Origin of the sequence: Plantibacter sp. 2H11-2 (assembly GCF_050031945.1) — a bacterium.
Classification (GTDB): Bacteria; Actinomycetota; Actinomycetes; order Actinomycetales; family Microbacteriaceae; genus Plantibacter; species Plantibacter auratus.
The window spans coordinates 1-96851 of record NZ_JBNBBL010000011.1; the positions used below are offsets into that span (position 1 = coordinate 1).

The following is a 96851-nucleotide window of genomic DNA, read 5'->3' on the forward strand; positions in this document are numbered from 1 at the left end:
AGATGTGTATAAGAGACAGGGCTGACGCCCGCGGCACGAAGGTGGTGGATCACTGTTCTGCTACTCCTTGACGGGGATGGACTGCGCCTTCAGGGCGTCGATCGTCGCGGACTGGCCCTTGGTGAGGGCGTCGAGCAGGGTTCCGTCACCGGAGACCGCAGCCTTGAAGCCGTCGGACACGTCGTTGTACGTCTGCGTCATCGTCGGACCCCAGGCGAAGTCCTCAGACACCTCGGAGGAAGCCTCCGCGAAGACATCGTAGATCGGCTGGCCGCCGTAGAAGTCGACGCCCTCCTTGAGGACGGGCAGGTTCAGGCCCTCCTTCGTCGCCGGGTAGATGTTGGCGCTCTTGTTGAGCATGGTGAGCGCCTCGTCGGAGGTGTTCAGCCACAGCGCGAACTTCGACGCCTCATAGGGGTGCTTGGAACCGGTGAAGACGGCGGTCGAGGAACCGCCCCAGTTGCCAGCCGCGGAGTCGCCGGCCTCCCACTGCGGAGCCTTCGCGACGGCCCACTTGCCGGCGGTGTCGGGAGCACCCGACGCGATGGAGTTCGCGCCCCAGACGGCGGAGTTCCAGGTCCAGGCGGCGCTGGAGTTGTAGGCGTTGTCCCACTCGGTCGTCCAGGTGGGGACGGTCGAGACGAGGTCCTCGTCGATCAGGTCCTGCCAGTAGTCGGCGACCTTCTTGGAGGCGGGGTCGGTCAGGTCGACGGTCCAGTCGGAGCCGTCGTTGTTGAACCAGCTGCCGCCGGCCTGCCAGACGAAGCCGGCGAACTGGTTGATGTCGCCCTGCGAGAAGTTCGTGATGTACGCACCGGTGGCGCGGACCTTCTTGGCGGCCTCCTTGTACTCGGCCCACGTCGTCGGGATGGCGATCCCGTTCTGCTCGAACAGGTCGGCGCGGTAGAACATGGCCATCGGGCCGGAGTCCTGCGGGACGGCGTAGACCGAGTCGGACTCACCGAGCGAGACCTGACCCCAGGTCCAGTCGACGAAGTCGTCCTTGGCGGCCATGACGTCGTCGCACGCACCGAGGTCCATGAGGCCGTTCTGCACGCGGAAGTTCGGCAGGGCGTCGTACTCGATCTGGCCGAGGTCGGGGGCGTTGCCGGCCTTCAGCTGGTTGAAGAAGTTCTGGTAGGTACCGCTGTTGCCGTTCGGGCCGGTCTGGACCTTGACCTGGATGTCGGGGTTCTCCTTGTTCCAGACGTCGACGACCTCTTCGATGCCGGGGATCCAGGAGGTGAAGCTGAGGTCGACCTTGCCCTCGGCCGGGGCGCAGGAGGCAGCAGCACTGCCGCCCTCCGACCCGGTGGAGGAGCAGCCGCTCAGGACGACGGCCGACAGCACCGCTGCGGCGACCGCTGTTCTCTTGAGGTTCATAGCGAATCCGTTCTTCTGTGAATGGTGCGGGATGGGTGTTGGTGCGGGATGGAGAGGAGTGTCTGCTCGTCGGTCCGACTACTTCACGGCGCCGGCACCGAGGCCGGAGCGCCAGAACCGCTGGAGCAGGAGGAAGGTGATGACGAGCGGGATGATCGACAGGAATGCGCCGACGAGGACGTAGAGGCGCAGTTCGGGGATCTGGTTGACCTGCGAGTTCCAGGAGTAGAGCCCGAGTGTGACCGGGAACAGGGCTTCGTCGCGCAGCATGATGAGCGGCAGGAAGAAGTTGTTCCAGATGGCGACGAACTGGAAGAGGAACACGGTGACGAGCGCCGGGAACATGAGTCGCACGGAGATGGTGAAGAAGGTCCGGATCTCACCGGCGCCGTCGAGACGCGAGGCCTCGAGGAGTTCCTCGGGCACGCTCGACGCCGCGAAGATCCGCGTCAGGTAGACACCGAAGGGGCTCACCAGCGAGGGCAAAAAGACCGCCCAGAACGTGTTCGTGAGGCCCACCTGGCTGAAGATGAGGAACAGCGGGAGCGCGAGCGCGGTCGCGGGGACGAGCACACCGCCGAGGACGACGTTGAAGATCAGGTCGCGTCCCGGGAACCGGTACTTCGCGAGGGCGTAGCCGCACATGGCCGCGAAGAGCGTGCCGAGCAGTGCGCCGAGGCCGGCGTACAGGACCGAGTTCAGCATCCACTTGAGGTAGACGCCGTCGCGGTAGGCGACGAGCTGGCCGATGTTCTCGAACAGGTTGAAGTCCGCGAACCAGAGCGGAGTCGAGTTGCCGAACTGCGCTGACGACTTCGTCGAGGCGATGAACAGCCACCAGATGGGGATGAGGAAGTAGAGCGTGAAGACGAGCATCACGATGAGCGCGCCGGCGCGCGACAGGCGGCTCTCCTGCGGGCCGCGGCCGGTGGACAGGATGGCGGTCATTTGCCTTCCTTTCGCTGCGTGAACTTCAGGAACCCGAAGGAGAGGACGAAGGTCGCCAACGCGAGCACGACCGAGAAGGCGGCTGCGAGGTTCACGTTCGGGATGGACGAGGTGGTGTAGACGGTGAGGTTCGGGGTGAAGGTGCTGCTGACGGCCGAGCTGAAGGTGCGGAACACCTGCGGCTCGGCGAGGAGCTGCAGCGTGCCGATGATCGAGAAGATCGCCGTGAGTACGATCGCCGGCATCACGAGCGGGATCTTGATCGACCAGGCGATGCGCGCCTGACCGGCGCCGTCGAGCCGGGCGGCCTCGTAGATCTCGGTGGGGATGGAGAGCAACGAGGAGTAGATGATGAGCATGTTGTAGCCGACGAACACCCAGGTGACGACGTTCGCGATGGCCCAGAGCACGAGGTCGGCCGAGAGGAAGTCCACGCTCTGCGTGACCGCGGTGAACGGCGACAGGTTCGGCGAGTAGAGGAAGCCCCACATGATGGCGGCGATCACGCCGGGCACCGCGTACGGGACGAAGAACGCGAGACGGAAGAACCGCTTGCCCCGCAGGAGCGGTGAGTCGAGCAGCAGCGCGAAGAGGAGCGCGAGCCCGAGCATCACCGGCACCTGGACGACGCCGAACAGGAGCACCCGTCCGACGGACTGCCAGAACGGGCCGTTCTGGAAGACCTGCACGTACTGCGCCAGTCCGCCGAACACCTCCCGGGCCTGACCGAAGGTGCCGTCACGCTCGATCACGAGCAGCGACTGGTAGACCGCGTACCCGATCGGCACGAGGTAGAACAGCGCGAACAGCACGGCGAACGGGACGATGAAGATGGCGATCGCCCGCTTGTGCTGCACCACCGCCTTCGGCAGCTTGGCCGCCCTCGGCGGGCGGACGGGCCGTGGCGACGTCGCCTCGGCCGTCTCGATGTTGACGCTCATCGCGTGCGGTCCTCTCTGATGACGCGCACGGCGCCGGCTGGCACGCGTGCGATGGAGTCGACGGGTTCGCCGGTGACGAGCTCGCGCCCGCGGGCCGGCAGCTCGACGTCGTTCGTCGAGTGGTTGATGAGGAAGAGGTAGCTCCGTCCCTCATCGGCGCGGCGGACGACCTCGAGGCCCGGCTGGTCCGGATCACCCTGTGGCAGCGCCCCGGCCCCCGCGGCTGCGTCGCGGAGCACCTCGTCGAGTGCGCCGGCGTCCAGGTTCGTCGCGAGGTACCAGGCGTCGCCGCCACCCGCGATGCGGTTGCGCGTGATGGCCGGGCGACCGGTCGACGGGCCGTCGGCGAAGGAGTCGACGACCTCGGCACCTCGGGCGCGGGTCCGCTCGGACCATGCTGTCGCGGTCCGGCCCGACGCGAGCGTCAGCACCTGGCCGGGGAGGACGGGGGCGAACTCCTCGACGTTGACGCCGAGCAGCTCGCGGAACGCGCCGGGGTAGCCGCCGGGGCGGACCCGGTCCTCCTCGTCGGCGATCCCGCTGAAGAACGTGACCACGGCGTGCCCACCGGCCGCGACGAAGTCCGAGACGACCGCGGCCTCGCTGTCGCGCACCAGGTACAGGTTCGGGACGACGACGAGGCGGTAGGCGGAGAGGTCGGCGCCCGGACGCACGACGTCGACGGTGTGACCCAGACGACGCAGCGACGCGTGGACCGCGTGGACCTGCGAGAGGTGGTCGATCGCGTGGGTCGGGCGGCTCTCGCCGTCGGCCGCCCACCAGTTCTCCCAGGAGAAGAGGAGGGCGACATCGGCCTGGACGCGCGTGCCGGTGATCTCGTCGAGTCGGTCGAGCGTGCCGCCCAGCTCGACGACCTCGCGCCACACGTCGGAGTCGGTGCCCGCGTGCGGCAGCAGGGCCGAGTGGAACTTCTCCGAGCCTTGCAGCGACGCACGCCACTGGAAGAAGCAGATCGCCTCCGCGCCCTTCGCGACGTGCGTGAGGGAGTTCCGGGTCATCTCGCCCGGTGCCTTCGCGAGGTTCTGCGGCTGCCAGTTGACCGCACCGGTGGACTGCTCCATGAGCAACCACGCACCGCCACTCGCGAGACCGCGCGTGAGGTCGCTTGCGAACGCGAGTTCGGCAGTCGGGTCCGCGAGGCGGTTGTCGAGGTAGTGGTCGTTGGCGACGACGTCCATGTCGGGCGCCCACTGCCAGTAGTCGAGGTTCCGGATGTGCGCGGTGACCATGAAGTTGGTCGTGACGGGCACCGAGCTGTGACGGCGCAGGACCTCGAGCTCGGCCCGGTAGTAGCCGAGGAGCTCGTCGGAGGAGAAGCGGTGGAAGTCGATGACCTGGCTCGGGTTCCGGCTCGACAGGGTCAGGCGCGGCGGCAGGATCTCGGCGAAGTCGCTGTACTGCTGGCTCCAGAACGACGTGCCCCACGCGGTGTTCAGGCGCTCGATCGTCTCGTAGCGGGCGCGGAGCCAGCCCCGGAAGGCCTCGGCGCTCTCGTCGTCGTAGCAGAGCGCGTTGTGGCAGCCGAGTTCGTTCGACACGTGCCAGAGCTCGACGGCGGGGTGCGCGCCGTAGCGTTCGGCGACGCGCTCGACGAGTTCGAGGGCGTAGCGGCGGAAGACCGCAGACGACGGGCACCAGGCCTGGCGACCGCCGGGGAAGCGCGTCGTCCCGTCCTCGGTCTCGGGGAGGATCTCCGGGTGCCGGAACGTGAGCCACGGCGGGGCCGATGCGGTGCCGGTTCCGAGGTTGACCCGGATGCCGGCCTCGTGGAGCAGGTCGAGGATCTCGTCGAGCCCGGCGAAGTCGAACTCCCCCGGACGCGGCTCGAGGTGCGACCAGCCGAAGATGTTGAGGGCGACGAGGTCGACACCTGCCTCCTGCATGAGCGCGACGTCTTCGCGCCAGACGGACCGATCCCACTGCTCGGGGTTGTAGTCGCAGCCGTAGGCGATGCCGTCGTGGCTGAACGTGGGGGTCGTGCTCATGGTGCCTTCCGCAATCTGTGAACGTGCACAGATCGAAGAGCGACAACTCCACGTTGAGAGTCTGTGAACGTACACAGAGTAGGCGTGCGTTTCTGGATCTGTCAACACGGAGCCCGCCGAAGGCCGCCCGGACCGGCGCTAGGGTGGAGCCGTGACCCCTCCGCCGACCCGACGCAAACGAGCGACGGTGCACGATGTCGCCGTCGAAGCCGGCGTCTCCCGGGGCACGGTCAGCCGGGTCGTCAACGGCGAGCGCTACGTGTCGGCTGAAGCACGCGAGGCGATCGAGGCCGCCATCGAGAAGGTCGGCTACGTGCCGAACACGGCCGCCCGGAACCTCGTCATGCAGCGCACCCAGGCCGTCGGGTTCGTCGTCCACGAGCCGCACAGCCTGTTCGTCGACGACCCCAACATCGGCAACATCCTGCTCGGGGCGAACGAGGCCCTGTCACAGGCCGACCACCAGCTCGTCTGTCTGGTCGTCGACTCCGAGCGCGACACCGACCGCATCACCCGGTACCTCTCGGGCGGCTTCGTCGACGGGGTGATCATGGTGTCCGCGCGCCAGAACGACCCGATCACGCGCGTCATCGAACGCCTCGGCCTCCCGGCGACCTTCGTGGGCCACCCGCCCGACCTCCGTGAGCTCCCCTTCGTCGGGATCGACAACCGGTCGGCATCGGCCGACATCACGGGTGAGCTGATCGGTGCCGGCCGACGGCACATCGGCATGATCGCGGCAGCCCTCGACCGGGACTCCGGCTCAGACCGACTCGCCGGGTTCCGCGATGCGCTCGGCGACCGCTTCGACGACCGCCTCGTCGTGGAGGTCCCGCTCTACTCGCACCAGGACGGCTTCGCCGGCATGTCGGAGCTGCTGCGCCGGGAGCCGGCCGTCGACGGGGTGTTCGCGGCTTCGGACGCCGTCGCGGCCGGAGCGCTCGAAGCCCTCCGAGCGGCAGGGCGGAGTGTGCCGGAGGACGTGTCGGTCGTCGGCTTCGACGACTCGGCGTGGGCGCTCCGTTGCCACCCGCCGCTCACCACCGTCCACCAGCCGGCGGCGGCCGTCGGTCAGCGCGCGGCGGAGGTGCTCCTCGCCCAGCTCCGGGGCGAGAACATCTCGCCGGTCGGCTCGTTCGTTCCCACGTCGATCGTGCGTCGCGGGAGCGTCTGAACCCGTTCGTTCGCCCATTCTTGGGCGAACCAGCACTCCGTCGCCCAAGAATGGGCGAACGAATGCCGGAGGAGCGACTCAGAGCTGCGGTGACGGCCGTCGGATCGCGGCACGCTTTGCCTCGTCGAAGGTGTCCACGTGCAGCCATTCAGGCGGGCTGGGCGCCACGATGAGGACGTCGTAACCGGCGCCCTGTGCCTCGACGTACGCGAGACAGCATTCGGGCGAGGAGGGATCGGCGTCGTTCGAGATCCGCCATTGCCGGGCACCGATCGGGACGACGTGGTGCCGTTCGGACGAGTCTCGCGCTGGAGGAAACGGCGACTCGAGCGACAGTGCTGGAGCATGCTTCGTAACCATGCCATCAGGCTAGGCGCGCTCGCGGAACGCGTCCCGAGGCTTGACTTCACAGGTTCGCGGCGACGCGCCGTGCTGGGGAAGGCGGTCAGCGCGGGCGGCGCGTGGTCTCGAGCCCGAGCAACACGAGGGCGACCACGATCGGGCCGTAGACGAACCCGTCGGCGAGCGTCAGTGATTCGCCGAGGAGGAGGACCGCCACGAGGACCAGCAGCACCGGTTCCAGGTAGCTGAGCAGTCCGAAGACGCCGAACGACAGCAGGCGACTCGCGACGAGGTACAGCACGAGGGCGACGCCACCGATCACCCCGAGGAGCACGATCCCCCAACCCAGCTGTGGGTGCGCCGCCAGGATGGCGAGTGAGGACGGTTGCAGCGCCAGCACGATCGCGGCGGGGACGAGGACCGCCAGCTCGAAGCAGAACGCACCGATCGAGTCGAGCCCGGCTCGGCGCCGGATCGCGAAGTACACCGGGTAGCCGACCGCGACCGCGATGGTCGCCCAGGACAGCCCACCGGCCACGACGATCGCGGCGGTGACACCGATGGCGGCTGCGGCGACCGCGGCGATCCGGAGCGGTGCGAGTCGCTCCCGATGCAGGACGACGCCGACCACGACCATCGCCAGTGGCATCAGGAGGTAGCCGAGCGCGAGTTCGAGCCCGTGCCCCGTCTGCGGTGCCCAACCGAAGAGCCAGAGCTGCAGGGACAGCAGGAGCCCGTCGACCACGACCACGAGGACGAGGAGCGGACGACGCACGAGACGAACCGCGATGTCGCGGACGTCCCGCCACCACCCGAACACGACGATGAGCGTCGCCAGCACCGGCACCGTCGCGATCACGCGCCAGGCGAAGATCTCGTTCGCCCCGAACGGCTCCAGCAGCGGTGGCAGGAAGAACAGCGCCGCGAACAGGAACGAGGCGACGACGGAGACGAGGACCCCGCGGGGCGTCGTCTCGCGATGCTCAGGGGGAAGGGCGGCCGTCACGGGTCCTCACCCTATCGTCGCGCGGGCAGCTCAGCTCGCGCCACACAGAGCATGAACACCTGCGCCTTCGGGCCGAACGCTGGAACGTACTTCACGCGTCCCCACCCCTCATCTGGTGCATGACATCGCCCACGCTCACCAGGTGTACGGGTCGAAGGTCCACGTGCCGTCGGTCGACAACACGACGGCACCGTCCACCCACACCTCGCAGTCCTCCGCGGTCACGATGCCGTATTCGCCCGACGCCGAGGCGAACGCGGCGAGGAAGTCGGCACTACCCCGACGGGTGGTGGTCACGAGGAACCCCGCCGTCGCGGAGTACTCCGAGAACTCGAACTCGGGACCACGGGTCAACAGCCAGGTGACGCCCGACATCTCGTCGCCCTCCGAATTGTCGATCGCGATGGAGCAGCCCTCGGGTTCATAGGACGTCGATGCGATGCAGGCGTCCACGTACGCGTGGACCGCAGCGGTCGCCCCCTCCTGCCCGAGCGCCGTCAGTGTCGGGTACAGATACGCCGTCGGCCTGCCGTCCCACTCGGCCTCCACGCTGGGCACCTCGAAGTCGAAGAAGCCGGTGGTCGAGTCGGCCGCGATGTCGTACTTCCCCGGTCCGACGACGTAGACCGTCGTCTCATCCACCGTGCCCACGTGCTCGCCTCCGACGGAGAGGTCCAGCGCACCGAACCTGACCGTGGGCACCGTGATGGTCGGCAGGCTCGCCGGTTCGATGCGCCACGCGCTGAACCACAGGAAGCCGGACGGCTGTGCGCGCAGCGTGAACGCCGTGGTCTGCCGCTCGCCGCCGCGCTCGAACGTCACGTCGACCGTGGCGACCCCGTTCTCGGTCCGGGTCGCACCGACGCGATGGGCCGTCGGGCGGTCGGTCGCGAGCGCATACCGCTCATCGGTCAGGAGGTCGACGCTGTAGCCGAGTTCGGCGGCGGCGGCAGCGGTCCCGTCCATCGCGACCGCCCGTTCGAGGTGCCCGTCCTCCAGTGCGTCGAGGTACGGCTGCAGCATCACCGACGGTGCCGTGGCCGCCGTCAGCGACACCGACGCGCCGACCACCCAGGCCGCGGCGACGACGACCGTGGCGGCGATGACACCACCGAGGGCGACCGGACGCAGTCGGTGCGACGGCGGAGCGACGGGGGCGACGCTGCCGCCTCGGGTGACTGGTTCAGCGGTGTCGGCCGCGCCGACGGTCGGGTCCTCGTGCACCGGGCATCCTTCGATTCCGGGTCGCAGGGAGGAGCTGCCGTCCCGGAACCCGCAGCGCCTCGCGCATCGGGACGGACGTGGCGGAGGACCGCACGCGTTCGAGGCAGCACCGCATCATCTCACCTCACAGCCGCGGAGCACCAGATGCCAGCGCCACCACCGCTCACCAGTCGTGGACGGTGCCGTCCGTCAGCCGGTTCACCGGCAGGTACGCCTTCGTGTACTCGAACGCGGCGGCCGCGTCCTCGTCGAGTTCGACGCCGAGGCCGGACTGCTCGCCGGGGTGCAGGAAGCCGTCGTCGAAGGTGAAGGAGGTCTGGAACACCTCGAGGGTCTGCTCGTTGTGCGGCATGTACTCCTGGATCCCGAAGTTGTGGATCGCGAGGTCGAGGTGCAGCGCTGCGGCCATCCCGATGGGTGAGATGTCGGTGGGGCCGTGGATGCCGGAACGGATCCCGTAGATGGCCGCGAAGTCGAGCAGTTTCTTCATCGCCGTGATGCCACCGGTGTGCGTCACCGCCGAGCGGACGTAGTCGATGAGGCGCTCGGTGATGAGGGTCTGGTAGTCGTACACCGAGTTGAAGACCTCGCCGATGGCCAGCGGCGTGGTCGAGTGCTGGCGGACGAGTCGCAGGGCGGTCTGGTCCTCCCCCGGGGTGCAGTCCTCGAGCCAGAAGAGCTTGTACGGCTCGATGTCCTTCGCGAACCGGGCGGCCTCGATCGGCGACATGCGGTGGTGTCCGTCGTGCAGGATCCGGAGGCCCGTCCCGAAGTCCTCACGGATCCGTTCGAAGACACCCGGCATGTGCGCGAGGTAGCCGGCGGTGTCCCAGGACTCCTCGGTCGGTGCCGTGGCCGCCGAGCCGTCCGCCGCGCGCTTCGCCGGCTCGTAGTCGTAGCGGACCCCGGGACCTGCGGCGGACACCCCGTAGACCTGCCCGAGCCCCGGCACACCGGTCTGGACGCGCACCGCGGTGAACCCGAGTTCCTGGTACCCGGTGATCGCGTTGGCGAGCGCCTGGTAGTCCGTCCCCGAGGCGTGGGCGTACGCCCGGATCCCCGATCGACTCGCACCGCCGAGCAGCTGGTACAGCGGCACCCCGGCCTTCTTCGCCTTGATGTCCCAGAGCGCCATGTCCACCGCGGCGATGGCCGCCATCGTGACGGGTCCGCGCCGCCAGTAGGGTCCGCGGTACAGGTACTGCCAGGTGTCCTCGATGCGGTCCTCATCGCGGCCGATCAGCATCGACGCGACGTGGTCGCCGAGGTACGACGCGACGGCGAGCTCACGCCCGTTGAGGGTCGCGTCGCCCCAGCCCACGACACCGTCGCTGGTGGTGATCTTCAGGGTGACGAAGTTCCGGCCGGGACTCGTCACGATGACGTCCGCGCGTTCGATGCTCATGAGGTTCCTTTCGAGGAGGTCGGGTGCCGGTCAGATGGCGTCGCGCGGGTCGGTGAGGTCCCGACCGGCGACCTCGGGCATCCAGATGGACGCGACCAGGGCGCAGAGGGTGAAGACGCCGAGCATGATGATGATCGGGATGAAGGAGCCGGTGGCGGCGGACACCCAGGCGGCGGCGATGACGGGGCCAGCGCCGGTCGCGACGATCGCGGCGATCTCCCGGGCCATCGCGGTGTAGGTGTAGCGGTTCCGCGCGCCGAAGAGCTCCGGCAGGGTCAGGTTCTCGAGCGACGCGAAGCTCATCACGGCCAGGTTGTGCAGGACGACGTAGCCGACGAACACCTGGACGGTGTCCTTGCTGTGGATCATGAGCATGGTCGGGACGATGATGATGAGCGCGATGATCGCCCACACCATGTACATGCGCTTCCGTCCGTACCGGTCACCGAGCCAACCGGAGAGCGGCACGGTGATGAAGGCGACGAGCGAGGAGACGATGACGGCGTTCACACCGATCGACCGGTCCAGCAGCAGGACGACGGTGATGTAGCTGATGAGGTAGGTCTGGACGAGTCCCGAGTTGCCGGCCTGACCGAACCGCAGCAGGAGCGCGATGCTGAACGCCTTGATCGGCTTGCGGTTCATGGCCTCGAGCGTGCGGAGGTTGCCGGTCTCGGTCGCGAGGGCGATCGTCTCCTGCTTGGTGAGCGCCTTGCCGTCGACGACGTCGTCGCGCTCCTCGAAGACCGGGCTCTCCTTGAGGTTGAAGCGGACCCAGACCGCGAAGAGCATGATCACGACGCTGCCGATGAACGGGATGCGCCAGGCCCAGGCGATGACCTCGTCCTCGCTGAACGCCAGGAGCAGACCGGCCCACAGCGCGGAGGCGAGCAGGGTGCCGCAGTTGGTCCCGAGCGCCACGAGCGACGCGATGATGCCGCGGCGCTTGGCCGGGGCGTACTCGGCGAGCATGACGCCGGCGCCCGAGATCTCGGCACCGGCTCCGAAGCCCTGCGCGATCCGCAGGAGGACCAGCAGGATCGGCGCGAGGAGGCCCACCTGTGAGTAGGTCGGCAGGAATCCGATGAGCGTCGTCGACAGGCCCATGAGCAGGATCGTGTAGAAGAGGACCTTGGTCCGGCCGGTCTTGTCGCCGAGCCGGGCGAAGAAGAACGCGCCGACCGGACGGGCGACGTAGCCGACCCCGTACGTCGCCATCGCGGCGACGACGGCCATGGCCGGGTCCTCGTTGGAGAAGAAGAGGTCGGCGAACACGAGCGCGGCGGCCAGCTAGTAGAGCTGGTAGTCCATGAACTCGAGCGCGGTGCCGAGCCACCCGGAGATGGCGGCCCGGACGAGGTCGCGGACGGATCGGTTCGCGGTGGGGTCGCCGGTGGCGACGGACGACTTGGGTTCTGACATGAGGTACTCCTTCGGACCTACGGGATGCAGCGGAAGTGGGTGTGTGCGGTGGGTGGCTCAGAAGGCGAGGAGCACCTTCGCCGAGCGGGACGAGTCCCGCGCGACGGCGAAGGCGTCGACGGCCGCCTCGGCTGGGATGACCTGGGTCACGACGGCGTCGAGGAGATCGCCCTCGGCGAGGAACGCGATCGCGTCGTCGATCTCGGTGGAGAAGCGGAACGCGCCGCGGATGGTGAGCTCCTTGGCGAGCATGGGGGCGAGGTTGATCGGGCTGTCGGCGTCGGGGAGCATGCCGACCTGCACGATCGACCCGCCTCGTCTCGCGGCCCGGACCGCCTGGGTCAGGGCGACCGGCGCGCCCGAGCATTCGAAGACGACGTCGTAGGACTCGTCGGCGACGGCGTCGCGACCCACGAGGAGGAGCTCACCGGCTCCGACGGTCGTAGCGCGTTCCAGTGCCTGTTCGCGCATGTCGCTCGCCGCGATCGTCGCTGCACCGGCCCGGCCGGCCGCGGCGATCACGAGCAGACCGATGGGCCCGGCACCGATGACGAGGACCCGCGCACCGCGCATGTCGCCGGCCAGCCCGACCGCGTGCATGGCGACCGCGAGGGGTTCGGCGAGCGCCGCCCGCTCGAGCGGGAGTCCGTCGGGCAGGACGCGCACCATCGAGTGCTCGACGATCAGGTACTCCGAGGCCCCACCCTGACGGTGCGGGTCCGCCGCGGCGCTCCCGAGGTAATCGCCGCCGGGCCGCAGGTGTGGGTGGTCCTCGAGCCCCGGCAGGCTCGGGCCGTATCGCGCCGGGTGCACGGTGACCCGGGTGCCGGGGGCGAGCCGACCGGAGGGGTCCACGTCGACGACGGCCGAGAGCTCGTGGCCGGGGGTGAGCGGTTCGCGGATGACGTACTCGCCGTTCGCTCCGTTGAAGTAGTAGTGCAGGTCGGAGCCGCAGATACCGACGTACCGCACCCGGAGGCGGACCTCGCCGTCGCGTGGTTCCGGGGTGGGGGCATCCTCCCAGCGGATGTCCTCCGCGCCGTGGATCGCGAGCGTCTTCATCGGTTGGCTCCTGTCGTGGTCATGGGTGCCTGCGAGGCGGCGATGCTGTCGCGGATGGCGGCGTCGACGCCGTGTCGGCGGATGGTGTCGATCAGTTCACCGACCCGCGAGATGAAGGTCGGCTGCTCGGCGAGGTCCTGCCCGAAGAGGTGCAGCTCCGCGATCACCCGCTGCGCGAGGTGCCGACCGTCCGTCGACGTGCCCGCCAGCCGGGCGAGCTCCTCGCGGGCCGGATCGACCATGGCGCGCGCGTGCGGACCGGGGTCGAACCCCGGCATCGGGGCGATGCAGGACAGGTAGGCCGCGACCGTGAGGGCGATGAGGTGCGGGACGGATCCGGCCTCGAGCAGACGGAGGGCGGGCTCCGGGATGCGCTGGCGGAGCTTCACCGATCCGTCGGTGCCCACCTGCGCCGTGCGGTGCCCGAGGGCGTGGTTCGCCCAGCGTTCGAAGAGCTGCCCCTCATACGTGCGGACGTCGACGCCGGACGGGAACCGCACCGACGGTTCGTACTCGTCGCGGAGGATCGCCAGTGCGGCGGATTCGACGGCGGTGTCGGCGATCGACTCCGAGATCGTGGCCACCCCGCGGAGCGCACCGAGGTAGGCGATGAGCGAGTGCGTCCCGTTGAGGAGCCGCACCTTCATCTGCTCGTACGCCCCCACCTCGTCGGTGAACACGGCGCCTCCGGCCTCCCAGGCGGGGCGGGCGGCGGCGAAGCGGTCCTCGATCGCCCACATCGTGAACGGTTCGGCGGAGACCGGTGCGTCGTCCCGGACGCCGAGACGAGCTGCGACGAGCTCGCGCAGTTGCGGGGTCGTCGCCGGGACGATGCGGTCGACCATGCTGGACGGGAAGGCGACCGCGCTGTCGAGGTAGGCGAGCGCTTCCGCGCCCTCGGTGCCGCGCAGTTCGGAGAGGAAGGCCCGGACGAGCGCCTCCGTGCGAGCGCCGTTCTCGCTCAGGTTGTCGCAGCTCAGGATCGTGATCGGCGTTCCACTACCCGAAGCCCGCCGCTGCAGACCGCGAGCGAGCTGGCCGATGGTCGTCTGCGGTGCGCCTCCGCGGAGGTCGGCTGCGATCAGCGGGTCATTCAGGTCGAGGAGGCCGGTCGACGGCGAGGCGCTGTAGCCGTGCTCCGTCACGGTCAGCGTGACGACCCGGATGCGGTCGTCCGCGAGGGTGCCGACCACGCGCTCCGGATCCTCCGCCGCGACGAACGCGTCGGTGTGCACGGCGGGCACGGAGAACGAGGCCCCGATGGGTGAGATCTCGGCGACCGTGTAGCGGAGATCCTGCGCCCGCATGGCGTCGACGACCGCTCGGGACCGGGATGCGACACCGACGATGCCCCATTCATCGCCGCCCGCGCTGAGCGCAGCCGCCGTGTAGACGGCCTGGTGCGCTCGGTGGAAGTTGCCGAGACCGAGGTGCAGGATGCCGGCGGCGGACGGTGCCGGGTGCTCCGGACGCGGGCCCGAGCCAGCGCCCAGTCGCGGCGGCAGGGCCGTCATCGCCGAGCCTCGGGGCACCGCGTCGTCGGCTGGAGGAGATCCACGTCGATCATCATGAAAGCGATTCTGAATGGTTTGTACAAAGTTTGTCAAGTAGTTTCATGGCAGCACGATGCCGCATCATGAGTACACCCGACCCCGCGAAGGATCAACCGTGACCGCCACCCTCACCGATGTCGCCCGTCACGCGGGCGTCTCCATCGCCACCGCGTCGCGGGCGTTCGGCGAGCCGGATCGCCTTGCGAACGCGACGCTCGAGCGGGTCCTCACGGCGGCGGCGGACCTCGGGTACTCGAACCCGAACGGTTCGACGGCGGAGAAGACGTTCGGCGTCATCGTCCCCGACATCGCCAGCCCGGTCTACGCGACCCTCCTGAAGGGCGTCCACGCCCAGGCCTGGCAGGGACGCCACCGCCCGGTGTTGTTCGACACCGATGAGGACCTGCATCGCGAGCACGAGCAGCTCGAACTGGCGCGGAAGCTCAACGGGATGCTCCTCTGCTCGCCACGCCTCCCCGACGACGAGATCCGCGCGCTCGTGGGCGACACCCCGGTCGTGGTCGTCAACCGCATCATCGACGGCCTCCCCTACGTCGTGATGGACACCGAGAGCGGGCCACGGCAGGCGGTCGAACACCTCGCCGCACTGGGTCACCGACACATCGCCTATGCGGCCGGTCCGAAGCACTCCTGGGCGGACCTCCGCCGTGGCGACGCGGTCGCGGCGGCATGCGAGCAGCTCGACATCGAGTTCACCCGTCTGGGCCACCAGGCGGCCTCGATCCAGGGCGGCCTCGCCGCAGCGGCCACGATCGTGGCGAGCGGCGCGACGGCGGTCATCGCCTACAACGACCTGGTCGCCCTCGGCATCGACGCCGGGATCACGTCGATGGGCAAGCGCTGCCCCGACGACCTCAGCATCATCGGCACCGACGACATCGAGATGGCGTCCATCCGCCAGCCCGGTCTCACCACCGTGCGGCTCGCGATCAACCGGTGCGGGTCGTTGGCGGTCGAGGTGCTGCTCCAGGCCATGGCCGGCGGGTCGCCCCGTTCGGTCGCGAGTCTCGACTCGCAGCTCATCGTGCGCGATTCGACCGCAGCCCCGCGTCGGGACTGACGCGGCGGACGGCAGCTCCGCCGATCAGCCGACGTCCCATCGGTGGAGCCGAGCGGCCGCGAGACCCGACACGAGCGCGCACGCCGCCATCAGGCTCCAGACCACTGCGAGCGGCACGGGCTGAGGGCCTCGGGAGATGGTCGCCTCGAGCGCGCCGACGATCCAGGTCGTGGGCAGGACCCGGAAGAGACCGGCGACCCACTCCGGAAGGATCGCGAGCGGGAAGAGGGCCCCGGACGTGGCGAGAGCGAGCATCGGCAGCAGGTACGCGAGTTGCATGGCGATGTCCGGGTTCGACAACCGCGCCGCGAGGAGGTAGCCGAAGCCGAGCAGCATCGCGCCACCGAGCAGGATCGTGCCGGCGATCGCGACGAGGTCGGAGAGTGGACGGGTGGGCACCGTCCAGGCGGCCAGGGCGATGATCACCGCGGCCTCGACGACGACCAACCCCACGCGGATCGGCAGGTGTCCGAGCAGATAGGCGTCGCGACGGGCCGGCGAGGTCGACAGCGCTCGCAGCAGGCCGATGCTGCGATGCCGGACCAGCGGCACCGTGGTGAGCATGAAGGCGATCGCCATCGTCCCCGTGCTCGAAACGAGCGGGAGGGCGCGCTGCAGCACACCAGCAGGCGTGTCGGACGCCGTCGCCACGAGGGCGTCCACCCCCCAGAGCAGTCCGATCAAGGCGAGGAAACTCGCCACGAGTGCGATGATCGAGCGCGGGTCCCGGACGAGGTCGCGCGCGTGGGCCGCGGCGAAGCTTCGGACCTGCGCTGGGAACGAATGCGTCGTGCTCATGGCCTGTGGGCCCGGTCGCCCTCGGCTGCGGACGTCGGCCGATTCGCGAGATCGATGAAGAGATCCTCGAGCGACCCGTGCGCCACTCGGAACCCGCGGGGTCTGAGACCGGTGGAGAAGGTGAGTCGGCGCAGCACGGCGTCGGGGTCGTCGGTCACGATCCCGACCAGGCTGACGGCGCCCTTCGCCGTAACAGTGATCTCACCGGGGATGTCGTGCGAACGCAACTCGTCCGCGGTGGTCCGGCCCGGGACCTCGAAGGTCACCGTGGCCGTCGCGGCGTGTTCCCGGACCAGGGTCTCCGGCTCACCCGAGGCGGCGATCGAGCCGTCCACGAGGACGGCGATCCGGTCGCAGACCTGGGTGGCCTCGTCCATGTGATGCGTCGAGAGCAGGATCGTGGTCCCGCGTTCCTGCTGGCGCCGGATGATGCCCCAGAGGTTCCGTCGGGCCTGCGGGTCGAGTCCGGCCGACGGCTCGTCGAGGACGACGATCTCGGGATTGCCGATCAACGCGATGGCGATCAGCAGGCGACGCTCCTGGCCGCCTGAGAGGTGCTTCACGCGCACGCGCCGTGCCTCCCCCAGATCGAGCTCGTCCAAGACCTCCTCGGGACGCCGCACGTCGCGGTAGAACGACGCGAAGAGGTCGAGCGTCTCCGCGACCGTCAGCGTCGGGAACAGGGTGGCGGCCTGCGGCTGCACCGCCATCCGCCCGGTCACGTATCGGCGGTCGACCGACGGGTCGCGCCCGAGCACCCGGACGGTTCCGTCGGTGGGACGGCGGAGTCCGACGATGGTCTCGAGCGTGGTGGTCTTCCCGGCGCCGTTCGGTCCCAGCAGCCCGAACACCTCCCCCGCGTGGACTCGGAGGGAGACGTCGCGCAGGACGCTCCGGTCGCCGTAGTGCTTGCTGAGCCGGTCGACGGTGACGACCACTCGGTCCGATTCGTTCATCGTCGTCCTCCAGACGGCGGGGCATCGTGTTCACCCGGGAAGAAAATCTCCTCGATCGGGCGGGAGAGCAGTGCGGAGACCCGGAACGCCAACGGCAGGGACGGGTCGTAGCGCCCGGTCTCGAGTGCGTTCACCGTCTGCCTGGAGACGCCGAGTGCTTCAGCGAACTGGACCTGGGTCCACCCGCGTTCGGTGCGCAGGGCGCGGACGTCGTTCTTCATCGGGTGGCCCGGAAGGAGACGACACCGATGGTCACGCCCCACACCGCCATCCCGCCGATGAACACCCACCATTCCGGCTGGGCGACGACGACACCGGCCGTCGACAGGAACACGACCGCGAGGCTGATCAGCATCGCCGCACCGAACCCGATGGCGAGACTCAGCACGATCACTCCGCGCTGCAGTTCGTCGACGCGGCGCACGTGTCGGATGAGTGCGATCACGATCCACACCACCGGCACGAGCGGGACGAGTGCGACCGCGACGGCTGCGGGCGATCCCGGCTCGGTGGTGAACAGCTCCGGCAGGAAGAGGAACGTCACGAGGAACCCGACGGCACCGGCCGCGATCTCCCACATGTATCTACGGGACGCACGACGCTCCTGCGGTGTCGATCCCCGTGTCGTGTGCTCGTTCATGCAGCCACCTCTCGTTGCGTGTCGGACATCGTGGTCGTCCGCCCGTCGCGCTCGGACTGATCCCACTCGAACCACCGCACGGCGAGCACGCCTGCTGCGACGGTGACGAGCGACATGAGCCCCCAGAGCGCGGGGACGGGGAGGAACGGTTCGGCCCCGGTCAGTGAGGCACTCGCGGCGGCGACGAACCAGGTGGTCGGCAGGCAGTTCATGGCCACCTGCACGGCGGCAGGGAGGATGGACTGCGGCAGGAGCCCGCCCGACGCGAACACGAGCCCGATCGTCACCATCACCATCGTCTGTTGTGTCGCCTCGGCGTTCCGCGATCGGGCGGCGAACACCAGCGCCAGAGCGAACAGCATCGCCGCTCCGAGGAGGAACGAGACCCCCAGGGCCAGGAGGTCCACGCCGTCGACGTACCTTCGCCAGACTGCGATCCCGGTCGTCAGCACCAGGATCCCCACCGCCACCAGCGCGCGCAAGGGGAGCTGCGCGAGGAGGAAGGTCGACCGGCGGAGCGGCGTCACGCCGAGCAGCCGGAGCAGCCCACGCTCCCGCATCGCCACGAGTGGGACGGTCGTGCCGATGAACGCCAGGCTCGCGACCCCGACCAGGACCACGATGCCGAGGTTCTCCTGGAGCGGGTCGATCTTCACGTCACCCTCGTCATCCATCACCGTCACCCCGTGGGCCGGGACGCCTGCGTCGCGCAGCCCTCGCCAGATCGGGTCCCATGCAGCCTGGTCCGCAGCGTCGAGCACCACCAGGGCGCGCCCCTCGTGCACGGTCACCCGCGTGTTCCGATCGGGGTCGTCGGGGGCGACCACCTGCACACCGGCCCGCTCGAGCGCCGACGAGACTCCCGGTTCGTCCGTGTCCAGCGCTGCGACCGGAGCAGGGCCCAGGACGACGAACGCGAGCCACATGGAGACGTAGATCACGAGGATGATGCCGGTCATGAACCACATCGAGATCCCGGTGAGCGGGTTCCTGAGCACGTCGCGAGCGCTCATCGACGCCAGCCGCCGGAACGCGGCGCCGCCGCAGCGGGCCGACCTGTCGTTCGTCATCGTCGGCGCATCTGGACGATCGAGTCCGAAATGACAAGGAAACCTGACATACGTCAAGCATGCTTGTCATCCGGCGACGTGTCAAGCTTCCTTGGCAACGACAGGCACGGCAGGATGGGATCGTGCTGAACCGACTGGGTCTCCTCCGTATGACCGGCCGCGACCCCGGCGAGGGGCACCGGGTGGCGAGCCCGTTGGAGCTGCTCTTCGACCTCGTGTTCGTCGTCGCCGTCTCCCAGGCCTCGCAGAACCTCCACCACGGGATCGTCGAGGGTCACGCGGCGGAGACGACCGTCTCCTACGCGATGATCTTCTTCGCGATCTGGTGGGCGTGGATGAACTTCACCTGGTTCGCATCCGCGTTCGACACCGATGACTGGCTCTACCGCATGACCACCATCGTGCAGATGGGCGGGGTCCTCGTGCTCGCCGCCGGCGTGCACGACGCCATGGTCGACGGCGAGTGGGCGATCACCACCATCGGCTACGTCATCATGCGACTGGCGATGGTGGCGCAGTGGCTCCGACTCGCGTTGTCCGATCCGGAGCAACGCGCGGTGGCCCTCCGGTTCGCGATCGGGATCAGCCTCGTGCAGGTCCTCTGGGTCGCGCGACTGGCCCTTCCGGTGGAGGGGCAGTTCTGGACCTTCTGGCCCGCGATGCTGCTCGAGGTGCTCGTGCCCGTCTGGGCGGAACGGGTCCACCGCACGCCCTGGCACCCGCATCACGTCGCCGAGCGGTACGGCCTGTTCACGCTGATCCTGCTCGGCGAGAGCCTTCTCGGTTCGGCGAATGCCATCATCGACGCGGCGAACAGCGACGAGCGGATCGACGGGCTCGTCGGCTTGGCCGTGGCAGGCATCGTCCTCGCCGCCGGGATGTGGTGGATCTACTTCAGCCGGGAGCAAGGGGCTCGCCTGGCCTCGTCCCGCCAGGGGTTCGCCTTCGGGTACGCGCACTACGTCGTCTTCGCCGCCGCCGGTGCCGTCTCCGCGGGGATCGAAGTGGAACTCGACCTGCTGACGCACGCGGGCGAGCATCTCACCGCCGCCGTCGCGTCCTTCTCGCTGACCATCCCCGTCTCGGTGTTCATGGTCGCGGTCTGGTTGGTCCTGCTCCGCGGCAGGATCTCGACCACCGCCTCGATCCTCTTCCTCCTGGCCGCCATCGCCGTGCTGGCCTCCGCCACACTCCCGATCGTGACCGTCCTCGGCACCGCGACCGCCGTGGGGCTCGCCGTCCTCATCCTGGAGGTGCAGCGCGTCCGCGAGCGCCGGTGACGGTGAACCCGCCGCGACACGTCTCCGTCACCGCCGTGGGCGGACGAGACCACCTTTGGCCAGATCCATGTACCAGTTGTAGAGCGAGGACCGCTCCGCCAGGAGGTCGAGGTACACCTGCCGCGCGCGGGCATCGTCGGCCACCAGGAGGTAGCGCTCGTCGTCGAGGATTCCACCGACCCCGGCGGTCGTCGTCTCGTAGGCGTACTGCTCCTCGATCGACGTCATCGCCCGCAACTCGTCGAGGTACCCGACGAGGACGGGAAGATAGGCGCCCTGCGCCAGTCGCCAGGCGGCCTTCTCCTGCGCGCGCCGGAAGCAGATCGCCAGATCACGCGGGAGCGCTCGCACGAGTGGTTCAGGATCCCCCGCCGCGCCGGGCGCCGCCCCGAACGCCCGACCGAAGTCGACCAGCAGGGAGTTCCCGTACGTACTGAACGCCGCAAGATCCCGGGTCGACCCGGGCGAGACGACGAGGGTGTAGCCGTCGCGGTACGGCGACGGACGGTGTGAACCACGACGATCCGGCACCGCGAGCGGCGCGGTCACCCACTCGCGGACGATGGCCGACGTCCGGTCGTGGTCGTCGACGCGCGTCTCGGCGCTGCTGAACACCGAGGAGCGGTCGGCCAGCAGTTCCAGGAGCACTCGGCCGTCGTGCAGCATCGTGATCGCGATGCCCGTCGGCATCCGGGGGTTCTCCATGTCGACACGGTAGCGGTCACGCCCGGACGGCGGGAACGACGAAGGCCCCCGATTCCTCGGGGGCCTTCGTGTCACATCAACTGGTGCGCGAGGCGGGACTTGAACCCGCACGCCCTTTCGAGCACTGGCACCTGAAGCCAGCGCGTCTGCCAATTCCGCCACTCGCGCGAGACACCAGACGTCGCCGCTCTCGCGGCAACTTATCGAGGATAGCACGCGGAGCCCGGGTGGCAGAACACCGGAGATCCGCGCCAGAGCAGGACGAAACGGCCCCGACGGTCCTGTTCCGATGCCGATCTCCTGCTGCCGAGCGGGTGAACACCTGGCGTCGGCGCCCGCGTCGATTGGCCTCGTGTGCAGGCAAACCGTCTAACATTGCCTGGACACCGACACGAATCGAGAGACCGTGGGCATTCTGGACAACTTCGAGAAGGGACTCGAGCGCGCCGTCAACGGCGCCTTCGCGAAGACCTTCAAGTCCGGACTCCAGCCGGTCGAGATCACGAGCGCGCTCCGACGCGAGCTCGACACCAAGGCCGCCGTCGTCTCCCGCGACCGCATCCTCGTGCCGAACAAGTTCACCGTCCGGATGTCGCCCACCGACTTCGAGCGCATGGACGCCATCGGCCCCTCCCTCATCGACGAGCTCGGTTCGCTCGTCCAGAAGCACGCCAAGAGCCAGGGGTACTCCTTTCCGGGTGCCGTGACCATCAAGCTCTCCGGCGACCGCTCCCTCCCCGACGGCCTCGTGCAGATCGACAGTGTCAACCTCAAGGGCTCCGTCACCTGGGCACCCGTGCTCGACATCGGCGGTAAGCGCTACCCGATCACGCAGGCCCGCACGGTCATCGGCCGCGGTACCGAGGCCGACATCACGATCCCCGACACCGGCACCTCACGGAAGCACGTCGAGATCCTCTGGGACGGCAACGCCGGTCAGGCGCGCGACCTCGGCTCGACGAACGGCTCGAAGCTCAACGGCCAGTCCTTCCGCCAGGCGGCCCTCTCCCCCGACTCCGTCATCGAGATCGGCCGCACCAGGATCGTGTTCCGGGTGGTCGCCAAGGCCGGCGGATCCGATCGCCAGATGAGCGATGCGACCCGACGTCACGATGTGTCGTCCTTCGGCGACTCGTGGGGGGACGGCGCGTGAGCGAACTGACCCTGCTGGTCCTCCGCATCGGCTTCCTGCTCCTGCTCTGGACGTTCGTCTTCGGCATCGTCTACGCCCTCCGCACCGACCTCTTCGGACCACGTGTCCGGAAGCCGCAGCAGCAGTCGTCGAACGGAGCCCCGGCCACACCGCCGCAGCCGATGCGCGCCGCGGCCGCCCCGGCCCCCAGTCGGCCCGCCACCGGCGGATCGAGCGGCACGCCTCCGCGCGCCACGGTCGACAACACCTCGCGCCTCGTCATCGTGTCCGGGCCCAAGCAGGGCACCGAGCTCCCCCTCGGCCGCGAGCCGATCACCATCGGCCGCTCAGCCGACTCCGGCCTCATCATCCGCGACGACTACACGTCGACGCATCATGCGCGACTCATGCTCTGGAACGACGAGTGGATGGTCCAGGACCTGGATTCCACCAACGGCACCTTCCTCGCAGGCAAGCGCGTGAGCGTCCCGACGCAGATCCCACTCGACACCCCCGTCAAGGTCGGCCAGACCAGTTTCGAGTTGCGGCGGTAACCCGGTGACGACCAGCGGCGCCGGCGCAGCGCTCTCCCACGTGGGTAAAGTGCGCTCAAACAACCAGGATTCCGGCTACTCCGGGCACCACCTGTTCGTCGTCGCCGACGGCATGGGCGGCCACGCCGGCGGTGACGTCGCCTCGGCGATGGCACTCAACCGCATCATCGAGGCCGACGAGCCGTACCCGTCCTCCGAGGCCGCTGAGGCGACGCTCCAGTCCGCGATCCTCGCGGCGAACTCCATCCTGGGCGACACGGTCTCGAAGCACCGCGAGCTGACCGGCATGGGCACCACGGTCTCCGCGCTCGCGGTCATCGGCAACGAGGTCGCCATCGCCCACATCGGCGACTCCCGGATCTACCTCTTCCGTGAGGGCGAGCTCAGCCAGATCACGGTCGACCACACGTTCGTCCAGCGTCTCGTGGACTCCGGCCGGATCACGGCCGAGGAAGCGATGGTCCATCCCCGCCGATCGGTGCTGATGCGCGTCCTCGGCGACGTCGACGCCTCCCCCGAGATCGACACGATGACGCTCGGAACGCAGCCGGGTGACCGCTGGATCCTCTGCTCGGACGGTCTCTCGGGCGTGGTCGACGAGACGCACATCACGGCGACCCTCACCGAGCAGCTGTCGGCGCAGCGCACTGCCGAGAAGCTCGTCCGGCAGAGCCTGGACCGCGGTGCACCGGACAACGTCACCGTCGTGGTCGTCGACATCGTCGACGAGCCGGTGAGTGATGGTGAGCCCGTCGTCGTCGGTTCGGCCTCGAAGCCCGTGGCCTTCGCGCTCACCCCGTCGGTGAAGAAGCCGTCGCTCATCCCCAACAGCTGGCTGCACCCGGGGCGGGTCACCTCGCTCGGCAACTCGCACTTCGAGCCCGCCTCCGAGGATTACCTCGACGAGCTCATCGAGGAGGACGAGCGCCGCGCGAGACGTCGGCGCATCACCTGGCTCGTCGGTCTCATCGTGGTCATCGTCGCGATCGTCGGTGGTGTCGTGCTCGGGTACGCGTGGACCCAGACCCGCTACTTCGTCGGCGGCGACGACGACACGGTGGTCATCTACCAGGGCATCCAGCAGGACGTCGGCCCCATCAAACTCTCGAACGTCAAGGAGGACACCGGCATCCCGCTCGGCTCGCTCTCCGACTTCGACCGCCAGGCGGTCGACCAGACCATCAGCGCGTCCTCGTTCACCGAGGCCCTCGACATCGTGAAGCGATTGCGGGTGACCGATGACCAGTGACGTCGCAGCCCCCATCCAAGCCGACACCGGCGTCATCAAGACGATGCGCCGACTCCGGCTGCCGAAGAAGCTCCGCAACCTGGAGCTCGCGCTCCTCATCTTCGCGTTCGCCATCAACGCGGTCGCGGTCATGCTCGTGCAGCTCGGCGCCCTCGGGCACCTCGACTTCGCCCTGATCACCTTCGGCTCGGGCCTGTCACTCCTGGTCCTCGCCTTCCACATCGTGCTGCGCTACACCGCGGCGGAGGCCGACCCCTTCCTGTTACCGATCGCCACCGTGCTCGGCGGCGTCGGCATCGCTGAGATCTACCGGATCGACATCGCCCTCGGCGACTCCGGTTGGGCGAGCGCCGCGGTCCGACAGATGGTGTGGAGTGCGATCGCGATCGCCGGGGCCATCGCCGTGGTCCTGATCATCCGCAACCACCGCGTGCTCTTCAAGTACACGTACATCGCCGGCCTCTTCGCCTTCGTCCTCCTCCTGCTGCCCCTGCTGCCGGGCATCGGTCGGGAGGTCAACGGCGCCCGCGTCTGGATCGGCATCGGCGACGCGGTCACCTTCCAGCCCGGCGAGATCGCGAAGATCGCTCTCGCGGTCTTCTTCGCCGGTTATCTCGTGCGCACGCGCGACAGCCTCTCGATGGTCGGCAAGAAGTTCCTCGGGATCCAGTTCCCCCGTCTGCGCGACCTCGGCCCGATCCTCGTGGTCTGGGCGATGGCGATGGGCGTGATCGTCTTCCAGCGCGACCTCGGAACCGGTCTGCTCTACTTCGGCATGTTCCTCGTCATGCTGTACGTCGCGACGAGCCGCGCCAGCTGGATCATCATCGGCCTGACGATGTTCTTCGCCGGTGCGTTCATCGCCGGCCAGACCCTCTCCTACGTCGCCGGTCGTTTCCACAACTGGTGGGACGCCTTCAACCCGGAGGTCTTCGACCGCGACGGCGGCAGCTACCAGCTCGTGCAGGGCATCTTCGGCCTCGCCCACGGCGGACTGCTGGGCACCGGGCTCGGCCAGGGCATGCCCGAGATCACGCCCGTCCCGCAGAGCGACTACATCATCGCCAGCCTCGGTGAAGAGCTCGGTCTGGCCGGCCTCTTCGCGATCTTCGCGCTCTACCTGCTGCTCGTCTCGCGGGGCTTCCGAGTCGGCTACGCCGGCACCGACGACTTCGGCAAGCTCCTCTCGATCGGCCTGGCGTTCACCGTCGCGCTGCAGGTCTTCGTCGTCGTCGGCGGCGTGACCCGCATCATCCCGCTCACGGGGCTCACCACACCCTTCCTGGCGGCCGGCGGGTCGTCGCTCGTCGCGAACTGGATCATCATCGCCGTCCTGCTCCGCATCTCCGACACGGTCCGAACCCAACCCAAGGCGGTGGTCTCATGAATCGCGAACTCAAGCGGGTGAGCATCGTCGTCCTGGCGATGTTCCTGGCGCTCTTCGGGTCGACCACGATCATCCAGATGTTCCAGGCCGACACCCTCAACGCCGACGGTCGCAACACGCGGACCCTCTACGACAGCTACCGGACGGAGCGGGGTCCCATCCTGCTCACGGACGGGACCGCCATCGCCTCGTCCGTCGCCAGTGACGACGAATACAAGTACCAGCGCGTCTACGCGAACGGCCCGTTGTACGCGCCCGTCACCGGCTACTTCTCGCCCACCCAGGGCTCGTCCGGTCTCGAACTCGCGACGAACGAGTACCTGAGCGGTACGTCGAACTCCCAGTTCCTCGACTCCATCAACCGGCTCATCTCCGGCCAGGCTCCGAAGGGTGCGGCGGTCGAGGTCACCCTGGACCCCGTCGTGCAGCAGGCCGCCTTCGACGCGCTCGGCGACCAGGAGGGCGCGATCGTCGCCATCGAGCCGAAGACGGGCAAGATCCTCGCCTCGGTGTCGAGCCCCGGCTACGACCCGAACGTCCTGGCCAGCCACGACAACGCGGCCGTGCTCGACGCCTACCGCACGCTCGACGACGACGACCGCCAGCCGCTCCTCAACAAGGGCGTCGACGGCGACCTCGATCCGCCCGGTTCCACCTTCAAGCTCGTCACCGCGGCCGCGGCGTTCGCCTCGGGTGACTACACGCCGGAGTCCGAGTTCCCGAACCCGTCCACCTACACGCTCCCCGGGACGAGCACCGTCATCCGCAACTCCGAGGGCGGAAGCTGCGGCGGCGGCGCGACGGTGTCCATCGCGACAGCCGTCGAGCTCAGCTGCAACATCCCGCTCGCGGAACTCGGCGTCGAACTCGGCTACGAGAAGATCCGCGACATGGCGCAGAGCTTCGGCTTCAACATGGACGTGAACATCACCGGAACGGGACTCAACCCCATGCCGATGCAGCCGAGCACCTTCCCGAACGCGCTGAGCGACGACCAGACCGCCATGGCAGCCTTCGGGCAGTACACCGTGCGGGCCTCGGCACTCCAGATGGCCATGGTCTCGGCCGGCATCGCGAACGGTGGCATCGTCTGCAACCCGCAGCTGGTGAACCGTGTCGTGAACCCCGATCTGAGCGTCCTCAAGGAGTTCGAACCGGCGCAGCTGTCGCAGCCGATCTCGAGTTCGGTGGCCAAGCAGATCACGGACATCATGGTCCAGGGCGTCCAGAGCGGTGCTGCGACTAATGCAAGAATAGATGGGGTCGATGTGGCTGGAAAGACAGGCACGGCACAGAACGGATCCGACGATCCGTACACGCTGTGGTTCACCGGTTTCGCGCCTGCGGACGACCCGAAGGTCGCCGTGGCGGTCGTTGTTGAAGATGGCGGTGGACTCGGACAGGACGGTTACGGCAACCTCGTGGCCGCGCCGATCGCGAAGAAAGTACTAGAGGCGGTGCTGAACAAATGAGACCGACAGCCGGGCTGACCTTCGGAGGTCGCTACGAACTGCAATCTCGCATTGCGATCGGTGGCATGGGCGAGGTGTGGCAGGCCACTGACCTGGTCATCGGCCGGACCATCGCCATCAAGATCCTCAAGGACGAGTACATGGGGGACCCCGGGTTCCTCGAGCGGTTCCGTGCCGAGGCGCGGCACGCCGCACTCGTGAACCACGAGGGCATCGCCAACGTCTTCGACTACGGCGAGGAGGACGGCAGCGCGTTCCTCGTCATGGAACTCGTGCCCGGTGAGGCCCTGTCCACCGTGCTCGAGCGCGAGCGTGTCCTGCCCACCGACAAGGTGCTCGACATCGTCGCGCAGACCTCGTCGGCACTCCAGGCCGCACACGCCGCGGGCCTCGTCCACCGTGACATCAAGCCGGGCAACCTGCTCATCACGCCGGACGGCCGCGTCAAGATCACCGACTTCGGCATCGCCCGTATCGCCGACCAGGTGCCGCTCACGGCCACCGGTCAGGTCATGGGCACCGTGCAGTATCTCTCGCCCGAGCAGGCGAGCGGGCACCCCGCCTCACCGTCGACGGACATCTACTCGCTCGGCATCGTCGCGTACGAATGTCTCGCCGGACGCCGTCCGTTCACGGGCGAGTCGCAGGTCGCCATCGCGATGGCCCAGATCAACGAGCAGCCGCCCGAGCTCCCCGTCACGATCGCCGGGCCGGTCCGCCGGTTCGTCATGTCGATGATCGCGAAGAACCCGGTCGACCGTCCGGCATCGTCCGCCCACGTCGCGCGCGCCGCCCAGGCGCTCCGTCGAGGCGATCTCAACGCCGCGGCCGCAGCCGTGCCGATGATCCTCGGTGGGGCCGGCGACGCCGCGACCACCGTGATGGACCAGACCCGCCGGATGCCCGCGGCCGACGACGCGACCACGCAGTTGCTGTCCGCCGCCGAAGCGGACCAGCTCGAGGACGACGTCGAGGGCGAGGGCGAGAAGAAGAAGCGCAGCAAGTGGACCTGGCCGCTCATCGGTCTCGTCGCCCTGCTCGTCATCGTGCTGGTCGGTTCGCTGATCGCCGTGTTCGCGAACCAGGGGAACGACGCGGGAGGTACGACTCCGTCGGCCACGACGTCCACGACGCCGAAGCCGACGAAGACCCCGACGCCCACACCGACGCCCACGCCCACGCCCACGGTGTTCCCGATCAACCTGAGCGACCTCCAGGGCCGGTCCTTCGACGAACTCAACACGATCTTCAGCGCGCCGCCGTACAACTTCAGCGTGTCGAAGAACGTCGGCGACCCGGCCACGACGCCGGAACAGGTCAACACCGTCTACGACGTGAACCCCACGGGCAACGTCAAGACCGGTTCGGCCATCACGCTGACCGTCTACGACGAGATCGCGGTCATCAACCCGCCGACCGAGGCACCGAAGCTCGACAAGTCGGTGCTGGAGGACGGCTCGCTCGTCATCCCGAAGGACGCGACCTCGACTTCGATCAAGGTCGACTGGCTCGCCGTGCAGAACGCCTGCCCGACCGGGGCCGACTTCCTCGGCTACACCGTCGCCGTCTCGGGCGGGTACTTCCAGAACAACTCCTCGGGCCAGTTCGATGCGAACACCACGACGGGTACCATCACGGTCGACGCGGTGGGCACGCTCTCGGTCTCGTACGCGGTCCGCTGCAGCACGGGTACCTCCTCCGGATCGCCGTCCTCCGAGTCGATCAACGTCATCAAGGGGCAGTAGGCCGATGCCGCGACGAGTGCTCTCAGGGTCATCCCTGAGAGCACTCGGAAGGTGCCCGGGTAAGCTGTTAGTGTTTGTCCTCCAAGCGAATTCAGGGGTGGTACGTGGCTGACGATCAACGCCTGCTCGCAGGCCGATACGTCGTCGGCGACCTCATCGGTCGCGGGGGCATGTCCAACGTCTTCCGCGGCGTGGACACCAAGCTCGGTCGCACCGTCGCCATCAAGGTCCTGAAGTCCACGCTTGCCACCGACCCCGCATTCCGCTCCCGTTTCCGTCAGGAGGCGCAGGCCGCCTCACGGATGGCGCACCCCACGATCGTCCGCGTGTACGACGCCGGCGAGGAGCGGGTGAAGGACGGCTCGGGGCACGACCTCATCGAGCCGTTCATCGTCATGGAGTACGTCGAAGGGCGCATGCTCAAGGACCTCATCGCCGAGGGTCCCGTTGAGTCCGAAGAGGCGGTGCGCATCGCGCACAGCATCCTCACCGCGCTGGAGTACTCCCACCGAGCCGGCGTCGTGCACCGCGACATCAAGCCGGGCAACGTCATGATCACCACGGCCGGCGACGTCAAGGTCACCGACTTCGGCATCGCACGGGCCGTCTCCGATTCGTCCACGACGGTCGCCCAGACGACCGCCATCCTCGGCACGGCTGCGTACTTCTCGCCCGAGCAGGCCAAGGGCGAGACGGTCGACGCGCGGACAGACCTCTACTCCACCGGCGTCGTCCTCTTCGAGATGCTGACCGGCAAGGCGCCCTTCCGCGGCGATACCGCCGTCGCGGTCGCGTACCAGCACGTGAGCGAGCGCCCGGTGAAGCCGAGCTCTATCAACCCGAAGGTGTCGCCGGCGCTCGACCAGGTCGTCCTCCGAGCCCTCGCAAAGGATCGCTTCGAGCGGTACCAGAGCGCTGTCGAGTTCCGAGAGGATCTCGACGAAGCCGGAGCCGGCCATGTGCCGGTCCGTCGCGACGATCACGACTCGCTGTTCGGTCCATCGCCGACGGCGGCGTCCAGCACCGAGCAGGCGATCCGTCAGCTCACCTCGGACGACACCGTGACACGCACCCAGCGCCGGCCACCGGTGGTCTGGATCTGGGCCGCCATCGCCGGCATCGCCGTCATCCTCTTCTCGCTCGTGTTCTGGGTGGTCCAGCTTCCGCCCGCGACGAGCATCTCCACGGACTCCAGAGAGGTCCCGGACCTCGTCGACGCCACCTGGGAGAGCGCGAACAGCACGATCGAACAGCTCGAGCTCGTCCCCACCAAGTTCGACGAGGCGAGCAGCGACTACAAGGCGGGTCACGTCATCCGCACCGACCCGCCCGGCGGCACCACGGTGACCAAGAACACGCAGATCAAGGTCTACGTGTCGACCGGCCGTGCTCAGGTCGAGGTCCCCGACGTCGTCAACCAATCCTCGGAGGCCGCGTGGGCTGCGGTCGCCGCTGCGGGCCTCACGCAAGGCTCGGTGACCCGGGAGAACTCGCCGACCGTGCCGGCAGGTGTCGTGCTGCGGATGGATCCCGGAGCGGGTACCTCCGTCGACCAGGGGTCCACAGTGAACCTCGTCGTCTCCAGCGGAAACGTGACGCTGACCGACGTCGTCGGGCAGCCGCTTCTCGACGCGACGAACTACCTGCAGGACGCGACGAGGCAGTTCACCGTGCAGCCGCAGGCCGACGCGACGTGTAAGGCGGTCGCCGGCGACCCGGTCACGGCCATGTCTCCCGCACCAGGCGACATCCCCCAGAAGTCCGTCATCACGCTCACCTACTGCACCGGTCCGTAGGCTGCGCCGGCAGGCTCTCCGGTCCCTGAGCTCGCTCACCGATCCCTGAGCCTGTCGAAGGGCCTACCGGGTCATGAGCGGGCTGAGCCCTCGTGCCCGCTCATTCGCACCGGTGAGCCCGGTCGTCTCGAGCCAGTTCGCCAGGAGCTGGTAGCCGCCCTCGGAGAGCACCGACTCCGGATGGAACTGCACGCCGTGGATCGGGGCGTCACGGTGACGGAGCCCCATGATGACGCCGCTGGTCGTCCGGCTCGTCACGACGAGCTCCTCGGGCACGCTGCCGTCGACGACGGCGAGCGAGTGGTACCGGGTGGCGTTGAACTGCTGCGGAATACCCCGGTACAAGACACTGCCGTCGTGTTCCACGAGCGAACTCTGTCCGTGCATCAGCTCGTCGGCGGTGTGCACGGTCGCTCCGAACGCCTCGGCGATCGCCTGGTGGCCGAGGCACACTCCGAGGAGTGGCGTCCCGGTTCGGTACGCCGCGCGCACGGTGGCCAGCGAGATCCCGGCGTCAGCGGGCCGACCGGGTCCGGGTGAGACGAGTACGCCGTCGAACCCGAGGATCCGCTGCTCGAGGTCGTCGAGCGCGACGCCGTCGTTCTGCACGACGACGGTCTCTGCACCCAGTTGTTCGACGTACCCGTTCAGCGTGTAGACGAAGCTGTCGTAGTTGTCGACGACCAGGACGCGGGTCATTCGTTTCCGACGGTCACATTCTGATCGACGATGAACGAGTCCACGTAGGGGAACACCCAGGTGAAGAGTGCGGCCACGACCGCCACGAACAGGACGACGAGGATGATGATCCTCAGCCAGACGGGTCCGGGCAGGACCCTCCAGAGTGCGCCGTACATCGTCAGCCTCCAGCGGCCGCGACGGACGCGGCGATCTCGGCGGGCGGCCCGGCGGACAGCGGCTGCCAGGACTCGTACACCGCGTAAGCGATACTGCGTTCCGCCGTCGAATAGAGCGGGTTGCAGGTGGTCAGGGTGAGGATGCGCTGCGTCGGTGCGACACCGTCGACCTGGGGGACAGGATTGAGGACGTCCACCTGGGTGGGCAACACGTAGGTGATGTTCCGGAACACGTAGGTGTAGTAGCCGTCGGCCGTCTGGACGTAGACCTTGTCGCCGATCTGCAGGTCGCTGATCAGGGTCATCGCGCCGCCATAGGCCTTGCGGTGACCGGCGACGACGAAGTTGCCGACCTCTCCGGGCATCTGGGTGCTCGGGTAGTGACCGACGCCGAGGTCGAAGCTGTTGAGGACGGTCGCGGTGTCGACACCCTCTGCCACGACGCGGCGGTAGTCGGCGCCGTACCGCGGAACGTAGAGCACCGCGAACGGGTCGCCCGGAGCGGGGCGGGCGGTGACGGGCGGCTCACCGTAGTTCGGCACGCCGGTTGCATCCACGGTCGGTTCGGGTGCCGGAGCGGTCTCGGCGTTCTTGATCCACTCCTGCGACTGGCTCGACGCGGCGTTCGCCTGGCTGCCGGCCATGATCATGTCGTTCCACCAGAGCTGCCAGGCGAGGAACAGCAGGACGACCATGCCTGCGGTGATGAGCAGCTCGCCGGCCACCCCGAAGACGCTGATGCGGTGCTTCGACGGCGCTCTGCGCTCAGCGGCGCGTGCGCTCGCTCGCGAAGGTAGGTCGTCGGTCACGCATGGATTCTACCGAGAAGAACTCGGGATCGGCTGATCCCCAAGGCACCGATTGGGGTGAACAGGTAGAATGTCGGCATGGCACGCACGAAGTCACGAAGCAAACCGTCCCGCGAACCCGAGCAGACGAGCGGCGAACCCGCACCGAACGCGGTCTGGTTCAAGCCGGTCATGTTCGGCTTCATGCTCCTCGGCCTCGCCTGGATCGTCGTCTACTACCTGAGCGGCACGCTGCTCCCGATCCAGTCGCTCGGCCCGTGGAACATCCTCGTCGGCTTCGGCATCGCCTTCATCGGCTTCCTCATGACTACCAGGTGGCGCTAGCCTCACTCACTTCACGTCGTGCACAGCGGGTCGTCCTCTCGGACGGCCCGCTGTTTCGTGTACCGGGCATCCGTCGTGACGAAGTTCTCCACAGGAATGTGGAGAACTTCCGAGTTATCCACATGCCGGTGTGGAGAACCGGCAGGAGTCCCGGAAACACGGGGAACCACACCGGTGTAATTATCCCCAGTGTTCATAACTCTGTGGATAACTCACGCAACCTTCAACGTCTCCTGCATGGTTGCGGTTCGGCCGAGCGCACCACTGGTCGACGCGGGTCGCCGAGCCGAACCCGGTCGCCGAGCCGAGCCCGGTCGCCGAGCCGAATCCGGTCGCCGAGCCGAACCCGGTCACTGAGCCTGTCGAAGTGCAGTCCCGCTCAGAGCAGCGCGGGAAGCAGGCTGGCGCCCACGAGGACGACGCTCAAGGCGCCGATCAGGACTGCCTGGAGTGGCTGCTGAGTGCGCTTACGGGTGTTGACGAGGATGAGGCCGATGAGGGCGCCGCCGACGAGCCCGCCCAGGTGGGCCTGCCAGGCGATGTTCACGCCGGGGATGAAGCCGATGACAAGGTTGATGCCCAGGAGCACCAGCAGCCCACGGGTGTCGGCACCCATGCGTCGCTGGATGACGAGGAACGCCCCGAGGAGACCGAAGATCGCGCCCGAGGCGCCGACGACGGCCGTCCTCGGGTCGGCGAGGAACAGGACGCCGACCGAACCGGCGAACCCGGCGACCAGGTAGAGCGCGAGGAACCGCCAGTGCCCGAGCATGGTCTCGAGGATCCGGCCGAAGATCCAGAGCGTGTACATGTTCAGCAGGATGTGGAAGATGAACCCCTGCGAGTGCACGAACACGGCGGTCAGCATCCGCCAGGGCTGGAGGGCGCCGTACGACGGATCGGAGTACACGCCGGCGTAGAGGAGCGCGTTCGTGACGCCGAGCCCGGGAATCCACTGCAGCAGGAACACGAACGCCGTCACGGCGATGATCGCGTACGTGACGATGGGGGAGGAGTTGCTGATCCTCGCGCCGAGACGGTTGCGAGGGGCGCTCTGTCGTTGCGCCTTCATGTCCTCCGGACAGATGAAACCGACTGCCCCGGGCGTCTGGCACTCTCCACAGATGGTCCGACCGCAACGCTGGCAAAGCACGAAGCTCTGTCGGTCGGGGTGGCGATAGCAGAAGTTGGCCGACGGATCCCGGGGCAGGGTCACGGTCTGTCCTCCGAGCGGGGTCTAGGCCTCGGAGATGGTGACGCTCTCGAGGACGACGGGCTCGATCGGCTTGTCGCCGGCACCGGTCGGGACGGCCTGGATGGCGTCGACGACCGCGCGGGACTCGGCGTCGGCGACCTCACCGAAGATGGTGTGCTTGCCCTGGAGCCACTGCGTGGGAACGGTCGTGATGAAGAACTGCGAACCGTTCGTGCCCTCAACGGCGCCCGTGATGGCGTTGCGGCGCTTGCCGGCGTTCGCCATGGCGAGGATGTAGGGCTCGTCGAAGTTGAGCTCCGGGTGGATCTCGTCGTCGAAGTTGTAGCCCGGGCCACCGGTGCCGGTTCCGAGCGGGTCGCCGCCCTGGATCATGAACGCGGGGATGATGCGGTGGAAGATCAGGTCGCTGTACAGCGCGTCGTTCCGGGTCTGGCCCGTCTTCGAGTCCGTCCACTCGCGCCCGCCGGTCGCCAGGTCGGTGAAGTTCTTGACCGTCTTGGGAGCGTGGTCCCCGAAGAGGTTGACCTTGATCTCACCGTGGTTGGTGTGCAACGTGGCGACTGCGGTGTGCTTTGACATACTCCCAATTCTTGCACAAGGGTTCGGGACTCTCGGATGGTATCCAGGGGTCTAAGTGGCAAGATGGAGGTTACGTTGTTGCCGCGATCATTGGAGATGACCACATGAGCCTGTCACGCAAGCGCCGGAAAGAGCTCAAGAAGCTCAAGGGTTCCGCTGCCGACCTCTGGGACTCCCAGCAGGATGTCCTGAACCACGCCAACGAAGTCGCTCGTGAGGTGAGCCGTCAGCTCGGGAACTTCTCGAAGGAGCAGGTGGTCCCCGTCGTTCGCGACACCTACGAGCACCGCGTCGTCCCGACGGTCGACCGGGGGATCAAGGTCTCCCGCAACGCCGTCGACGGCGTGCGCAAGGGCATCTCGGATGGCGTCGTCCCCGCTGTCGGCGGCGTCGTCGGTACGGTGCTGAGCATCGGCGACATCGCCAAGGACACCCGCGTGCAGGCGGCTCTCCGTCGCCTCCACGTGCCCGAGCAGGTGCTGCCCGCCAAGAAGGGCGCGAGCGCCGGTACCGTCATCGCGATCGGCCTCGGCGTCCTCGCCGCTGCCGGTGTCGCCTACGCCGTCTGGCAGACGTTCCGCGCAGACGACGAGCTGTGGGTCTCCGACGAGGAGCCTGCCGCTTCCTGATCACGCTTCGCACGACGCAGCCCCTCGCCGGTCTCGACCGGGGAGGGGCTTCGTGTTGTGACGGCTGTGCTCAGATGAGGCCGGCGAAGCGTCGTCCGACGTCGACGAGGCTGACGCGGTCGAGTGAGCCGACCTCCTCGAGCGGGTACCACGCGGCGTAGTCGGTGCTGCCGTCGGCCTCGTAGGTCAGCGTGCCGCCGGTGAGGTGCGCCCGGTAGACGATGCGCAGCGTGTGGAGCGGCTCGGTGGCCGTGGTGCTGAGGCGACGCTCCGCCGGTACGACCTGCGAGTCGACGCCGATCAAGTCGTCGAGCTCGGCGTAATAGCCGGTCTCCTCGAACACCTCGCGGACGGCCGCGTCGGCCGGGTCCTCACCGGGGTCGATCCCGCCGCCGGGGAGCGTCCATCCGCTGTGTCCGCTCTCGTTCCAGTGGGAGAGGAGCATGCCCCGTTCGTCGACGATGACGGCATATGCAGCGACGCGGATATCCATGCCGTCAGCCTAACCGCCGGGCCGCGCGACAACGGAGAACGCCCCCGGCGTCTGCCGAGGGCGTTTCTGGACTGTGGAGCCTGGGAGAATCGAACTCCCGACATCCTGCTTGCAAAGCAGGCGCTCTACCAACTGAGCTAAGGCCCCGGATGGAACAGATCCGGAGATCCGATCCAATCGGTGTGTTGCTGGTCGTGCAGGGTGGGGCTACCAGGACTTGAACCTGGGACCTCTTCGTTATCAGCGAAGCGCTCTAACCGCCTGAGCTATAGCCCCGTTTTGAACCTTGTTGAGACTACCCGATTCCCGCCGCAACTCATAATCGAGCGGCGCCGCACGGGGCGGCGCCGACCCGAAGGAGCGTCAGTTGTTGGTGAACCCGACGAGGAGGCCACCCGTGATCTTCACGCTGAGGTTGTAGAGCCCCGCGAGGAGCGCTCCCATCAGCGTGATGACGATGAGGTTGAGCAGCGCCACGATGCCGGCGAAGGCCATGACCTGCGGCAGGTTGACGTACTGCAGGATGTTGTTCCCCGGTCCGGCGATGTCGGTGAACAGGCCACCGACCTTCGTGAAGACACCGGTGGTGTTGAGCACCGTGTAGACGAGGAAGAAGAACACCACGATGACCACGGCGACCGCGATCGCCGCCAGGAACGACAGCTTCACCGCCGACCAGAAGTCGATGTACACCAGCTTCAGGCGCACCTGCTTGGTGCTGGTGCGTTTGGTCGACTTCTTGGCCAACTTCTCTGCGACGCTACTGCTCATCTACTTCTTCCTTCATCGCCGGAGTCTCGTCCGGCACGGATGCCTCGGGTTCTGCACCCTCCGGTGCGGCTGCGTCTGCAACCGTCTCCGGAACATCCTGGGTCTCAAGGTTTCGGTCACTGTTCTTGGCCAGCGCGATGATTCGGTCGCTCTCCGCGAAACGTGCGAAGACGACGCCCATGGTGTCGCGCCCCTTCGCTGGAACTTCGGCCACGGCAGACCTTACCACCTTGCCACTGGCAAGAACCACAAGGACCTCGTCGCTCTCGTCGACGATCAGGGCGCCCGCGAGGGTGCCTCGATCGTCGTTCAGCTTGGCCACCTTGATGCCCAGACCACCGCGGTTCTGGCCGCGGTACTGGTCGATGTTGGTGCGCTTCGCGTAGCCACCCTCGGTCACGACGAAGACGAAGGCCTCGCGTTCCTCACCCTCGACGGACGGCAGCACCGACGCCGAGAGCAGTTTGTCGTCGTCGCGGAAGTGCATGCCGATGACGCCGCTCGTCGCGCGTCCCATCGGCCGCAGGGTCTCGTCGCTGGCCGTGAAGCGGATCGACATGCCCTTGCGGGACACCAGCAGGACGTCACTGTCGTTCTCCACGAGCAGCGCGGAGGTGAGCTCGTCGCCCTCGCGCAGGTTGATCGCGATGATGCCGCCCGAGCGGTTCGTGTCGTACTCCGAGAGCGCCGTCTTCTTGACGAGGCCGTCGTGCGTCGCGAGGACCAGGTACGTCGCGGCCTCGTAGTCGCGGATGTCGAGGATCTCGGCGATCTCCTCGTCGGGCTGCATGGCGAGCAGGTTGGCCACGTGCTGGCCCTTGGCGTCGCGGCCGGCCTCCTGCAGCTCGTAGGCCTTCGCGCGGTACACGCGACCCTTCGTCGTGAAGAAGAGGAGCCAGTGGTGCGTCGTCGTCACGAAGAAGTGGTCGACCACGTCGTCCGCGCGCAGCTGGGCGCCCTTGACACCCTTGCCACCGCGGTGCTGCTGACGGTAGTTGTCGCTGCGCGTGCGCTTGATGTACCCGCCGCGGGTGACGGTGATGACCATCTCCTCTTCGGGGATCAGGTCTTCCATGTTCATGTCGCCGTCGAAACCGAACATGATCTCGGTGCGGCGGTCGTCGCCGTACTTGTCGACGATCGCGGTCAGTTCCTCGCTGACGATCTCGCGCTGGCGGACCGGCTTCGCGAGGATGTCCTTGAGGTCGGCGATCTGCGCTTCGATCTCGGCTGCCTCGTCGATGATCTTCTGACGCTCGAGGGCGGCGAGACGACGCAGCTGCATGTCGAGGATCGCGCTGGCCTGGAGCTCGTCGATCTCGAGGAGGTCCATGAGGCCCGTGCGCGCCTCGTCGGCGGACGGCGAGCGACGGATGAGCGCGATGACCTCGTCCAGTGCGTCGAGTGCCTTCAGGTAGCCGCGGAGGATGTGTGCGCGCTCCTCCTTCTTACGGAGTCGGAACACGGTGCGGCGGACGATGACCTCGACCTGGTGCGTCACCCAGTTGGTGATGAACCCGTCGAGCGGCAGCGTGCGCGGAATGCCGTCGACGATCGCGAGCATGTTCGCGCCGAAGTTGTCCTGCAGCTGCGTGTGCTTGTAGAGGTTGTTGAGGACGACCTTCGCGACCGCATCGCGCTTCAGCACGATGACGAGCCGCTGGCCGGTACGACCGGAGGTCTCGTCGCGGATGTCGGCGACGCCGCCGAGACGACCCTCCTTGACGAGGTCGGCGATCTTCAGCGCGAGGTTGTCGGGGTTCACCTGGTACGGGAGCTCGGTGACGACGAGGCAGGTCCGGCCCTGGATCTCCTCGACGTTCACGACGGCCCGCATCGTGATGGAACCGCGACCCGTGCGGTAGGCGTCCTGGATGCCCTTGATACCGAGGATCTGCGCGCCGGTCGGGAAATCCGGCCCCTTGATGCGCTGCATGAGCGCCTCGAGGAGCTCTTCCCGGCTGGCCTCGGGGTTCGCCAGGTGCCACAGGGCACCGTCGGCGACCTCGCGGAGGTTGTGCGGCGGGATGTTCGTGGCCATGCCGACCGCGATGCCGACGGAACCGTTGACGAGGAGGTTCGGGAAGCGCGCCGGCAGGACGACCGGCTCCTGGGACTCGCCGTCGTAGTTGGGCTGGAAGTCGACGGTCTCCTCGTCGATGTCGCGCACCATCTCCATGGCGAGCGGGGCCATCTTCGTCTCGGTGTACCGAGGGGCTGCCGCGCCGTCGTTGCCCGGTGAGCCGAAGTTGCCCTGGCCGAGCGCCAACGGGTACCGCAGGCTCCACGGCTGCACGAGGCGGACGAGCGCGTCGTAGATGGCCGTGTCGCCGTGCGGGTGGAACTGACCCATGACGTCGCCGACGACGCGCGCGCACTTGGAGAACGAGCGGTCGGGGCGGTAGCCGCCGTCGTACATCGCGTAGATCACGCGACGGTGTACGGGCTTCAGGCCGTCGCGGACGTCGGGCAGGGCGCGGCCGACGATGACGCTCATCGCGTAGTCGAGGTAGCTGCGCTGCATCTCGAGCTGCAGGTCGACCTGGTCGATCCGTCCGTGCACGCCGTGGTCCTCGTCCGGGACCGTGATCTCGTCGTTGGTTTCGTCTGCCATGTTCTCTTACTTCTCCTGGTCCCTGAGCTTGTCGAAGGGCCTGTTTGATGCGAGGTGGATCACTTCGACAAGCTCAGTGACCGATGGATGAGGGTGGTTCGTGCCACTCAGATGTCGAGGAAGCGGACGTCTTTCGCGTTCTTCTGGATGAAGGTCCGGCGGGACTCCACGTCCTCGCCCATGAGCGTGGAGAAGATCTCATCGGCAGCCGCGGCGTCGTCGAGGGTGACCTGGAGGAGCGTCCGCGTCTGCGGGTCCATCGTGGTCTCCCACAGCTCCTTGTAGTTCATCTCGCCGAGACCCTTGTAGCGCTGGATCCCGTTCTCCTTCGGGATGCGCTTGCCCGAGGCGACACCGTCGGTGAGGAGGGCGTCGCGTTCGCGGTCGCTGTACACGTACTGGTGGTCGGCGTTCGACCACTTCAGGCGGTAGAGCGGCGGCTGCGCGAGGTACACGTATCCGAGGTCGACGAGCGGGCGCATGTAGCGGAACAGGAGCGTCAGCAGCAGCGTCGTGATGTGCTGGCCGTCGACGTCGGCATCGGCCATGAGCACGATCTTGTGGTACCGCACCTTGTCGGGGTTGAAGTCCTCACCGATGCCGGCACCGAAGGCCGTGATCATGGCCTGGACCTCGTTGTTCGCGAGCGCGCGGTCGAGGCGTGCCTTCTCGACGTTGAGGATCTTGCCGCGGAGCGGGAGGATCGCCTGAGTCTCCGGGTTGCGACCCTGCACGGCGGAGCCGCCTGCGGAGTCACCCTCGACGATGAAGATCTCGGACAGCGACGGGTCCTTCGACTGGCAGTCCTTGAGCTTGCCGGGCATGCCGCCACCCTCGAGGAGACCCTTGCGACGGGCCGTCTCACGCGCCTTGCGGGCGGCGAGACGAGCGGTCGCGGCCTGCAGCGCCTTCCGGATGATCTCCTTGGCCTGGTTGGGGTTGCGGTCGAACCAGTCGTTGAGCTGTTCGCTGACGACCTTCTGCACGAACGCCTTCGCCTCGGTGTTGCCGAGTTTGGTCTTCGTCTGGCCCTCGAACTGCGGCTCGGAGAGCTTGACGGAGATGACGGCCGTGAGGCCTTCGCGGACGTCGTCGCCGGAGAGGTTGTCGTCCTTCTCCTTGAGGATGCCCTTCTCACGTGCGTACCGGTTCACGAGCGTGGTGAGCGCCGCACGGAACCCTTCTTCGTGGGTGCCGCCCTCGTGCGTGTTGATCGTGTTCGCGTAGGTGTGGACGCTCTCGTTGTACGCCGTCGTCCACTGCATCGCGACCTCGAGCGCGATTTTGCGCTCGGTGTTCTCCGACTCGAAGGAGATGATCTCGTCGTGGACGAGCTCGGCACGCTTGGCCTTGTTCAGGTACTCGACGTAGTCCTCGAGACCGCGCTCGTAGAAGAAGACGTCCTTGCGCTGTGAGTGGGCCGCCGAGTTGTCGTCGACGTCCTCGGCCTCGATGGCGTCGCGCAACGGCCGCTCGTCGGCGAGCTCGATACGGAGCCCCTTGTTGAGGAACGCCATCTGCTGGAAGCGGGTCCGGAGCGTCTCGTAGTCGAACTCCGTCGTCTCGAACGTCTCGGCGCTCGGCCAGAAGGTGATCGTGGTGCCCGTCTCGGAGGACGGTTCGTCCTCGTGGAGCGGGGCGTCGGGGACACCGTGCTGGAAGCTCTGGCGCCAGACCGAACCCTGACGACGGACCTCGACCGAGAGGCGCGTGGACAGTGCGTTGACGACGGACGAGCCGACGCCGTGGAGACCACCGGAGACCGCGTACCCGCCGCCACCGAACTTGCCGCCGGCGTGCAGGATGGTCAGGACGACCTCGACGGTCGACTTCTTCTCAACCGGGTGGATGTCGACCGGGATGCCTCGACCGTTGTCGATGACGCGGACGCCGCCGTCCTCCAGGATGGTCACGAGGATCGTGTCGCAGTAGCCGGCGAGGGCTTCGTCCACGGAGTTGTCGACGATCTCGTAGACCAGGTGGTGCAGACCACGTGGACCGGTGGACCCGATGTACATACCGGGCCGCTTCCGGACGGCTTCGAGACCTTCGAGAACCTGGATGGCACTTGCGCCGTAATCAGAGTCTTGGGCGTGCGTGTTGGGTTCTGATGTCATAGGAAAAGAGGGCTCCAAACCGTCGAGATTCGACCGTTCCATCCTACCAAACAGACCCCGTGAAGCCGCGAGAAAACGCCCGTTTGAGGCACTTTTCCATACCCGGAGGCCGTATTTGCCTCCCTAGCCGTAAGTATCGCGTGGACCACGCCCTGGGATCGACCTGGGGCCTCTTTTCCAGGAGGGTGCTCCGGGGCCCTGGAAACGGATCGTGTCGACACCGGCGTCGGGATAGCGTTCGGCGATGCGGACGAGGATCTCGTGGCGCATGTGCCGCAGCTGTGTCGCCCAGGCCGTCGACTGGCATTGGACGAGCAGGACGCCGTCCGCGATCGACACCGGTTCGGAGTACCTGGCGGTGTCCTCGCCGCACAACTCCGCCCAGTTCCCGAGGACCTCGTGCTGGGCGAGTGGCGAGTTCCACCCGAGTCCGGCGGTCAGCGAATCGATGACCGTCCCGAGGCCCTTGGGGTCGCGACCGACACCGTACGGCACCGAGTCCTGCGGCCCCTCGGCCGAGCGTTCGCGGCGCTTGCGATCACGGGAGATCCGTTCGCCACCGAAGATCTCCTTGAACCGGAGGTACACCGTGGCGGAGAGTTCCCCCGCCGGATCGGCGTCCCGTCCGAGTCGCCGCGGCTCAGTCATGCGTCGACTCCGTGAGGAGCGGCTCGTTCACTGTGCCGGCCGCATCTTCCGGACCGTCGACGATCCGTCCGGCTTCGATGCGCACGACGTGCGCGGTGAACCGTTCGGGGACGTCGTCGAACACGGCCGCGGTGATGATGACCTGGTCGTACTCCGCGACCGCGGCCGCGAGGCGTTCCCGGCGTCGCGAATCGAGCTCGGCGAAGACGTCGTCGAGGATGAGCACCGGATCGCCGAGGGACGAGTCGGCCCGGAGGAGCTCGGCCGAGGCGAGTTTGGCGGCGAGCGCGAACGACCACGATTCGCCGTGGCTCGCGTAGCCCTTGACCGGCAGCCCGTTGAGACCGAAGAACACGTCGTCGCGGTGCGGTCCGACGAGCGTCAGGCCCCGCTCGAGTTCGGCCGACCGACGCTGCGCGAGCGCCGCACGGAACCGTTCCGCGATGCGCGCCAGATCGACGGGCGCGCCCGGCTCCACGCCCTCCGTGGGATCGGCGGCTGCCGACTCGTCCTCGGCATCGGTGCCGGCGATACTGAGCACGGGCAGGAGGACCGGTCGGTGATCGTCGCCGGCCACGGCCTCGTACGCGGCACGCAGTGGCCCACCGAGCATGGCCAGGAGCTGCAGACGTTCGGCGATGATCTCCGTGCCGTACTGCACGAGTCGGTCGTCCCAGAGGTCGAGCGTCGCCAGGGGCCCGGACTTCAGCCCACGCGCCCTCGCCGACTTGAGGAGCGAGTTCCGCTGCTTCAGGGAGCGGTCGTAGTCGGCCATCACCCCGGCCAGGCGGGGGATCCGCTGCACGAGGAGCTGGTCGATGAACCGCCGGCGCGCCGACGGGTCGCCTCGGACGATCAAGAGGTCCTCCGGGGCGAACAGCACGGTGGACACGTACCGCGGCAGTTCGCGCGGCTTGATCTGCGACCGGTTCACCTGCGCGCGGTTGGCCGAACCCCGGTTGAGCTGCACCTCGGCGAGCAGCTCACGACCGTCGTGCACGATGCGCGCCCTGATGATCGCCGCGTCGGCACCGTGTCGGATGAGTGCCTGTTCAGAGGAGACCCGATGGGACCCGAGGCTGCTGAGGTATCCGATCGCCTCGACGAGGTTGGTCTTGCCTTGGCCATTGCGACCCACGAACAGATTGGGTCCGGGTTCGAGCGCCACATCGACCACCGCGTAGTTGCGGTAGTCGGTGAGATTCAAGTGCCGCACGATCACCACGTCACCCTACCGCCTCGCCCTGACGCCGAACGGGTCGGGGCGCCGTCGGACGTCCGAGCGCGCCCGTCACGACGGCGCAGGGTGAACGAAATCGACCCTCCAGCGGAGCGGAAGGCTCCGGGAGGGTCGATTTCGTTCGTCAGGAGACGTCGTGTCGTCAGTCGTCGGCCTTCTTGACCGCGTGTCCGCCGAACTGGTTGCGGAGTGCGGCGACCGCCTTCATGGCCGGCGAGTCCTCCTGGCGCGACACGAAGCGGGCGAAGATCGATGCCGAGATGGTCGGGACGGGCACCGCGTTCGCGATGGCCTCCTCGATCGTCCAGCGGCCCTCACCCGAGTCCTCGACGTAGCCCTCGATCTGCTCGAAGTCCGGGTCCTCCTCGAGGGCGCGGACGAGGAGCTCCAGCAGCCAGGACCGCACGACGGTGCCGCGCTGCCAGGCCTTGAAGGTGCCGGGCACGTCCTTGATGATGTCCTCGCGCTTGTCGAGGAGCTCGAAGCCCTCGGCGTACGCCTGCATGAGCGCGTACTCGATGCCGTTGTGCACCATCTTCGCGTAGTGGCCGGCGCCGACCTCTCCGACGTGGACGAAGCCCTCATCGCGCGGGCCTTCAGGACGCAGGGCGTCGAAGACGGGCATGACCCGCTCCACCTGCTCCTTGGAACCGCCGACCATGAGGCCGTAGCCGTTGTCGACACCCCAGACACCGCCGGAGACGCCGGCATCGATGTAGTCGATGCCCTTCGCCGACAGCAGCTCAGCGTGCTTGAAGTCGTCCGTGAAGCGGCTGTTGCCGCCGTCGATGATCAGGTCGCCGGCCTCGAGCAGGCCGTTCAGCTCCTCGACGACGGAGTCGGTGATGGCCCCGGCGGGGACCATGACCCAGACCGTGCGAGGTGCCGGGAGCGCAGCGACGAGGTCGCTGATCGTCGCAACGTCGGTGACATCGGGGTTCCGGTCGAAACCGGTGACCTCGATGCCGTTCGCACGCAGACGCGTGCGCATGTTGTTGCCCATCTTGCCGAGACCGACGAGACCGATGTGCATGGTGGATCCTTTGCGTGTCAGCGCAGCAGCAGGTTCGGCTGCAGCAGGTACTTGTAGCTGTCGGCACCCGGCTGATCCTTGGAGGATTGGCTCGTGATGAGCATGGGTCCCGGCTTGTTCGTGTTCTCCGTCTTCGTGAACGAGAACCGCACGTACTCGCTCCGGACCGCGGTCAGACCGTCGATCAGGAACTGCGGCTTGAGGGAGAGCACGATGTCGTCGCCGGTGAGGAGGGCGTCGATGCCCTCGGATGCCTGCGCCTGCTCGGATCCGACGGCTTCGAGCGTGAGGCCGTCGATGGTGAAGGTGAAGCGGAGAGCCGCTTCGCGCTCGAGGACGAGCGACATGCGCCTGGTCGCCTCGATGAGTTCCGCGGTGTTGATGATCGCGTAGTTGTCGGTCGTCTCGGGGAAGAGCCGCTTGACCGGCGGGAAGTTGCCCTTGATCAGCAGCGAGGTGACCGTCTTGCGGTCGGCCCGGAACGCGATGAGCTCGCGGTCGTCGCGATTCGTGATCGCGACGTTGATGTTGCCGCTGTGGCCGAAGGTCTTGCCGACCTCCTGGAGCGTGCGGGCCGGCACGAGGGCTGTGATCGTCTCGCTGGAACCGTCGCCCTGGCCCGAGTCCCAGTCGATCTCGCGGACCGCGACGCGGTAGCGGTCGGTCGCGACGAGGCTGAGGCTCGTCTTGGAGACCTCGAGCTGCACGCCGGTGATGACCGGGGTCACGTCGTCGCGGCTTGCGGCGACAGCGACCTGGCTCACTGCGGTGGCGAACTCGTCGGCGGGCACGAGGCCGAAGTCGGCGTCGACCTGCGGGATCGTCGGGTACTCCTCGACGGGCATCGATCCGAGCGTGAACCGGGCAGAACCACAGGTGACCTCGATGCGGTTCTCGACCTTGCTGAACCGGACGGGTGCGTTCGGAAGGCGGCTGGCGATCTCCGAGAGCAGCCGGCCGTTGACGAGTGCCGTGCCGGCCTCCTCGACCTCGGCCGCGATGCCGGTCTGGCTGGAGACCTCGTAGTCGAAGGAGGACAGGATGAGACCGTCGTCACCGGCTTCGATGAGGATGCCGTTCAGGATCGGCAGCGTCGGGCGCTGCGGGAGCAGCTTCACTGCGAACGAGACGGCTTCGCTGAATACATCCCGGTTGACGCTGAATCGCACGACAAGTCCCCTGTCTCTGGCTCTCGATGACGTCACCAATGCTAGTGGGTCTGCTTCCGGGGTCGAGTGGGACGAGGTGCTGTGGAGAAGCGAGCCTGGGGAAAGGTTGTTTGGCGGAGAGATCATTGAATTAACGGTTAACAGTCTTAACCGGTGTGGAAACTGTGGATAAGTCCGCCGAACCCGCTCGAACACAGGGAACTACATGTGTGTAACTTGGTGGTGGCCTGTGGAGAGAACGACACGAGGGTGTGGGACGCGGAGGCCGGTGAACGATGTTCACTCACAAGCCTGCCTGGAGCTTCCACATCTCTCCACAGGTTATCCACAGGGCTGCGAGGTCGGAATGTGGACAGATCGGGCTCGGATCATGTCGTCGAATGAGCGCTCGTCGTCGCCTGATGAACGAAATCGGCCCCTCGAGCGCACCGAGTGCGTCGAGGGGCCGGAAACGTTCACCAGGACGCGTCAGGCGCCGTAGCGGAGGTTCTGCTTGATGCGGCTCGTGAGCTCGGTCACCTGGTTGTAGATCGAGCGCTTCTCCTGCATGAGGTCGGTGATCTTCCGGTTGGCGTACATGACCGTCGTGTGGTCCCGGTTGCCGAACAGCTGACCGATCTTCGGGAGTGAGAGGTTCGTGAGCTCGCGACAGAGGTACATCGCGATCTGACGCGCCGTCGCGACCGCCTGCGACCGGCTCGAGCCGTACAGGTCGTCGACCGAGAGTTTGAAGTAGTCCGCCGTCGTGTTGATGATGTCGATCGGCGAGATGACGTTGTCGTCGTCGAGGCTGATGACGTCCTTCAACACCGTCTGGGCCAACGTCATGTCGACGGCGGTCCGGTTCAGGCTCGCGAACGCGACGACCCGGATGAGCGTGCCCTCCAGCTCACGGATGTTGCTCGACACCTTGGTGGCGATGAACTCGAGGACCTCGTCCGGGATGTGCAGCTTCTCGTTCTGCGCCTTCTTGCGCAGGATCGCGATGCGCGTCTCGAGGTCGGGAGCCTGGACGTCGGTGATGAGTCCCCACTCGAAGCGCGAACGCATCCGCTCTTCGAAGCCGGTGAGCGCCTTCGGCGGCAGGTCGCTGGTGATGACCACCTGCTTGTTGTGATCGTGCAGGGTGTTGAAGGTGTGGAAGAACGCCTCCTGCGTCTCCGCCTTGCCCTGAAGGAACTGGATGTCGTCGATCAGCAGGATGTCGATGTCGCGGTACCGCGACTGGAAGAACGAGCCGCGGTTGTTGGCGATCGAGTTGATGAAGTCGTTCGTGAACTCCTCGCTGGACACGTACCGGACGCGGATCCCCGCGTAGAGGTTCATCGCGTAGTGGCCGATGGCGTGGAGGAGGTGGGTCTTGCCGAGCCCGGAGTCGCCGTACACGAACAGCGGGTTGTAGGCCTTGGCCGGCGCTTCGGCCACGGCGACCGCGGCCGCGTGCGCGAACCGGTTGGACTGACCGATGACGAAGTTGTCGAAGCTGTACTTCGGGTTGAGTCGGGTGTCGTTCTCGCGAGCCGGCAGCGTGGGGGTCGGGGTCAGCTGCGGTTGCGGTGACTCGAGCGGTGCCGGGTCGATGTGCTGGAAGCCGGTCTGCTCGTACCGTTCCTCGACGATGTCGGGGTTGACGACGATCGCGTAGTTGCCGACGGGGCCGCCGTCGACGATGGACGCGAGTGCGGCGAGGATCGGTGCCCGCATGCGCTGGTTGAGCATGCCCATCGTGAACTCGTTGGGCACCTCCAGGTAGAAGGTGCCGCCCATGATGCCCTTGGGGACGATGAGGTTGAGGAACCCGCGGAGCGGCGGGGTGATGCGGTCGTCGACGGAGAGGATCTCGAGCACCGATTGCCAGGTCTCAGCGATCGCATCGTCGGCGTCCGACATAGTTCTCCCCACACATACTCACAGGTTCATCCACAGGCTCTCCCCTGAGTATTCGGGGCTGAGCGCGGTGCTATCCACACGCTGTGCATAACCCGAGGGCTTACGCTAACAACACGTCGCCCCAGTCCCAAATCACTGTACGGCCGCCCTGCGTGTCACTGCTACAATTTCTGTGAATCCTGTGGATAATCATTCGTTTGGGCGCCGCTGGTTTGACCTTCGCGCGAGTAGACCGTAGGTTTAATCAGTTGACTTCTGCCCACGGGCACCCTTCCGTACCCTGCTGCCACCTGTGCAGTGGTGGGTCATGATCCGGAGATCGTAATTATGAGCAAGAGAACCTTCCAGCCGAACAACCGTCGTCGCGCCAAGAAGCACGGCTTCCGTCTGCGCATGCGCACGCGTGCCGGCCGCGGCATCCTGTCGGCTCGTCGCGCCAAGGGCCGCACCGAACTCTCCGCGTAGAGCCGTCGTGCTCGAGCGTGCGAGCCGGATCACGTCCGGCGACGACTACCGAGGGGTAGTTCGTCGCGGGTCCCGGTTCGTCGGCGAGCACACGGTCACGTACGTACGCATGAACCCGAAGGGCGGACAGCCGCGCTTCGGGTTCATCGTTGCGAAAACGGTCGGTAACGCAGTGACCCGCAATCTTGTCAGACGTCGTTTGAAGGCCATCTGTCACGACAGCGTCGTTCAGGCTGCCCACGGCGCTGACGTGGTCATCCGGGCGCTGCCGTCTGCAGCGACGGCGCCGTTCGCCTCGCTCCATGCCGAGGTCGATCGCGCCTTCGCCAAACGCGGCGTCATCGTCGAGAGTTCGGACGCGCACCGATGAACGGCGTCCTCGCTGCCACCTGCCTCGCGCCCCGCAATGCTGCGGTGCTGGCGCTTCGCGGGTATCGCGCCGCGATCTCTCCGCTGTACGGCGACGTCTGCCGGTATTACCCCAGCTGTTCCGCGTACGCTCTGGGAGCGGTGCAGCAACACGGTGTCGTCGTCGGTTCGGCGATGGCAGCGGCCCGCATCGCGAGATGCCACCCCTGGGCAGCACCTCGCTTCGACGAGGTGCCACCCAAGAAGAACTTCCGGTACAGCGTCACTTCTCACGGATTTGTCGTGCAACCGAGCCACGGAAAGGGCTGACCCGCACCTATGGACATCATCGGCACAATTCTCTGGCCGCTCAAATGGGCGGTCGAGCTGCTCCTCGTGGGCTGGCACCTGCTGTGGACGGCCATCGGACTCGACCCCGCGGCCGGTATCACCTGGGTCCTCTCGATCGTCGGGCTCGTCCTCGTCGTCCGTGCCGCCCTGATCCCCCTGTTCATCAAGCAGATCAAGAGCCAGCGCAAGATGCTCGAGATCGCGCCGCAGATGAAGAAGGTGCAGGAGAAGTACAAGGGCAAGCGCGACCAGGCCAGCCGTGAGGCGATGTCCCGCGAGACGATGGAGCTGTACAAGAAGCACGGCACCTCCCCCGTCAGCGGATGTCTGCCGCTGCTCGTCCAGATGCCGATCTTCTTCGCCCTGTTCTCCGTGCTCAACGACGCCCAGAAGAGCAAGGCCGGCGTCGGTCCCCTGAACGAGACCCTCGCCGTGCAGTTCGGCGACGCGAGCCTCTTCGGGATCGCTCCGCTGCACACGAGCATGCAGGCGGCACTCGCCGGCAACCCGGTCAACTGGGCGGTCGTCATCATCGCCGCCGTCATGGTCATCCTCATGTGCGCGTCGCAGTTCATCACGCAGCTGCAGATCGTGTCGAAGAACATGTCGGCCGAGACGAAGGCCAGCCCGCAGTTCAAGCAGCAGCGGATCCTCCTCTACATCCTGCCCTTCGTGTTCCTCTTCTCCGGCTTCGCCTTCCCGCTCGGCGTCATGTTCTACTGGCTGACGTCCAACGCGTGGACAATGGTGCAGCAGTTCCTCGTCATCCGGAACATGCCGACGCCTGGTTCCGACGCTGCGAAGGCTCGTGAGGAGCGTCTCGCTCGGAAGGGCAAGCTTATGACGCCGAACGGCGACGTCATCTCGATCTCCGAGGCGCCGGTACCCGAGAAGAAGACCCCGACGCAGCGCCAGCAGCCCATGGGCAAGGCGCGTGCGAAGAAGCAGCAGACCGACGGACGAGACAAGTAGGAGTATCGGTGACTGACCAGGAACTGGCCCCGGCCCAGGACGAAGCACCCACCATCACGCAGCTCGAAGAAGAGGGCGACGTCGCAGCGGACTACATCGAGGAGTTCCTCGACATCTGCGACATCGATGGCGACATCGACATCGATGCCCGCAATGGTCGCGCGTACGTGTCGATCGACTCCCCCACGGAGAGCAACCTGCGTCTCCTGTCGCGTCCCGACACGGTGAACGCACTGCAGGAGCTGACCCGCCTGGCTGTTCAGAACCGTACCGGTGGCTTCTCCCGGCTCATCCTCGACATCGGCGGATCCCGCGAAGCACGTCAGCAGGAGCTCGGCGCCCTCGTGGAGCGAGCGGTCGAGCGCATCGAGGCCGGTTCCACCGAGGCGGCACTCCCCCCGATGTCGAGCTACGAGCGCAAGCTCGTCCACGACATCGTGTCGGCTCGCGGCTTCGTGTCCGAGTCCCACGGCGAAGGCCGCGACCGTCACACCGTCATCACCCGCGGCTGACGCGGCCTGATCGTTTCACGTGAAACTGCGATGACTGACGTGCCTGCAGGACTCGAACCGGAACCGGCGGAAGCAGCCGAGTTGTTCGGCGACCGGATCGATGTCGGTCGTGCATTCGCCGCGAACCTGGCGGAGTTCGGTGAGCCACTCGGGCTGATCGGGCCCCTGGAGCTTCCGCGTCTCTGGACGCGCCACATCCTCAACAGTGTGATCGTGGCCCCGCTCCTTCATCCCGGACGAGTCGGGGACGTCGGCACTGGCGCTGGGCTGCCTGGACTGGTCCTTGCGATCGCCCGGCCGGACGTCGAGTTCGTGCTCATCGAACCGATGGAACGTCGGGTCGCCTGGCTCAACGACCAGGTAGGCGTCCTCGGGCTCGAGAACGTCATCGTCGTGCGAGCGCGCGCTGAGGAGGTTCGTCTCGATGAGCCCCTCGACCAGGTGACCGCTCGGGCGGTCAGCGCATTGCGAAAGCTACTCCCCCTCACCGCTCCCCTGCTTCGGGACGGCGGAGAGCTGGTCCTCATGAAGGGTGCCGGCGCTCAGGCGGAGGTCGACGCGTCGAACAAGGAGCTTCGCAAGTACCGGGTCTCCGGCGTCGAGGTTCGAACGCTTGGCGAGGGCGTTCTCGCGGAGCCGACCCGAGTCATCGTGGGAACCGTCCGCGGCTGAAGTCGGGCGAGAGCTCTTGGGGCCTCCGCGAGGGGCCTCACAGACGATGTTCGGCGGTTTGCGAGCTCTCGGGAGAATGGCTCCTGACGAACCCCGCTGGAGAGCAAGGCCATTTCAGGGGTCCTGAGTTCGTCAGGAACGATTCTCCGGTCCATCCGGACACGAAATTGGGGCGTTGGGCGGGCCGGATTCGAGTGTTTTCTGACGTTTGCCAGCAGTAGTGCTCCTGGTATCTCATATATGTTCTTCACCAAGCCTGTAGCCCCAGTCTCGTGACGCGGCGCCGGCACCGCGATCGACGGGCGGCGATGCTCCGCGCTCCGGTGGTCGGCGCACCCAGACGTCCATGCTGTTGTGCGCGGTGGCCGGCCAGCTAGCTGCCTTTTCGGAGATGATGGACGAGTGCGGGTGGCAACGGTGGACCTCCCAGGTTGGTGATCCGGTCGGGCTTGTCAGGGATCTGTGGTCCTCGTTCGAATCCCGGGTGGGTCCGAGGCTTTCCTTGGTTGCAGGGAAGATGCATCGCCCCGTTCCGGTCCCACACGTTCAACGGACTCGCGGCGGTGCATCACGTGGCGGACCTGTCGTTGGAGACCTGCTGCGAGATGCGGATTTCGCCAGTTCCTCAGGTGCCTGCGGGCCGACTGGCGCCCGACCGTTGGCAGGCTCATGTCCACCGCCGGGTCGGTGCTGTCTGAGGTGCTGGGTGATTTGCCGGCCGGAGAAGCAGAGGATGATCTGCCTACCGCTATCGCGTGCGTCGAGGGCGCCCCGTTCTAGGAGGTTCTGGCGCGGTGCAGTGCGTTCACATCGGAGCACGCCGTGCTGCTACTCCGCGCTCTCCCGGCGGCGAGGTACCGTGCACGGCGCCCACTCTGCGTAACGATGTGTCGAAGTGCGCCGGCACTGCGGAGGTCGTGCTGGCGACTGCTGTCAGCTTGGAAGAAGTAGGCGTAAACCTGATTGACGATGCATGATTATCCACCCAGATAGCCTCGGCGGAGCGTGCTTGCCGCCGGAAGTGTGAAATTGCGGGACGTTTCGCGTGGAACGTGGGAGCGATGCCACTCGCTGGAGTCCTTCGTTCTCAGGAGTGGTTCCTGTCGGCCTGGAGTCGTGTGATCCAGTTCACTCAGTGCGTGCACGCCCAGGGAGGCCGTCGTGCCGGGACCGGCGCGGTGTTCGATGTTTCACGTGGAACATGGGTGGCGTTCTGCTCCTGCGTGGCTGTTACGCGGTGGTGCAGACGAGTTGAGTTCGACGAGCACAGTGCGCGGTAGCAGGCTGGCTTGCGCTCGAGATCACACCCATCGGTTGCGTTGGTCCTGTCGAGAGGGTTTCACGTGAAACAGCGGCCGGGTACGACGGGCCGGGTGTGAGATCGGACCGGTTGCGTGATACTTCGTCGATACCGCTCCCCCAGTGTGGGATCACACCGGCGAGGCGGATAGCGGGCTGTGGCCAGGGGCTGCGAAGACGCCTATCGATATGAGCCGTCCGACGGCTCGGCGTGCGCGGAGTCTCGGTTTCACGTGAAACGTTGGCGCGGACTCGCGCCTGTCGTGCAACTCTCCACCATACGAGCGTGTGGGACTGGGGCCTGTGGATAACCCTGTGGACAGTTCTGGCGCGCAACCGCAGGAACTGGTGATCCTCTGCGAAGAAGGGGGCCCCGCCCGGCCCACCACCGCACTGTGGCCAACTCGGACCGGGGCGAGAGCCCGGACGTGCTGGGCCCGGAGTGGGACGTGCGGGTACGAACTTCCGCGGAAAGACGCGGATCTCCGCCTGATCGCGGAGGAACCTCACACATGGATGTCAACACACGTCCGCCGGTCTCGTATCGGGTTGATCTGACCAGCATCGACCTGCACGCCCGGGGCTTGCGCGGTTGCGCGGGATCAGGCACGCCGGTGCCCTGTGGATAACCCTGTGGACGCAGGAGGGGGAGGTGTCCCTTCTGGGCACCATCCGGGACGTTCGACGATATGCGGGTGTCGCAAAACGGCGCTCGAGGGGCTCCGTGCGTACGCACTCCCCGATCACTGTCGGAGATCGCTCCCCTGGCGTCAGCCCACGCTGGTACGGTTGAAGGACACGTTTCGAGCAAGAAGGTTTCACGTGAAACAACCCGAACCAACGCATTCCGCGGCTCCCGTGCGCGGCTCCGTTGGTAGCGCCTTCGACGCGTCCACGCCGTTGGCTCGCGAGCTCCACCATCTGACTGAGAGGCGTAAAGCCTTGGCTCACGCAACCCTGCCGACGCCCGACCACACTCGGGTCTTCACGGTCTCCAACCAGAAGGGTGGAGTCGGCAAGACGACGACCACCGTCAACATCGGCGCGGCCCTCGCTCGTTCGGGCGCTCGTGTCCTCGTGATCGACCTGGATCCCCAGGGGAACGCGTCAACCGCACTCGGTGTCGAGCATCACTCGGACGTCCCGAGTGTCTACGACGTCCTGATCGACGACTTCCCCCTGGCCGATGTCGTCCAGCAGAGCCCCGAGTTCCCCACGCTGTTCTGCGCTCCCTCGACGATCCATCTCGCCGGCGCGGAGATCGAACTCGTGTCACAGGTCGCGCGTGAGCACCGACTCCGCACGGCGCTCGAACAGTTCATCCAGGACGCCGAAGAGCCGTTCCACTACGTCCTGATCGACTGCCCGCCGTCCCTCGGCCTCCTGACGATCAATGCCTTCGTCGCGGCCAAAGAGGTACTCATCCCGATCCAGTGCGAGTACTACGCGCTCGAGGGCTTGAGTCAGCTCCTCAGTAGCATCCAGCTGATCCAGCGGCACCTGAACCCAGGGCTCGCCGTCAGCACCATTCTCCTGACGATGTACGACGGGCGCACCAACCTCGCGCAGCAGGTGGCCCAGGACGTCCGAGACCACTTCACCGGGCAGGTCCTCGAGTCGGTCATCCCACGAGCGGTGCGCATCTCCGAAGCCCCCAGCTTCGGGCAGAGCGTCATCAGCTACGACCCCACGTCACTCGGCGCGGTGTCCTATCTCGAAGCAGCGGCGGAGATCGCCAACCGATGGGCCGCAGGCTCCTCCGATACACCCGATACGAACCACCCTGAGGGAGTCAGTCACTGATGGCAACGAAACGAACTGGACTCGGTCGCGGGATCGGTGCACTCATTCCGACGACGAGTTCAGACTCGCAGGCGAACCGTCCCGTCGACGTCTTCTTCCCCGACAACCAGGGCACTGCCCGCAAGGCGGCGAAGGACGCGGCTACTGCCGCCGCGGACGCCGCCGCAGCAGAGGCGGCGGCAGCCGACGCGCCCACCGCACCGGACGCCGCTGCGCCCACGACAGATGGGCCGCAGCTCGTGGCCGTCCCCGGTGCCCGGCTGGCGTACCTCTCCCCCGAACTGATCGTGCCGAACGCCAACCAGCCGCGCACGGTCTTCGATGAGGACCACCTCGCCGAACTCGTCACGAGCATCCGTGAGGTCGGCGTGCTGCAGCCGATCGTGGTCCGACCGATCCCTGGCGATGACGAACGATACGAACTCATCATGGGTGAGCGCCGTCTACGCGCCTCCAAGGAGGTGGGTCTCGACCGCATCCCCGCGATCATCAAGGACACCGCCGACGAGGACATGCTGCGCGATGCGCTGCTCGAGAACCTGCACCGCTCGGAGCTGAATCCGCTCGAGGAGGCTTCTGCATACCAGCAGCTCCTGGCCGACTTCGGAATCACCCAGGACGAGCTTGCAAACCGCATCGGTCGTTCCCGCCCTCAGATCAGCAACACCATCCGCCTGCTCAAGTTGCCCGCGGCCGTGCAGCAGCGCGTCGCTGCCGGTGTGCTGAGCGCCGGACATGCTCGCGCCATCCTGTCGCTGACCGATCCTGAGGCACAGCAGCGCTTGGCCGACAAGATCGTGAACGAGGACCTGTCGGTTCGCGCGGCCGAGGCTGCTGCGGCTCAGGGCGTTCAGGCCAAAAAGCCGCGTCCGGTGGCCGGGTCGCGACGCGGACAACTCGATGAGATCGCAGACCGCCTCGGCGACCGCCTGAACACCCGCGTGAAGGTGACGCTCGGTGCGAAGAAGGGACAGATGGTCGTGGAGTTCGCGACCATCGCCGACCTCAACCGCATTCTGAGCGAGCTTGGCGAGTCGGGATTCGGCCATTCCTCCTGAGACTGTTTCACGTGGAACAGGGGCCGCTCGGCCGCGGGGTCCCGTATGCGCTTCGCCAAGCTCAGGGACCAAAGCGGTGGAATCCGTGGATTGGCGGACAGCCACCCCATCTCGGCTACGGAGCTCTTCGAAGCGCGGCGCGGTTGCACTGTGATTCATAACCCCTGATCAGAGAGATAATTCAGGATGTTTCACGTGAAACTCCCCGACAGCGAAAAACCGCCCGGCTCAGATGAGCCGGGCGGTTCCGTGGTTCAGAAAAACCTGATCAGGCGAGGAAAGCCGCGAGATCCTTCTCGAGTGCGGCCTTCGGCTTGGCGCCGATGACGGTCTGCACGACCTCGCCACCCTTGAAGACCTTCATCGCGGGGATGGAGGTGATCTGGTACTTCATGGCCAGGTTCGGGTTCTCGTCGACGTTCAGCTTGAGAACGGTGATCTTGTCGCTGTTCTCGGAGCCGATCGTGTCGAGGATCGGGCCGACCGCGCGACACGGACCGCACCAGGCGGCCCAGAAGTCGACGAGGACTGGCTTGTCGCTGTTGATGACCAGTTCGTCGAACGTGGCCTCGGTGACTGCATCTGACATGAGTGTTCTCCTTCGTGGTGGCCAGGCCGACAGCCTGGCCGTCGATCAAACGGTGGTGGTGAGCACGGGGTCGGCCGGCTGCGGACGACCGGCCGTCTGTGCTTCGCCGATGGCCGACGCTTCCCCAGCAGCCTGCTCGAGGTCTGCGAGGTAGTGCTCCGCGTCGAGGGCGGCGATGGTGCCGCTGCCGGCCGCGGTGATGGCCTGTCGGTACGTGGGGTCGATGACGTCGCCCGCGGCGAAGACGCCGGGGAGGTTGGTCTTCGACGAGCGGCCCTTGACGGCGATCGTGCCCTCGGGGGCGAGCTCCAGCTGGCCGTGGATGAGGTGCGTGCGCGGGTCGTTGCCGATCGCGATGAAGAGGCCACCGAGCGGCAGGTGTGTCTCGGTGCCGTCGGTGGTCGAGCGCAGCGTCACGCCGTCGACCGCGTCGGCGCCGGTGATGCCGGCGACTTCGCTGTTCCAGATGAACTCGATCTTCTCGTTCGCGAACGCACGGTCCTGCATGATCTTCGACGCGCGCAGGGTGTCCTTGCGGTGGATGACGTACACCTTCGACGCGAACCGTGTGAGGAAGGTGGCCTCCTCCATGGCGCTGTCGCCGCCGCCGATGACCGCGATCGTCTTCTCCTTGAAGAAGAAGCCGTCGCAGGTGGCGCACCAGGACACACCGTGGCCGGAGAGTCGCTCTTCGTCGTGCAGGCCGAGCTTGCGGTAGGCGGAGCCGGTGGCGAAGATCACGGTGTGGGCCTCGTGCACCTGTCCGTTGCCGAGGGTGACCGTCTTGACGTCGCCGTCGAGCTTGAGCTCGGTGACGTCGTCGTAGAGGACCTCGGTGCCGAACCGCTCTGCCTGCTCCTGGAGTTTCATCATGAGCTCGGGGCCCTGGATGCCCTCGGGGAAGCCGGGGAAGTTCTCGATCTCGGTGGTGTTCATGAGCTCGCCGCCGGCCTCGACCGATGACGCGACGAGCAGCGGCTGCAGCGAGGCGCGGGCAGCGTAGATCGCCGCCGTGTAGCCGGCGGGTCCTGATCCGATGATGATGACCTGACGCACGATGCTCCTCAGTGGTTCGTGGGCTCCCGGACCAGGTGGGTTCCGGGGTTCCGAGTGGTGTAACACATCCTAACCGGCCGCTATTCCGCTCCCCCAGGGGCCTCGGGCAGCTCTCAGCCGGCGTGCGTGAGGTGGTGTCGACGCGTGGGTGTCAGCGCCCGAAGCGGGCGAGGACGGGAGCCAAGGCCGCCTTGAGCTCCGGCGTGCGGAGGAGGGCGAGTACCGCGAGGTACACGGCGGCCATCGCCGCCCCGACGACCGCCATGGTGACGATGGCGCCGGGGATCGTGGCGGTCGGGAACCCCTCCTCGCTGACACCGCCGAGCAGTAACAGGACGACGACTCCGACCACAGCCGCAGGCACGGCGGCGGCGATGAACCGGACCAGGCTCAGGACGATACGTCGGCCGTCGAGACCCCCCAGCCGGCGCCGGAGCAGCAGTGCGGCGACCACGGTCTGTGCGATGCACGCGATTGTGATGGCGAGCGCGACGCCGGCACCCACCAGATGTGGTGGGAGGACCAGGAGCACGATCAGCGCCAGAAGGACGAACAGGAGGGTCTGGAACAGGGTGAAGAAGAAGGGCGTCTTCGTGTCTCCGAGGGCGTAGAAGGCGCGCTGGAGGACGAAGAGGATGCAGAAGGGCACGAGTCCGATCACGAACGCGATGATGATGCCGCCCATCGCCTGCGCCTGTTCGAACGTCTCGGCGAAGACACTGCCGAACGGCACGGCGACCACCATGATGACGGCCGCTGCGAGCACGATGAGGACGCTCACGACGCGGATGGCCCCGGAGATGTCGGCCTGCAGCCGCGGGATGTCCCGTCCGCGATCGCGTGTGCCCTGTGCGTGCTCGCTCATCCGCGTGAAATAGGCCGTCGCGATCGAGACGGTGATGATCGAGTGCGGGAGCATGAAGATCAGCCAGGCGTAGTTGAGGATCGCGACCGAGGGTCCCTGCTTGCTCACGGAAGCGACGATCTGGGTCTCGACGATCCCCGCACCGGTCGTCAGGAGCAGCATGCCGAAGGTCCAGCTGGCGATCCGCCCGGTGGCGCGGAGGCCGACGCCTCGCCACCGGAAGTCCGGTCGGAAACGCAGTCCGGCCCGGCGCCAGAACAGCATGAGGAAGGCGGCCTGGACGACGACGCCGAGGGTGGCGGAGCCTGCGAGGAGCACCGTTCGACCGTCGGTCCACTCGCTGACCGCGAGGTCGCCGCTGCCGTACAGCGTGATGAAGGCGATCAGCCCGGCGATCGCGATGACATTGTTGAGCACCGGTGCCCAGGTGAACGGTCCGAACATCTTGCGTGCATTCAGGACCTCCCCGAGGACGGTGTAGAGCGCGTAGAACAGGATCTGCGGGAGACACCAGTAGGCGAATGCCGTCGCGAGCGCGAATTGATCAGGCGACAGCGTTGCGGCGACGATGAACACGAACACGGGTGCGAGCAGGGTGATGAGCGCGGTGGCCCCGCCGATGAAGACGAGGGTGATGGTGACGAGCTTGTTGATGTACGCGTTGCCACCGTCGGCATGGATCCCCGCACGGACGATCTGTGGCACGAGCACGGCGCTGAGCACGCCGCCACCGATGATGACGTAGATCGTGTTCGGGAGCTGGTTGGCGATCGCGAAGGTGTCGCCGATGACCAGGACGCCGATGGCCTGAGCCACGAGGATCGCCTTGACGAAGCCGAGCAGTCGGGAGACGAGGGTTCCCGAGGCGAGGAGCGCGCTCGCCCTGCCGATGCCGTCAGCCATTCGTCTCCTGTCGTCCGGGTGACGACTCTACCGGGGGCTCACCGCCGGGGGGCTGACCGCTGTCCGGAGCATCTGTGGGGGCGGCTGACGTGGCACCCGAGCCGCGTCGCTTGGCTCGTCGGCTCACCACCATGCGGACCACACCGCTGACGAACAGCAGAGCGACGAGTAGGGCGAGGACGACGGCACCGATGCCCTCCCAGTCGGCGCGGACGTTCACGCCCACGAAGGACTGTTCGCCGATCGCCTGCCCGCTGGTGCTGAAGAGTTGCAGACGGAGGGTGACGTCGCCGTTGCCGATCTGCGACTGCACGGGGACGAGCACGGTGGCGCGCGAGTCCGCGGCGATCTCCTGCGTCACGGAACCGGAGATGCTCAGTCGACCGTTGCTCGGCGAGGCCTCCATGACCACGGTGACGGGATAGGGCAGGTCATTGCGCACGGCGAACGGCAGGGACACCTCGCCGCCGACCATGTTGATGCGACTGCTGTCGGTGACGCGCACCGACGCGAGGACTGTGTCCGTCCGTTCCTGCTGCGCGGTCACCGCCGATCCCCAGTCGCCCTCCGTACGCAGCCAGCCGGCCGCGAGGCTGGAGAGCAGGGTGGCGCGCTCCCGTCCGGTCAGCAGCTCGGGTTCGTCGAGCACCGAGGAGAAGGCGGTGACGTCCTGTTCCTCGTCGAGGAGGACCTGCACGTCGGACACGCGTTCGCTGTCGGGTGCCATCGCCCCGAGCGTCGCCGCGGCAGGGGGCTCGGCGAGCGTCGCCGCCAGGGAGGTCTGCGTCGTGGCCGGCAGGGAGCGGAGCGCGTTCACGGTGTCGGCGAGGGCGGGCAGGGTCGCGTCCACTCCCCGAGGCAGCACGGCGACGACCGTTCCGCCGGACGAACCCTCGGTGCCGATGGCGGCCGCCCGCGCGTTCACGTCGGCGATGGCGCTCTCGAACGCGGCGTCCGTCGTGGCGGCGGCGGCGTCGCCCAGCGACTCGGCGAGGCCGTGGTCGGCCAGCAGCGTCTGCGCCGTGCCGACCGCCGTCGAGGCGCGCACGGACTGTCCGGTGTCGGTCGTGTTCGCTGAGTCGAGCAACGTGACCGTTCCGCCTGAGGCGGCGAAGACGGCGAGATCCGCATCGGTCACCGCGCCGCCCGCCCACACGATGCTGGGGAGCGAGTAACTCCACCTGAGGAGCTCGTCCATCGTCGGAACGGTCGGCACCGCCTGGCCGGGCGTCTCGGAGGGGCTCGGTGTGGGTGCCGGTTCCTCCGACGGAGTGGCTGCCGCCGATGGTTCGGAGGACGTGGCCGGTGAGGAGCCGGCCTGCGGAGTCGGCTGGACGTCGTCGGGCCCGGTGGTCGGCGACGCGGTCGGGGTGGGCGTCTCGGTCGGCTGCACGACGGGGAAGTCGGCGACGTTCAGGGCGAAGGAGAACGAGCTCGGGGTCAGCAGTCGGTCGAGGCCGGCTTCGGCCTGCACGGCGGGTTCGGCGTCGCCGTACTGGAGCGCGAAGGTCTCGTTCGGAGCGGCCTCGAGGCGGGCGAGCCAGGCGACGGCGCTCTCCGGTGCGCGCGTGCCGAGCGCCCGGATGGACGCGATGATGCGTGGGTCGATCCCGAGCGCGATCTGCTCGCCGAAGAGTGCGTCGAGCTGCGTCGTGAGCGCGCCGTCGTCGGCCGTGAGCTCGGTGAGTTCGTCCGCATCGAGGAGTCCGCCGTAACTGAGCGGCACGGTGAGCGGGGCGACGAGCGCGACGGTGGCTGACGTGGGCTGTCCTTGCGCCCGCCAGACGAGCGCCGTCCGACCGCCGGCCGCCGTGTCGCCCGCGACGTAGCCGGCTGAGACGCCGTAGGAGCCCCACGCGTCGGTGTCGTCGAACCCCAGCGCCGGAGGAGTGAAGTCGAGCCCGCTGACGACGTACTGCTGCCCGGCGATGAGCTCGGGGATGTCGATCGTCCGCACCACGGTGGTGCCGGCGGGGGTCGCGGCCGCGTCCGCACCGGTCGTGTCGAGCCAGGCGTCGAGCGCCGCCGTGCCGGTGATCCGCGCCGTGGTGATCGCCACGGACACGGAGCCGGCGGGGAGATCGGCGTCGGTGCCGTTCGTGAGCGTGATGCCGAACGAGGTGAGGGACGAGGGTTCGACCGCTCCCCCGTCGCTCGGACTCACCTCGACGGACACGAGGCCGTCGGGAGTCGATGCCGTGTTCGCGCTCAGCTCGGGCGAGGCGATCGCGCTGGAACCCGTGGACCATCCGCCGGCGGACACCACGGCGAACGACAGCGCGGCTGCTGCGAGGGCGCTGAGGAGGCGTGGGCGGTGGCGGTGGCGTGTCATGGGCGGTGGGGACGGTCCGCTCGGGCGGAGCCGTCCGGTGACGATTGTACGGGGGCCTCCCAGTCGAACCTGGATGCTTGTGCGCTGTACGACGCCGATGCGACGTCGGCGGAGGTGTGAGGCGGCCTCGCGTCCTACGCCCGCGGGGCCGGGTCGGACGTCTCGGAGGAGTCCGTCCCGTCCACTCGTGCTCCGGCTTCGTCCTCTCGGTCCTCCCGGCGCCCGGCGCCGAGCGACAGGGTGGCGAGGAAGCCGACGGCCAGGAATCCTGCGGCCGCGAACGCCGCGGAGCGGGTGCCGTCCGACAGGGCGATCCTGGCGTCCTCGGCGACCGTCGCGGTCGCCGGGTTCGCGTCGAGCCCGGCGATGGCGGCGCCCGAGCTGTCGACGACACTCGTCACGAGGGCGTCGCGCTGCGCGCTCGGTACACCGGCGTCCTCGAGTCGTCCGTCGAGGACCGACGCCGTGCTCACGAAGAGGATGGTCCCGAGGACGGCGATACCGAGTGCCGAGCCGATCTGCCTCGCCGTGCTCTGCGTCCCGGAGCCCTGGCCGCTCTGCTCGACGGGCACGTCCTTCAGGACGACGCCCGTCAGCTGTGCGGTGGCGAGACCGACGCCGAAGCCGTAGACGAACAGGAACGGCACGATCGCGAACCATTCGGTCGCCGGCCCGACGACCAGCCCGATGCCCGCGACACCGATGATCTCCGCGACGATGCCGACGCGGACGATCAGGACGGGCGCGACCCGGTTGCCGAACGCGCCGGCGAACCCGCTCGCGACGAAGGAACCGATCGCGAGGGCCAGGAGGATCAGACCGGTCTGCAGTGCGCTGTAGCCGAGGACGAACTGGAGCCAGATCGGCAGCGAGAGGATGATGCCGAACTCCCCCAGCGAGACGATGAGGGCGGCGATGTTGCCGTTCCGGAACGACGGCAGTGAGAACAGGGAGAACGCGATGATCGTGCTGCGCCCCTGGCGCATCCGGTGGCGTCCCCAGAGGACGAACGCGACACCTGCGAGGACCGTGACCATGAGGGCCACAGGTACCGGGGAGAGGGTGAACGGCCAGGTCCAGTCCCCGATGACGAGCGGGGTGTCCGTGAGCCACCACCCGAGACTCCGGCCCTCGATGAGTCCGTAGACGAGGGACGCGCTCGTCAGGATCGACAGGACGGCGCCGACGGCGTCGATGCGGTCGGTCGCGGGTTCCCGCGACTCCGAGACGAACAGGAGCAGTCCGACGATGATGAGGACACCGAGCGGCACGTTGATCCCGAACGCCCAGCGCCAGGAGAAGTCGGTGGTGAGCCAGCCGCCGAGGAGCGGACCGACCGCCACCATGCCCCCGATCGTGGAGCCCCAGACCGCGAAGGCGATCGCACGGTCGCGGCCTCGGAAGGTCGCGTTGATGATGGAGAGGGTCGTCGGCAGGATCATCGCGCCGCCGACGCCCTGGATGACCCGGGACAGGATCAGGAGGTCGCCCGTCGGCGCGAGGGCGGCGAAGACGGAGGCTCCGCCGAAGACCACGACGCCGATGAGCAGCATGCGACGACGGCCGAACCGGTCGGCGAGCGTGCCGAAGACGATGAGCAGCGCGGCGAAGACGAGCGTGTAGGACTCCTGGACCCACTGCACCTGAGTCGAGGAGATCCCGAGGTCGTCGACGATCGACGGGATCGCCACGTTGACGATCGTCGAGTCGACGATGATGAGCGCGACGGCGATGCTGATGACGACGAGGCCGAACCATTTGCGACGGTCCGACGGCGAGCGCCCAGGCTTCGCGGAAGGCGTGGACTCCGTCATGCGCGGAAACGATCAGCTGGCTGCATATTCTGATTATGCGCCTTCTCGAGACTGATGTCACACGGACATCCGGTGGTCAGACGAGGAGCGGCTGCAGCTGGTGCGAGCCGTCGAGCAAGAGGTCCAGGAGTGCGGCGGGGCGCTCGATCCGCTCACTGGGTGCCGAGAGCGACAGCCCCGCGACGAGACCGCCGCGGTCGTCCCGGATCGGGACCACGAGGCAACCGTGACCGGGCGTCACCTCACCCACCTGTCGTGCATACCCGAGTCGTTCGACGTCGCGGATCAACGGCTCGGCGTCCCGGAACGGCCGCTGGACGAGTCCTGACCAGTCGTATCCGCCATGAGCGAGCTCGTGCAGAAGGAGGCGCCCGATCGCGGAGGTGTCGAGGCGCCTGACGATCCGCTGCTCGTCACTCAACGGGAAGTCGGGATCCGCATCCGCGATCCTGATCCGATCGCCCTCGTACCGCACGAGGTGGACGCCTCCTCGTACGCTCGACCGCAATCGTCCGATCACCTCGCGCGCAGCGAGCGGGGGTGGGGCCGGAGCGACGAGATGGGCGAGCTCGACGACCTTCCGCCCGAGTGCGAATCCGCGCAGGTCGGGCATGCGGACGAGGTATTCGTCCTGGACGAGGAGGTTGAGGAGTCGGTAGGTGGTCGCCCTCGGCATGTCGAGTCCGGCTGAGACCTCCTGCGCCGTCACACCGGCACCGCACCGCGCGACCTCTTCGAGCACGGTGAGCGCGCTGTGCACGGCCTTCGGCTGTCGGGCGCGGAGCTCGCCCGCGCCGCTCACCGGTGCTCCGCGGACGGTCCGCCGAGCACGTCGGCGCTCACCGTCTCGTCGTAGACCCCCACGGTCGAACTCAGCCACGGTCGGCGTCGATGCCGGATCGCCCAGATCGTGATACCGAGCGCCATCGTGACGAGGAACACCCAGACGCCGACGCCCCGTTCGCCGGTGCTCTCGACGACCAGGTAGACGACGAGCGCGACGGACAGCAGCACCCCGGCCACCACCGCGCGCAGGAGCGGCCAGAGCGTCAGTTCTCCGATCCGCCAGAGGAAGACCGGGGCTGCGATGCAGACGAGGACGTAGGCGGTGATGTACCCGGCCGCGGCCACGACGATGAGGACCTGCATGGCCGCCCAGGCTCCTCCGGTCAGCAGGAGCGCGAGCACCGAGACGGGCGTGACGATCGCCAGAGCCGTGATGATCGCCACATGGGGCGTTCGGAACCGGCCGTGCGTGGTCCCGAGGCGCGACGGGAGGACCCCTTCTCGACCCATCGAGAAGACGACCCGCGAGAACGCCGTGATGGAGGCGATCGCACAGGCGAGGAACGAGGCCGCGACGGACAGGTCGAGCAGCAGTCCCATCCATTCGACCCCGGAGGCCAGCGCCAGGTCGTTGATGGGCGTCCGCGTCGCGGTGATGTCCTCCCCCAACGCCGCGAAGCCCGCCAGCTGACTGTACGAGGTGACGAGGAAGAGGAGACCCGCGCCGACGACGGTCCAGACCAGGGACCGTGGGATGCTCGCGAAGGGCCGGCGGGCTTCGACGCCCAGCGTCGAGGAGCTCTCGAATCCGACGAAGGCGGTCACGGCGAGGACCGATCCGACCGCGAGGTGTTCCGGGGAGGCGTCCAGCCCGAGCACCGCCCAATCGGGCGTCGGTCCCAGCTGCGACAGGAGCACGCCCACGAGGATCAGGATGATCGCGACCGAGGCGCTCTCCACGATCAGGGTCACCCGGGTGGACAGGTGGATCCCGCGGACGAGCACGACGAGGCAGACCATGGCCATGCACACGAGGAGTGCGGACACGACACCCGTCGAACTCGGCATGCCGGGCCAGAACCGGTGCAGCAGGATCGACAGGTAGTACCCGGCACCGGCCAGGGCGAACATGGCGATGAAGCCGTACCCGATGAGCAGCGCGACGCCCGTGACGAAGGCTGCACCCGTTCCGAGCCCTTTGGAGACGAAGGTGTACAGCGAGCCGGTCGCGGCGATGCGCTTCGCGAACACGTTCACGGTGGTGGCGACGAGCAACGACAGCAGCATCGCGATGGCGAGCGACCACATGGTCGCCCCGCCCGCGGTCACGGTGACGATCAACGGGATCGTCGTCGCAGCGGCAGACGGCGCCACTGCCGAGACGGACTGGGCGAACACGTCGATGAACCCGACACTGCGCCGCTGGAGGCCGTCGACCGGTGACCGGGACTCGAGACCACGGACGCTCGGAGGATTGCTGATCGCGCGTTCCAGAGCCGTCACGTCCCTCACCTCCTCCTCGTCGTTCAGGCTAGGCGCGTCCCGTTGCACCGGCGTGGCGGGCGTGTTTCGGCTTCATGACCGTCAAATGAGACAGCGGTGTCGACCGGTCTCATTCGGTGCCGAGCAGGTGTTACGACGACGAGACGAGGCGGCAACAGGAGACCGGGATGCTGGCCTCGTCCCGATACCGCCGCATTGCTCGAGGAGTGTCCATGACCGTCACGAAAGGTCCGGCCACCGATGCCGGACAGCCCACCCGGTCCCTGAAGGGATCGCTCGGCGTCACCGCCATCGTCTTCATGGTGGTCGCCGCGGCGTCGCCGTTGACGGTCGTCGGTGGAGCCGCACCGCTCGGCATCCTGCTCGGCAACGGGGTCGGCTTCCCGAGCATGTACGTCGTGTCCGCGGTGATCCTCCTGCTGTTCGCCGTCGGACTCTCGGCCATGACCCGGCATGTGCCCAAGCCGGGTGCCTTCTTCACCTTCGTCGGATACGGGCTCGGCAAGCCGGCCGGCCTCGCGTCGGCGTTCCTCGCCCTCCTGACCTATACGACCATCCAGGTGTCGGTGTACGGCTACATCGGCTACCTGTTGAGCGTGACCTTCGCCGGTCTCGGCGCTCCGGAGATCCCCTGGTACCTCTACTCGCTCGCGTCGATCGCCGTGGTCGGTCTGCTCGGCTACCGCCACATCGACCTCAGCTCGAAGGTCCTCGGCGTCCTGCTCGTGGCGGAGGTCGGGATCGTCCTCGTCCTCGCCGGGGCGGTCATCGTGACCGGCGGTGCCGACGGGCTGTCGGCCGAGCCGTTCGTGCCCGAGCAGGTGTTCTCCGGGTCGCCCGGTGTCGGACTGATGTTCGCGATCGCGGCGTTCATCGGGTTCGAGGCGACCGCGATCTTCCGCGACGAGGCGAAGGACCCGTCCCGCACGATCCCACGGGCGACCTACATCGCGGTGATCGGGATCGGCCTGTTCTACACCCTCGCCTCCTGGGCGCTCGTCATGGCCTGGGGGCCGGACGACGTCCTCGCCGTGGCCGGTGAGGACCCGGGTGCGATGATCCTCCGCACCACGCTGCTCTACCTCGGTCCGGTCGGAGAGCTCGTCATCAACGTCCTCCTCATCACGAGCATGTTCGCCTGCGTCCTCTCCTTCCACAACGTCATCACCCGCTACCAGCACACGATGTCGAACGCCGGCGTCCTGCCGGGCCGGCTCGGCGGAGTCCACCCCAAGCACCTCTCGCCGCACACCTCGTCGCTCGTCCAGAGCGCAACCGCAGCGATCCTGATCGTCGTCTTCGCCGTGCTCGGTCTCGACCCCGTCCTGCAGGTGTTCACGTGGTTCGCCGGCGTCGCGACCCTCGCGATCGCGATCCTCATGGCGGTCACGAGCCTCGCGGTGATCGTGTACTTCGCTCGCACGAAGCAGGATCTGCGGCTGTGGAACACGGTCGTCGCACCCGGCCTCGGGTTCATCGGACTCGTCGGTTCGGCCGTCGTGATCGTCGTCTACTTCCCGATGCTGGTGGGAGACGTGGATGCGGGCGGCAACCCCGTGTTCGGAACCGTGAGCGCCGTCCTCCTCGCCCTCATCGCGGTCTGCCCCGTCGTCGGCCTCGTGCAGGCCGCGTACCTGCGTCGTCGTCGCCCGGCCGCCTACGCCGACGTCATGGACGCCATCGGCGGTTGACCATCCGACCCTTCCCCTCGCCACCCGCGACCACCCGCATCACCGAACCAGGAGCATCACGATGACCATCACCGACCCCACCACCCTGCGCAGCGCCGACGGCGACGCCCCCGTCCAGCACCCGCTCGCCAGCCTGTCCGCACCCGAGTTCGACCGCATCCGCGACATCGTCAGCGGCTTCGACGACTTCACCGAGACGACCCGGTTCGCCTACGTCGGCCTCGAGGAGCCCCACAAGCGGGCGGTGCTCGCCTGGCAGGCCGGCGACGGTCCACTGCCGGAACGCCTCGCCCGCGTGATGCTGCTCGACATGGCCACGGGTCGATCGACGGACAACGTGGTGTCCATCGACAGCGGGTCCCTGCTCAGCACGGTCGTACTGGACGGCTCCCGCGGCCAACTGCCGATCCTCATCGAGGAGTTCGACGCCATCGCGGAGATCGTGGCGGAGGACGAGGGGTGGGTCGCCGCCCTCGCCGCCCGTGGCTGCACGGTCGAGGAGGTGAAGGTCGTCCCGCTGTCGGCAGGCTTCTACGACTATCCCGAGGAGGTCGGGCGTCGGATCGTCCGGGTCCTCGCGTTCCGCCAGGACTACCCGGCCGACCACCCGTGGGCCCACCCCGTCGACGGGCTGAGCGCCTATGTCGACACCGCGGCGCGGCGGATCACCCGCCTGATCGACGCGACCGCCCTGGCGATTCCGGCGGAGCCGGGGAACTTCGACGACCCGGCGGTCCAGGGGGCTCCGCTCTCCTCGCTCAAGCCGATCGTCATCACCCAGCCGGAGGGTCCGAGCTTCCAGGTCGACGGCGAGTTCGTCGAGTGGGGCAATTGGCGGTTCCAGGTCGGGTTCGACGTCCGTGAGGGCCTCGTCCTCCGTCAGCTCTCGTTCGACGATGCCGGCGAGGAACGGCCGATCATCTACCGGGCGTCGATCAACGAGATGCTGGTCCCCTACGGCGACCCCTCCCCCGTGCGCTTCTGGCAGAACTACTTCGACACCGGCGAGTACCTGTTCGGCCGGTTCACGAACTCCTTGGCGCTCGGGTGCGACTGCGTGGGCGAGATCAAGTACTTCGACGCGATGCTCGCCGATGAACTCGGCAACCCGTTCACGATCGAGAACGGTATCTGCATGCACGAGGAGGACTTCGGCACCCTCTGGAAGCACTCCGACCTGTACACCGGCTCGAACGAGGTCCGGCGGTCGCGTCGGCTGGTCATCTCGTTCTTCACGACCGTCGGCAACTACGACTACGGGTTCTACTGGTACCTGTACCTCGACGGCACCATCGAGTGCGAGTCGAAGCTGACGGGCATCCTGTTCACCTCGGCGTACCCCGGGCTCGACGCGGAGGGCGCCGACTACCCGTACGCCTCCGAGGTCGCGCCCGGGCTCGGTGGGCCGTACCACCAGCACCTCTTCTCGGCCCGTCTGGACATGATGGTCGACGGTCTGTCGAACGCGGTCGAGGAGGTGGACGCGGTCCGGGTGCCGATCGGGCCGGGGAACGAGCACGGCAACGCGTTCACGAAGCGGGTCACGCGGCTCAGCACGGAAGCGGGGTCCGGACGCGTGGCGGACGGCTCGGCCGCTCGGGCCTGGCACATCGTCAACACGGAGAAGACGAACCGGATGGGACGCCCGACGGGGTACGTGCTGTACCCGCAGGAGTCGCCGACGCTCATGGCCGACGCGTCGTCGTCGATCGCCAAGCGTGCGGAGTTCGCGACGAAGCACCTCTTCGTCACGAAGTACGACCCGGCTGAACGATACGCGGCGGGCGACTTCGTCCACCAGAACCCGGGTGGCGATGGCATCACGCGGTTCATCGAGGGCGACGAGTCGATCGACGGCGAGGACATCGTGCTCTGGCACACCTTCGGACCGACGCATTTCCCCCGTCCGGAGGACTGGCCGGTCATGCCGGTGGACTACGCCCGGTTCACGCTCAAGCCCTACGGCTTCTTCGGCAAGAACCCGACCCTGAACGTCCCGCCGAACGAAGCGGTCGGGCACTGTTCGCACGACACCGGCGCGGCGCACACGGGACACGGCGGTCACGACCAGGGTGCCGAGGAGCACTGTGGCCACGGGCACTAGGTCGCGGCGATGAGCGAGGTCCTCCATCTCGGGGCGCTCGTCCCGGCCGCCGTCGGCGCCTGTTGCACCGTCGGCGGCCGACGCGGACCCCTCGACCTCGTGGCCGCGATCGTCATGCTCACGGCGATGCTCGACCTGGCGACCGGCGTCGGGATGCTGCATCCGCTGCTCTGGGCCGTCGTCCTGATCGTCCTCGCCGTCGCCTCTGCGGTCCGGCTTCGGTCCATCGCCGGGCTGCAGACTCCGGTCGACGACGCTCTGGCGCTCGTCGTCGCGCGCCACCGTGCGGCGATGACCGTGCACACCTCAGGCGGTCTCGTCATCATGGCGGCGCTCGTGTGCACCATGGCGGGTCATGCCGCCGGGAGTATATATGCCGGATCGGGTATACACCCGGCAGGACATCAGATCGGAAGCAGTGCCCTCCCCGCCGTGCTCCTGGCGGGCGGCATGGCGGGGTTCATCGCTCTGTCCACACGCATCGCGGTCGACGCGGCTCGGCGGCGTGAGCGGGTCGTGGTCGTCGAGGTGGTGAGCATGACGGTCTCCGTCGTCGCCATGGGGCTCGCCGCGTCGCTGTGACCTGGGCGGCGGCGTCGATCTACTCGGCGTCGTCGCCCTCCCACGGCGGCCGCGCGACCTTGCCGGACATCCGCCATACCGCTCGGGTCAACTCGGGGTGCACGCGGGCGATCTCACGGAGTACCTCGTACTCCAAGTGGTCCGCGTTGTCGCGGTGGTCCTGGGCGTCGTCGAGCGACGAGTACCCGGCGAGCCGCGCCATCGCGTGCTGGGCGGCCAGACCCCGGGCGTGCAGCGCGTCGTCCCGGAGGACGGCGACGACGAGCTCGTCGACCGTCGGCATCGAAGGCAGGAAGTCCCAGGGGTCCTCGCCGTCGCGGGCGCGGTGCTCGATGATCACCTCGCGCTCGAGCTGTGCGTCGCGGCGCAACCTGGGGAGGTCGACGGCCTGCAGATCCACGTACCCTCCTCGCTCCGGCGCACCCCGCGGCGCGCACTCGGGTATCAAGGGTACGCCCGGTATCGGTGGACCATGCCGTCAAGGCGCAGCTCCCTCGCGGCCGAGGCTGGTACCGCAGGACCACCGATGTCGTCCGATCGGCGGATGCCGGGGTCGCATCAGGTCCATCCTCATGCGGATGTGACCGGCGGCGGCGCTCCATAGCGTGGAGTGGGGCGGATCGCGCCCACTCCGCGACCGAGAGGCCCGTCCTTCCATGTCATTCCTCACGAGGCTCAGCCTCGCCAATCGACTGATCGTCGGCCTCATCACCGCGGCGATCGTGGCCTTCGGACTCTTCGCGGTCGGTTCGCTGAAGCAGGAACTCCTGCCGTCCGTGCAGCAGCCGGGTGCCGTCGTGGCCGCAACGTATCCCGGTGCATCGCCGTCGTCGGTGGAGCGCGAGGTCACGAAGCCCGTCGAGCAGGCGGTCCAGGGGGTCAAGGGCGTCACCGGCGTCACCTCGACGTCGGTCAGCGGTTCCACGTCCGTGCAGGTGAGCTGGGACTTCGGCCAGGACGACGAGAAGATCGTCGGCGACATCCGCAGCGCGCTCGCCGGCCTGAAGAGCACCCTTCCGAACGACACGAGCACCGAGGTCTACGCCGGTGGGAGCGACGACATCCCCGTGTTGCAGCTGGCCGTGGCATCGGAGGACGAGTCCGGCGAGTTCGCGGGCAAGGTCGAGAGCACCGTGCTCCCCGCGCTCCGTGGGATCGCCGGCGTGCGTCAGGTCGATCTCGCCGGTGAGAACGCCACGCAGCTCGTCATCACGATGCGTCCGGCCGACCTCGCGGCCAAGAAGGTGACCGCGGAGGAGGTCATGGCGGCCGTCCAAGCGAGTGGTGTGATCACGGCCGCCGGAACGAGTGTCGACGCCGGCAAGGAGCTCTCGATCGAGGTCGGGTCGCCCGTCGGCTCGCTGGCCGAGGTGCAGGCGCTCCCCATCCAGCACGAGGACGGGCCCTTCGCGCTCTCCGCCGTCGCGGACGTGGAGCTCGTGCCCGCAGCCGAGACCTCCATCGCCCGGGCGGACGGTCTCCCGTCGCTGTCGCTCACGATCCTCAAGGACCCGTCGGCCAACGCCGTCCAACTCGCCCACACCATCCGTGACGCCCTCCCCGGGCTGGAGCAGGAGCTCGGCTCGGGTGCGGCGTTCACCGTCGTCTTCGACCAGTCGCCGATGGTCGAGCAGTCCATCCACGACCTCTCCGTCGAGGGCGGGCTCGGGCTGTTGTTCGCGATCATCGTGATCCTGGTCTTCCTGCTGTCGATCCGGTCGACGATCATCACGGCCGTGTCGATCCCGCTCTCCCTCCTCATCGCGATGATCGGTTTGTGGATCGGCGACTACTCGCTCAACATCTTCACGCTCGCAGCGCTGACCGTCGCGGTCGGGCGGGTGGTCGACGACTCGATCGTGGTGATCGAGAACATCAAACGTCGGCACACCGGACGGGCGATGACGACCACGAGTGTCGTCGAGGCGGTCCGCGAGGTCGCCGGGGCCGTTACTGCGTCGACGATCACGACCGTGGCCGTGTTCCTCCCGGTCGCCTTCGTCGGCGGGACGGTCGGCGAGCTCTTCCGACCGTTCGCCGTCACCGTGTCGGTCGCACTCATCGCGTCCCTCGTGGTGTCGCTCACGATCGTGCCGGTACTCGCCTACTGGTTCATGCGAGGCTCCTCCGCCCCGGCTGTGGGCACGGCCACCGACGACGCGGCCACCGAAGAGGCGTCCGTCGTCGAGGACGAGTCCGAGGCGTATTCGAAGCTCCAGCGCGCCTACCTGCCGGTCCTGCGCACCGCCCTGAAGCGTCCGGTCGTGACCCTGCTCGTGGCGGCGGTCGTGTTCGCCGGGACGATCGTCTCGGCCGGGTTCCTGAAGACCGACTACCTCGGCGACATCGGGGGCGAGAACACCGTCACGGTCACGCAGGAACTCCCCGAGGGGACGAGCCTCGACGTGACCAGCGACGCGGCCGCGGCTGTCGAAGCGGTCCTCGCGAAGACCGCGGGCGTCTCCGGGTACCTGACCACCGTCGGTGGGAACGGCTCGAGCAACACGGCACAGATCAGCGTGACCGTCGGTGAGGAGAGCTCACGTGAGGGCGTCGCCGACACCATCCGGAAGGCCGTGGCGAAGCTCGACGACGTCGGTAAGGTCACCGTCGGCGACGCCGCCGGTGGATTCACCGGTGGCGGAGGAGGCATGGAGGTCACGCTGCAGGGTGAGGACCCCGTGGCACTCGCCACAGCGGCGGCCGCGGTGCAGGACATGCTCGGCGGTACGGACGGCCTCCGCGATGCGACGAGCGACCTCGCCGACGAGCAGGGCCTGCTCAAGGTGAACGTCGACCGCGCCGCCGCCGCCCGGTACGGCTTCACGCAGGAACAGGTCGGCCAGGCCATCGCCAGTGCGCTCCGAGGCACGCCGATGGGTTCGGTCATCCTCGAGGGCTCGTCTCGCGACATCATCGTGCGCTCGCAGCGGGTCGGCACGACACCGGCCGAGATCGCCGCGCTCCCCCTTCCGGTCAGCGCGTTACAGCAGGCCGCGGCCCAGAAGGCCGCGACCGACGCACTCACGGCCGAGCAGGACGAGGCCACCCAGCGTGCGAAGGACGAGGCGGCATCCCAGGCCGCGACCCAGCGCTCGGAACTCCAGGAGGCCCGCTCGACCGCAGCATCGCAGCTCGACGCCCTGCGGGCTCAGCTGAGCGCGTTGCAGGCGGCTCCCGTCGAGGTGCCACCGGTCACGCCCACGACTCCGGAGGAGGAGGCGGCACGACAGGCCTACGAGGCCCGCGCCGCCCAACTCGCCGGGCTGAGCGACGCGATATCCCAGCTCCAGGGCTCGATCACGACCATCGATGAGCAGCTGACCGCGATGCGGGACGCCGAGAGCGAGGCCGCTGAGCAGCAGGCGGAGGCGGACCGCCTCACCCAGGCGCAGAAGGACCTCGCCAACGTCAGCGCCGTCCCGATCCCGGTCAGCGCCGTCGCGCAGGTGGGCGAGGAACGTGCCGCCGCGGCGATCACGCGCATCGACGGCGTCCGGACCGTGACCGTGTCGGCGACGCCGACGGGTGACGACCTCAGCGCGACGACGCTCGCCGTCCGGGAGGGCCTCGACGGCCTGGACCTGCCGAGCGGGGTCACAGCCTCGGTCGGTGGTGTCGCCCAGGACCAGGAGGAGTCGTTCGCGCAGCTCGGCCTCGCGATGCTCATCGCGATCGTGCTCGTGTTCATCGTCATGGTGGCGACGTTCCGGAGCCTCCTGCAGCCGCTCATCCTGCTGGTCTCCGTGCCGTTCGCGGCGACCGGCGCGATCGCGGCGCTGCTCATCACCGGGACACCGCTAGGCATCCCGTCGATGATCGGTCTCCTCATGCTCATCGGCATCGTGGTCACGAACGCGATCGTCCTCATCGACCTGGTCAACTCCTACCGGGCCCGGGGCGACGGCATCGACGACGCGGTCCTGCACGGGGCGAGGCTCCGCCTGCGACCGATCATCATGACGGCCTGCGCGACGATCTTCGCGCTCGTGCCGATGTCGCTCGGCCTCACCGGCGGCGGGGTGTTCATCTCGCAGTCGCTCGCGATCGTCGTGATCGGCGGCCTGGTGTCGTCGACGCTCCTGACGCTCATCCTCGTGCCGGTGCTGTACCTGCTCCTGGAGCGCCGGACCGAGCGCCGTCTGGCGAAGCGCGAGCGGAAGCGCACGGCGAAGGCCGCGCAGCGCGAGGCCGAGGAGCACGACGAGCAGACCGATGAGGACCTCGACGCGATCCTCACCACGGATCGCTGACGGCGGCTGCAGGGTGGGCGGCTCGGCCCACCCCGCAGCTGGCACACTGGTGGGCGTGGACCAGCGACTGATCGACCTCCTCCGTTCCGACCTCGACGCGGCCGGGTACACGGTGGAACGGGTGCGCGGCCTCTGGGGTGAGACGGCCGAGGCCGCCCTGCACCGCTCCAACCGGGTCGTGGCGATCCGCTCACTCGACGAACGCCGCCGGACCGCGGGGGTGGAACCGATCGCGACGCTGGCGAGGCTCTTCGTGCTCGGTGTCGCCGTGGAGGCCGATGACGCGACGCGGGCACTGCCGTCGCTCGGTCTCGACGGCGCGGTGGCGCTCGGTCTCGTCGGCCTGAGCGACGACGGATCCGTCGCCCCGGCCATCGATCTGCGGCCGTACGCCTGGGTCGACGCCAACGGGAGCGGTGCTTGGTGGATCGCCTCCGATCTCGGCGAACTCGCGCTGGGTCACGAGCTCGGCGAGGAGCACGTCCTCGGGGTCGGCGGCGCGTCGATGACCCTGAGCGGCATCATCCTCCCTGAGCGGATCGGAACGGCACTCGACCTCGGGACCGGGTGCGGCATCCAGGCGCTCCACCTGTCGCGGATCGCGGATCACGTGGTCGCGACGGACATCTCCGAACGAGCCCTCGAGCTCGCCGCACTCAACGCGCGCCTGAACGGCATCGACTCGATCGAATTCCGCCACGGCAGCATGTTCGAACCCGTCGCCGGTGAACGGTTCGACCGCATCGTCTCCAACCCGCCGTTCGTCATCACCCCGCGTGCCGAGGGCGTGCCGAGCTATGAGTACCGCGACGGCGGTCTCGTCGGCGATGCGCTCGTCGAGTCCGTGTTCCTCGAGGTCGCCCGGCACCTGACGCCCGGCGGGGTCGCGCAGTTCCTCGGGAACTGGGAGTACCGAGACGGCGCCGACGGGCTCGACCGCGTGGCCGGGTGGGTGGAGCGCAGCCCGGAACCGGTCGACGCCTGGGTCATCGAGCGTGAGGTGCAGGATCCGGCCGAATACGCGGAGACCTGGATCCGCGACGGTGGAACACGGCTCGGGACGCCGGAGTTCGAGCGCCTCGCGGGAGCCTGGCTCGACGACTTCGCGGCTCGGGCCGTGACCGGCGTCGGTTTCGGGTACGTGCTGCTCCGTCGATCGGACCCGTCCACTCCGCTGCGCCGCTTCGAGCGGCTGCACGGGCAGGCGGGCTCGAACTCCGCCGGGCTGGGTGCGCACCTCGCCGTGTGTCTCCTCACTCACGACTGGCAGGTGGCGCTCGACGACGACCAGCTGCTCGGTGAACGCGTCATCCTCGCGGGCGATGTCACCGAGGAGCGCCACTACTGGCCCGGGGACGAGGACCCGACGGCGATGACGCTGCGGCAGGGTGGCGGCTTGGCTCGCTCGGTGGGCATCGACACGGGCCTGGCGGGGCTCGTCGGGGCCTGCGACGGCGAGTTGACCCTGGGAGCCATCATCGACGCGATCGCCCAGCTCGTCGAGGTCGATGCGGCGGAACTCCGCGCCGAACTCATCCCCCGGGTCCGCGCCCTGCTGGACGACGGCATCCTCCTGCCGAGCTCCTGAGGTGTTCCGGCACGCTGGCCTTACTCGTCGTGGAACCGTGCCTGGGCGATGAGGACGCCGTCGTCCGTGATGCGGGAGACCAGTCGATGCTCCACAGCACCGACAGGGTGCCGGTTCGGGCGGTCTTCCAGGTGATGGCGATAGTCTGCCGTGTCGGACCGACCGACGCCGCCGACGAAAGCGACCACCCTCCATGCCGGAGAGCCCACTCTCAGCCAGCCCGTACGAGGTGCTCGGCGTGAGCACGACGGCGACGCAGGACGAACTCCGGAGGGCCTACCGACGGCTCATGCGCGAGACCCACCCCGACCTCGGCGGAAGCGCGCGGCAGTTCAACGCCGTCCAGCTCGCCTGGGAGCGCGTCGGAACCGAGCAGGACCGGGCCGCCTACGACCGCGGGCGCAACGTTCCGTCCTCCGACGCGGGCGACGACGACGCTCCGACCTGGTCGGCGTCGACCACTGGTCGGTCGGGTACGCAGCGCGCCGACTCACGCCCTCGCGCTCGTGCCTACGGACACCCCGGCGGCGACTCGCGGGAGGCCTACCTCGGGCTCATCCGGGAGTGGGTCGGCCGTGGTGTCCCGCTCGACGACCCCTACGACCCGAAGCTCGTCCGCTCGGCTCCGCGCGAGATCCGGCACCAGTTGGCCAACGCGCTCGCCGAGGAGCAGACGGCGCGCACCGTGGCGACGCTCGGCATCGGATACACGGTCTGGCACGACGTCCTGGCGCCGGGCGAGGCGAAGCTCGACCACGTCGTCCTCGGCCCGACCGGCCTCTTCGCGGTCAAGTCGGAGGACTGGGGTGGGCCGGTCCGGGTGCACCGTGGAGAGGTCGTCGGGGAGACGCTCGATCCTCGCGAGGAGCCCGTCCGGTCGATCGTGCGCTCGGCTCGGACCGTCGCGAAGGCGGCGCGGGTGAAGTTCACGGCTTCCGTCATCGTCGTGCCGGACGGCGCCACCCCGGAGTCGGTGGAGTTCATCGGTCGCAAGCATCCGGTGACGGTCCTCGTCGAGCGCTCCCGCCTGGCCGACCTCCTCCGCACCGGTCTCCCGGGCGTCGACCGCATGGGCGGCAACCAGCTGTTCGACATCCGCACGCGTCTGCAGCAGACCATCCGCTTCGTCGGCCTCTGACACGCGCCGTGACACGGCACGGGAGGAATCCCCTCCCGCCCCACTCGGGGACCTTGTGCCGTCGTGCTCCGGGCCCCAGCATCAGGGCATGACTTCTCCCGCAGGCTGGTATCCCGATCCCGAGCAGCCCGGCCGGCAACGATGGTGGACCGGAGTCGGCTGGGGTGGGCAACGCATGCCGGCGGCCGTGCCCGCTCCCCCGGTCGCAGTCCCTGCCGCTGTCCCTGCTGCTGCCGGGGCAACCCGGACACGCCGCCTCGGTCCGCTCCACATCGTCCTGCTCAGCCTGGTCGGAGCACTGTTGCTCGTCAGCGCCGTCGGTGGCGCGTTCTGGGCGATGCTCGCACTCGTCGCCCTGGTGGCCGTGGTGATCGGCGTGGTCGCGCTCGTCCGTGGTCGCGTCTCCTCCCTCGGGATCCGCAACCGCGGGATCGCGGCCGCCGTGATCGGTGCCGCTCTGTGCCTGGTCGTCGTGGGCGGAAGCGCCAACGCAGCCATCCACCCGGTCGGGCCCCGGCCCGCGGCGCTGCTGTCGGCGCCGGAAGGGACGTCCGTCGCCAAGCCGAGTGCCACGCCGACCCCCACCCCGACCGACCTCGTCAGCGAGGTGACCGAGGTGGTGGAGATCCCGTTCGCGGTGACCGAGGTGCAGGATCCGAACATCGACGTCGGTCAGGTCGTCGTGACGACCACGGGCGTCCCCGGGCAGCAGACGAACACCTACCGCGTCACCACGCGAGCCGGGGTCGAGATCGCTCGAGAGCTCGTCGCACAGCTCGTGTCGGTCCAACCGGTCGCGCAGGTGACGTCCGTCGGGACGCGGCAACCCGCTCCGCCGCCTCCCGCCCCCGTCGCTGATCCGGCAGGCGGAGGGTGCGACCCGAACTATGAGGGGCAGTGCGTTCCGATCGCCAGCGACGTCGACTGCGCCGGGGGAAGCGGCAACGGACCGGCGTACACGCCCGGCCCGGTGTACGTCGTCGGGAGCGACGTCTACGACCTCGATCGGGACGGCGACGGCATCGCCTGCGACGCCTGAGCAACCCCGTTCGCGTTCGGCGGAAGCTCGGGTCCGAGACGTGGAGCCGAGCGTATCGTCGCTGGCGAGGCGCCGGACGGTGCCTCGACGCTGACGGATTGGAGCGACGATGAGCGCAGCACTCAACGGCAAGCAGGTGGCCTTCCTGCTCACGGACGGCTACGAGGACAGTGAACTGACGAGCCCCTGGGAGGCGGTCACCGGAGCCGGAGCGACCGCCCGACTGGTGTCGCCCGCCACCCAGGACGTGACCGGCAAGAACGGACACGTCCAGCCCGTCGACGTCGCGGTCGCCGAGGCCTCCTCCGACGATTACCACGCACTCGTGCTGCCCGGAGGCGTCGTCAACGCTGACGACCTCCGCGTGGACGAGACCTCGATCGCCTTCGCGAAGGCGTTCTTCGAGCAGGGCAAGCCGGTCGGGGTCATCTGCCATGGCGCATGGATCCTCATCGAGGCGGACGTCGTCCGCGGTCGTGAGCTCACGAGCTACCCGAGCCTCAAGACGGACCTGCGGAACGCGGGTGCATCCTGGGTGGACGAGGAGGTCGTCGTCGACCAGGGACTCGTCTCGAGCCGGACGCCCGACGACCTCCCGGCCTTCAACGCGAAGCTCGTCGAGGAGATCGGCGAAGGCGAGCACGAGGGCCAGCACGCCTGACTCCGGTCGCAACGCGACGCACGAACGCCCGGTCCTGGTGGACCGGGCGTTCGTCCGTGCGGGTCAGGCCCAGCCGCAGATCGCGCGGAGCAGCTCGAGCAACTTTCGGTAGAAGTCCATGAGACCACCTCCTCTCATATCAGATACTGAAATCAAACATCAGTCATCCTGACAGAGCTCAGGAGGTCGCACAGTCCCCGGAACGGCGGACACCGTGCGATCGCAAATCTCCCTCCGACACGCACGAACGCCCGACCCCTTGGAGGGGCCGGGCGTCCGAGTGCTGTGTGGAGGCGCTTACGCCTTCTTGTTGCGGGTCAGTGCGCCGTAGATGAGGAGCACGACGATCGATCCGCCGATGGCGAGGAGCCACGTCTGCAGCGAGAAGAACTCCTGCAGGTTCGCGCCGAAGAGGATGCCGCCGAGCCAGCCGCCGAGCAGTGCTCCGACGACGCCGAGCAGCAGCGTGATCAACCAGCCGCCGCCCTGGCGGCCCGGAAGGATTGCCTTGGCGATGGCGCCGGCGATGAGGCCGAGCAGCAGGAAGCCGAGAAAACTCATGATGTCTCCAAATGTGATTGCTGGATCGAACGGGGTGCCGGTCGACCGTGTTACCGCCCCCGCCGGTGGGCGGGGGCAGCCACTGTATCGCGAGGACTAGTGCTTGAACGCGTCCTTGACATTCTCGCCGGCCTTCTTGGCATCGGCCTTCGTCTGGTCGGCCTTGCCCTCTGCGACCTTGCTGTCGTCGCCGGTGACCTTGCCCAAGGCTTCCTTCGCCTTGCCCGCGAGGTCCTCAGCTGCGTTCTGGATCTTGTCCGATGCACTCATGGCGTTCTCCTTCGTCTGCGTTGGAAACCGGTGATGATGTCCGGTCATCGGGTAAGACGCAGCTCGGCGGGTATTCGTCACGAAATCCGTCGAAAAACTTCCGGGACGCCGCCGGTGTCCGATCGAATGCGAGACTGGAGGTTCGTGTTCCGCCAGGCAGCGCCGCCGTCCAGACCCGCCAGGAGGTGAATCGCTTGAGGACAGCACCCCCTCGCTCGGGCTTCGCGCGCTTCCTGCGTGTCGTCCGCAACACGATGTTCTGGATCATCGGCGTGATCCTCGCCATCGCGTTGGTGATCTTCGTCTGGTTGCAGCTGACCCCGTGGCCGGGCTCGATGGTCATCCGCATGGCGTTCGACGAGCGGGCGAAGGTCGTGCAATCCGACCTCGTGAAGTACGTCCCCGACGGTGTCGACGTCCGACAGGACATCCCGTACCGCTCCGGCGACGCGGACGCGCTGCTCGACGTCTACACGCCCGACGGGGTGCGCGGCAGTGGTGCCGCCCTCCCGACGATCGTGTGGGTGCACGGTGGAGCGTGGATCTCCGGTAGCAAGGAACTCATCTCCAACTACATGCGCGTGCTGGCCGGCGAGGGGTACACGGCGATCGCGGTCGAATACACGATCGCGCCCGAGGGTCAGTACCCGTTGCCCATCGAGCAGGTCGCCGACTCGCTCGGCTACCTCGACGCCAACGCTCGCGCGCTCAACGTGGATTCGTCCAAGCTCATCCTCGCCGGCGACTCCGCCGGTGCCCAGATCGCCGCCCAGGTCGCGAACGTGGTCACGAGCTCCGAGTACGCCAGCTCCATCAAGGTCGAATCGCCGATCGAACCGGAGCAGCTCGCCGGGGTGGTCCTCGCCTGCGGGGCCTACGACCTCAGCCTGGTCAACGCCGAAGGCAGCTTCGGGTGGTTCCTCGACACGGTGCTGTGGTCGTACTTCGGAGCGCGCGACTACAAGACCCGGCCGGAGGTGGCGTCCGCGTCCGTCGTCGACTATCTGACGGCGAAGTATCCACCGACGTACATCACGGTCGGCAACTGGGATCCCCTCTACCCGCAGTCGGTCGAGTTCAAGGCGAAGCTCCAGGGCCTCGGTGTGGACGTGCAATCGATGATCTTCAACCCGGACTTCCGGCCAGGGCTCGAGCACGAGTACCAGTTCCTGCTCAACGACCAGGGTCGGTTCAACCTCCAGCGCATGGACGCCTTCATCGACGGCGTCACCGACACGAGCCTGCCGTTCGGGCAGCAGGGTCCGCCCGTCCGCTGAACGACCTGTGTCAGGGGAGGCGGATGCGGTCGCCGTCCTCGACGAGACGACCGTGAAGCACCGCCTGGGCGAGCGTCAGGTCGAGCCATCGTCGAGCGGTCTCACCGAGGCGACCGTAGCCGAGCACCGACGCCGCCTGCATCGGCAGCTGCTCGCGGTCGACCTCGTGCGCGGGGCTCGCGGTGATCACGAGCTCCATGGCGTTGCAGATCTCCGCGGGACTGATGTCGGTGACCGCGCGGTGGTCGCGATGCACGACCCGGCGGACGCCTCGCCACGTGACGACGTCGAGTCCGGTGGGCCAGGCGAAGCCGTTCTGGACGACGAACGCCTCCGTCACCAGCGCTGACAGCTCGGTGCGCGACTCCTCGGACGGTCGGTCGACGCCGAAGCGCCGGGCCACGATGGTCACGAGTCGCGGGACGGCGATCGGGCCCTCGGTCGTGAGGATCGCCGACGCGACGCGGGTCACGGCGGCCTTCGTCAGCTCGAGGTTGTCGAGGACGGACGCCGGGCCGATGACGGAGTCGTCGGCGAGCTCGAAATCGGTGATGGCGACGCTCAGGGGGACGACCTGGGCCGACGCGGTGACGGGGAGGGCGACCGGGTCGACCAGGCCGGTCGTGGACCGGTCCCGGGCTGGTGCTGCCCCGTCGACGTCCGGGCCGGCGACGGGTGTCCGGGGTGCGTTCGCCTCGCGGTCGTCCAGCGGCTCCGAGCCGGTGGATTGCTGCGCAGGGGGCGTCGGCGTCGTCCGCGGCGCGGGATCCGGCGTGCGCCGCGGCGAGTGGTCCGCTGAGGACTCGGCGTCGTCCGTGTCCGGTGCGGCCGGCGTCGAGGGATCCTCCGCGAGCGCACGTTCAGCGCGTTCGCGCCACGCCTTCGGAAGCCATGTCGACTTCGCGACGAAGCCGTTCCACCCGCGACTCACGGTGCCACGCTCCGCTCGGGACGCGGGCTGGCAGAGCGACGATGCCCTGCTGGGTGGGTCGTCGAGGTCAGAGGTGGCACCTCCACAGGATAGACCGCGGCGGACGTGCGCTCAGCTCGCCGTCTGTCGACGCGCCTCGCGTCGGCGCTCGCGTTCGAGGTCGGCGGCTGCAGCCTCGGCGGGCGTCGGCGCCGTTCCGCCCAGGGCGCGAGGTTGCCACCACGCCCCGGTCCCGTCGACGGGATAGTCGCGTTGCAGTTCGTCGACCATGCCCTGCAGGCGGTCGCGGAGCTGCTCGGTGCTCGTTCCGACGTCGTCGCCGGGCGCGACGATGATCGGCTCGCCGAACGAGAAGTGCACGGGGACCCCGAACCGCTCGCGGAAGCCGACCCGGTGGTTCTTCGTCAGGAGGCGATGACCGCCCCAGACCGCGACGGGGATGATCGGCACGCCGGCCTCCTGCGCGAGGCGGACTGCGCCCGACTTGAGGTCGCGGACGGTGAACGAGGCGCTGACGCCGGCCTCGGGGAAGACCCCGACGAGCTCGCCGCTGCGGAGCGCTGCGACGGCGTCGGCGTAGGCGGCCGCGCCGGCGCGCATGTCGACCGCGATGTGCCGCATGCTCCGCAGGAGGCGGCCCACGACGGGCTGGTCGAAGGCGCCCTGCTTGGCCATGAAGCGGATACGGCGGCGGTTGTGGAGCACGGTCGCCCACTCGACGAGTGCGAACTCGAGGTACCCGAAGTGGGTCATCGCGATCACCGCGCCACCCTCGTCGGGCAGGTGTTCGATGCCGGTGGTGTGACGGCGCAGGCGCCAGAAGCCGAAGAGGGAGCGACCGACACCGACAGCGGCGTCGTAAACGGGCTCGATGCGGCGTCTCATGGCGACACCGTACGACAGCGACCTGGGGAAGTGCCGGGGTGGACACCTGAGGAAGGAGCGGGCTAGGGGCGCCTCGGGAACCCTTCTCCGGCGGTCCTCACGCCCGATACGATCGCAGGATGACGGTGACGCAGACGGGCCGCTCCCGCGGCAGCTACGCCAAGACGGCGGCAAGACGTCGGGAGATCCTCGAGGCGGGGATGGACGTCTTCGCCGAGCAGGGGTTCCGCAGTGGATCGCTCCGTGAGGTCGCGGAGCGCGTGGGCATGAGCCAGGCCGGCCTCCTCCACCACTTCTCGACCAAGAACGACCTGCTCGCCGCGATCCTCGACTTCCGGGACGACCGGGATCGCGAGGAGTCCGGCATCGAGATCGGGAGCGGCATCGAAGGCATCCGCGGGCTCCTCCGCCTCGTCGAGCACAACATGCGCGTCCCCGGCCTCGTCGAGCTCCACTGCGTCCTGTCCGCCGAGGCGACCTCACCGGACCACCCGGCGCACGAACACTTCGTCCGGCGGTACAGCTGGTTGATCGACGGGATGACCGTCTCCTTCGAGGTGATGGCGCGCGAGGGCCAGCTGGCGGCCGGCGTCGAGCCCGCGAGCGCGGCACGCATGCTCATCGCGATGATGGACGGTCTCCAGCTGCAGTGGCTGCTCGATCGTGATTCGGTGGACATGGCCGAGGAGACCCGACGTTCGCTGCGGCCGCTGTTGACCGTCGAGCTGTAGCACGGCACTCCCCCGGCCGTGATCGGGATCTCTCCACATCCGGCGGTGTCCACCGGTCCACCACTCATATCTGATATTAGAGTTGGACTGGCTGCGGGGCAACGTGGAGGGGAAGTCCTTATTTTGACTAATTCAAAACAACTGGGTACGGTGGCTGCATGAACGGATCGGAGGTGGAGCCGGCGGCGTTCGACTTCAACACGAAGATCCGGGCAGCCGGGCTGCGGGTGACAACGGGACGCCTCGCCGTCCTCGAGATCCTCGCCCGGACACCGCACGCCGACGTGGAGCAGGTGGTCGCGTCCTTGAAGCCGCGAGCCCCGCAAACCTCCCCACAGGCCGTGTACAGCGTGCTCAACGCCTTCGTCGCGGCCGGCCTCGTGCGCAGGATCGAACCGGACGGCCATCCCGGCCGGTACGAGCTGCGCGTCGACGACAACCACCATCACCTGGTGTGCAGCTCATGCGGCGCCGTGGTCGACGTCGACTGCACGCAGGGTGCGGCACCATGCATGCACCCCGACGACACGGCTGGGTACGTCATCGACACGGCCGAGATCACGTTCTGGGGAGTATGCCCCGCGTGCCAGGCGGATGCCGCCTGACGCCGTTCCACAGACCCCTCGACGGCACCTCCATGCCGATCGTCAGCTGACACCGCCAAGGTGGCAGTGCTGAATCCATCCGACCGTCCGACCAGCCCCACCCTCGAGGAGAGACATGTCCGAGACCAGCTACACCACCACCAACAGCGGAGCACCCGTCGCGAGCGACGAGCATTCGCAGAGCGTCGGCGCAGACGGAGCGATCGCGCTCCACGACCACTACCTGGTCGAGAAGCTCGCGCAGTTCAACCGCGAGCGGGTGCCGGAGCGCGTCGTCCACGCCAAGGGCGGCGGTGCGTTCGGACGGTTCGTCACGACCGGCGATGTCTCCCAGTTCACGCGCGCCGCGCTGTTCCAGCCGGGCGTCGAGACCGAGATGCTCGCACGCTTCTCCACCGTCGCCGGTGAGCAGGGCAGCCCCGACACCTGGCGCGACCCCCGTGGCTTCGCGCTGAAGTTCTACACGAGCGAGGGTAACTACGACCTCGTCGGCAACAACACGCCGGTGTTCTTCATCCGCGACGGCATCAAGTTCCCCGACTTCATCCGCTCGCAGAAGCGTCTCCCGGGCTCGCACCTGCGCGACCACGACATGCAGTGGGACTTCTGGACGCTCTCCCCCGAGAGCGCGCACCAGGTCACCTGGCTCATGGGCGACCGCGGTCTGCCGGGCTCCTGGCGCCACATGGACGGCTTCGGGTCGCACACCTACCAGTGGGTCAACGCCGCAGGCGAGCGGTTCTGGGTGAAGTACCACTTCAAGACCGACCAGGGCATCGAGATCCTCACGCAGGACCAGGCCGACCAGATCGCCGGCGAGGACGCCGACTTCCACATCCGCGACCTCTCCGAGGCCATCACGCGAGGGGAGCACCCGAGCTGGACGCTCTCCGTGCAGGTCATGCCCTACGCCGACGCCGCGGGCTACCGCTTCAACCCGTTCGACCTCACCAAGGTCTGGCCGCACAGCGACTACCCGCTCATCGAGGTCGGCAAGATGACCCTCGACCGCAACCCGGAGAACTACTTCGCGCAGATCGAGCAGGCGACCTTCGCGCCGTCGAACTTCGTCCCCGGAATCGCTGCGAGCCCCGACAAGATGCTCCTGGCCCGCATCTTCAGCTACGCGGACGCACACCGATACCGCGTGGGCACCAACCACGCACAGCTGCCGGTCAACGCGCCGCACGCGCCGGTGCACACGTACTCGAAGGAAGGCGCCATGCGCTACACCTTCAACGACGCGGACGCGCCGGTCTACGCACCCAACTCGGTCGGTGGCGCCCACGCCGACCCTGCGCGTGCCGCTGAATCCAACGGCTGGCAGTCCGACGGCGAGCTCGTGCGGGCAGCCGCGACGCTGCACGCCGAGGACGACGACTTCGGCCAGGCCGGGACCCTCGTGCGCGAGGTGCTCGACGAGGCCGCCCGCGACCGTCTCGTCGGCAACATCATCGGCCACGTCTCGAAGGTGACGCGCCCCGAGCTCCGTGCGCGGGTCATCGCCTACTGGACCGCCGTCGACGGCACGCTGGGCGCGCGCGTCGCAGCCGGCCTCCCGCCGCTCGTCTAGAGCCCGCCCCCGAGAGCGCAGAAACGGTCGCCATTCCTCATGGATGGCGACCGTTTCTGCGCTCTGGCGGGTCGATCGACAGCCTGTGGAGAACTTCTGCGACCAAGGGCGTCCCTTCGCTAGCGTGATGGGTCGAGTGCGCAGGGGGGTCGGGCGATGGTTTCAGGCGTGGCGACCGACGATCGGAGCAGTGGCTCGAAGCACACCATTCTGGAGCGTGTCCTTCGTATCCCCGCAGCATGTCGAGCCCATGATCCATGGTGGGGTGTGCTCAGTGGCCGCCGTCCGAGTACGCGACTGACGCCCTATCGTCGAGTGGTCGAATTCGCCGTCGTGAGCATCCTGTCGCTGATCGGCGCCGGTCTGAACCTCGGGGTCACGCTCGGCCTGATCACGATACCGATTCCGCCCTTCGGCTCCGGTTGGCTGACGGCGGGCCTCGTGTCGGCGAGTGTTCTGCTGTTCCTCCTGACGTGGATGATGCCGAGCTACGCCATCGAACCGGGCCCGGATGCGGCCTTGGTGGGTGTTCCTCAGGTGTTCGTCGTCGCCGCTACACCGCACGGCCGGCGGCGGGGTCTGCTCGCCATTGCTCGATTCGAGCATCACACCGCCTCGCAACCCATGATGTTCGGATTCGCCGACGGAACGAGCCGAGCCGTGGCGAGGAACGACCGCTTCGCGATCGCGACTCCGCGAGACCTGTACCGCGTGTTCCGTCGACCCTCGCTCGACATCAGCCGCGGGCAATATCCAGCGTTGGACGAGTACCAGCTGGCCGTGCTCGCTGAGGTCTGGAACGGCTCACGGGTGCGCCATCGCGAAGTCGTCGCCGGCACCGCGATCGAATCCGAGCTGAGGGCGCTGCCGGTGGGCGTGTCCGCGGTGCTGGACGGACTGCAGTCTCGCCGATTGATCAAGGGACGACGACACGGTGTCCTGCGTCGCACGGTCGAATACAGCATCACCGGATCAGGCGAGACGGTCTTGGCCCAGATGCTCCGCGAACGAGGAATCGAGATCTACATGGGTGCGAACCGGGAACGACCGATCACCATCACGAACGGCAGCGGTGTGGTCGTCGTCGGTGGGTCGAACACCAACGTGACACAGGTGGGGAACCGGTCCCCCGCCTGGTCCGGTCTGATCCCGTCCGACCATCTCCGTACCGTGCTCGAGGCGAAAGGTGCGATCGCTTCGCGGCTCGACCATCTCGATCATCTCGATCGAATCGACTTCGACTGCGCAGCCTCCGAGCTGGAGACCGAGCTCGAGTCCGCGGCGCCTGATGCGGATCGCCTCATGAGAGCGACGCGGGCGGTGCTCCGAATCGGTCGCGACGTCGGGGTGTCCGTGGTCGGTTCCGCCGTCTGGGGAGCGCTGATCGCCTGGGCGGGGCTCTGACGTCCCCGCGAGAGCGCAGCAACGGTCGCCATCCTTCGCGGATGGCGACCGTTTCTGCGATCTCGCGGGGACGTCAGACGCCCATCGGGCCGCCGCCACGGCGCGGAACACCGCCGGTGCCTTCGGCCAGGCCTCTCGCGCGTTCGCGCTCGACCTCCGCGTCGTTGTCGTGCGAATGGTGTTCGTCGGCCGAGCGCGCGGCGCGGTCTCGCCGTGACACGTACCAGACGGCCGCGATCGCCAGGAGGACGAGCGCGGCGAGGATGACGATGGTGCCGATGTCCATGTGATGCTCCTCTCCTCGTCCATCGACCCTAACGAGGCCTCGGATGCACGCAACCCCCTCGTCCGGCGGGCGAGGGGGTTGCGGAACAGGGGTATGTGATCAGCCGGCGACCTGTTTGGCGCGGGCGAAGACCTTCTCGATCTCCTCGCGACGACCCGGCTGCTTCAGCGACAACGGCGAGGGGTGCGGAGCGTTGAAGGCGCTGTAGGTGTTGCCGAGCAGGGGCTCGACGTGCTTCCACCAACCGTCCTGGGCGTGGGGTCCGCAGAGGACGACGACGCGCAGGTTCTTGAGGAGGGGCAGGAGGGCGCGCAGTTCCATCGCTCCCTGAGCGACCTCGGGCGCGTTCGGCTTCTTCCGCCCGGCGCTCAGGTACCACGGGACGATGTTCCAGACCATGACGTCGTCGAAGCCGATGTCGTTCCGCAGATTCCAGAGGCTCTCGGCGATCGGGTCGTCGTTGTCGACCGAGGCGAAGCCGGATCCCGGGGCGTCGAGGCTGTCGGGGGCCAGGGTCCCCGGGGCGTCGAGGAGGATCAGTGTCTTCGCGTTGACGGCCGCATCGGCCGGGTCGACGAGCGGGAGGACGAGGTCCGCCTGCCGCCGTCCTCGGCGGGTCATCATCGCGTCCGACCAGTCGCGCAGCGGCGCGAGTGCCGGCGACTCGGCCAGCATGCGGTGTCGTTCGGCCAGTTCGTCGGGGTCTTGCAGCCCGCGAGGGGCATCCATATGCATCTTCCGAGCGTAGCCCGTGACGGCTGCCCCGTCATCGTCTGAGCCGGTTCTGAGGGTGAAGATGCTGCACAGGACGGCGGATCCGCGCCCGTCAAGCCGGGGTGGACCGGGTTGACGCGGGCCTAGGCTGGCCAGGATGACTGACGAGCGAACCGCCCCCGACGACCGGACGAAGTGGCGCGCGTTCGCCATCTGCGTGTCGGTCGCCGCCCTCACGATCCTCGACCTCTCGAAGGTCAACGTCGGACTGCCGTCGATCGAGGAGGCGCTCGACGCCGGCCCGACCGCCCTGCAGCTGATCGTCGCCGGGTATGCCCTGGCCTTCGGTCTGATCCTCGTGCCCGCCGGGCGCTACGGCGACCTGCACTCGCGGCGTCGCATGTTCATGATCGGCCTGAGCGTGTTCGGGGCGGCCAGTCTCGCCTGCGCCGTCGCACCGAGCGTCGGCATCCTCATCGGCGGGCGGATCCTCCAGGGCATCGCCGCGGGTCTGCTGATGCCGCAGGTCATCGGGCTCATCCAGCAGTTGTTCGTGGGGAAGGAGCGCGGCCGCGCTTTCGGTCTCTTCGGAGCCATCATCGGCCTCTCGACGGCGTTCGGACCGACGCTCGGCGGTCTGCTCATCGCCATCGGCGGCCCGGAGGACGGCTGGCGCCTGCTCTTCTGGATGAACGTCCCGCTCGCGATCATCCTGTTGCCGATCGCCGCCCGACTGCTGCCCAAGCAGCAGCCGCACGAGGCGGGTGCCGGATCGCTCGACCCGGTGGGCATCGTGTTCCTCGGTCTCGCCGTGCTGTCGCTCATGCTGCCGTTCGTCCTGACGACCGGTTCTCCGGGCGACGATCCGGCGCGCTGGTGGTTGCTGGTCGCGTTCGCCGTCTTCGCCGGCCTCTTCGCCTGGTGGGAGGGTCGCTATCAACGCGCCGGGAAGACACCCGTCGTCGACTTCTCCCTGTTCAAGCTCGGCAGCTACCGCAATGGCGTCCTGATCTCCACGACGTACTTCGCGGCGATGCCGGCCACGTTCCTCACGCTCACGCTGTTCGTGCAGCAGGGGCTCGGGCTCGAGCCGGTCTTCGCGGGCATGATCACGATCCCGTTCGCCCTCGCCTCGGCCGTCAGCTCGTGGTTGAGCGGTCGGGTCGTCGACCGACTCGGACGTCCCCTGGTCGTCGGTGGGCTCGTGCTGGTCGTGGTGGGGTTCAGTCTCAACTCACTCCTCGCCTTCATCACGCCCCCGGAGATCACGCCGTACGCGATGGGTGCCGCGATGCTGCTCGCCGGCATCGGCGGCGGCGCGGTCATCTCTCCGAACCAGACGCTGATGCTCGCGGACATCCCCGTGGCCTCCGGTGGTGTCGCCGGATCGATCGGTCAACTCGGCCAGCGCATCGGCACCGCGGTCGGACTCGCCGCCGCGACGGCCACCTTCTACGCGACCGTGTACTCGGAGAACGGCGGCGATGCGTCGGGTGCCTCGCTCGACGTCTATCACGACGCGTATCGCAACAGCACCCTCGTCACGATCGGCTTCGTGGTCGTGGCGCTCGTCTTCGCGCTGCTCGACACCCGTTCGCGGAAGGTCGCCGCCGACACGCCCGGATCCCCCAAGTAAGGGTGACCTGAGTTAGGGTAGCCTCAGTCGCGGCCGTCGGAGCCGCCGGAGGAAGGGGCTCGAGTGGCTCGCACGAATGCCGAGACGGCGCGCATCAAACCTGAGGCGGCGACACTCCTCACGCTGCGGGTCGTCCGCCGCTCGCGTATCTCGCCGAACATCGCCAGGGTCACCCTCGGTGGCGGCGACATAACCGACTTCACGTTCCTCGGTTACGACCAGTGGTTCCGGTTCTTCATCCCGGTCTCCGAGGGCGGGCTCGAGCGGCTGCCGACCAAGCTCGACATGCTGGCCTACGCCAAGTACCTCGCGATCTCCAAGTCGGTGCGACCGGTGCTCCGGAACTACACGGTGCGGGATTACCGGCGCGACGGCCCCGATGGGCCGGAGCTGGACATCGACTTCGTCATCCACGGGTCGGCCGCCGAGGGGACTGCGGGGCCCGCGGCGAGCTGGGCCCAGTCATGCGAGGTGGGCGATGCCGTGGCGCTGCTGGACGAGGGGCGCATGTTCAACCTCCCGGCGGACCTCGACCGGGTGCTGCTGGTCGCGGACGAGACCGGACTCCCCGCCGTCGCAGGCATCCTGACATCGCTTCCGGCGTCGACCGTCGGGACGGCGATCGTCGAGATCCCGTCCGCGGCCGACGCGCAGGACGTGCGAGTGCCGGACGGGGTCGAGCTGCGATGGGTGGTCCGAGAGGATCCGCACGACGTCCCTGGACGAGCGGCGCTGGCCGCCGCGACGGCCCTCGGCGTGCCGCCCGCCCCGTGCTACGGGTGGGTGGTCGGTGAGCAGTCTCTGGCCGCGAACGTGCGTCGGCTCTGGGTCCGTGGTGGCATGCCGAAGGACCGTGTCATGTTCTGCGGCTACTGGAAGGCCGGCAAGGCGCACTGATCGGCCGCCGGTGTCGGCGTTCGCGTCGACCGTACGGTGAATTGGGTCGATCGCCCGAATTCGGGGTGTCCCCGACGCGCTGGGCTGACGGCTCCACTAACCTCACGACATGCCTTCTCCCGCCGGTGCGACCGGAAACACGATCGGCGCGCTGCCGACCGGTGTCGCGACGGGTCTGGTCCGGACGGTGACCGGCGGATCCGCCGACCGGGCGTTCGAGGTCGATGTCCCCGAAACGGCCACGAGGGCTGCGGACACGTCGTCGCACTCGCACGACGCCCTCCGCAGCTGGGACGTCGTCCGCTCCACCTTCCGACCAGGTGAGGCCCTGACCTTCGACGAGCGCTACCGGTACGCCCAGCTCCCCCTGATCGACGCCGACCACCCGCTCGCGCTCGACGCAAGCCCTGACGGCGTCTACCGTGGCGGGCGGTACGCCGAGGCGCGCCTGGCGGTCGTCGTCCCCGTCCCGGTCGAACGACTGTTCGTCGATCCGATCTTCCTGAGCTACGAGGCCGATCTCGCCTCGGCACCCTTCGCCCCCAAACTCGCCCGAGGCATCGAGCTCCGACGCGCCCACCGCTTGCACGCGACGCTCTCGTCCATCGACGCGGACTCCGGGTTCCTCGACGGGCTGCGGACGACCGTCGGCGCGTTCACGCCCTTCCGGGTCAGGCTGGCGGGCCCCGTCATCGGCGGCATCAACCGCGGACGCTGTTACCTCCCCGCCGTCGCGGACGCCTTCGCCCCCATCCAGCGGGCCGTCGGCGGGCGTCCAGCACCGCTCGTCGGGGTGGGCCTGCACCACTTCCGCGATGAGCTCGACGCTGCCGAGACCGCGGCGCTCGCCGCATTCCTCGAGCGTTGGCGCGACGTGACCCTGTTCGAGTGGACGGTCACCGAGCTGGCGATCACCTCGACCAACGACGATCTCGTGCTGAGCGGACGCACGCTCGCGCGCATTCCGCTCCACGCGGCCGACTGACACGCCGCGTCTCCGGGGTCAACTCGCGGTGAGTCTCCTGACCATCGGGAGGTCGGGGGTCGCCCAGTCGAGTTCGCCGAGCTGCTCGCGCGTGACCCAGCGCAGTTCGTCGTGATCGGTGCTGTGGGTCGGGGGCGCACCGCGGAAGACGACCTCGTAGCAGGCGAGGTCGATGACGAGCTCGCCCACGGCGACCGTGGAGCGGTCCAGCAGTGCGCCCACAGCGACGTCGGCGTGGAGCTCCTCGAGCAGCTCGCGAGCCAGCGCGTCCTGCGGCTGCTCATCGGCCTCGACCTTGCCGCCGGGGAACTCCCACCGTCCTCCGGACGCCCGCCCGGGTGCCCGCCGACATGCGAGCACGGTGTCGTCCTGTGAGGCGACACCCGCGACGACCTGGATCGTGGTGGTCATCATGCGCTCCCGTCCCGTGGCGTCGTGGTTGCTGTCCAGGCTAGGGGACGCGGGATCGAGGACGCCCGACGCCGCTCCACAGAGAGCTCCCCCTCGGCTGACGACAGCCTGCGTCCCGCGGCGGTGCTGTGGTCGGTGGTGCGTGCCAGACTGACAGCGATCGGAGGCGGACCAGCCCCCGCAGCAGTCGTCTCGAAAGGCACCCACCGCACCTATGTTCCTCCTCGACGGTTCCGCCATCACGAGCGCCAGCGACCTCTCCAACGCCTCCTACTGCGAGTTCGCCTTCCTGCGCACGGTCGACGCGAAGCTCGGTCGGATCGAACCGATCGTCGAGCCCGAGGACGAGATGCTCATGCGGACCTCCAAGCTCGGCGACCAGCACGAGCTGCGCGTCCTCGAGTCCTACCGCGCCGAGTTCGGTACCGGCGTCGTCGAGCTCGACCGCCCCGACGTCCGAGACGCGGTAGCGCTCGCCGCAGCAGTCCAGTCGACGATCACGGCGTTCCGCGACGGAGCCCCGGTCGTCTTCCAGGCCGCGTTCTTCGACGGATCGTTCATCGGCTTCGCCGACTTCATCGTGCGCCGGCCCGACGGCCGGTATCGCGTGCAGGACACCAAACTCGCGCGCTCACCGAAGGTGACCGCCCTCCTCCAGCTCGCCGCCTACGTGGAGCAGCTGGAGACGGCCGGGATCCCGGTCGACGACGACGTCGACCTCATTCTGGGAGACGGCACCGTCAGCACCCACGCGGTGGCCGACATCCTGCCGGTGTACCGTCGCCGTCGTGCGCGCCTGCTGCGGATCGTCGCCGAACGGCTCGAGGCCGACGGGCCGGTGGCCTGGGGCGACCAGCGCTACAGCGTCTGCGGACGATGCGCGTGGTGCGACGCCGAGATCACGGCCTCACGCGACGTCCTGCTGGTGGCCGGCCTCCGGTTGACGCAGCGCGACCGCCTGCTGGCGGCCGGCATCGCCACGATCGACGATCTGGCGTCGCTCACGCTCACCGGATCGACCGAACGACCGGGGCAGCACGGGCCGTCGGGTGGCGCCGGCGGGACGGTCGACGGCATCGCCGAGAGCACGCTCGCCGCGCTGCGGGAGCAGGCGCACCTGCAGCTCGAGCCGTCACTTGCCGCCGGCGTGCCGGCGTTCCGCGTGCACGACGCCACGGCGCTCGGACTCCTGCCGCAACCCGATCCGGGCGACGTCTTCTTCGACTTCGAGGGCGACCCGCTGTACACCGAGGGCGAGCCGGGCGACGCCCGCCGGGGCGACCGCACGAGGTGGGGGATCGACTACCTGTTCGGTCTCGTCGACACCGACGGCCGGTTCCGATCCTGGTGGGCGCACGACTTCCATGAGGAGCGCACGGCCCTGATCGACTTCCTCGCCTACCTCACCGCCCGTCGTGCCGAGTTCCCGGGCATGCACGTGTACCACTACGCCGCGTACGAGCGGACGCACCTGCTCTCGCTGGCCGCTCGGCACGGCGTCGGGGAGGACACGATCGACGACCTCCTCCGCGAGGCCGTGCTCTTCGACCTCTACCCCTTCGTCCGGAAGACGGTGCGCGTCGGCTCTCGGTCGTACTCGATCAAGAAGCTCGAGCCGCTCTACATGGGCGAGGACCACCGCGACAGCGACGTCACCGACGCCGCGGCATCCATCACCGCCTACGCGGAGGCGCGGGAGCTGAGTCGGAGCGACGACCCGGAGCTCGTCGCCGAAGGCGAACGGAAGCTCGCGGAGATCGCCGAGTACAACGCGTACGACTGCGAGTCGACCCGTCGACTGCGGAACTGGTTGCTCGACCTCGGTGCGGAACGGGGCGTGCTTCCCGGCACCTTCGTCACCGACGCACCCGAGCCCCTCGTGGACGAACCGACGCCGCTCCACGACGCGCTGACGGCGTTGGCCGGAGACCCCCTCGACCCGGAACGCACCGCCGACGCCACCGCGTATGCGCTCGCGGCCGCCGCCATCGACTACCACCGGCGCGAGCACAAGTCGTTCTGGCAGGAGCACTTCTCCCGACTCATCGCCGCGCGCGACGAATGGGAGGACACCCGGAACGTCTTCACCGTCACCTCGGGAGTCGTCGAGCGCGACTGGTTCCGCGAGGGGCGGCAGCGCAGCGACCGCCGTCACGTCCGACTCCGCGGCCGATGGGCTCCCGGCAGCAGTGTGAAGGTCGGCGCCGACCCGTTCGCGGTCTACGACCACCCGGGACCGTACACGCTCCCCCGCGCCGAGCCCGGCTCGCGACCGGCGGGGCAGATCACGGTCCTCGAGGTCGACGACGACTCCCTGCTCATCCAGGAGACGCTCAAGACGGATCGTGAGCCCTACACGGAGCTGCCGGTCGCGCTCACGCCGTCTCCTCCCCCGCGACCCGGAACACAGGTCGATGCGATCGCCGAGTGGGGGCAAGCGGTCCTCGACGCCTCTCCGGAGTGGCCGGACGACGGCGTCGTCGACATCCTGCGGCGACGGCCGCCCCGCACGAGCTCGGGTGAGCCGCTACCCCACCGTGGAGACGGGCGGACGATCGAAGACGTGACCGCCGCATTGCTCGACCTCGACGACTCGGCGCTCGCCGTCCAGGGGCCGCCCGGAACCGGCAAGACCTACGTCGCCTCGCACGTCATCACGGCCCTCGTGCAGCAGCACGGCTGGCGGATCGGGGTCGTGGCGCAGTCGCACGACGTCGTCGAGAACCTCCTCGAGCGCGTCGTGACGGCGGGGCTCTCCCCAGCGCTCGTGGCGAAGACCCTGCGATCCGGTGCCGACCCGGATGCGGAGCGCGGCTACACGGTCCTTCCGGCCAATGGTCATGGCGCGTTCATGGCCGAGCAGGCCGGCGGCTTCGTCATCGGCGGGACGGCCTGGGACTTCAGCAACCCCAACCGGTTCGACCGGAGGTCGCTCGACCTGCTCGTCGTCGACGAAGCCGGCCAGTTCTCGCTCGCGTACACGATCGCGGCGAGCGTCGCCGCGCGGAACCTCCTGCTCCTGGGCGACCCGCAGCAGCTGCCGCAGGTGAGCCAGGGGACGCATCCCGAACCGATCGACACCTCGGCCCTCGGATTCGTGGCCGACGGTCGCGACGTTCTCCCTCCGGAACTCGGCTACTTCCTCCACGAGACCTGGCGGATGGACGCCGCGGTCACCGAGCCGGTCTCGCGCTTGTCGTACGGTGGCGAGTTGCGCTCAGCAGCGGCCACGACGAAGCGGCGTCTGGAGGGTCGTGCGCCGGGACTGCACGTCGTCCCGGTCCACCACGTCGGAAATGCGACGAGTTCGCAGGAGGAGGCCGACCGCGTCGCCGAACTCGTCCGGTCGAGCATCGGGCTCCGCTGGACCGATCCGGATGCCGGCCGCCTCGACGACCCGGTGAGCGAGGCCGACATCATCGTCGTCTGTCCCTACAACGCCCACGTCGCAGTCGTCCGTGCGACGCTCGACGCGGCCGGGTTCGACGCGGTGCGCGTCGGGACCGTCGACAAGTTCCAGGGTCAGGAGGCCGTCATCGCGATCGTGTCGCTGGCCGCGTCCTCCCCCGCCGACGTCCCGCGGGGCATGTCGTTCCTGTTGATGAAGAACCGACTGAACGTCGGGATCTCCCGCGCCCAGTGGGCGGCGTACCTCGTGCACTCCCCCGCGCTCACCGAGTACCTGCCGGTCACGCCGGAGGGTGTCGCCGAGCTCAGCGCCTTCATCCGATTAGTCGACGGCCACTGACCAGCTCCGCCGGGGCTGTGGAGGGGCGAGGATTCCGTCGCGCTGCGTCCGTGCGACCGTTCTGCGCCGCCTTCGCGAGCCACCGCTGACGCTGCTCCACGGTCGAATCCTTCACCCGACCGAACCGGTTCACGGCGACGGGCTTGATCCCGCAGAACCGGAGGGTGGTGGTACGGAGTTGCTTCACCGTCGTGTCGCCGACGAGCGGCAGGTACCACGAGGGCGAGTCCGACGTGACGATCACCCGACCGGTACGGCCCGCCAGCAGCCCCTCAGGGAGGCCGTTCGACCTCATCCGGTAGGCGCGACGGGGCAGCAGTAGGCGATCGAAGAAGCCCTTGAGCAGCGCGGGCACCGACCCCCACCAGACCGGAGCCACGATCACGATGTGGTCCGCGGCGAGGATCTGCTCCCACGCCCGTTCGAGGTCGGGCTCCAGGTCTTGACGGCGGGTGTAACCGAGGCGGAGGTTCGGGTCGAACGCGAGGTCGCGGACGGCGAGGACGGTCGCGTCGCCGTGCGCCTCCGCGTAGCTCGTGGCGAGGGCGGCGCAGAGGGACCCGGGGTTCGGGTGTCCGTCGATGACGAGGGCGGGCATGAGTTCTCCAACAGTTGCAGGTCTGGACAGTGCCAAGAATCTGGACACTGTCCACTTCCGGCCGGAACCGACTCTACGGGTACGATGTTGCTTGTGTCAAGATCGACGACGGCGTACCACCACGGCAACCTCGGGCCGGCGCTCGAAGACGCTGCGCTCGAACTCATGCGGACGCAGGGCCATGCCACGCTGAGCCTGCGAGAGGTCGCACGCCGTGCCGGGGTCAGTCACAACGCGCCGTACCACCATTTCGGCGACCGCACCGCGCTCCTGAAACGGTTGAGCGAACGCGGCATGGCCGAGCTCCTGGACGCCATGCGCGAGGAGCGGCAGGCGACGGCGGGTCGAGACCCACGGGAGGCGGCCGTCCGGATCGGTTCTACGTATGTGCACTACGCGGCGCAGCATCCGGAGCGGTTCCGCCTGATCTACGACCCCGACGTCTGTGTCCCCGGTTCGCCCAGCGAGGCGATGGCGCCACTCATCGGTGGCGTCGAAGCGCTGCTCGCCGAGACGACGGCGTCGCTGGCGCCCGGCGCCGAGCCGCAGGTCATCGCCGCTCTGACCACGGCGGTCTGGGCCGCAGTCCACGGGCTCGCAGAACTCGTCGTCGCCGGACACATCTCCGAGGCGGCGGCCCGACCCGCGCTGGAGGCGTTGCTCACGCGACCCTGAGGTGGCGTCCCGCATGGAGCGTTTGCACGATCATCATCCGGGAAACGGTCGGGAAGCTCAGAGGCCGTTCATGGTCGAACCAGACGATTCACTCGGATTGTGGGAGTCAGATGATCTCAGCACCCCCGCCGAGAGGAATCCCCGTGAACACCACCCCAGATCCAGAACGCCCTGAGTCGCGACCAGCGGACGGCACGCAAGCGCAGCAGCCGTCGCCCGCACCCGACCCGTACCAGCCGCCCACCGGCTCGTATCAGCCCCAGCCCGGGGTGGACGTCACTCCCCCGGCCGGCTACCCCGGCAACACGACCGGCGGCGGTCCACGACGCGAGCCCACGACGCCCTTCGGTTACGCCACGGCTCCCCACGCGACGAGCGGTCACGTGTGGCCCGGTCATCACCAGGGCCCGCAGGGTCAGTACGGACCGTACGCCGCCGGCCAGGGCCAGTACGCGCCCTCCGGCACCTGGCAGCCCCAGCCGTACGGACAGCAGACGATCCCCCAGCCGCTGTCGACCACGGCAAAGAAGCAGCCCATCGGGTGGATCATCGCCGCCGCGACGGCCGCCACGGTCGTGTCCCTCGTGACCGGTGGCCTCGGCCTCGCCTCGCTGGCGGCCGGAGCGTTCCAGAGCGTCGCCGCCTCCTCACAGGTGACGGAGACGGTGCCGGACGAGGGCGGTCAGAGCTTCCGCGCTCCCGGTGGCCAGCCTGGCCCGCAGCAGGCGACGCCGGATGCCGCGACGGCGAACACCCGGAGTGCCACCGCCGCGGAGTCCGTGGGTGTCGTCGACATCGACACCGAGCTGGCCTACCAGGGGGCCGCCGCCGCGGGAACCGGGATGATCCTCACCGCGGACGGCCAGATCCTGACCAACAACCACGTCGTCGCGGGAGCGACGAGCATCGTCGTGACCGTCGTGGCGACCGGGGAGAAGTACGACGCACGCGTCGTCGGGACGGACGCCACGAACGACGTCGCGCTCCTGCAGCTCGACGGCGCCTCGGGACTGGACACCGTGGCGATCGACGACGACGGCGGCGCAGCCGTCGGTGACGCCGTCACCGGGGTCGGGAACGCCGGGGGCACGGGTGGGACACCCAGCGCGGCGGACGGGTCCGTCACCGCCCTCGACCAGGACATCACGGTCCAGGATGAGACGACCGGGGCCGGCAAGCAGCTGACCGGATTGATCCAGACGGACGCGGACATCCAGTCGGGCGACTCCGGCGGGCCGCTCTACGACTCGGAAGGCGAGGTCGTCGGCGTCGACACCGCTGCCTCCTCCGGTGGGACCGACATTGACGGATTCGCCATCCCGATCGACGACGCGTTGTCCATCGTCGACCAGATCCGTACCGGCGTCGAGACCGACACCGTCTCGATCGGCTACCCGGCCTTCATCGGGATCGGTCTGGCCGCGTCCGGCGCAGCCCAGACCGTGCCGGGTGCCGTGGTCGGTTCGGTGATCGAGAACACGCCGGCGGCGTCGATCGGCCTCGCAGCCGGCGATGTCATCACCGGCCTCAACGGTGTCGCCATCGATTCCGCTCAGACCC

Annotated in this window: 87 protein-coding genes and 3 tRNA genes; 39 read left to right on the top strand and 51 right to left on the bottom strand. The window is 68.1% G+C overall.

Translation table 11 applies throughout. The features are described from left to right. Positions 1-60: 60 nt before the first annotated feature. From ACQG07_RS17445 to ACQG07_RS17460, 4 genes are all read right to left on the bottom strand, one after another. The gene (locus ACQG07_RS17445) at positions 61-1383 is read right to left on the bottom strand and encodes an ABC transporter substrate-binding protein (RefSeq protein WP_159876557.1); all 1323 of its coding nucleotides are present in this window, start codon (positions 1381-1383) and stop codon (positions 61-63) included. Between the two features lie 78 nt (positions 1384-1461). Next, positions 1462-2331, bottom strand: a complete 870-nt coding sequence (locus ACQG07_RS17450) for a carbohydrate ABC transporter permease (RefSeq protein ID WP_426738971.1) — start codon at positions 2329-2331, stop codon at positions 1462-1464. Next, a complete protein-coding gene (locus ACQG07_RS17455; protein WP_079704353.1) occupies positions 2328-3272 on the bottom strand; it encodes a carbohydrate ABC transporter permease in 945 nt (314 codons plus the stop codon). Before ACQG07_RS17455 ends, ACQG07_RS17450 begins: the two co-directional genes overlap by 4 nt. Further along, positions 3269-5278 carry a beta-galactosidase gene (locus ACQG07_RS17460; protein WP_426738972.1) on the bottom strand — a complete coding sequence of 670 codons (2010 nt, stop codon included), beginning with the start codon at positions 5276-5278 and terminating at the stop codon, positions 3269-3271. Before ACQG07_RS17460 ends, ACQG07_RS17455 begins: the two co-directional genes overlap by 4 nt. 151 nt (positions 5279-5429) lie before the next feature. Between ACQG07_RS17460 and ACQG07_RS17465 the strand changes: the two genes are divergently transcribed. Then, the gene (locus ACQG07_RS17465; RefSeq protein WP_079704351.1) at positions 5430-6452 is read left to right on the top strand and encodes a LacI family DNA-binding transcriptional regulator; all 1023 of its coding nucleotides are present in this window, start codon (positions 5430-5432) and stop codon (positions 6450-6452) included. 78 nt (positions 6453-6530) lie between these two features. On the opposite strand, the gene ACQG07_RS17470 is transcribed toward ACQG07_RS17465, so the two are convergent. From ACQG07_RS17470 to ACQG07_RS17505, 8 genes are all read right to left on the bottom strand, one after another. Continuing rightward, a complete protein-coding gene (locus ACQG07_RS17470; protein WP_194642893.1) occupies positions 6531-6812 on the bottom strand; it encodes a hypothetical protein in 282 nt (93 codons plus the stop codon). An 85-nt stretch (positions 6813-6897) separates the two neighbouring features. Continuing rightward, complete coding sequence (rarD, locus tag ACQG07_RS17475) at positions 6898-7800, bottom strand: EamA family transporter RarD (RefSeq protein ID WP_426738973.1); 903 nt, start codon at positions 7798-7800, stop codon at positions 6898-6900. A 135-nt stretch (positions 7801-7935) separates the two neighbouring features. Further along, on the bottom strand, positions 7936-9024 hold the full coding sequence (locus ACQG07_RS17480; RefSeq protein WP_426738974.1) for a hypothetical protein: 1089 nt from the start codon (positions 9022-9024) through the stop codon (positions 7936-7938). Positions 9025-9187: 163 nt separating this feature from the next. Further along, on the bottom strand, positions 9188-10429 hold the full coding sequence (manD, locus tag ACQG07_RS17485) for a D-mannonate dehydratase ManD (protein ID WP_426738975.1): 1242 nt from the start codon (positions 10427-10429) through the stop codon (positions 9188-9190). A 30-nt stretch (positions 10430-10459) separates the two neighbouring features. After that, positions 10460-11704: an MFS transporter gene (locus ACQG07_RS17490; RefSeq protein WP_426738976.1), complete on the bottom strand. Its 1245-nt coding sequence runs from the start codon at positions 11702-11704 to the stop codon at positions 10460-10462. Positions 11705-11719: 15 nt separating this feature from the next. Beyond that, entirely contained in the window at positions 11720-11851 is a 132-nt protein-coding gene (locus ACQG07_RS17495; protein ID WP_426738977.1) for a hypothetical protein, read from the bottom strand. Positions 11852-11908: 57 nt separating this feature from the next. After that, positions 11909-12913: an L-idonate 5-dehydrogenase gene (locus ACQG07_RS17500; RefSeq protein WP_426738978.1), complete on the bottom strand. Its 1005-nt coding sequence runs from the start codon at positions 12911-12913 to the stop codon at positions 11909-11911. After that, positions 12910-14427 (bottom strand): mannitol dehydrogenase family protein, encoded by a 1518-nt coding sequence (locus ACQG07_RS17505; protein WP_426738979.1) that lies wholly within the window; start codon positions 14425-14427, stop codon positions 12910-12912. Before ACQG07_RS17505 ends, ACQG07_RS17500 begins: the two co-directional genes overlap by 4 nt. 154 nt (positions 14428-14581) lie before the next feature. On the opposite strand from ACQG07_RS17505, the gene ACQG07_RS17510 reads away from it, so the two are divergent. Beyond that, a complete protein-coding gene (locus ACQG07_RS17510; RefSeq protein ID WP_124767854.1) occupies positions 14582-15547 on the top strand; it encodes a LacI family DNA-binding transcriptional regulator in 966 nt (321 codons plus the stop codon). Between the two features lie 24 nt (positions 15548-15571). On the opposite strand, the gene ACQG07_RS17515 is transcribed toward ACQG07_RS17510, so the two are convergent. From ACQG07_RS17515 to ACQG07_RS17535, 5 genes are read right to left on the bottom strand one after another with little or no spacing between them, the layout of a single operon-like run. Next, the gene (locus ACQG07_RS17515; protein WP_426738980.1) at positions 15572-16345 is read right to left on the bottom strand and encodes an ABC transporter permease; all 774 of its coding nucleotides are present in this window, start codon (positions 16343-16345) and stop codon (positions 15572-15574) included. Continuing rightward, the gene (locus tag ACQG07_RS17520; RefSeq protein ID WP_426738981.1) at positions 16342-17301 is read right to left on the bottom strand and encodes an ABC transporter ATP-binding protein; all 960 of its coding nucleotides are present in this window, start codon (positions 17299-17301) and stop codon (positions 16342-16344) included. The genes ACQG07_RS17515 and ACQG07_RS17520 overlap by 4 nt, the downstream gene beginning before the upstream one ends. After that, positions 17298-17522 (bottom strand): helix-turn-helix transcriptional regulator, encoded by a 225-nt coding sequence (locus ACQG07_RS17525; RefSeq protein ID WP_079704339.1) that lies wholly within the window; start codon positions 17520-17522, stop codon positions 17298-17300. The genes ACQG07_RS17520 and ACQG07_RS17525 overlap by 4 nt, the downstream gene beginning before the upstream one ends. Then, positions 17519-17941, bottom strand: a complete 423-nt coding sequence (locus ACQG07_RS17530) for a hypothetical protein (protein WP_159876534.1) — start codon at positions 17939-17941, stop codon at positions 17519-17521. Before ACQG07_RS17530 ends, ACQG07_RS17525 begins: the two co-directional genes overlap by 4 nt. Beyond that, positions 17938-19011 (bottom strand): ABC transporter permease, encoded by a 1074-nt coding sequence (locus ACQG07_RS17535; RefSeq protein ID WP_426738982.1) that lies wholly within the window; start codon positions 19009-19011, stop codon positions 17938-17940. Before ACQG07_RS17535 ends, ACQG07_RS17530 begins: the two co-directional genes overlap by 4 nt. A 122-nt stretch (positions 19012-19133) precedes the next feature. Between ACQG07_RS17535 and ACQG07_RS17540 the strand changes: the two genes are divergently transcribed. Then, entirely contained in the window at positions 19134-20291 is a 1158-nt protein-coding gene (locus ACQG07_RS17540; RefSeq protein WP_426738983.1) for a low temperature requirement protein A, read from the top strand. 27 nt (positions 20292-20318) lie between these two features. Here ACQG07_RS17540 and ACQG07_RS17545 read toward each other — a convergent pair whose 3' ends face one another. Together ACQG07_RS17545 and ACQG07_RS17550 are read right to left on the bottom strand one after the other, a co-directional pair. Then, on the bottom strand, positions 20319-20996 hold the full coding sequence (locus ACQG07_RS17545; RefSeq protein ID WP_426738984.1) for a hypothetical protein: 678 nt from the start codon (positions 20994-20996) through the stop codon (positions 20319-20321). Positions 20997-21077: 81 nt separating this feature from the next. Then, positions 21078-21164 (bottom strand) — tRNA-Leu (locus ACQG07_RS17550). A 238-nt stretch (positions 21165-21402) separates the two neighbouring features. On the opposite strand from ACQG07_RS17550, the gene ACQG07_RS17555 reads away from it, so the two are divergent. The 7 genes from ACQG07_RS17555 (at position 21403) to pknB (ending at position 30331) form a co-directional block, all read left to right on the top strand. Next, complete coding sequence (locus ACQG07_RS17555) at positions 21403-22149, top strand: FhaA domain-containing protein (protein ID WP_124767843.1); 747 nt, start codon at positions 21403-21405, stop codon at positions 22147-22149. Then, the gene (locus ACQG07_RS17560; protein WP_192004009.1) at positions 22146-22682 is read left to right on the top strand and encodes an FHA domain-containing protein FhaB/FipA; all 537 of its coding nucleotides are present in this window, start codon (positions 22146-22148) and stop codon (positions 22680-22682) included. The genes ACQG07_RS17555 and ACQG07_RS17560 overlap by 4 nt, the downstream gene beginning before the upstream one ends. 4 nt (positions 22683-22686) lie before the next feature. Continuing rightward, positions 22687-23931 carry a Stp1/IreP family PP2C-type Ser/Thr phosphatase gene (locus ACQG07_RS17565; RefSeq protein ID WP_229939185.1) on the top strand — a complete coding sequence of 415 codons (1245 nt, stop codon included), beginning with the start codon at positions 22687-22689 and terminating at the stop codon, positions 23929-23931. Further along, positions 23921-25318, top strand: coding sequence for an FtsW/RodA/SpoVE family cell cycle protein (locus tag ACQG07_RS17570; RefSeq protein ID WP_079704333.1), 1398 nt, complete (start codon positions 23921-23923; stop codon positions 25316-25318). The genes ACQG07_RS17565 and ACQG07_RS17570 overlap by 11 nt, the downstream gene beginning before the upstream one ends. Beyond that, a complete protein-coding gene (locus ACQG07_RS17575) occupies positions 25315-26790 on the top strand; it encodes a peptidoglycan D,D-transpeptidase FtsI family protein (protein ID WP_192004007.1) in 1476 nt (491 codons plus the stop codon). The genes ACQG07_RS17570 and ACQG07_RS17575 overlap by 4 nt, the downstream gene beginning before the upstream one ends. Then, positions 26787-28535: a protein kinase domain-containing protein gene (locus ACQG07_RS17580; protein ID WP_426738985.1), complete on the top strand. Its 1749-nt coding sequence runs from the start codon at positions 26787-26789 to the stop codon at positions 28533-28535. The genes ACQG07_RS17575 and ACQG07_RS17580 overlap by 4 nt, the downstream gene beginning before the upstream one ends. 104 nt (positions 28536-28639) lie before the next feature. Then, positions 28640-30331, top strand: coding sequence for a Stk1 family PASTA domain-containing Ser/Thr kinase (pknB, locus tag ACQG07_RS17585; protein WP_192004005.1), 1692 nt, complete (start codon positions 28640-28642; stop codon positions 30329-30331). Positions 30332-30394: 63 nt separating this feature from the next. Here pknB and ACQG07_RS17590 read toward each other — a convergent pair whose 3' ends face one another. From ACQG07_RS17590 to ACQG07_RS17600, 3 genes are read right to left on the bottom strand one after another with little or no spacing between them, the layout of a single operon-like run. Next, the gene (locus ACQG07_RS17590) at positions 30395-31030 is read right to left on the bottom strand and encodes an anthranilate synthase component II (protein WP_426738986.1); all 636 of its coding nucleotides are present in this window, start codon (positions 31028-31030) and stop codon (positions 30395-30397) included. Beyond that, positions 31027-31188: a hypothetical protein gene (locus tag ACQG07_RS17595; RefSeq protein ID WP_164486886.1), complete on the bottom strand. Its 162-nt coding sequence runs from the start codon at positions 31186-31188 to the stop codon at positions 31027-31029. The genes ACQG07_RS17590 and ACQG07_RS17595 overlap by 4 nt, the downstream gene beginning before the upstream one ends. Positions 31189-31190: 2 nt before the next feature. Beyond that, positions 31191-31997: a class E sortase gene (locus ACQG07_RS17600; RefSeq protein WP_426738987.1), complete on the bottom strand. Its 807-nt coding sequence runs from the start codon at positions 31995-31997 to the stop codon at positions 31191-31193. Positions 31998-32075: 78 nt separating this feature from the next. On the opposite strand from ACQG07_RS17600, the gene ACQG07_RS17605 reads away from it, so the two are divergent. Next, the gene (locus ACQG07_RS17605) at positions 32076-32321 is read left to right on the top strand and encodes a cell division protein CrgA (RefSeq protein WP_064294026.1); all 246 of its coding nucleotides are present in this window, start codon (positions 32076-32078) and stop codon (positions 32319-32321) included. 379 nt (positions 32322-32700) lie between these two features. Here the strand turns inward: ACQG07_RS17605 and ACQG07_RS17610 are convergent, their stop codons facing one another. Together ACQG07_RS17610 and ACQG07_RS17615 are read right to left on the bottom strand one after the other, a co-directional pair. Continuing rightward, entirely contained in the window at positions 32701-33393 is a 693-nt protein-coding gene (locus ACQG07_RS17610) for a rhomboid family intramembrane serine protease (protein WP_274498870.1), read from the bottom strand. 165 nt (positions 33394-33558) lie between these two features. Then, on the bottom strand, positions 33559-34116 hold the full coding sequence (locus ACQG07_RS17615; protein ID WP_064294028.1) for a peptidylprolyl isomerase: 558 nt from the start codon (positions 34114-34116) through the stop codon (positions 33559-33561). Positions 34117-34220: 104 nt separating this feature from the next. Between ACQG07_RS17615 and ACQG07_RS17620 the strand changes: the two genes are divergently transcribed. After that, positions 34221-34745 carry a hypothetical protein gene (locus ACQG07_RS17620; RefSeq protein ID WP_079704327.1) on the top strand — a complete coding sequence of 175 codons (525 nt, stop codon included), beginning with the start codon at positions 34221-34223 and terminating at the stop codon, positions 34743-34745. A gap of 70 nt (positions 34746-34815) precedes the next feature. Here the strand turns inward: ACQG07_RS17620 and ACQG07_RS17625 are convergent, their stop codons facing one another. The 11 genes from ACQG07_RS17625 to dnaA form a co-directional block, all read right to left on the bottom strand. After that, entirely contained in the window at positions 34816-35238 is a 423-nt protein-coding gene (locus tag ACQG07_RS17625) for an NUDIX hydrolase (protein ID WP_426738989.1), read from the bottom strand. A 74-nt stretch (positions 35239-35312) separates the two neighbouring features. Then, positions 35313-35385, bottom strand: a tRNA-Ala gene (locus tag ACQG07_RS17630). A 55-nt stretch (positions 35386-35440) separates the two neighbouring features. Continuing rightward, a tRNA-Ile gene (locus ACQG07_RS17635) sits at positions 35441-35514 on the bottom strand. A gap of 87 nt (positions 35515-35601) precedes the next feature. Next, positions 35602-36009, bottom strand: a complete 408-nt coding sequence (locus ACQG07_RS17640; RefSeq protein ID WP_056010202.1) for a DUF3566 domain-containing protein — start codon at positions 36007-36009, stop codon at positions 35602-35604. Next, positions 35999-38623: a DNA gyrase subunit A gene (gene gyrA / locus ACQG07_RS17645; RefSeq protein ID WP_159876516.1), complete on the bottom strand. Its 2625-nt coding sequence runs from the start codon at positions 38621-38623 to the stop codon at positions 35999-36001. The genes ACQG07_RS17640 and gyrA overlap by 11 nt, the downstream gene beginning before the upstream one ends. Positions 38624-38730: 107 nt before the next feature. Then, the gene (gene gyrB, locus ACQG07_RS17650) at positions 38731-40740 is read right to left on the bottom strand and encodes a DNA topoisomerase (ATP-hydrolyzing) subunit B (protein ID WP_079704323.1); all 2010 of its coding nucleotides are present in this window, start codon (positions 40738-40740) and stop codon (positions 38731-38733) included. A gap of 123 nt (positions 40741-40863) precedes the next feature. Next, complete coding sequence (locus tag ACQG07_RS17655; RefSeq protein ID WP_079704322.1) at positions 40864-41388, bottom strand: DUF721 domain-containing protein; 525 nt, start codon at positions 41386-41388, stop codon at positions 40864-40866. Continuing rightward, positions 41381-42610: a DNA replication/repair protein RecF gene (gene recF / locus ACQG07_RS17660; RefSeq protein WP_426738990.1), complete on the bottom strand. Its 1230-nt coding sequence runs from the start codon at positions 42608-42610 to the stop codon at positions 41381-41383. The genes ACQG07_RS17655 and recF overlap by 8 nt, the downstream gene beginning before the upstream one ends. Before the next feature lie 160 nt (positions 42611-42770). After that, entirely contained in the window at positions 42771-43661 is an 891-nt protein-coding gene (gene gnd, locus ACQG07_RS17665) for a phosphogluconate dehydrogenase (NAD(+)-dependent, decarboxylating) (RefSeq protein WP_064294036.1), read from the bottom strand. A 17-nt stretch (positions 43662-43678) separates the two neighbouring features. Then, on the bottom strand, positions 43679-44830 hold the full coding sequence (gene dnaN / locus ACQG07_RS17670) for a DNA polymerase III subunit beta (RefSeq protein ID WP_064294037.1): 1152 nt from the start codon (positions 44828-44830) through the stop codon (positions 43679-43681). A gap of 468 nt (positions 44831-45298) precedes the next feature. Continuing rightward, the gene (gene dnaA / locus ACQG07_RS17675) at positions 45299-46720 is read right to left on the bottom strand and encodes a chromosomal replication initiator protein DnaA (RefSeq protein ID WP_064294038.1); all 1422 of its coding nucleotides are present in this window, start codon (positions 46718-46720) and stop codon (positions 45299-45301) included. 327 nt (positions 46721-47047) lie between these two features. On the opposite strand from dnaA, the gene rpmH reads away from it, so the two are divergent. The 8 genes from rpmH to ACQG07_RS17715 all read left to right on the top strand — a co-directional run bounded on the left by rpmH (position 47048) and on the right by ACQG07_RS17715 (position 54200). Continuing rightward, positions 47048-47185 (top strand): 50S ribosomal protein L34, encoded by a 138-nt coding sequence (gene rpmH / locus ACQG07_RS17680; protein WP_056010217.1) that lies wholly within the window; start codon positions 47048-47050, stop codon positions 47183-47185. A gap of 7 nt (positions 47186-47192) precedes the next feature. Then, positions 47193-47555, top strand: a complete 363-nt coding sequence (gene rnpA, locus ACQG07_RS17685; protein ID WP_274498867.1) for a ribonuclease P protein component — start codon at positions 47193-47195, stop codon at positions 47553-47555. Beyond that, complete coding sequence (yidD, locus tag ACQG07_RS17690; protein WP_079003764.1) at positions 47552-47863, top strand: membrane protein insertion efficiency factor YidD; 312 nt, start codon at positions 47552-47554, stop codon at positions 47861-47863. The genes rnpA and yidD overlap by 4 nt, the downstream gene beginning before the upstream one ends. 9 nt (positions 47864-47872) lie before the next feature. Beyond that, positions 47873-48856 (top strand): membrane protein insertase YidC, encoded by a 984-nt coding sequence (yidC, locus tag ACQG07_RS17695; RefSeq protein ID WP_426738991.1) that lies wholly within the window; start codon positions 47873-47875, stop codon positions 48854-48856. Between the two features lie 8 nt (positions 48857-48864). Further along, positions 48865-49368 (top strand): protein jag, encoded by a 504-nt coding sequence (locus ACQG07_RS17700; RefSeq protein ID WP_064294041.1) that lies wholly within the window; start codon positions 48865-48867, stop codon positions 49366-49368. A 30-nt stretch (positions 49369-49398) separates the two neighbouring features. Further along, the gene (gene rsmG / locus ACQG07_RS17705; RefSeq protein WP_426738992.1) at positions 49399-50040 is read left to right on the top strand and encodes a 16S rRNA (guanine(527)-N(7))-methyltransferase RsmG; all 642 of its coding nucleotides are present in this window, start codon (positions 49399-49401) and stop codon (positions 50038-50040) included. Between the two features lie 2157 nt (positions 50041-52197). Continuing rightward, on the top strand, positions 52198-53142 hold the full coding sequence (locus ACQG07_RS17710; RefSeq protein WP_426739012.1) for a ParA family protein: 945 nt from the start codon (positions 52198-52200) through the stop codon (positions 53140-53142). After that, positions 53142-54200, top strand: a complete 1059-nt coding sequence (locus tag ACQG07_RS17715) for a ParB/RepB/Spo0J family partition protein (protein ID WP_426738993.1) — start codon at positions 53142-53144, stop codon at positions 54198-54200. Before ACQG07_RS17710 ends, ACQG07_RS17715 begins: the two co-directional genes overlap by 1 nt. 268 nt (positions 54201-54468) lie before the next feature. On the opposite strand, the gene trxA is transcribed toward ACQG07_RS17715, so the two are convergent. From trxA to ACQG07_RS17750, 7 genes are all read right to left on the bottom strand, one after another. Further along, a complete protein-coding gene (gene trxA / locus ACQG07_RS17720) occupies positions 54469-54789 on the bottom strand; it encodes a thioredoxin (RefSeq protein WP_064294045.1) in 321 nt (106 codons plus the stop codon). Positions 54790-54834: 45 nt separating this feature from the next. Next, positions 54835-55845: a thioredoxin-disulfide reductase gene (trxB, locus tag ACQG07_RS17725; protein WP_086472471.1), complete on the bottom strand. Its 1011-nt coding sequence runs from the start codon at positions 55843-55845 to the stop codon at positions 54835-54837. A gap of 151 nt (positions 55846-55996) precedes the next feature. Next, complete coding sequence (gene murJ / locus ACQG07_RS17730; RefSeq protein ID WP_426738994.1) at positions 55997-57613, bottom strand: murein biosynthesis integral membrane protein MurJ; 1617 nt, start codon at positions 57611-57613, stop codon at positions 55997-55999. Beyond that, entirely contained in the window at positions 57606-59945 is a 2340-nt protein-coding gene (locus ACQG07_RS17735; RefSeq protein WP_426738995.1) for a DUF6049 family protein, read from the bottom strand. The genes murJ and ACQG07_RS17735 overlap by 8 nt, the downstream gene beginning before the upstream one ends. 134 nt (positions 59946-60079) lie before the next feature. Next, positions 60080-61759, bottom strand: a complete 1680-nt coding sequence (locus ACQG07_RS17740) for a DHA2 family efflux MFS transporter permease subunit (RefSeq protein ID WP_426738996.1) — start codon at positions 61757-61759, stop codon at positions 60080-60082. Positions 61760-61835: 76 nt separating this feature from the next. Next, complete coding sequence (locus ACQG07_RS17745; RefSeq protein ID WP_124767826.1) at positions 61836-62561, bottom strand: IclR family transcriptional regulator; 726 nt, start codon at positions 62559-62561, stop codon at positions 61836-61838. Next, positions 62558-64048, bottom strand: coding sequence for an APC family permease (locus ACQG07_RS17750; protein ID WP_124767825.1), 1491 nt, complete (start codon positions 64046-64048; stop codon positions 62558-62560). Before ACQG07_RS17750 ends, ACQG07_RS17745 begins: the two co-directional genes overlap by 4 nt. Positions 64049-64260: 212 nt before the next feature. Between ACQG07_RS17750 and ACQG07_RS17755 the strand changes: the two genes are divergently transcribed. From ACQG07_RS17755 to ACQG07_RS17765, 3 genes are all read left to right on the top strand, one after another. Next, entirely contained in the window at positions 64261-65739 is a 1479-nt protein-coding gene (locus ACQG07_RS17755; RefSeq protein ID WP_426738997.1) for an APC family permease, read from the top strand. A gap of 61 nt (positions 65740-65800) precedes the next feature. After that, the gene (locus ACQG07_RS17760; protein ID WP_426738998.1) at positions 65801-67843 is read left to right on the top strand and encodes a primary-amine oxidase; all 2043 of its coding nucleotides are present in this window, start codon (positions 65801-65803) and stop codon (positions 67841-67843) included. A gap of 9 nt (positions 67844-67852) precedes the next feature. Beyond that, a complete protein-coding gene (locus ACQG07_RS17765) occupies positions 67853-68425 on the top strand; it encodes a hypothetical protein (RefSeq protein WP_426738999.1) in 573 nt (190 codons plus the stop codon). A gap of 19 nt (positions 68426-68444) precedes the next feature. Here the strand turns inward: ACQG07_RS17765 and ACQG07_RS17770 are convergent, their stop codons facing one another. Further along, on the bottom strand, positions 68445-68825 hold the full coding sequence (locus ACQG07_RS17770; RefSeq protein WP_064294055.1) for a hypothetical protein: 381 nt from the start codon (positions 68823-68825) through the stop codon (positions 68445-68447). Positions 68826-69081: 256 nt separating this feature from the next. Here ACQG07_RS17770 and ACQG07_RS17775 point away from each other — a divergent pair, with 256 nt between their 5' ends. From ACQG07_RS17775 to ACQG07_RS17795, 5 genes are all read left to right on the top strand, one after another. Further along, positions 69082-72678, top strand: coding sequence for an efflux RND transporter permease subunit (locus ACQG07_RS17775; protein ID WP_426739000.1), 3597 nt, complete (start codon positions 69082-69084; stop codon positions 72676-72678). Next, positions 72641-74266 carry a DUF7059 domain-containing protein gene (locus ACQG07_RS17780; protein WP_426739001.1) on the top strand — a complete coding sequence of 542 codons (1626 nt, stop codon included), beginning with the start codon at positions 72641-72643 and terminating at the stop codon, positions 74264-74266. Before ACQG07_RS17775 ends, ACQG07_RS17780 begins: the two co-directional genes overlap by 38 nt. A gap of 193 nt (positions 74267-74459) precedes the next feature. Beyond that, positions 74460-75404, top strand: coding sequence for a J domain-containing protein (locus ACQG07_RS17785; protein WP_079704305.1), 945 nt, complete (start codon positions 74460-74462; stop codon positions 75402-75404). 88 nt (positions 75405-75492) lie between these two features. After that, positions 75493-76443, top strand: coding sequence for a G5 domain-containing protein (locus ACQG07_RS17790; protein WP_426739002.1), 951 nt, complete (start codon positions 75493-75495; stop codon positions 76441-76443). A 109-nt stretch (positions 76444-76552) separates the two neighbouring features. Next, entirely contained in the window at positions 76553-77104 is a 552-nt protein-coding gene (locus ACQG07_RS17795) for a type 1 glutamine amidotransferase domain-containing protein (RefSeq protein WP_079704303.1), read from the top strand. Between the two features lie 297 nt (positions 77105-77401). On the opposite strand, the gene ACQG07_RS17800 is transcribed toward ACQG07_RS17795, so the two are convergent. Beyond that, positions 77402-77665: a GlsB/YeaQ/YmgE family stress response membrane protein gene (locus tag ACQG07_RS17800; RefSeq protein ID WP_079003747.1), complete on the bottom strand. Its 264-nt coding sequence runs from the start codon at positions 77663-77665 to the stop codon at positions 77402-77404. A gap of 96 nt (positions 77666-77761) precedes the next feature. Then, the gene (locus tag ACQG07_RS17805; protein ID WP_064294062.1) at positions 77762-77935 is read right to left on the bottom strand and encodes a CsbD family protein; all 174 of its coding nucleotides are present in this window, start codon (positions 77933-77935) and stop codon (positions 77762-77764) included. Between the two features lie 194 nt (positions 77936-78129). On the opposite strand from ACQG07_RS17805, the gene ACQG07_RS17810 reads away from it, so the two are divergent. Beyond that, on the top strand, positions 78130-79212 hold the full coding sequence (locus ACQG07_RS17810) for an alpha/beta hydrolase (RefSeq protein ID WP_161578587.1): 1083 nt from the start codon (positions 78130-78132) through the stop codon (positions 79210-79212). Positions 79213-79222: 10 nt separating this feature from the next. Here the strand turns inward: ACQG07_RS17810 and ACQG07_RS17815 are convergent, their stop codons facing one another. Both ACQG07_RS17815 and ACQG07_RS17820 read right to left on the bottom strand, forming a co-directional pair. Then, positions 79223-80143, bottom strand: a complete 921-nt coding sequence (locus tag ACQG07_RS17815; RefSeq protein WP_274498853.1) for a hypothetical protein — start codon at positions 80141-80143, stop codon at positions 79223-79225. A gap of 111 nt (positions 80144-80254) precedes the next feature. Next, complete coding sequence (locus ACQG07_RS17820; RefSeq protein WP_192003985.1) at positions 80255-81028, bottom strand: lysophospholipid acyltransferase family protein; 774 nt, start codon at positions 81026-81028, stop codon at positions 80255-80257. A gap of 119 nt (positions 81029-81147) precedes the next feature. Here ACQG07_RS17820 and ACQG07_RS17825 point away from each other — a divergent pair, with 119 nt between their 5' ends. The 4 genes from ACQG07_RS17825 (at position 81148) to ACQG07_RS17840 (ending at position 85341) form a co-directional block, all read left to right on the top strand. Continuing rightward, positions 81148-81759 carry a TetR/AcrR family transcriptional regulator gene (locus tag ACQG07_RS17825; protein WP_426739003.1) on the top strand — a complete coding sequence of 204 codons (612 nt, stop codon included), beginning with the start codon at positions 81148-81150 and terminating at the stop codon, positions 81757-81759. Positions 81760-81917: 158 nt separating this feature from the next. Beyond that, a complete protein-coding gene (locus ACQG07_RS17830; RefSeq protein ID WP_426739004.1) occupies positions 81918-82364 on the top strand; it encodes a Fur family transcriptional regulator in 447 nt (148 codons plus the stop codon). A gap of 115 nt (positions 82365-82479) precedes the next feature. After that, positions 82480-83937 (top strand): catalase, encoded by a 1458-nt coding sequence (locus ACQG07_RS17835; RefSeq protein ID WP_274498851.1) that lies wholly within the window; start codon positions 82480-82482, stop codon positions 83935-83937. Between the two features lie 333 nt (positions 83938-84270). Continuing rightward, on the top strand, positions 84271-85341 hold the full coding sequence (locus tag ACQG07_RS17840; RefSeq protein ID WP_426739005.1) for a hypothetical protein: 1071 nt from the start codon (positions 84271-84273) through the stop codon (positions 85339-85341). A gap of 73 nt (positions 85342-85414) precedes the next feature. Here the strand turns inward: ACQG07_RS17840 and ACQG07_RS17845 are convergent, their stop codons facing one another. Together ACQG07_RS17845 and ACQG07_RS17850 are read right to left on the bottom strand one after the other, a co-directional pair. Continuing rightward, on the bottom strand, positions 85415-85627 hold the full coding sequence (locus ACQG07_RS17845) for a hypothetical protein (protein ID WP_079704298.1): 213 nt from the start codon (positions 85625-85627) through the stop codon (positions 85415-85417). 99 nt (positions 85628-85726) lie between these two features. Next, a complete protein-coding gene (locus tag ACQG07_RS17850; protein ID WP_158596626.1) occupies positions 85727-86362 on the bottom strand; it encodes a uracil-DNA glycosylase in 636 nt (211 codons plus the stop codon). Between the two features lie 136 nt (positions 86363-86498). Between ACQG07_RS17850 and ACQG07_RS17855 the strand changes: the two genes are divergently transcribed. The 3 genes from ACQG07_RS17855 to ACQG07_RS17865 all read left to right on the top strand — a co-directional run bounded on the left by ACQG07_RS17855 (position 86499) and on the right by ACQG07_RS17865 (position 89859). Beyond that, the gene (locus ACQG07_RS17855) at positions 86499-87977 is read left to right on the top strand and encodes an MFS transporter (protein WP_274498849.1); all 1479 of its coding nucleotides are present in this window, start codon (positions 86499-86501) and stop codon (positions 87975-87977) included. 63 nt (positions 87978-88040) lie between these two features. Further along, positions 88041-88874 (top strand): siderophore-interacting protein, encoded by an 834-nt coding sequence (locus ACQG07_RS17860; protein ID WP_426739006.1) that lies wholly within the window; start codon positions 88041-88043, stop codon positions 88872-88874. 109 nt (positions 88875-88983) lie between these two features. Next, positions 88984-89859: a hypothetical protein gene (locus ACQG07_RS17865; RefSeq protein WP_426739007.1), complete on the top strand. Its 876-nt coding sequence runs from the start codon at positions 88984-88986 to the stop codon at positions 89857-89859. Positions 89860-89877: 18 nt separating this feature from the next. Here ACQG07_RS17865 and ACQG07_RS17870 read toward each other — a convergent pair whose 3' ends face one another. Continuing rightward, the gene (locus ACQG07_RS17870; RefSeq protein WP_426739008.1) at positions 89878-90270 is read right to left on the bottom strand and encodes a (deoxy)nucleoside triphosphate pyrophosphohydrolase; all 393 of its coding nucleotides are present in this window, start codon (positions 90268-90270) and stop codon (positions 89878-89880) included. A gap of 214 nt (positions 90271-90484) precedes the next feature. Between ACQG07_RS17870 and ACQG07_RS17875 the strand changes: the two genes are divergently transcribed. Next, positions 90485-94018: a TM0106 family RecB-like putative nuclease gene (locus ACQG07_RS17875; RefSeq protein ID WP_426739009.1), complete on the top strand. Its 3534-nt coding sequence runs from the start codon at positions 90485-90487 to the stop codon at positions 94016-94018. Here ACQG07_RS17875 and ACQG07_RS17880 read toward each other — a convergent pair. Then, positions 93993-94616: an NAD(P)H-dependent oxidoreductase gene (locus ACQG07_RS17880; RefSeq protein ID WP_426739010.1), complete on the bottom strand. Its 624-nt coding sequence runs from the start codon at positions 94614-94616 to the stop codon at positions 93993-93995. The two genes, ACQG07_RS17875 and ACQG07_RS17880, sit on opposite strands and share 26 nt — an antisense overlap. Positions 94617-94709: 93 nt before the next feature. On the opposite strand from ACQG07_RS17880, the gene ACQG07_RS17885 reads away from it, so the two are divergent. Then, positions 94710-95291 carry a TetR/AcrR family transcriptional regulator gene (locus ACQG07_RS17885; protein WP_274498844.1) on the top strand — a complete coding sequence of 194 codons (582 nt, stop codon included), beginning with the start codon at positions 94710-94712 and terminating at the stop codon, positions 95289-95291. Positions 95292-95434: 143 nt separating this feature from the next. Then, a partial coding sequence (locus ACQG07_RS17890; RefSeq protein WP_426739011.1) for a trypsin-like peptidase domain-containing protein occupies positions 95435-96851 on the top strand: 1417 nt, incomplete at its 3' end.

What these genes read in the sequence shown, in the direction of transcription:
- ACQG07_RS17445 (WP_159876557.1), bottom strand. Translation starts at nt 1,383, where the DNA reads ATGAACCTCAAGAGAACAGCGGTCGCCGCAGCGGTGCTGTCGGCCGTC.
- ACQG07_RS17450 (WP_426738971.1), bottom strand. Translation starts at nt 2,331, where the DNA reads ATGACCGCCATCCTGTCCACCGGCCGCGGCCCGCAGGAGAGCCGCCTG.
- ACQG07_RS17455 (WP_079704353.1), bottom strand. Translation starts at nt 3,272, where the DNA reads ATGAGCGTCAACATCGAGACGGCCGAGGCGACGTCGCCACGGCCCGTC.
- ACQG07_RS17460 (WP_426738972.1), bottom strand. Translation starts at nt 5,278, where the DNA reads ATGAGCACGACCCCCACGTTCAGCCACGACGGCATCGCCTACGGCTGC.
- ACQG07_RS17470 (WP_194642893.1), bottom strand. Translation starts at nt 6,812, where the DNA reads ATGGTTACGAAGCATGCTCCAGCACTGTCGCTCGAGTCGCCGTTTCCT.
- manD (WP_426738975.1), bottom strand. Translation starts at nt 10,429, where the DNA reads ATGAGCATCGAACGCGCGGACGTCATCGTGACGAGTCCCGGCCGGAAC.
- ACQG07_RS17495 (WP_426738977.1), bottom strand. Translation starts at nt 11,851, where the DNA reads ATGTCAGAACCCAAGTCGTCCGTCGCCACCGGCGACCCCACCGCGAAC.
- ACQG07_RS17500 (WP_426738978.1), bottom strand. Translation starts at nt 12,913, where the DNA reads ATGAAGACGCTCGCGATCCACGGCGCGGAGGACATCCGCTGGGAGGAT.
- ACQG07_RS17505 (WP_426738979.1), bottom strand. Translation starts at nt 14,427, where the DNA reads ATGACGGCCCTGCCGCCGCGACTGGGCGCTGGCTCGGGCCCGCGTCCG.
- ACQG07_RS17515 (WP_426738980.1), bottom strand. Translation starts at nt 16,345, where the DNA reads ATGAGCACGACGCATTCGTTCCCAGCGCAGGTCCGAAGCTTCGCCGCG.
- ACQG07_RS17520 (WP_426738981.1), bottom strand. Translation starts at nt 17,301, where the DNA reads ATGAACGAATCGGACCGAGTGGTCGTCACCGTCGACCGGCTCAGCAAG.
- ACQG07_RS17525 (WP_079704339.1), bottom strand. Translation starts at nt 17,522, where the DNA reads ATGAAGAACGACGTCCGCGCCCTGCGCACCGAACGCGGGTGGACCCAG.
- ACQG07_RS17530 (WP_159876534.1), bottom strand. Translation starts at nt 17,941, where the DNA reads ATGAACGAGCACACGACACGGGGATCGACACCGCAGGAGCGTCGTGCG.
- ACQG07_RS17535 (WP_426738982.1), bottom strand. Translation starts at nt 19,011, where the DNA reads ATGACGAACGACAGGTCGGCCCGCTGCGGCGGCGCCGCGTTCCGGCGG.
- ACQG07_RS17545 (WP_426738984.1), bottom strand. Translation starts at nt 20,996, where the DNA reads ATGGAGAACCCCCGGATGCCGACGGGCATCGCGATCACGATGCTGCAC.
- ACQG07_RS17570 (WP_079704333.1), top strand. Translation starts at nt 23,921, where the DNA reads ATGACCAGTGACGTCGCAGCCCCCATCCAAGCCGACACCGGCGTCATC.
- ACQG07_RS17575 (WP_192004007.1), top strand. Translation starts at nt 25,315, where the DNA reads ATGAATCGCGAACTCAAGCGGGTGAGCATCGTCGTCCTGGCGATGTTC.
- ACQG07_RS17580 (WP_426738985.1), top strand. Translation starts at nt 26,787, where the DNA reads ATGAGACCGACAGCCGGGCTGACCTTCGGAGGTCGCTACGAACTGCAA.
- ACQG07_RS17590 (WP_426738986.1), bottom strand. Translation starts at nt 31,030, where the DNA reads ATGACCCGCGTCCTGGTCGTCGACAACTACGACAGCTTCGTCTACACG.
- ACQG07_RS17595 (WP_164486886.1), bottom strand. Translation starts at nt 31,188, where the DNA reads ATGTACGGCGCACTCTGGAGGGTCCTGCCCGGACCCGTCTGGCTGAGG.
- ACQG07_RS17605 (WP_064294026.1), top strand. Translation starts at nt 32,076, where the DNA reads ATGGCACGCACGAAGTCACGAAGCAAACCGTCCCGCGAACCCGAGCAG.
- ACQG07_RS17610 (WP_274498870.1), bottom strand. Translation starts at nt 33,393, where the DNA reads ATGAAGGCGCAACGACAGAGCGCCCCTCGCAACCGTCTCGGCGCGAGG.
- ACQG07_RS17615 (WP_064294028.1), bottom strand. Translation starts at nt 34,116, where the DNA reads ATGTCAAAGCACACCGCAGTCGCCACGTTGCACACCAACCACGGTGAG.
- ACQG07_RS17620 (WP_079704327.1), top strand. Translation starts at nt 34,221, where the DNA reads ATGAGCCTGTCACGCAAGCGCCGGAAAGAGCTCAAGAAGCTCAAGGGT.
- ACQG07_RS17625 (WP_426738989.1), bottom strand. Translation starts at nt 35,238, where the DNA reads ATGGATATCCGCGTCGCTGCATATGCCGTCATCGTCGACGAACGGGGC.
- ACQG07_RS17640 (WP_056010202.1), bottom strand. Translation starts at nt 36,009, where the DNA reads ATGAGCAGTAGCGTCGCAGAGAAGTTGGCCAAGAAGTCGACCAAACGC.
- gyrA (WP_159876516.1), bottom strand. Translation starts at nt 38,623, where the DNA reads ATGGCAGACGAAACCAACGACGAGATCACGGTCCCGGACGAGGACCAC.
- gyrB (WP_079704323.1), bottom strand. Translation starts at nt 40,740, where the DNA reads ATGACATCAGAACCCAACACGCACGCCCAAGACTCTGATTACGGCGCA.
- ACQG07_RS17655 (WP_079704322.1), bottom strand. Translation starts at nt 41,388, where the DNA reads ATGACTGAGCCGCGGCGACTCGGACGGGACGCCGATCCGGCGGGGGAA.
- gnd (WP_064294036.1), bottom strand. Translation starts at nt 43,661, where the DNA reads ATGCACATCGGTCTCGTCGGTCTCGGCAAGATGGGCAACAACATGCGC.
- dnaA (WP_064294038.1), bottom strand. Translation starts at nt 46,720, where the DNA reads ATGTCGGACGCCGACGATGCGATCGCTGAGACCTGGCAATCGGTGCTC.
- rpmH (WP_056010217.1), top strand. Translation starts at nt 47,048, where the DNA reads ATGAGCAAGAGAACCTTCCAGCCGAACAACCGTCGTCGCGCCAAGAAG.
- yidD (WP_079003764.1), top strand. Translation starts at nt 47,552, where the DNA reads ATGAACGGCGTCCTCGCTGCCACCTGCCTCGCGCCCCGCAATGCTGCG.
- yidC (WP_426738991.1), top strand. Translation starts at nt 47,873, where the DNA reads ATGGACATCATCGGCACAATTCTCTGGCCGCTCAAATGGGCGGTCGAG.
- rsmG (WP_426738992.1), top strand. Translation starts at nt 49,399, where the DNA reads ATGACTGACGTGCCTGCAGGACTCGAACCGGAACCGGCGGAAGCAGCC.
- ACQG07_RS17715 (WP_426738993.1), top strand. Translation starts at nt 53,142, where the DNA reads ATGGCAACGAAACGAACTGGACTCGGTCGCGGGATCGGTGCACTCATT.
- trxA (WP_064294045.1), bottom strand. Translation starts at nt 54,789, where the DNA reads ATGTCAGATGCAGTCACCGAGGCCACGTTCGACGAACTGGTCATCAAC.
- murJ (WP_426738994.1), bottom strand. Translation starts at nt 57,613, where the DNA reads ATGGCTGACGGCATCGGCAGGGCGAGCGCGCTCCTCGCCTCGGGAACC.
- ACQG07_RS17735 (WP_426738995.1), bottom strand. Translation starts at nt 59,945, where the DNA reads ATGACACGCCACCGCCACCGCCCACGCCTCCTCAGCGCCCTCGCAGCA.
- ACQG07_RS17740 (WP_426738996.1), bottom strand. Translation starts at nt 61,759, where the DNA reads ATGACGGAGTCCACGCCTTCCGCGAAGCCTGGGCGCTCGCCGTCGGAC.
- ACQG07_RS17755 (WP_426738997.1), top strand. Translation starts at nt 64,261, where the DNA reads ATGACCGTCACGAAAGGTCCGGCCACCGATGCCGGACAGCCCACCCGG.
- ACQG07_RS17760 (WP_426738998.1), top strand. Translation starts at nt 65,801, where the DNA reads ATGACCATCACCGACCCCACCACCCTGCGCAGCGCCGACGGCGACGCC.
- ACQG07_RS17765 (WP_426738999.1), top strand. Translation starts at nt 67,853, where the DNA reads ATGAGCGAGGTCCTCCATCTCGGGGCGCTCGTCCCGGCCGCCGTCGGC.
- ACQG07_RS17775 (WP_426739000.1), top strand. Translation starts at nt 69,082, where the DNA reads ATGTCATTCCTCACGAGGCTCAGCCTCGCCAATCGACTGATCGTCGGC.
- ACQG07_RS17780 (WP_426739001.1), top strand. Translation starts at nt 72,641, where the DNA reads ATGAGGACCTCGACGCGATCCTCACCACGGATCGCTGACGGCGGCTGC.
- ACQG07_RS17785 (WP_079704305.1), top strand. Translation starts at nt 74,460, where the DNA reads ATGCCGGAGAGCCCACTCTCAGCCAGCCCGTACGAGGTGCTCGGCGTG.
- ACQG07_RS17790 (WP_426739002.1), top strand. Translation starts at nt 75,493, where the DNA reads ATGACTTCTCCCGCAGGCTGGTATCCCGATCCCGAGCAGCCCGGCCGG.
- ACQG07_RS17795 (WP_079704303.1), top strand. Translation starts at nt 76,553, where the DNA reads ATGAGCGCAGCACTCAACGGCAAGCAGGTGGCCTTCCTGCTCACGGAC.
- ACQG07_RS17800 (WP_079003747.1), bottom strand. Translation starts at nt 77,665, where the DNA reads ATGAGTTTTCTCGGCTTCCTGCTGCTCGGCCTCATCGCCGGCGCCATC.
- ACQG07_RS17805 (WP_064294062.1), bottom strand. Translation starts at nt 77,935, where the DNA reads ATGAGTGCATCGGACAAGATCCAGAACGCAGCTGAGGACCTCGCGGGC.
- ACQG07_RS17820 (WP_192003985.1), bottom strand. Translation starts at nt 81,028, where the DNA reads ATGAGACGCCGCATCGAGCCCGTTTACGACGCCGCTGTCGGTGTCGGT.
- ACQG07_RS17825 (WP_426739003.1), top strand. Translation starts at nt 81,148, where the DNA reads ATGACGGTGACGCAGACGGGCCGCTCCCGCGGCAGCTACGCCAAGACG.
- ACQG07_RS17830 (WP_426739004.1), top strand. Translation starts at nt 81,918, where the DNA reads ATGAACGGATCGGAGGTGGAGCCGGCGGCGTTCGACTTCAACACGAAG.
- ACQG07_RS17835 (WP_274498851.1), top strand. Translation starts at nt 82,480, where the DNA reads ATGTCCGAGACCAGCTACACCACCACCAACAGCGGAGCACCCGTCGCG.
- ACQG07_RS17845 (WP_079704298.1), bottom strand. Translation starts at nt 85,627, where the DNA reads ATGGACATCGGCACCATCGTCATCCTCGCCGCGCTCGTCCTCCTGGCG.
- ACQG07_RS17850 (WP_158596626.1), bottom strand. Translation starts at nt 86,362, where the DNA reads ATGCATATGGATGCCCCTCGCGGGCTGCAAGACCCCGACGAACTGGCC.
- ACQG07_RS17855 (WP_274498849.1), top strand. Translation starts at nt 86,499, where the DNA reads ATGACTGACGAGCGAACCGCCCCCGACGACCGGACGAAGTGGCGCGCG.
- ACQG07_RS17865 (WP_426739007.1), top strand. Translation starts at nt 88,984, where the DNA reads ATGCCTTCTCCCGCCGGTGCGACCGGAAACACGATCGGCGCGCTGCCG.
- ACQG07_RS17870 (WP_426739008.1), bottom strand. Translation starts at nt 90,270, where the DNA reads ATGACCACCACGATCCAGGTCGTCGCGGGTGTCGCCTCACAGGACGAC.
- ACQG07_RS17875 (WP_426739009.1), top strand. Translation starts at nt 90,485, where the DNA reads ATGTTCCTCCTCGACGGTTCCGCCATCACGAGCGCCAGCGACCTCTCC.
- ACQG07_RS17880 (WP_426739010.1), bottom strand. Translation starts at nt 94,616, where the DNA reads ATGCCCGCCCTCGTCATCGACGGACACCCGAACCCCGGGTCCCTCTGC.